Origin of the sequence: Escherichia sp. WS338 (assembly GCF_046486405.1) — a bacterium.
GTDB lineage: Bacteria > Pseudomonadota > Gammaproteobacteria > Enterobacterales > Enterobacteriaceae > Escherichia > Escherichia coli.
On sequence record NZ_JBJQLL010000006.1, the window covers coordinates 1 to 115,343 of the forward strand.

Sequence of the window (115,343 nt, forward strand, 5' to 3'; positions counted from 1 at the left end):
CGCACCACCCCGTCAGTAGCTGAACAGGAGGGACAGCTGATAGAAACAGAAGCCACTGGAGCACCTCAAAAACACCATCATACACTAAATCAGTAAGTTGGCAGCATCACCCGCCAGTATAATAAGAGAGTTCTTCACTCATGGTCATAAAACGTAATTTACGTACCGGTGCAAACAGCCACGCCACCAGCAATATACCAACGGCTCCACCGACGCCATAAAGCATTCCGGCCCAGCCATTGCTGTAGCCAAAGCCCACTGCCCCCATACTGGAACCCGTGCCAACCATCGTGGCAACGGTTGACCCCAGCGTCAGAAACAGCGGCAGCGAACGCCCGCCCAGCAGAAAATCTTCTCCTCTTTTCTGATTACGAGAAACAAACCAACCAAGCCAAATCATGGCGATGGCATAAATAATAAAGCCGACTAAAAAGATATGACTGTTCATAATTCACATCCTGCCAGTAGAGAGAAATTAATGTAAGAGTTCCCGGAGTGCTGAATGTATTCAGCACTCAATTGCGGTCTGTTTTTTTAATTCTTAAATTTATTAGCGGGTCGCGTTATAACAGGTCACATCGACTTCGACTTTACAATCGACAACCAGATCAGCCACACAACAAATACGTGCAGGCGGATTCTCGCCAAAAAATTCTCTGAATACTTTATTAAATGACTGGAAATAGCGGGCGTCGGTCAGGATCACTTTCACGTGAACCACATCCGCCAGGCTATAACCGGCTTCAGTCATGATGTCGACACAGTTTTGGATCGCCAGTCGTGACTGTTCAACGATTCCACCTTCTACCACTTCACCGTTTTTCATGGGTGTTTGCCCGGAGACGTACAGCCAGCCGCCCGCCTCAACCGCCCTGGCAAAAGGCAAATGCTGCCCGCCAGTGCCTGTTCCACCTTCCGTACCGTAACGTTTAATGCTCATATTCACTCCTTAATGTGAGGTCTGCCGGCGCAGGAAGCGTCCCGCACGGCCTGTAATATGTTTATCGGGACCATAGCTCATAACGCCGTTCACCATCACAGCCTCAATGCCATCTGCCGGGCGTTTGGGATCAGAAAAGCTGGCAACATCACGAATGGTTTGTGGATCGAACAACACCAGGTCCGCAAAATAACCGACTTTCACCAGTCCACGCTGGGGCAGGCGAAAACGGCTGGCAGAAAGCCCGGTCATTTTGTGGATAGCCGTGGTCAGTGGGAATAAGCCTTCATCACGGCAATAGTGGCCCAGCACGCGAGGGAAGGCGCCCCATAAACGTGGATGCGGCATGGGATCATTGGGCAGGCCGTCAGAGCCAATCATACTGACCGGATAACTCAACACTCGGCGGACGTCGCGCTCGTCCATGTTGTAATAGATAGCCCCGGCAGGCATTAGCAGCTTCGCGGCCTCCAGCATACTCATCTGCCAGTCGATGGCGATTTGCGCCAGTGTTTTCCCGGCCTGCTGCGGATGTGTTTGTGACCAGGTGATCACAATATCGAATTCGTCGGTGACTTGTTTGAGATCCAGCGTTGAAGAGCTGGCTGAGTAAGGGTAGACATCGCAGCCAATTTCCTGGTGTTGACGCATTTGGTCAAAAAAGGCCAACGTTTCTTTTGTCCGCCCCCAGTTTTTCGCCCCGGCGCATTTATGGTGGGAAACCACGACAGGCACTTTGCCATGACGCCCAATACGAAACGCCTCATCCAGGGCATCGAGAATCGGTTCAAATTCAGAACGCAGATGGGTGGTATAAACGCCCTTCTCACCGGCTAATTCTTCCGCCAGCGCCATGACTTCTTCGGTAGTCGCCTGAAATGCCGTTGCATAGGCCAGCCCGGAACTTAACCCCAGCGCCCCCTGACTCAACGCCAGACGTAAGTCGGCACGCATAGCGGCAATTTCATCCACCGTCGCCGGGCGAAACAGGTCGTCCATATGGTTATTACGCAGCGCCGTATGACCAATCAGCGTGCCAACGTTCAGTGACGGCCTGGCTGCTTCCACTGCCTGGGCATAGCTTTCAACGGTAGGATAAATAAAGTGCTCTGCTTCCCCCAACAGATTCATCGGGTCAGGAACTTCACCTTTCATTTTCGCCGACGCCGCACTAATCCCGCAGTTACCGACAATCACCGTAGTGATCCCCTGGCTGATCTTTGGCAGATATTCCGGGATGCGAATAACGTTGATATCGTCATGGGTATGAACGTCGATAAACCCGGGTGCCAGCACCCGCCCTTCCCCGTCAATGACCTGCTGCGCCGTAACGTTAAGCGCAGGGGCAATATCGACAATCCGATCACCTGTTATTGCCACGTCACCGCGAAATTCAGGGCCGCCGCTACCGTCGATAACGGTCACATTTTTGATTAACCAGTCAACCTGCATGTTCGTCACTCCATTTCTGCAATGGTGACAAGTTAACCATTTACAAGGACGAAAAACAGTGGAAAACTACGCAAAACCCAGATGATTTTATGATACTTTTATTCATAAATAATAAGATAAATAAACTAAATATTTATATTTCATTTAGTTACAAATGATACTCACATCCGATACGGTGAAAAACTTAAAAGGTAAATGTTATGAAATACCACTCAGAACCTCTGGTTCCCCATAAATCTGCCCTGATGCAAATGCCCGCAAATCTCCTTGCCGAAGATGTCTGTTTACCTGCCGCGATCATTAAAAAGCAGGCCCTGGAGAACAACATTACGTGGATGCAACGCTACGCTGACGCGCGCGGCGTTTCACTGGCACCGCACGGTAAAACCACCATGACGCCGTGGATTTTTCAGGCGCAGCAGGCGGCTGGTGCCTGGGCAATAGGTGTCGGTAGCGCATGGCAGGCTGGTGCGGCAATGGCGAGCGGTATTCAGCGAGTGCTGATGGTTAACCAGCTGGTCGGCAAGGCGAATATGCAGTTGATTGCCCAGTTGCAACGACATTACCCGACGGTCGATTTTATCTGCTGTATCGACAGCATTGAGAACGCCCGCGCTTTGTCTGCCTTTTTTGCCAGTCAGCAACAGACACTGAACGTGATGATTGAGTTGTGTGTCCCCGGCGGGCGCTGTGGTTGCCGCTCAAGGGATGCCGCACTGACACTGGCTAAACAGGCAGCCCAATTACCGGGGTTACGCCTGCGGGGGCTTGAGTTATATGAAGGCGTTTTACACGGTGACGATCCACAACCGCAGGTAGAAGCTCTGCTGCGGGATGCCGCACAACTGGCCTGTGATATGGCAAGTCTGGTTGATGGCGAGTTTATTCTCACCGGAGCAGGCACGGTCTGGTATGACGTGGTGTGCAATATCTGGCTGGCGGCAGAAAAGCCTGATAACTGCCGCATTGTTATTCGCCCTGGCTGCTACATCACTCACGACACCGGGATCTACGACGCGGCACAACAACAGTTGCTTGCCCGTGATCCTGTGGCCTGCGATCTGGCAGGCGATCTCACATCTGCGCTGGAACTGGTCGCCATGGTGCAATCGGTGCCGGAAGCTGATCGTGCGGTGGTAAATTTTGGTAAGCGTGATTGCGCCTTCGACGCCGGACTGCCGCAACCAGTCGCCCACTACCGCAACGGCAAATCACTGGCATTTGATCCACAGGCGATTCGCAGTACAGGTATTATGGATCAGCACTGCATGTTGCAACTGTCAGCTAATAGCGACGTGCAAGTGGGGGATATTCTGGTGTTTGGCACATCGCATCCGTGCCTGACCTTCGACAAATGGAAAACGTTGTTATTGACTGATGACGACTACAACGTACTGGCAGAATTAGACACTCTCTTCTAAGAACGCCCCTTCGGTTAATTATCGAAGGGGCATTTTTATTGTGATCTCAATCACATATCCACCCGACGAATAATTCTTGCCCAACCGCTCACCGCCATTCCTGACCGCTTACGTCCCTAAAATAACCACTCAGTTATTTACCTTACTTTACGCGCGCGTAACTCTGGCAACATCACTGCAGGATAGCGGTCAATTTACCTCCTCAAACGCAACGCAAACCTAGAACGGCTTCGGCCAACTATTAATCAATACATGCCAGGTTTTACTATGGATACTAAAAAGATATTCAAGCACATACCCTGGGTGATTCTCGGAATCATCGGTGCATTCTGCCTCGCGGTAGTTGCATTACGTCGGGGGGAGCACGTCAGCGCCCTGTGGATCGTGGTCGCCTCTGTGTCGGTGTATCTGGTGGCTTATCGCTACTACAGTCTGTACATCGCCCAGAAGGTGATGAAACTCGACCCCACGCGCGCGACGCCTGCGGTTATTAACAACGACGGTCTGAACTACGTTCCGACCAACCGTTACGTGTTGTTTGGTCACCACTTCGCCGCTATCGCCGGTGCAGGTCCGCTGGTGGGTCCGGTTCTCGCCGCGCAGATGGGCTACCTGCCTGGCACGCTGTGGCTGCTGGCGGGGGTCGTGCTGGCCGGTGCGGTTCAGGACTTTATGGTGCTGTTTATCTCCTCTCGCCGTAATGGCGCATCTCTTGGTGAGATGATCAAAGAAGAGATGGGGCCAGTACCGGGGACTATCGCGCTGTTTGGCTGTTTCTTAATCATGATCATCATCCTCGCCGTCCTGGCGCTGATTGTGGTTAAAGCCCTGGCCGAAAGTCCGTGGGGTGTCTTCACCGTTTGCTCAACCGTACCGATTGCGCTGTTTATGGGTATCTACATGCGCTTTATTCGTCCGGGGCGTGTGGGTGAAGTCTCTGTCATTGGTATCGTGCTGCTGGTTGCCTCTATCTACTTCGGTGGCGTGATTGCTCACGATCCGTACTGGGGTCCGGCACTGACCTTTAAAGACACCACCATTACCTTCGCGCTGATTGGCTATGCGTTTGTTTCCGCACTGCTGCCAGTGTGGCTGATCCTCGCACCACGCGACTATCTGGCAACCTTCCTGAAAATCGGCGTTATCGTCGGCCTGGCGCTGGGTATCGTGGTGTTGAACCCGGAACTGAAAATGCCTGCGATGACCCAGTACATTGACGGTACTGGCCCGCTGTGGAAAGGCGCTCTGTTCCCGTTCCTGTTCATCACCATCGCCTGTGGTGCGGTATCTGGCTTCCACGCGCTGATCTCTTCCGGTACGACGCCAAAACTGCTGGCTAACGAAACCGACGCGCGTTTCATTGGCTACGGCGCAATGCTGATGGAGTCCTTCGTGGCGATTATGGCGCTGGTTGCTGCATCCATCATCGAACCGGGTCTTTACTTCGCGATGAACACCCCGCCTGCTGGCCTTGGCATCACCATGCCTAACCTGCATGAAATGGGTGGCGAGAACGCGCCGATCATCATGGCACAGCTGAAAGACGTTACCGCACACGCGGCAGCGACCGTCAGCTCCTGGGGCTTCGTGATTTCGCCAGAGCAGATCCTGCAAACCGCGAAAGACATTGGTGAGCCTTCTGTCCTGAACCGTGCAGGTGGTGCGCCAACGCTGGCGGTAGGTATCGCTCACGTGTTCCACAAAGTGCTGCCGATGGCTGACATGGGCTTCTGGTATCACTTCGGTATTCTGTTCGAAGCCCTGTTCATCCTGACCGCGCTGGATGCCGGTACCCGTTCTGGCCGCTTTATGCTGCAAGACCTGCTGGGTAACTTCATCCCGTTCCTGAAAAAAACCGACTCTCTGGTTGCCGGTATCATCGGTACTGCGGGTTGTGTGGGGCTGTGGGGCTACCTGCTGTATCAGGGCGTGGTCGATCCGCTGGGCGGCGTTAAGAGCCTGTGGCCGCTGTTCGGTATCTCCAACCAGATGCTGGCAGCCGTAGCACTGGTACTAGGCACCGTTGTGCTGATTAAGATGAAGCGCACCCAATACATCTGGGTAACTGTTGTTCCGGCTGTATGGCTGCTTATCTGCACCACCTGGGCGCTGGGCCTGAAACTGTTCAGCACCAACCCGCAGATGGAAGGCTTCTTCTACATGGCAAGCCAGTACAAAGAGAAGATTGCTAACGGTACTGACCTGACGGCGCAGCAGATTGCCAACATGAACCACATCGTTGTGAACAACTACACCAACGCAGGTCTGAGTATTCTGTTCCTGATTGTGGTGTACAGCATCATCTTCTACGGTTTCAAAACCTGGCTTGCGGTGCGTAACAGCGACAAACGTACTGACAAAGAAACACCGTACGTTCCAATCCCGGAAGGCGGCGTGAAGATCTCTTCGCACCACTAACCGTGTTTAGCCCCGCTTCGGCGGGGCTTTGTTCTTATCAGAGTGAACTATGTTTGGTAACTTAGGACAGGCAAAAAAATATCTCGGCCAGGCGGCGAAGATGTTGATTGGCATTCCAGACTACGACAACTACGTCGAGCATATGAAGACCAACCATCCCGACAAGCCGTACATGAGCTATGAAGAATTCTTCCGCGAACGCCAGAACGCGCGCTACGGCGGCGATGGTAAAGGCGGTATGCGCTGTTGTTAATGGAGAGAGCATGAACCCGATTGCAGTTACCCTACTCACCGGTTTTTTAGGCGCGGGCAAAACCACCCTGCTGCGCCATATTCTTAACGAACAACACGGCTACAAGATTGCCGTGATTGAAAACGAATTCGGCGAAGTCTCCGTTGATGATCAACTGATTGGCGACCGCGCCACGCAGATCAAAACGCTGACCAACGGCTGCATCTGCTGTTCGCGCTCCAACGAGCTGGAGGACGCGCTACTCGACCTGCTGGATAATCTCGACAAGGGCAATATTCAGTTCGACCGTCTGGTGATTGAATGCACCGGCATGGCCGATCCCGGCCCGATTATTCAGACCTTTTTCTCCCATGAGATTTTATGCCAGCGTTACCTGCTGGATGGCGTGATTGCGCTGGTGGATGCGGTACATGCCGATGAGCAGATGAACCAGTTCACCATCGCCCAGTCCCAGGTTGGCTACGCCGACCGTATTCTGCTGACTAAAACCGACGTCGCAGGCGAAGCAGAAAAACTGCGTGAACGCCTGGCGCGCATCAACGCCCGCGCACCGGTCTACACCGTCACCCACGGCGACATCGACCTGGGCCTGCTGTTCAACACCAACGGTTTTATGCTGGAAGAAAACGTCGTCAGCACCAAACCGCGTTTCCACTTTATCGCGGATAAACAAAACGATATTTCGTCGATTGTGGTGGAACTGGATTACCCGGTAGATATCAGCGAAGTTTCCCGCGTGATGGAAAACCTGCTGCTGGAGTCGGCGGATAAACTACTGCGTTACAAAGGGATGCTATGGATTGACGGCGAACCTAATCGCCTGCTGTTCCAGGGCGTCCAACGCCTCTACAGCGCCGACTGGGACAGGCCGTGGGGCGATGAAAAACCGCATAGCACGATGGTGTTTATCGGGATTCAGCTGCCGGAGGATGAGATTCGGGCGGCGTTTGCGGGGTTGAGGAAGTAATTTGGGATGATGGCCGCCATGTGGCGGCCTGAATTATTTTTTATTCTGATCGCGCAGCATCGCTTCACGTAAAATTGCGTTCAGGCGAGTTTGATAGCCTTTACCTGGTCGCTTCAACCATTCCATCACATCAGCATCAATACGCACCGAAGCCTGAGTTTTCAATGGCCGATAAAACTTACCGCGTTCTGCGTTAGACCATTGCTCATCGCTGGAAGGTGGGATATCGCTGTAATCAATCTCTTCGTCGGATTTATTCGCCAGCACCTTCAATTCGGCCTCATGCTGCACATCGAGTGTAGAGGAGGTCCCTCGTTTATGTTTAACCATGCTCATAGCGGCTCCGTTCGTTGTGGATCATCAAACACTAACACCGCATCTTCAAAGCGGATGCCATGTTTCACCCGATTACTTTTGGCCTTGTTTGCATCCCATTCAAACTCCATTGGCATAGTTGCCATCCCTAATTGTATATACAAAAATGTATCTACAATTATTCTGCAATTATAGCGTTGATGTTGGAAATAGCATCACGTTTCGAATAATCAACCATGAAATTGACAATGTGTGAGTTGGACTTGATTCATCCAATAGAATTTCTCGCCTGACATGGCACACTAAACACCTCGCTGTCGTTAAGGGATTACCGTGAAAAACTACAAAGTCATTACCCCGCTTTTTCCTACCTATGCGCAAGTTAAGGCTATGATGAAAGCCGTCTCAGGCTATTCCCTGAAAGCGGTACGCAATATGATTACCGCCATTCACGAGCAAACCGGAACGCCGCAAAAACCCGTTGACTGGTCGGAACCTGACCTGTGGATCAGCGAACGCTTAACGGGTGAAGATGCCGACATCGCCCGTCGTATTTGGGATACCGATAATCACATATTGAACCCGCGCCACAGCTACGGCTGCTACTTATTCCTCAACTATCCCCAGTTTGAGCTGATGGAAAGCACGCCAGATGATACCTGGCAGCCCACCTCGCGCGGGCAAAAATTCCTGCAAGATGACGAAAAAACGCTGCGTTCACTGGACGACCAGGAAGGCATTCTGCAACTGCTTGAGCTGCTGGCTGGCCGGGAAATGTCGCGCCGCGCCGATTTATTGCCGGAATGGCAGGCCTTTTTGCATCAGCATTCGAAATTCGCGTCAGCAAGTTCAGTGAAAAGCACGCTCTACTCCCGTCTCTATAACCTTATCGACCGTGACATGGTTAACCGTGAAGGCATGAGCTATCGCATCACCGATACCGGGCGCGCCTGGCTTGGAAAAGCGTTGCCAGCACGAAAAAGCGATCCGCGTAAAGAGCTGCTGGAAGCAGTGAAACGCTACAACGAGCAGCAAAAAGAGCTGCTGCGCGAACAAATCAGCACGATGAACCCGTACAAATTTGAGCAACTGGTTGGTCAATTACTGGAAGCAATGGGCTACGAGCAGGTCGAAGTGACCAAAGCCTCAGGCGATAAAGGTGTGGACGTGATTGGTCAGGTGCAGGTCGGCATCACCACTATTACCGAAGTGGTGCAGGTCAAAAGAATGCAGAACACTATCACTCGCCCGTATATCGACCAGTTGCGCGGGGCGTTGCCTTACCACAAAGCCATTCGCGGTACGCTCATCACCACCGGGAAATTTGCGGCGAAATGTGCAGAAGCGGCGCTCTTTCCGGGTGCCGCGCCCATTACTCTTATCGACGGCGATCGTTTACTGGAACTGTTAATCGAAAATAACGTCGGCATTCGCCGCAGCAATGCAGTGGAATTGCTGGATGTAGATTTGCAGTTGTTTGATGAGCTGGAGATGGATTAAAGGGCGAAATCCGCCGCCTCAACCATTACAATAGCGACCCAATTTATCTGAACAGAGTTCATCATGGCCAAAGCACCAACTAAAAAAGCCAAAGCAAAGAAAGGCTTTGAAGAAACATTATGGGATACCGCAAACCAGCTTCGCGGTAGCGTTGAGTCCTCCGAATACAAGCACGTGGTGTTGAGCCTCGTGTTCCTGAAATTCATCAGCGATAAGTTTGAAGCACGCCGCAAAAAAATGATTGCCGATGGGCAAGCAGACTTCCTTGAGATGGAAGTGTTCTACCAGCAGGACAACATTTTCTACCTGCCGGAAGAGGCGCGCTGGTCATTTATCAAACAAAATGCCAAACAGGACGATATTGCGGTCCGTATTGACACCGCCCTCTCGACCATTGAGAAACGTAACCCAACGCTGAAAGGCGCGCTGCCAGACAACTACTTCAGCCGTCAGAATCTGGAAACCAAAAAACTGGCGTCACTGATTGATACCATCGACAACATCGAAACGCTGGCACACGAAACTGACGTTGAAACGTTATCGAAAGAAGACCTGGTCGGACGCGTTTACGAATACTTCCTCGGTAAGTTTGCCGCAACTGAAGGCAAAGGCGGTGGTGAGTTCTACACGCCTAAATGTGTGGTTACGCTGTTAACTGAAATGCTCGAACCCTTCCAGGGCAAAATTTATGATCCGTGCTGCGGCTCGGCGGGGATGTTTGTGCAGTCGGTGAAGTTTGTCGAGAGCCATCAGGGTAAAAGTCGTGATATCGCGCTGTATGGTCAGGAACTGACAGCCACGACGTATAAACTGGCAAAAATGAACCTCGCCATTCGCGGTCTTTCAGCTAACCTCGGCGAACGCCCGGCAAACACTTTCTTTAGCGACCAGCACCCGGACCTGAAAGCCGACTACATTCTGGCGAACCCGCCGTTCAACCTGAAAGACTGGCGTAACGAAGCTGAATTAACCAAAGACCCACGTTTTGCCGGTTATCGTATGCCGCCAACCGGTAACGCCAACTACGGCTGGATTTTGCATATGCTCTCCAAGCTGTCGGCTAACGGTACAGCAGGTTTTGTGCTGGCAAACGGTTCGATGAGTTCTAACACCAGCGGTGAAGGCGAGATCCGTGCGCAGATGATCGAAAATGATCTGATCGACTGCATGATCGCCCTACCTGGACAGTTGTTCTACACCACGCAGATCCCGGTGTGTTTATGGTTTATGACCAAATCGAAGGCTGCCGACCCAGCCAAAGGTTATCGTGATCGTCAGGGCGAGACGCTGTTTATTGATGCGCGTAACCTCGGCACCATGATTAGCCGCACAACTAAAGAGTTAACGACGGAAGATATTGCCACAATCGCCGATACCTACCATGCCTGGCGCAGCACGCCGGAAGAACTGGCTGCACGGATTGCGCGTGGTGACAGCAAGTTGGAAAAATATGAAGACCAGGCAGGTTTCTGCAAAGTTGCAACCCTGCAAGATATTAAAGATAACGACTACGTACTGACACCGGGCCGCTATGTGGGTGCAGCCGAGCAGGAAGAAGACGGCGTGGCATTTGAGACGAAAATGCGCGAATTGTCGAAGACGTTGTTTGAGCAGATGAAGCAGGCGGAAGAACTGGATCGTGCGATTCGCCAGAATCTGGAGGCGCTGGGTTATGGGCTTTGATTTTCAGTTGTTAGAAAATGCAGGGATCCAGCTAATTGATGGTGACAGAGGCAAAAATTATCCTAAACATAATGATTTTATGGAGAATGGCTATTGTCTTTTCTTATCCGCTAAAAATGTCACTAAATCTGGTTTTCAATTTCAAGAAACATTATTTATCAATGAAACTAAAGATCGTGAACTAAGAGCAGGAAAGCTTAAGTACGGTGACATTGTTCTTACTACCCGTGGCACAGTAGGTAATGTTGCGTACTATGACAATAATAATCCATATAAACATATTAGAATCAACTCAGGAATGATTATCATTCGAGCTGATAATAAATTATGGAACCCTAAATTTCTATATTTCATATTAAAATCAGAACTATTAAAAGAACAGATCATTAATCTTATCTCTGGCTCTGCAGTGCCTCAACTACCCGCGAGAGATATTAGGAAATTTATATTACCAGTTATTAATAGAAGCCTTCAAAATAAAATTACTAATATTATCTCAGATATTAATGATAAGGTTAATTTAAATATAGAAATTAACCAAACACTCGAAAAAATGTCCCAAACCCTGTTCAAATCATGGTTTGTGGATTTTGATCCGGTGATTGATAACGCGCTGGATGCAGGAAACCCCATCCCGGAAGCCCTGCAATCTCGCGCCGAATTGCGTCAAAAAGTACGTAATTGTGCAGATTTCAAACCGCTTCCGGCGGAAATTCGCTCGCTTTTCCCAAGTGAATTTGAAGAAACGGAGTTGGGTTGGGTGCCAAAGGGCTGGTCTTTCACTGCATTAAAAAACTTTGGTAAAATCATATGCGGTAAAACACCAACTAAAAGTAACAAAAATTATTATGGCGAAGATTTTCTTTTTATAAAAATACCAGATATGCATGGTAAAGTTTTTGTAACAAACTCACATGATAAATTAAGTAAACTCGGTAGCGAGTCACAATCAAATAAAATAATTCCTCATGGTAGCATCTGTGTAAGTTGTATAGCGACTGTTGGTTTAGTCTCTATTAATGCGCAAGATTGCCATACAAACCAGCAGATCAATAGTATTGTACCAAACAGTCCACATTATCGAAATTACTTATATTTTTCTATGTTAGAGAAATATAAAATATTTCATGATTTGGCTAGTGGAGGTAGTGCAACCCTCAATATGAATACAAGTGTGTTCTCTAACATAGCCACATTAATGCCAAATAATCTCGTGCTTAAACAATTTCACAAAATAACAGAACCTTGGTTTGAAGCCATATTACTAAATGAATATAAGTTGACCTCACTTGCATCTCTCCGAGATACCCTGCTCCCGAAACTCATCTCCGGTGAGCTATCCCTGGAAGATCTTCCGGATCTCAACACCGATACAGAAGCTGCATAACGCATTTTGCCCCTGTAAAATCAGGGGCTTTCTGGTAAGGTTTTCTACTGATACGGGAATGCTTACCCGAAATTAGCCAGGGTTGGAGCGCAATATGAGTCTCTCTTTCAGTGAAGCAAAATTAGAACAAGCGATCATTGAACTGTTACAGGATCAGGGATATCAACACCTGATCGGCGATAATGTCCCACGTTCAAGTCTCGATCAGGTCATCATCGAAGACGATCTCCGTCATTATTTAGCGGCACGTTACCAGCCTGATGGCATTACTGAAGAAGAGATTCAGCGACTGATCAAACAGTTCACCACGCTTCCGGCCTCCGATCTTTATGAAAGCAACAAAATATTTTGTCGCTGGCTGGCAAATGGTTTTCTGTTCAAACGCGACGATCGGCAACAAAAAGATCTCTATATTGAATTGCTCGACACCCGGCATCTACCTGCCGCGCTGCGCCAGATATTTGACGCCGAAGATGTCCCGTTGCAACAGGCGGCGGAACTCCCGCCCTCCTATATTAATCCGCCGCTTAACCGGATTAAGATTGTTAACCAGCTTCAAATCTCCGGCAAAGATAATCAGACTCGTATTCCTGACGGCATTCTCTATATCAACGGTCTGCCACTGGTCGTCTTTGAATTTAAAAGTGCGGTGCGCGAGCAGGAAGCCAGTATTGGCGATGCCTGGAAGCAGCTCTGTAAACGCTACCGCCGGGATATTCCACAACTGTTTATCTACAACGCGCTCTGCATTATTAGCGATGGCGTAAATAACCGGATGGGCAACCTGTTTGCGCCCTATGAATACTTTTACTCATGGCGCAAAGTCACCGGTAATGAAAACCGTGAACAGGACGGAATTCCATCATTGCACTCAATGATTCAGGGACTGTTTCATCCGGTACGTCTGTTGGATGTGATTAAAAACTTTATCTGCTTCCCGGATAAAGCCAAGCACGAAGTAAAAATTTGCTGCCGATATCCGCAGTACTATGCCGCCCGCAAACTCTATTACAGCATCAAGCAAGCGCGTAAACCTTTCGGTAGCGGTAAAGGCGGTACCTACTTTGGCGCAACGGGCTGCGGTAAAAGCTACACCATGCAATTTTTAACCCGCTTGTTAATGAAAAGCGTGGAGTTTGCCAGCCCGACCATTGTTTTGATCACCGACCGTACCGATCTGGACGATCAGCTTTCTGCGCAAATGTGCAACGCCAAAAATTACATTGGCGATGACACCATCGTTCCCGTTACCAGCCGTGAAGATTTGCGTAATCAACTGGCGGGACGCAATAGTGGCGGTGTATTCCTGACAACGATCCATAAATTCACCGAAGACACCGAACTCCTTTCTGAACGCAGCAATATCATTTGCATCTCGGACGAAGCACATCGCAGCCAGGTTAACCTCGACCAGAAAGTCATCGTCGATAAAGAAAGCGGAAAAGTACGCAAAACGTATGGCTTTGCAAAATACCTGCACGATTCACTGCCAAATGCCACCTATGTTGGCTTTACCGGCACACCGATTGACGCGACGCTCGATGTCTTCGGTGAGGTGATCGACAGTTACACCATGACCGAATCCGTTCAGGATGAAATCACTGTACGCATCGTGTACGAAGGCCGTGCGGCTAAAGTGATCCTGGACTCCAGCAAACTGGAAGAAGTCGAAAAGTATTACGAAGAGTGCGCAAACGCAGGCACCAATGAGTGGCAAATCGACGAAAGTAAAAAAGCCACCGCAACCATGAATGCGGTACTGGGTGATGAAGATCGGTTAAAAGCCCTCGCGGAAGATTTTGCCAAACATTATGAAAAACGCGTAGCCGAAGGTTCCACCGTAAAAGGCAAAGCCATGTTTGTTTGTGCCAGCCGTGAAATTGCCTGGGATTTCTACCGCCAGCTTAAAGCTATTCGCCCTGCCTGGTTTGAAGTGAAGCAAGCACCTGATGGCGTCGTCCTGACGGAACAGGAGCAGAAAGAGTTACCGCCTTCTGAAATGGTGAAGATGGTCATGACGCGCGGTAAAGATGACGACGAGACGCTTTATGATTTACTGGGCACAAAAGAATATCGCAAAGAGCTGGATAAGCAGTTCAAAAACGCTAAATCGAATTTCAAAATTGCCATTGTTGTTGATATGTGGCTGACCGGTTTTGATGTTCCTGAACTGGACACCATCTATATTGATAAGCCCTTACAAAAACATAACCTTATCCAGACTATTTCTCGCGTTAACCGTAAACTGGAAGGCAAAAGCAAAGGGTTAGTAGTGGACTACATCGGCATTAAGAGTCAGATGAACCAGGCACTGGCAATGTATTCCCGCATTGATGCCACCAACTTTGAAGATATTCAGCAATCGGTAATAGAAGTTAAAAACCATCTCGATTTGTTGGGGCAAGTCTTTTACGAATTTGACAGTCGGGATTATTTTAGTGGTGAGCCACAAGCGCAATTATCCTGCCTCAACCGCGCGGCGGAATTTGTTCTGCGTACCCAGAAAGTTGAACGTCGGTTTATGGGACTGGTTAAACGCATGAAAGCCGCCTACGACGTCTGCTGCGGCAGCGAAGCATTATCACAGACAGAACGTGACTATATTCACTATTATCTTGCTGTTCGTTCAATTGTTTTCAAACTGACGAAAGGTGACGCACCGGATGTCACCCAGATGAATGCTCGCGTTCGTGAAATGATTGCAGAAGCGTTAAAAGCTGATGGCGTAGAAGAAATTTATTTTCTTGGCGACAAAAAAGCGGAATCCATCGATATTTTTGACGAAGATTATCTGGCGCGAATTAACAAGATCAAACTTCCGGCAACGAAGATCCAGTTATTACAAAAATTACTGGAAAAAGCGATCAGCGACTTCAGGAAAGTGAACCAGTTGCAAGGGATTAACTTCACCCGCCGCTTCCAGGCGATTATAGATCGTTATAATGAGCGGCGAGAAGATGATGTACTCAACGGTGAAGAATTCGATACATTCAGTCAGGAAATGACCGATATTATCTATGATATTAAAACCGAAATGGGCACATGGGCCGATTTAGGTATTGATATTGAAGAAAAAGCGTTTTTCGACATTCTTGCTCATATGCGCGATAAATATCAGTTCACCTATGACGATGAAAAAATGCTGTCACTGGCAAAAGAGATGAAAAGCGTGGTTGACAACACATCGAAATATCCTGACTGGAGTAAACGCGATGATATTAAAGCGAAACTGAAAGTTGAACTTATTCTGCTTCTACACAAGCATAAGTTCCCGCCAGTAGCGAATGATGATGTTTATATGGGTGTGCTGGCACAGGCAGAGAATTTTAAAGAACATCATATGAGTGCTTTAAATTAATTATGAAGGCCGGATACACTTTGTTATCCGGCCATTCTGAATTAACGTTAATTTCTCTTCCAGATCTTTCCAGTAACGCTTTTATTATTTTCTATTTTTAGCTGGACTTTCCCCATATTTACTGATGATATGTCCAGATATTTAGCGCGGTGCGGATGTGCGCCAACACACCCGCACCGCTAATCACAATCCCTATTTCAAAGGAATAGTAATCATGACTGACACGCATTCTATTGCACAACCGTTCGAAGCAGAAGTCTCTCCGGCAAATAACCGTCAATTAACCGTGAGTTATGCGAGTCGCTACCCGGATTACAGCCGTATTCCCGCCATCACCCTGAAAGGTCAGTGGCTGGAAACCGCCGGTTTTGCCACCGGCACGGCGGTAGATGTCAAAGTGATAGAAGGCTGTATTGTCCTCACCGCCCAACCACCCGCCGCCGAAGAGAGCGAACTGATGCAGTCACTGCGCCAGGTGTGCAAGCTGTCGGCGCGTAAACAAAGGCAGGTGCAGGATTTTATTGGGGTGATTAGTAGCAAAACGCCACGCTAAGTTTCTCTCCCCTTCCCCATACGGGAAGGGAAATTGCCCCCTCACTCCACATCCTCCCTGCGTAACCCAATATCCCTCAATCGCTCATCACTCATCTGCTGTAACACCCGTCGGGCCTGCATTTGCCGCCGCCAACGCCTCACCGCCTGCCAGAGTTGCACAAGTCTGATAAACGGCGTTTTGGCTTTGTTTTCGTGAAATTCCATCTGCTGCCTCCTCATCTTTCAGAGGCTTCATCATCCGCCTTCTGGCAGTTCACAATACAGATGCAAATATTAGTTTTATTTAACATACAGACAGGTTAAAACAACATCTGCATCCGGTTTTTTAGCCTCATCTGTACCGGTTTTTCTCTCTGTATGGTCCAAATAAGGAATACAGCATGACGCGTTATCAACATCTGGCGACTCTGCTTGCCGAGCGGATTGAGCAAGGGCTGTATCGTCACGGGGAGAAATTGCCGTCGGTGCGCAGCTTAAGTCAGGAGCACGGCGTCAGTATTAGCACCGTGCAGCAGGCGTACCAGACGCTGGAGACGATGAAGCTCATCACTCCGCAGCCGCGTTCGGGTTATTTTGTCGCACAACGTAAAGCCCAGCCGCCAGTACCGCCGATGACGCGTCCGGTGCAGCGCCCGGTAGAGATTACCCAGTGGGACCAGGTACTGGATATGCTGGTAGCGCACAGCGACAGTTCCATTGTTCCGTTAAGCAAAAGCACGCCGGATGTCGAAACGCCCAGCCTGAAACCGCTGTGGCGGGAGCTTAGCCGGGTAGTGCAGCATAATCTGCAAACCGTTCTCGGTTATGACTTGTTAGCCGGTCAGCGAGTGTTGCGAGAGCAGGTTGCCCGCCTGATGCTCGACAGCGGCTCAGTGGTCACCGCCGATGACATCATTATCACCAGCGGCTGCCATAACTCGATGTCGCTGGCGTTAATGGCGGTATGTAAACCGGGCGATATTGTCGCAGTCGAATCCCCCTGTTATTACGGTTCAATGCAGATGCTGCGCGGTATGGGCGTGAAAGTGATTGAAATCCCAACCGATCCAGAAACTGGCATCAGCGTTGAAGCGCTGGAACTGGCGCTGGAACAGTGGCCGATTAAAGGCATCATTCTGGTGCCAAACTGTAATAATCCGCTGGGATTTATTATGCCGGACGCGCGCAAACGGGCCGTTCTCTCTCTCGCTCAGCGTCATGATATTGTGATTTTTGAAGATGATGTCTACGGCGAACTGGCGACGGAGTATCCGCGCCCGCGGACCATTCATTCCTGGGATATCGACGGGCGAGTGCTGCTGTGCAGCTCGTTCAGTAAAAGTATTGCACCAGGCCTGCGCGTGGGTTGGGTCGCACCGGGGCGTTATCACGATAAACTGATGCATATGAAATACGCCATCAGCAGCTTTAATGTGCCGTCCACGCAAATGGCGGCGGCAACGTTTGTGCTGGAAGGTCACTATCATCGCCATATCCGGCGGATGCGGCAGATCTATCAGCGCAATTTGGCGCTTTATACCTGCTGGATACGGGAATATTTTCCCTGCGAAATCTGTATTACGCGCCCGAAAGGCGGATTTTTACTGTGGATAGAATTGCCTGAACAGGTCGATATGGTCTGCGTCGCGCGGCAGCTGTGCCGCATGAAAATCCAGGTGGCAGCAGGCTCGATTTTCTCGGCTTCCGGCAAATACCGTAATTGTCTGCGCATCAACTGCGCTTTGCCGCTCAGCGAAACCTATCGCGAAGCACTAAAGCAAATTGGCGAAGCCGTGTATCGGGCAATGGAATGAATTCGAAATAGTGGCGAGCCCCCTGATTTCCTCTCACGAATCGCGTGTGACTCGTTTTATCTTTGCAGGGTCATCGCCACGTTCCAGCATGGCTTAGGCAAAGTGTGCTTTGTTCATACCGGATGCGGCGTGAACGCCTTATCCGGCTTACAAATCGCGCAAATTCAATAGATTGCAGAGGTAATGTAGGTCTGATAAGCGTAGCACATCAGGCAGCTTTGCGTTTGTCATCAGTCTCTGATTAGTACTCGATCCATGGATCGCGCTTGCTTTCAGGCAAGGGTTGCTCTAATGCCTGCATTTGCTCTGCCGAAAGTCCAGTATATCGTTGTATCCATTCAGGATCCGCACCGTTCTGCAAAAGCAATCTAAGGAGGCGTTGTTCCCCTTCTTCTTTCCCCTTTTCCATCCCTAACAGCCATCCATCATTATGAATTCGCTCTGCAATCGTCATTATTCGCTCCCTTTGTTGTGGCATTCGACGGGTAAGTTCACTGATAAACTCATTAAAACGCGCTTCATCGCCAGTCAGTAAAATGTAATTTAACAGCGCAGTTATCTGGCTGTCATTAGCACACTCTGTAACCAGTAATATTACCAGTTGATCGATAAGCCCCATCAGATCGCGCTGGCGAATATGCTTTTGGATCAACTCCAACAGGGCGACTCTGCGGTGCTGCACAATCTCGTCGTCTGGCACGACAGTGACATCCACCAGCGGGAACGCTGCGGTATAAAGCTTCCGTGCGGTGGTCGGGTCAGCAAATTCGTCCAGCCAGCACAGGGACAGGGATAAGGACTACGGCTACCGTGATAAAACAGCATCGGGATGACCAGCGGTAGCGGTCGGCGTTTATCATGCTCGATATGGCGCTGCATCACCGCCATGGAATATCGCATCAGGCGAAAGGCCATATGGATATCCTCGCGGCTCTGATGTTCAATCACTACGTAAATATAACCATCACCTTCACGGGTCTTTACCGACCACAGAATATCGGAGTGTAGCGCCCGCAATTTTTCATCGACGAAGCTGGCGGATTCCAGTTTTAAGCTGTCGAGATCGCACAGTTCACGTAAATCTTTGGGTAAGTGGATCTCCATAAAATCCCGCGCGGTGTCAGGGTGCGTGAGAAAGGATTTAAATAATGCGTCATGCGGCGTGCTGGTTGTGAAGTTTGTCATGGCGATCCGTCACCTGTAGATAAGATGGCCCGACTGTAGCGACTAACAAAACCATTCTCACCCGGCAATTTCTCGTTCCCCGAGGCGCTTTCCAGGCTATTTTTGTTCCTCTGCAAACGATACATTTTTCCGGAAACAGGCTCGCGTTTTACATTTCCTGTACCCGGCAGATATTCCCCTTTCCACCGCACTCTTTTGATTAACCGCAAATTTTAATTACACTTAAGGTGTATATTTTCTATGCAACCCATCAATTCAAGAGGTGTAATGTGCTGATGACTATTTGTAATCGTTATACATTCTGACCTGGAGTCAGAAGGTATTTCTCTGTCTGTGTGTTCACAGGCAGTGTGGTTGATTACATGAAATTCAGTACATTTGTCCTTCTCGCCTGCCTTTCGTCATTACCGACGGTATTGAATTTCGTTTTCCCCATTGGGGTTCTCCGGACAAGGAGTTGTTTGTTATGCCACGTTTTTTTGCCCGCCATGCCGCCACGCTGTTTTTCCCGATGGCGTTGATTTTGTATGACTTTGCTGCGTATCTGTCGACGGACCTGATCCAGCCAGGGATCATTAATGTGGTCCGTGATTTTAATGCCGATATCAGTCTGGCCCCTGCTGCCGTCAGTCTCTATCTTGCTGGCGGTATGGCGTTACAGTGGCTGCTGGGGCCGCTTTCCGACAGAATTGGCCGCAGGCCGGTGCTGATTACCGGGGCGTTAATTTTTACCCTTGCCTGCGCCGCGACAATGTTCACCACGTCAATGACACAATTTCTTATCGCGCGTGCAATTCAGGGCACCAGTATCTGTTTTATTGCCACCGTTGGTTATGTCACGGTGCAGGAGGCGTTTGGACAGACAAAAGGGATCAAGTTGATGGCGATTATCACCTCCATCGTACTGATTGCGCCGATTATCGGCCCGCTTTCCGGCGCAGCTCTGATGCACTTTGTGCACTGGAAAGTCCTTTTTGCCATCATTGCGGTTATGGGTTTTATCTCATTTGTTGGCTTACTGCTGGCGATGCCAGAGACGGTGAAGCGCGGCGCGGTTCCATTTAGCGCCAAAAGCGTCTTGCGCGATTTTCGTAATGTCTTTTGCAATCGGCTGTTCCTCTTTGGCGCAGCAACCATCTCTTTAAGCTATATCCCAATGATGAGTTGGGTGGCTGTCTCGCCGGTGATCCTGATCGACGCGGGCGGCTTAACAACTTCGCAGTTCGCCTGGACACAGGTTCCGGTGTTCGGCGCGGTGATTGTCGCGAATGCCATCGTGGCGCGTTTCGTTAAAGATCCGACCGAACCGCGCTTTATCTGGCGTGCCGTACCCATTCAACTGGTCGGCCTCGCGCTGTTGATTATCGGCAATCTGCTGTCACCGCACGTCTGGCTGTGGTCGGTGCTGGGCACCAGTCTGTATGCTTTCGGGATTGGTTTGATCTTCCCGACCTTGTTCCGCTTTACGCTGTTTTCCAATAACTTACCGAAAGGAACCGTCTCCGCATCGCTGAATATGGTGATCCTGATGGTGATGTCTGTCTCAGTCGAAATCGGCCGCTGGCTGTGGTTTAACGGCGGTCGCTTGCCGTTTCATCTGTTAGCCGTCGTGGCGGGCATTATCGTCGTTTTCACCCTGGCAGGATTGCTTAATCGCGTGCGCCAACATCAGGCTGCCGAGCTGGCGGAGGAGCGGTGATTTTTGCGCGATCCTGCCGTCAGGCTCTATTCTTAACGTTATGAATAAACTCATTGAACTCAGACGCGCCAAAATGTTGGCGCTCTCTTTACTGCTTATCGCCGCTGCTACCTTTGTCGTTACGCTGTTTTTGCCGCCCAATTTTTGGGTGAGCGGCGTGAAGGCGATTGCTGAAGCGGCGATGGTCGGCGCGCTGGCGGACTGGTTTGCGGTGGTGGCGCTGTTTCGCCGCGTGCCGATTCCGATCATTTCTCGTCATACGGCGATTATCCCGCGTAATAAAGACCGGATTGGCGAAAATCTCGGTCAGTTCGTGCAGGAAAAATTTCTCGATACCCAGTCGCTGGTGGCATTGATTCGACGTCACGAACCGGCGTTGTTGATTGGCAACTGGTTTAGTCAGCCGGAGAACGCCCGCCGCGTTGGTCAGCATCTGTTGCAGATCATGAGCGGTTTTCTTGAACTGACCGATGATGCGCGTATTCAGCGCCTGCTTAAGCGCGCGGTCCACCGGGCGATTGATAAGGTTGATCTTTCTGGCACCAGTGCGTTGATGCTGGAGAGTATGACCAAAAACGATCGTCATCAGGTGCTGCTCGATACGCTGATCGCACAGTTGATCGCCCTTCTCCAGCGCGATAAATCGCGCAAGTTTATCGCCCAGCAAATTGTTCGCTGGCTGGAGAGCGAGCATCCACTGAAAGCCAAAATTTTGCCCACTGAATGGCTGGGCGAACATAGCGCGGAGTTGGTTTCTGACGCGGTGAATTCTTTGCTTGATGATATCAGCCGCGATCGTGCGCATCAGATCCGCCATGCGTTTGATCGCGCCACCTTTGCCCTGATCGACAAGCTGAAAAACGATCCTGAAATGGCAGCGCGAGCCGATGCCGTAAAAAGCTATCTGAAAGAAGACGAAGCTTTTAACCGCTATCTCAGTGAATTGTGGGGGGATTTACGGGAATGGCTGAAAGTGGATATCAACAGCGAAGATTCTCGTGTGAAAGAACGTATCGCACGAGCGGGTCAATGGTTTGGCGAAACGTTAATTGCCGATGATGCCTTGCGGGCGTCGTTAAATGGTCATCTCGAACAAGCCGCGCACCGCGTCGCGCCTGAGTTTTCCGCATTCCTGACGCGCCACATCAGCGATACGGTAAAAAGCTGGGATGCGCAGGATATGTCGCGGCAAATCGAGTTAAATATCGGCAAAGATCTGCAGTTTATCCGTGTCAACGGTACGCTGGTTGGCGGTTGTATTGGGCTAATTTTGTATTTGCTGTCGCAGCTCCCGGCCTTGTTTCCCCTCGGCAATTTTTAGAAATCCATGAAAAACTAAGTGGCTAACCGCGAGAGAGATCAAATAAACCATACTAAAAGAATGGTAATAATGTGGCCTCTTTTCATTATCTCCCGTGGTACGGGGAAGGAAAATCATGTCACTTGTCACCGATCTACCCGCCATTTTCGATCAGTTCTCTGAAGCTCGCCAGAAAGGCTTTCTCACCGTCATGGATCTCAAGGAGCGCGGCATTCCGCTGGTTGGCACTTACTGCACCTTTATGCCGCAAGAGATCCCGATGGCAGCCGGTGCGGTTGTGGTTTCGCTCTGTTCCACCTCTGATGAAACCATTGAAGAAGCCGAGAAAGATCTGCCGCGCAACCTCTGCCCGCTGATTAAAAGCAGCTACGGCTTTGGCAAAACCGATAAATGCCCCTACTTCTACTTTTCTGATCTGGTGGTCGGTGAAACCACCTGCGATGGCAAAAAGAAAATGTATGAATACATGGCGGAGTTTAAGCCCGTTCATGTGATGCAGTTGCCAAACAGTGTTGAGGACGATGCCTCACGCGCGTTATGGAAAGCAGAAATGCTGCGCTTGCAAAAAACGGTAGAAGAACGTTTTGGGCACGAGATTAGCGAAGATGCTCTGCGCGATGCCATTGCGCTGAAAAACCGCGAACGTCGCGCACTGGCTAATTTTTATCATCTTGGGCAGTTAAATCCTCCGGCGCTTAGCGGCAGCGACATTCTGAAAGTGGTTTACGGCGCAACCTTCCGGTTCGATAAAGAGGCGTTGATCAATGAACTGGATGCAATGACCGCCCGCGTTCGTCAGCAGTGGGAAGAAGGCCAGCGACTGGACCCGCGTCCACGCATTTTAATCACCGGCTGCCCGATTGGCGGCGCAGCAGAAAAAGTGGTGCGCGCGATTGAAGAGAATGGCGGCTGGGTTGTCGGTTATGAAAACTGCACCGGGGCGAAAGCGACCGAGCAATGCGTGGCAGAAACGAGCGATGTCTACGACGCGCTGGCGGATAAATATCTGGCGATTGGCTGCTCCTGTGTTTCGCCGAACGATCAGCGCCTGAAAATGCTCAGCCAGATGGTGGAGGAATATCAGGTCGATGGCGTAGTTGATGTGATTTTGCAGGCGTGCCATACCTACGCGGTGGAATCGCTGGCGATTAAACGTCATGTGCGCCAGCAGCACAACATTCCTTATATCGCTATTGAAACAGACTACTCCACCTCGGATGTCGGGCAGCTCAGTACCCGTGTCGCGGCCTTTATTGAGATGCTGTAAGGAGTGGCAGTGGCATATTCGATTGGCATTGATTCCGGCTCAACCGCCACCAAAGGGATCTTACTGGCAGACGGCGTGATTACGCGCCGTTTCCTCGTTCCAACACCCTTTCGCCCGGCAACAGCAATTACTGAAGCCTGGGAAACTCTGCGCGAAGGGTTAGAAACAACGCCGTTTCTGACGCTCACCGGCTACGGACGGCAACTGGTGGATTTTGCCGATAAACAGGTGACGGAAATCTCCTGTCACGGGCTGGGCGCACGGTTTCTTGCGCCAGCAACGCGTGCAGTAATCGACATCGGTGGTCAGGACAGCAAAGTGATTCAGCTTGATGATGACGGTAACCTGTGCGATTTCCTGATGAATGACAAATGCGCGGCGGGCACCGGGCGTTTCCTGGAAGTGATCTCGCGCACGCTTGGCACCAGCGTCGAGCAACTCGACAGCATTACTGAAAATGTCAGACCGCACGCCATCACGAGTATGTGCACAGTGTTTGCCGAATCAGAAGTGATCAGCCTGCGCTCAGCGGGCGTCGCGCCAGAAGCGATTCTCGCCGGAGTGATTAACGCGATGGCGCGGCGGAGTGCCAATTTCATTGCTCGTCTCTCCTGTGAAGCGCCGATTCTGTTTACTGGTGGCGTTAGCCACTGTCAAAGGTTTACCCACATGCTGGAAAGCCATCTGGGAATGCCGGTACAAACTCACCCTGATGCGCAATTCGCTGGTGCAATTGGCGCGGCGGTGATCGGTCAGCGGCAGAGAAAACGCGCATGAAAGAGTATCTATTTTTATTTCACTCCACGGTCGGCGTCATACAAACCCGCAAGGCGTTGCAGGCAGCGGGCATGACTTTTCGCGTCAGCGATATTCCCCGTGATTTACGCGGCGGCTGCGGGTTATGCATTTGGCTGACCTGTCCGCCTGGCGAGGAAATTCAATGGGTGATCCCTGGGCATACGGAATCAGTTTATTGTCAGCAGGATGGTGGCTGGCGCTGCATTGCACATTACGGGATTTCTCCGCGTTAAGGATTCATTAAGATCGCTACGTATACTTCTCGATATCTTATTGATTTGCCTTAAAGGGATTACCGTGACAAAAAGTATTTCGTTAAGTAAACGCATCTTCGTTATTGTGATTCTTTTTGTCATTGTGGCAGTGTGTACTTTCTTCGTGCAATCTTGCGCCCGTAAAAGCAATCATGCAGCATCATTTCAGAATTACCACGCCACCATTGACGGCAAAGAAATTGCAGGCATAACGAATAATATCTCTTCGCTGACCTGGTCGGCACAAAGCAATACTCTTTTTAGCACTATCAACAAACCGGCCGCCATTGTTGAAATGACCACCAATGGCGATTTGATCCGCACAATTCCTCTGGATTTTGTTAAGGATCTCGAGACGATCGAATACATTGGCGATAATCAGTTTGTCATTAGCGATGAGCGCGATTATGCCATTTATGTGATTTCACTGACCCCAAACTCGGAAGTAAAAATCCTCAAAAAAATAAAAATCCCGCTGCAGGAATCCCCAACCAATTGCGGTTTTGAAGGATTGGCCTATTCTCGCCAGGATCACACTTTCTGGTTTTTTAAAGAGAAAAACCCGATTGAGGTCTACAAAGTTAACGGGCTGTTAAGTAGCAATGAATTGCACATCAGCAAAGACAAGGCACTACAACGGCAATTTACTTTAGATGATGTGTCCGGCGCAGAATTTAACCAACAAAAAAATACGCTTCTGGTGCTGTCTCATGAATCTCGCGCACTCCAGGAAGTAACGCTGGCTGGCGAGGTTATCGGTGAAATGTCACTAACCAAAGGCAGTCGAGGTTTGTCGCATAACATCAAACAGGCCGAAGGGGTTGCGATGGATGCCTCAGGTAATATTTATATCGTTAGCGAACCAAATCGTTTTTATCGCTTTACCCCTCAATCATCGCATTAACAGGCTGGCATGTTTCACCTTTTTGTTATTAACTTGTTAACAACAAAAATGACAAACAAGGTTAAACATGCCTTCGCCCTCGCATCCCGTAGAACGCTTTTCTTTCAGCACCGCGCTTTTCGGGATGCTGGTTCTGACCTTAGGTATGGGTTTAGGCCGCTTCCTTTATACGCCTATGTTGCCCGTCATGATGGCGGAAGGATCGTTTTCATTTAGCCAGCTCTCGTGGATTGCCAGCGGCAACTATGCGGGGTATCTGGCTGGCAGTCTGCTATTTTCGTTTGGCGCATTTCACCAGCCATCGCGCCTGCGCCCATTTCTGTTGGCTTCTGCCCTGGCGAGCGGGTTGTTGATCCTCGCAATGGCATGGTTGCTGCCATTTATTCTGGTGTTATTGATTCGCGTCCTGGCGGGTGTCGCCAGCGCCGGAATGCTGATTTTTGGTTCGACGCTGATTATGCAGCACACGCGCCATCCTTTTGTGCTGGCAGCTTTGTTTTCTGGCGTTGGCATTGGCATCGCACTGGGCAATGAATATGTTCTGGCAGGCCTGCATTTTGACCTCTCCTCGCAAACGTTATGGCAAGGCGCCGGGGCGCTTTCTGGCATGATGCTGATTGCACTTACGCTTTTAATGCCCTCGAAAAAACACGCCATCACACCAATGCCATTGGCAAAAACGGAGCAACAGATAATGAGCTGGTGGTTACTGGCTATTCTGTACGGCCTGGCGGGATTTGGTTATATCATCGTCGCGACTTACCTGCCGCTCATGGCGAAAGATGCAGGCTCACCATTGTTAACCGCCCATCTCTGGACGTTAGTCGGCTTATCAATTGTGCCTGGTTGCTTTGGCTGGCTATGGGCAGCAAAACGTTGGGGGGCTTTGCCCTGCCTGACGGCGAATTTGCTGGTGCAGGCTATTAGTGTGTTGCTTACTCTCGCCAGCGACTCGCCTCTCTTGCTTATCATCAGCAGTATTGGTTTTGGCAGTACCTTTATGGGCACGACATCTCTGGTGATGACTATCGCCCGCCAACTGAGCGTACCGGGAAATCTCAATCTTTTAGGCTTTGTGACGCTCATTTACGGCATTGGGCAAATCCTCGGCCCGGCGCTGACCAGTATGCTCGGCAATGGAACATCGGCGCTTGCCAGCGCCACTCTCTGCGGCGCGGCGGCGTTGTTTATTGCTGCGCTTATCAGCACAGTGCAATTATTTAAGCTACAAGTGGTCACTTCATGAGGAAAGTTTCCCTTACCACTCAAGAAACTCAACAGCAACCGTTGATGTCAGCCAGACCCCGTTTTCCGCTTGCCAGAAAGGGATGCCTCGTTTCGCCATTTCCAGTGCTTTGACGGTTAAGATAACCGGCGATCCGTGTCTTGCTCCCACTTTGCGTGCCGTTGCTTCATCAGCAGAGAGATGTACGTAGTGACGCTCACCTGCAATCAGCCCCTGTTTTTTTATCTCGTCAAGGAAACGGCTTGCCGTACCGTGGTAGAGAAACTGTGGCGGTGTTTTTTCGGCAAAGGAAATAGCGACCTGCGAAGTCGAATGCCCCTGAACCGCGCGGATGCACCTACCATCACTGGAATAACTAAAACGCTTTTTATCGCTGGTGGCAACCACAGTATCCAGCAATGCACGGGTTAACCGCTTGCCCGCTTTTTGGGCACAAAGTATGAGCTTATCGATATCCGCCCATCCTTCACGGTCCAGTACGATACCAATCGCCTCCGGTTTGTGTCGGAGGACAAAACTTAAAAACTTGCTCGTATCCGCCAGCTCTTTTTCGTTGTACTTTGCCATCTCGTTCTCGTCCCTGGATTTTCTGTTTTTATTTACTTATGTCATTGTCACTGGGTTTATGAATTTACTGCAACTCAATCCAGCGCAGAACCTTTTCCCTATAGCGTAATTTTTCCGCTATGCAAAAAACGCATAGCCAGAAACATACTTGCATTTTCCCCATACCCACATGGCTGATAAGGTTTTTCAGCTCCAGGAATTTTCCTGGCTCAAGCAACACACAAACACAAAAAAACAATGGGGATTGTTATGACACAACAAGGGGATGCTGTAGCCGGGGAGCTGGCGACAGAAAAAGTGGGCATTAAAGGGTATCTGGCTTTTTTTCTCACCATAATCTTTTTTTCCGGTGTTTTTTCCGGAACAGACAGCTGGTGGCGCGTTTTTGATTTTTCCGTTCTGAACGGATCGTTTGGGCAACTGCCTGGTGCGAATGGCGCTACCACCTCGTTTCGCGGCGCAGGTGGCACAGGAGCTAAAGATGGCTTTCTCTTCGCACTGGAACTGGCTCCGTCAGTGATTCTCTCTCTGGGAATTATCTCGATTACCGATGGTCTTGGCGGATTGCGCGCCGCGCAGCAGTTAATGACGCCCGTGCTAAAACCGTTGTTGGGCATTCCAGGCATCTGTTCACTGGCGCTGATTGCTAACCTGCAAAACACCGATGCCGCCGCAGGTATGACCAAAGAACTGGCGCAGGAAGGGGAAATTACCGAACGTGATAAAGTGATATTCGCCGCCTATCAAACCAGCGGTAGCGCCATCATCACCAACTACTTCTCTTCCGGCGTCGCGGTGTTTGCCTTTCTGGGCACGTCCGTAATCGTACCTTTAGCCGTCATCCTGGTGTTTAAATTTGTCGGAGCCAACATTTTGCGCGTCTGGCTTAACTTCGAAGAACGTCGCAACCCAACGCAAGGAGCGCAAGCATGACAACTCAGGTCCGCAAAAACGTCATGGATATGTTTATTGATGGCGCGCGCCGTGGCTTTACTATCGCTACCACCAACCTGCTGCCAAACGTGGTGATGGCCTTTGTCATCATCCAGGCGCTGAAAATTACTGGCCTGCTCGACTGGGTGGGACATATCTGTGAACCCGTAATGGCGCTGTGGGGATTGCCAGGTGAAGCGGCAACCGTCCTTTTAGCCGCATTGATGAGCATGGGCGGCGCAGTCGGTGTTGCCGCCAGTCTGGCAACCGCTGGCGCATTAACCGGCCACGATGTCACCGTTTTACTGCCCGCGATGTATTTAATGGGCAACCCGGTGCAAAATGTCGGTCGCTGCCTGGGGACAGCCGAAGTGAATGCCAAATATTATCCGCATATCATTACGGTCTGCGTGATTAACGCATTGCTGTCGATCTGGGTTATGCAGCTTATTGTTTAACAAGGAGTTACCATGATTGATTATTCCGCAGCCGGTTTTACCCTGCTGCAGGGAGCGCATTTGTATGCGCCGGAAGATCGGGGAATTTGCGATGTCCTCATCGCTAACGGCAAAATTATTGCCGTTGCCAGCAACATCCCTTCTGACATTGTACCGGACTGCACGGTTGTCGATCTCAGCGGGCAGATCCTCTGCCCAGGTTTTATTGATCAACACGTCCATTTGATTGGTGGTGGCGGCGAAGCAGGTCCCACGACACGCACGCCAGAAGTGGCGTTAAGTCGTCTGACGGAAGCGGGCGTCACGTCAGTGGTTGGTCTGCTGGGTACCGACTCTATCTCTCGCCACCCGGAATCCCTGCTCGCCAAGACCCGTGCGCTCAATGAAGAAGGCATCAGCGCCTGGATGCTGACCGGCGCTTATCATGTCCCTTCCCGCACCATTACAGGTTCCGTGGAAAAAGACGTGGCGATTATCGATCGCGTGATTGGTGTGAAATGCGCCATCTCTGATCACCGTTCTGCCGCACCTGACGTTTATCACCTGGCTAATATGGCGGCGGAATCCCGCGTTGGCGGTTTGCTTGGCGGTAAACCTGGCGTCACCGTGTTCCACATGGGCGACAGCAAAAAGGCGTTACAGCCTGTCTATGACCTGCTGGAAAACTGCGATGTGCCGATCAGCAAGCTGCTGCCGACCCACGTTAACCGCAACGTTCCGTTGTTTGAGCAGGCGCTGGAGTTCGCGCGCAAAGGCGGCACCATCGACATCACCAGTAGCATTGACGAACCGGTCGCCCCTGCCGAAGGTATTGCCCGCGCCGTTCAGGCGGGTATTCCGCTGGCACGCGTCACCCTCAGCTCCGACGGCAACGGTAGCCAGCCGTTCTTTGATGACGAAGGAAATTTAACCCATATCGGTGTTGCAGGTTTTGAAACATTGCTGGAAACCGTGCAAATGTTGGTCAAAGACTATAGCTTCAGCCTTAGCGATGCCCTGCGCCCGCTCACCAGTAGCGTAGCCGGTTTCCTTAACCTGACCGGGAAAGGCGAAATTCTGCCAGGCAATGACGCAGACTTACTGGTCATGACGCCTGAATTGCGCATTGAGCAGGTATACGCTCGCGGCAAACTGATGGTCAAAGACGGCAAAGCCTGCGTGAAAGGAACGTTTGAAACGGCATAACCGGTTGTCAGCCGCCCGAATGGACGTAGAATGCCCGCAAGGGCGGCTGACAGAGTATAACGTAATGGATGACTGTGGTGCGGTTTTGCATAACATTGAAACCAAATGGCTTTATGATTTTCTGACCCTGGAAAAATGTCGCAATTTTTCCCAGGCGGCAGTCAGTCGCAACGTCTCGCAACCGGCATTCAGCCGCCGCATCCGTGCACTGGAACAGGCGATTGGCGTTGAATTGTTTAACCGCCAGGTGACGCCGCTGCAACTCTCGGAACAAGGGAAAATCTTCCATTCGCAGATCCGCCATCTGTTGCAACAGTTAGAAAGCAACCTGGCAGAGCTGCGTGGCGGCAGCGATTACGCGCAACGTAAAATCAAGATAGCCGCTGCACACTCTCTTTCCCTCGGTCTGTTACCGTCCATTATCAGCCAGATGCCGCCGCTCTTTACCTGGGCAATTGAAGCCATTGATGTCGATGAAGCGGTCGATAAACTGCGCGAAGGGCAAAGTGACTGTATTTTTTCCTTTCACGACGAAGATTTGCTGGAAGCGCCGTTTGACCACATCCGCTTATTTGAATCTCAATTGTTCCCCGTCTGCGCCAGTGACGAACACGGAGAAGCACTTTTTAACCTCGCTCAGCCACACTTTCCGTTACTGAATTACAGCCGCAACTCCTACATGGGGCGATTGATTAATCGCACTCTGACGCGCCACAGTGAGTTGAGTTTCAGCACCTTTTTTGTCTCTTCGATGAGCGAGCTTTTAAAGCAGGTTGCCCTCGACGGATGTGGAATTGCCTGGTTGCCGGAGTATGCCATCCAACAAGAAATTCGCAGCGGGCAGCTCGTTGTACTGAATCGGGACGAACTGGTGATCCCGATTCAGGCCTATGCATACCGGATGAATACCCGCATGAATCCAGTTGCCGAACGCTTCTGGCGTGAACTGCGCGAGCTGGAGATTGAACCTGGTTGAAAGTTTTCTGCAGAAAATCTTCCGGCGCTGGGAATTATGATTGAGGTTCCTGCCGCAGTCATGATTGCAGACAAATTAGCCAGTGAAGTCGATTTCTTTTCCATCGGCACCAACGATCTGACGCAATATATTATGGCGGCAGACAGAGGAAATAGCACCGTCGCGAAACTGGTCGATTATTGTAATGACGCGGTGATTAACGCTATTGCTATGGTGTGTCAGGCCGGACGTAATAATGAAATTCCGGTCAGTATGTGCGGCGAAATGGCTGGAGATATCCAGCAAACAGCACGACTGCTCACCATGGGGATTGATAAGCTCAGTGCCAGTCCATCCCGGCTTCCGGCCTTGAAAGCAGCAATCAGAACCTCCCACTAATTGTGACCTAACGCGATACGTCTTGCGCGTATCGCGTTTCCCGTCATTTACTGCGGCATCGTGCGATGCCAGCTCCCCTTCTGCCAGACCAGGTCAAACGTTAGCGGCTCATCATCGTGGTACAGCATCATCTCCAGACTAATGACCAACTCGTGGCAATAGACTGCTTTCAGATTGACCTGCAATGCCGCAATACGTGGCTCATGAAATAAAAGCGCGGAACGTAACTGGCGGCAATACCAACTCTGGAGAAGCTTGTCGCTCTGATTATGCCCTTGCCACTCAGGCATGCCTGAAACAAGTAATATTGGTAGCGGTGAATGGGGAGAACTAAAAAGTTGAAAGAGATCCCGGCATACGGAATCACGCAGCGATAACGTATTGTGTCCTGTACTTTCAGGTAATACCGTCTGAACTGATTGGCGCATCATTTTGCGCACTCCTGACGTTTAGTGGCATCTGTATCCTGCCCTGGCTGCCGGACACCACTGGGTTGATGCTCATATTCCATAATCATTCCTTTATGCTCATTGCGTCCCTGGCACTTTCATAAGGGATTTATAAGATCCGCCAAAGATAAAACACTGTACAGAAAAGAATATCCACTGACTTTTTATTTAAAAAGGTATCATTTGACAAAAGTCATTAAACATAACGGAAATACGTTAACATATTCTGATTATTCCGAATAATTTCTCAGCGTTAAACTGATATATAATTATTCCAAAACAATATATCGTACGTAATGATTAATTTACGCATAATATATTCTGCAGAACATAATTAACTATTCAGGGAACATACATAGTGCAAAGCGGTTCAACTTTGCACCAGAAATGAGGGATCAGGCGTCGACTTTATCCAGCGGCCATGAATCAAACAGATAGCCATCGAAATAGATGTCATCAACATTAGAGAACTCCAGCAAGCGCTGCTTCACATTCTCCAGATGCTGCCACATTGCCAGCTTCGCCGCTCGGGCATCTTTTTTGATTAACGCGGCGAGGATCTGTTTGTGATCGCCCAACCACTCTTTGCGATACAGGCTGTCATCGAGATGGCTGTGCAATTGGATCCACATCGGATTGTTTTCCCGCCACTGCCAGGACTGACGGAATAGCTCCACCAGCATGCTGTTATGCGTCGCTTCGGCAATGGCGAGATGGAACTGCATGTCACCGCTTTCGCTGCTGCCCGGCGCGCTGGAAGCCAGTTCACGCTCTTCCAGTTGCAATGCCTGACGCATTTTGACGATATCTTCGCGGGTAGCCTGCAGGGCGGCAAACTCGGCGATGTTACTTTCCAGTAACTGACGCGCCTGTAACAGCTCAAAAGGACCCGCATCATTGCAAACGTTGGCCTCCGGACTGTCTGTGTTGTGGCTGCCTGAGCTATCAAGAACATAAATACCGGCACCCCGGCGCACTTCCACCAGCCCTTTGATCTCCAGCATGATCAGCGCTTCACGTACCACCGTCCGCGTGACATCAAGCATTTCTGCAATTTCACGCTCCGGCGGCAGCCGTTCGCCAGGATTGTACGGCGTCTTTATGATCAGATCGCGGATCATCGCCCCAACTTCCTGGTAAGGTCTTTGCGCAGAGGTGGCAGATTTCATGGTGTTGTGTCCGTTAGGTGCGGTTAATCAAATTTTGCCGGATGCGGCGTGAATGCCTTATCCGGCCTACAACGGGCAATTTTACGGCACCCGTTAATCTCAAACTATACCATTAGCACTGGAAGTTGGCACGTACAGGTGGGCAAAAAAACGAAAACTGGTCAACCAAATATGCGTTTGATTGACCAGTAAGTCTGTAGGGTAATCAGTTAGTTACAGCGCAGCCACACACTCGCGCGCACCGCGTTCGCACAGCTGCTGATATGCCGCCGTCACCGCGCCAACAAAGTCGGCATTCTGCGGCAGATCATCGGCAAAGATACCGCTCAGGCCCAGCAGCGCTTTCACGCGGTCTGCGCCCTGATACTGCGCGTTGATCTTCTGGAACTCCGCCAGCATCGGGTCGACCACGTCAATAGCTTTACCCTGCTCATCCACGCCCTGGGTGTAACGCATCCAGCCAGCCACGCCCAGCGCCAGGTGACGCCAGCTACCGCCGTTTTGCAGATGCAGACGCACCGGATCCAGCAGACGCTGCGGTAACTTCTGGCTGCCGTCCATCGCAATCTGCCAGGTACGGTGACGCAGAGACGGGTTACTGAAACGCTCGATCAGCAGAGTCGCATAGGCGTTCAGGTCTGTACCTTCCGGCATCGACAGCGTTGGCGCTTGTTCCTGCATCATCAGGGCAAAGGCCGCTTTGCGATAATCCGGATTAGTCATGGTGTCGGCAATAGTTTCATAGCCGCCGAGGTAACCGAGGTACGCCAGGAAAGAGTGGCTGCCGTTCAGCATACGCAGTTTCATCATTTCGAACGGCACAACGTCTGCAACGAACTGTGCGCCCACTTTATCCCAGTCCGGACGACCATTAACGAAGTTATCTTCAATCACCCACTGACGGAACGGTTCGCAGGCAATGGCGCACGGGTCGTAAACACCCAGCTGGTCAGCAATTTCCTGTAAGGTTTCTGGCGTCGCAGCCGGAACGATGCGGTCAACCATGGTGCACGGGAAGGTGACGTTTTCTTCAATCCATGCCGCCAGTTGCGGGTCACGCGCCTGAGCCAGCCCAAGAACGGCAACCTTCGCCACATGACCGTTTTCACGCACGTTGTCGCAGGACATCACCGTAAATGCTTTCAGCCCTTTTTCACGACGCAGACGCAGGGCTTCTACGATGTAACCAATCGCAGACTTCGGCGCAGTCGGGTTTTCGAGATCGTGCTTGATCAGCGGGTTATTGAGATCCAACTGACCGCTTGCCGCATCGGCACAGTAGCCTTTTTCCGTGACCGTCAGAGAGACAATCGCCGTCTGCGGACGCGCCATCGCGTTGAGAATACCTTCGCAACCGTCGATTTCCGGATGCAGCGCTTCTTTCATCGAACCGATAATTTTCAGCTCGGTGCTTTCCGCGCCTTTTTCCGCCACGGTGTACAGCAGTTGCTGTTTTTTCAGGTTTTCGATCAGCACGCGGTCGTTGCCTGGCATCAGGTTAACTTCGCAGATACCCCAGTCGCTGTCGGTACTTTCCAGCAGATGATGGGTATACAGCGCCTGGTGCGCGCGGTGAAACGCCCCGCAACCGAGATGCACAATGCGTGATTCCAGACGAGAATGATCCCATGACGGGCGGGCAACCGGCAGATTGCTGTCAACAATAGTAGTCATCGTAAACTCCAGAATCCGTCTTCAGAGAGTGACGGCAAGGAAGAAGGAACCGGCACGGCGCGCAGCCATGCCGGTGGATATTAACGGCTAAAGAAAGCGCGCTGGATCGCCAGTTCGACACCGCGAACTTCGGCCAGGCCTTTCAGACGACCAATTGCGGAGTAACCAGGATTGGTTTTCTTCTTCAGGTCGTCCAGCATCTGATGACCGTGGTCCGGACGCATCGGGATCAGGTCTTCTTTGCCTTCCGCTTTACGACGGTGTTCTTCTTCAACAATCGCTTTCACCACTTCGTACATATCAACGTCACCGTTCAGGTGCGCCGCTTCGTGGAAGGTTTTCGGGTTATCTTCACGCATGGTGGAGCGCAGATGGGTGAAGTAAATACGCGGACCGAACTGCTTGATCATATCAACCAGATCGTTGTCAGCACGCACGCCGTAGGAACCGGTGCACATGGTGAAACCGTTCGCCATGCTGTTTACGGTATCAACCATCCACTGCATATCTTCAATGGTGGAAACAATGCGCGGCAGGCCGAGGATCGGGCGCGGCGGATCGTCCGGGTGAACCGCCATACGCACGCCAACTTCTTCAGCAACTGGAATAATCGCTTTCAGGAAGACAGCAAAGTTTTCGCGCAGTTTGGCTTTGTCGATATCTTTGTACAGCTCCAGGTGCTTACGGAACTGGTCGAGGGTATACCCTTCTTCCGCACCTGGCAGACCGGCAATGATGTTACGGGTCAGACGCGCTTTGTCTTCGTCGCTCATGGTGGCGAAGCGAACAGCTGCCTGAGCAATTTCTTCTTCGGTGTAATCCGCTTCCGCGCCTGGACGCTTCAGGATATGCATTTCGAATGCAGCGAATTCGATCTGGTCGAAGCGCAGAGCTTTGGAGCCGTCTGGCAGCACGTATTCGAGGTCAGTACGGGTCCAGTCGAGCACCGGCATGAAGTTGTAGCACACGGTGCGAATGCCGCACTGCGCCAGGTTGCGCAGGGTCTGCTGATAGTTAGCAATCCACTGCTCATAGTTGCCAGTGTGGGTTTTGATATCTTCGTGAATTGGTACGCTTTCAACGACAGACCACACCAGGCCTGCGTCTTCAACGATCGCCTTGCGTTTGAGGATCTCTTCTACGGACCATACTTCGCCGTTCGGGATATGGTGCAGCGCGGTAACCACGCCAGTTGCGCCCGCCTGACGGACATCAGCTAAAGAAACCGGATCGTTTGGGCCGTACCAGCGCCAGGTCTGTTCCATGATTTTTCCTCTTTCACATAGTGGGTTCCACAGCAAAGAGACGTGGAGCCCCGGAATTGTTTAGGTATCCGGATGAACAACCAGACCGCAGCCGTGGCGTTGCATCGGATGAGATGGCGTATAAGTTCTACCTTTTGGTAAGACATGTCAACCCGAAATCTGAAATTGGTTAACCACATCACAAGAATTTCACTCTCCTGGTTGTTGCTGCAAATTGCAGCAAAGGGTAATCGATGGTTATTGATCAGAGGATGTGACATTCATCGCAACAATGGTTGACCAATTTACATAACATGTCGCCCAAAATAACAACGGTTCAACCAGGTAAGGTAAAACGTTATGCATGTGCTTAACATTCTCTGGGTGGTATTCGGCATTGGCCTGATGCTGGTACTGAATTTGAAGTTCAAAATCAATTCGATGGTGGCTTTGTTGGTGGCGGCGCTGTCCGTCGGGATGCTGGCCGGTATGGATTTGATGTCGCTGCTGCACACCATGAAAGCAGGTTTCGGCAACACGCTGGGGGAACTGGCGATCATCGTGGTGTTTGGTGCGGTCATCGGTAAATTGATGGTCGACTCCGGCGCTGCTCACCAGATAGCGCATACCCTGCTGGCACGTCTCGGCCTGCGCTATGTTCAGATATCAGTGATTATCATCGGACTTATTTTTGGTCTGGCGATGTTCTATGAAGTGGCCTTTATTATGCTGGCGCCGCTGGTTATTGTTATTGCCGCCGAAGCTAAAATTCCGTTCCTGAAACTGGCGATCCCGGCAGTAGCAGCTGCCACTACCGCACATTCACTGTTCCCACCGCAGCCGGGTCCGGTGGCGCTGGTGAATGCTTATGGCGCGGATATGGGGATGGTTTATATCTATGGCGTACTGGTGACGATCCCAAGTGTCATCTGCGCAGGTCTGATCCTGCCGAAGTTCCTCGGCAATCTTGAGCGCCCAACGCCATCATTCCTGAAAGCAGATCAACCGGTAGATATGAATAATCTGCCCTCTTTCGGCGTTTCGATTCTGGTGCCGCTGATCCCGGCGATCATTATGATCTCTACCACCATCGCCAATATCTGGCTGGTAAAAGATACCCCTGCCTGGGAAGTGGTTAACTTTATCGGTTCCTCGCCGATTGCAATGTTTATTGCGATGGTGGTTGCATTCGTACTCTTTGGCACCGCGCGTGGTCATGACATGCAGTGGGTGATGAACGCTTTTGAAAGCGCGGTGAAAAGCATTGCAATGGTGATTCTGATCATCGGTGCGGGTGGCGTGCTGAAGCAGACCATCATCGACACCGGCATTGGCGACACCATCGGCATGTTGATGTCCCACGGCAATATCTCGCCCTACATCATGGCATGGCTGATCACCGTACTGATTCGTCTGGCGACGGGTCAGGGTGTCGTTTCGGCGATGACCGCTGCCGGGATTATCAGTGCTGCAATCCTTGATCCAGCAACCGGTCAGCTGGTTGGCGTGAATCCGGCGCTGCTGGTGCTGGCGACGGCTGCGGGTTCCAACACCCTCACGCACATTAACGATGCATCTTTCTGGTTGTTCAAAGGTTACTTTGACCTGTCAGTAAAAGACACGTTGAAAACCTGGGGTCTGCTGGAGCTGGTCAACTCCGTGGTTGGGCTGATTATTGTGTTGATTATTAGCATGGTAGCGTAAAAGAACACCGGAGCCTGCCAATGGCAGGCTCAGTTCGGATTGTCGGCAAAGTGCGCTTTGTTTATGCCAGATGCGACGCTGACGCGTCTTATCTGGCCTACAAAGGGCTAACGTGCAGGTTTTTAGCTTCAGGTAATATTGCGTAACTGCATTAGCAATGTCCTGTGATTTCTTTATTGATAAACAAAAGTCACGCCAATAATCGATTGCACATTCCCTGCAGTCACCTGCCCACCGGTACGTGCGTAATTTGCCGTTAATCCCAGACTTACCGCCGAAGTCCCTACTGCTCCTAACGATACCGTGTTATTCGCTGGAATAATCGTACCGTTGCGCGTCAACTGTACGCCGACGCCCTGTGCTGGTGAAAACGAGGCGGTATTGGTGAAAATCGAGTTGCCCGCATCTGCGGTTGTGCCGGAGAGGTAATACCCCAGGTTTTGGCTTTTCGCACAATAAACGGTAAGAGGAATCGGCACCGAACCGGGATAGTCCGGCAGAGTAACGGTGACATCACGAGCAGAAACATCACAGCCGCCAGTAGGCACCACCACATCATTATTGGCGTAAATATTCCACACAAACTGGAAATCATCGCTGTTATAGTTGTTGGTCTGTCGCAAAATTAGCACGGCAATTAATGAGCCAGCTTTAATCGCCACCCCGCCCGCACTGCTCACAGGCGTCAAATAAAGCGCCACCGGCCACGGCTTATCCGTTCTCGAATTATAAACAACGCGCGGCGTTTCGCTGGTGGTCGGAAATGGATAGCTACTGCCACTATATTTTACGGTCCCGGAAAAATTAGATAACACGCCGCCATAAGCCGAGCCTCGTTGCAGTGTGACATAGTCTGTAATGGTTTCCGGATAATCGTTATGGCAAAAGATTTGCGTCGAAAGATCCACGACCAGGTTTTGCCCCACATTCACGGCGGGCGCAAGGTTTACATAAACATTGGCGCTGCCACCGCCAATAGGGATAGCGGTGCCATTGGCGGTTTTACAAGCGAATGACCAGGCATTTACCGACCAGCCCATCAGCAGTACAGCAAACAGGGTAATAACTCGTTTCATTACAATCATCTCTTCGGCTTCAGCTGTAGGTATAGGTGATGCTAATTACTGCCTGAATGGTTCCCTGAGTGGCTCCGCCATTTACCGTCAATGCTCTGACCTGTAACGGGAAGTGCGCTGATTGTGAGGAATCATCCACCTGAACTGTTTTGGTTGCGCCACTATTCAATGTGTTGCCACTGTCATCCTGTAGCTCTAACTGGATGTTTTGCGCGGTCCCCTGGTTTTTATAATATCCGGTACTGTCGGCTGCCCCGCTGAAGCTGGCAGTGACCCTCGACGTTCCCACCGGACAATTAGTCAACTCAAGCGCAACATCATGCCAGGCCGATGCCGCCCCGGCAGACATCAGACTGAAAGAATAAAGATCGCCGAGATCTACCGTGGCATTGGTGGTGGAAACCGTGCACGGTTTGGCGACGACCTTACCGTTCACCGTGATGGTGACATCGGCTGCCTGTATCGTCGCACTTGCGAGCGCCAACATTGCCGCCAATAAATACCCACGTTTGCGCCATTTCATGAGCATCTCCAGTTACTGATATTCAAGAGTGAAGGTAGCCGTGGCATTGATATGCCCCGCAGTGACAGGCACCTGTGTCGCCATTAGCCGGGCGTAAAAATTCAGCGTATTTGGTTTACCCGGCGTCAGGGTCGTCCACGAAATCGCGGACGATGGGGCATTAAGGGGTATCTGATTTTGTTGCTCATTCAGAAGCTGTATTCCCAGTCCCGCAGCCGCTGACACCGTATTTTCAAGTGCAAGCAGGTTGGCATTGTGGCTATCTGCAACACCGGTAAACCCAACTTTTACGGCAGAAACGGCATTACCACAGGGTGACAGCAAAATACGAAATGGAACGACAGGAGTCGTCGCGCCAATGTTGTTAAATTGCTTCGCCGCGTTTTCCATCAGATCAACAGTAAAATTGGTTGATTCAGCGGCCACACTACAGCCGTTATCTCTGACATAGCCGCGGATAGTAATCGTGCTATCCGCAGCCAAAGCGTGACTCACCGCCAGCCACAAAAAAGCGCACAGAAGATAAAAAGGTTTGTTTCTCATCACGCCCCCTTAACGACATTCAGCTGATAGCTGGGTTAATAACTGCTGCTGACTCTCTGGTGGCAGTTGATAATTGGCGACACAGTGAGCATTTTCCTCTTCTCCCCATTTCACCTGAACTTTTCCCGCTAAAGGCATTCCGCTGAGGTAAACCTGACCATTATCCGCAACAATGCCGCTACTCTGGCTACTCTCTGATGTCACCATCGCCCCAAACGGCAGCGGCTTATTATTGTGGGTTAGCGTCATGAGCAGTTTTATCCCAACGCGCGCTTTAAACTCTGCTCGCACGATCGCCCCACGGGTGGGAACAACGTTAGCGACCGCGTTATCTAAATCGACGTTATCAGCCAGGGTATTGGTATCCAGCGCTACTCTGTTTTCCCGATATTCAGTGGCATAAGGCAGCACGGCATAACCGCGCCAGTCGGTACGCACCCCCGTCTGGTTTTCGACTTTTGCATCTTTTGCGCCAGGCGCTTTAACAAGCACCACCGTATCGTTTAACGGCTGCCCCAGCGTTACGCCATTGGCATGAGCCAGTACCCCACCGCTGACTCCGTAATAGAGCTGCTTAATATCATCGCTATGGCTGTAACCGATGTTGGCATTGCCGTAACCACCGCGATAATTCAGCGTGGCGTAGCCTGTACTTCCGCTATTACCATCACCTCCCCCGGCGTAACCGGTTTGCACGCTATAGCTGAGGTTGTTGTCTTCCAGCAACGTACCGTATACACCGGCCAGATTGGTCATCCGACCGTTGAGATCGTGTGACATGCTGTAACTGGCACTGGCATGTCGCCACTGAGATTTACTGTCAGAACGCAGCCAGTGGCTGAAAGGAATATTGACGTTAAGCGCTAACATCTGATCCCGTCCTTTTTGCCAGGCGTTTTTCGTCAGGCTATAGCTGAGCGTCCAGTTGATATCTTCGAATGCAGTATTTAAACCAGCCTGGAATTGCTCATCGACATTATTCGTTCCCCAATAAGTTTGATGGCTACCACTCAAATACAGTGTTGATGTGCGCCCGAGTTGCTGAGTAACGGTGAGCTGTAATTTCCCGCGTTTGTTATAAGCGAGATTGTAATAGTCGGTGAATTTCGGCTTAACCTGAATAACTCCATCCTGTGTTTCGATGTTGTAGCCATTCATTCGACTGTATGTTGTGTCAGCGAAATTAAAATACCCACTGGTCGAATAACGGTAACCCACTAACTGAATATTCGTGCCTGACTCATTGAGCGATTTGTTATAAAGAAAACGCACCGATTGTCCGTCATGCTGACTGTCATCGGGAAGTGTGGAATTAGCCTGCGTCATATCCACAGACAGAGCGCCCAGTGCCCCCATGTTTTTCCCGATACCGAAATTAAACGCACGATAACGATCCGCCAGTTGCGTTCCACCATATATTGTCCAGCCAGCCGGAAGGCCGTGGAGTAATGTACTCTGGAAAAAGCGGGGTTTTTCCTGCTGCGCATTTCCACTACGGTATTCTCCTGCCGTAATGGAATAACGTGTATGCCCTTCACGTTGCAAAAGCGGGACTGACGAATAGGGTACGGTAAAGATCTGCGTGCTGCCGTCAGCCTCTTTAATTGTTACCTGCAAGTCACCACTATTACCTGCGGCATAGATATCGTTGATGGTAAAAGGCCCCGGCGGCACCGTACTATTATAAATGTCATACCCATTTTGTTTAATAGTGACCTGTGCAGTACCACGAGCAATACCGTGGATCACCGGGGCAAATCCTCTTTGGCTATCGGGTAACATATTGTCATCTGAGGCCAATTGTGCGCCGCGAAAGTTAATACCATCGAAAATATCGCCCTGGGTATAACCATCACCCAGCGTCAGCCGGGAACGTAACGGAATTATGTCTCGCTCAAGCCAGGTATTGATATGTTGCCATTTATTTTTGCTACCTGATGAACTGTCGCTACTGTTATAACTCCAGGTGGTATTGTCGCGTAAACGCCACGCACCAATATTTAGCCCACTCTGTAGGTTTAAATATGCATAATGGCTGTTACTACCAATCCGATTCTGTACACTATTTCCGCTGAAATTATAATTGAGTAAGCCGGCATTAATACCGGGATCCCACAACTCAGGAGGAATATATCCACGCGCGCGATTACTCATAAATGCCTGAGGGATCGTCAGGTTGAGTCGCTGCTGACCAACATCTAAATGCGCAGTAGCGTCATGGATCATTGAGGTTAATGGCACGCAGGCATCATCCGCCAGCAGATTCATACCGGAGACAGAAGCCGTATTCAGCCCCATACTGGCAAGTTGCGCGCGTGTCAGGCAGGGAACAATCCCTTGTTCACTGTCGCCCGTATTAAATGTGACATCACGCGTTGCCATATAACCATTATTCAAATAGATATCGACACGATACGTCCCTGGCGGTAATTCTTGCCCATTCTCAAAACGCGATAAATCAGCCACAGCCTGGGGATCATCCGCTAAAAAACGCGGGTTAAAATAGAGTTCGGCAGATGACAAAGGTGCCTGTACGGCAAAAGCACAGGCAACAAAGAGCCGGACAAAAAAACCAGCCAAACGATGCTTACGAATATGCAAGCATTGTGTGTTTCGCTGGTAAAGTCTTAAATTCAGATATGACATTATTCCTCCGGTTTAAAATCACCCGGCAGTCAATTCTTTTTATTCAGGCGAAAAATCCCCCCTGCGTTATTCCATTACGCCCGTCATTTTGGGGGTAAGTGCGCCATAATCATTTATTGTTCGGTAAGTAATATTGCTTCCTGCATCAGAAGGCAATTTAACCGTGCTTTCGCCCATTGGAGGCACCAATGCATTTTCAAGAACCCGGGTTCCGGCATTCAACTCTGTTACCGTCAGGTAATAGGGTGTCGGGTTAATCAGCGTCAGAGAATTCGCGCTACGACGAAATCTTAATTTTTCTGCGGCCTGATCGGGTGGCAACGCTAATTTAGCCGGGCGATAGTACAGTTTAATGCGGCTGATAATTGCGAGCTGTAGCGTATTCTCAGTCAATTTTGATTTATCCATTGACGGAATCGCTTTAACGTTCATCCAGAATAAACTTTCCCGATCCTGTGGCAATTGGTTATTTGTTGCATCAAGAATACGTAAGGTATTCTCTTTTTTTCCCTTCATCGCAAACAGAGGTGGCGTCACGATAAAACGACCATCCTTTACACCATCGGCATTTTCCACCCATGATTGAATTAAATAGGTGCTATTTTCATCATTATTTGTCACGGCAAGTTGCACTTGTTTTTGCCCCGCCGGATAAATTACGCGGGTCGCACCTAAGGCCACTCCCGCTTCAGCGCGTCCGGCAACCATCATTGCCATGAACATCAGGATACCTGCCAGCAAGCAGAATGTTATTTCCTGCGATTTCCTTACATTGACGTTTTTATTACTCACTGTCCTGTTCCTGTTATCACATTATCTGCTGAACAATTACTGATAGGTTAAAGAGAACCAGGCCTGGGCATTGGCGATGCCGCCAGTAACCCGACGCCCGGTAGCACGATATTTGGCGATGAAATGTAGCGAAGTAGAGCCTGAGTAAAGCCGTTTCCAGTTTGCTGGAGGACGATTAATCGGTACGAGGTTTCCTTCATCATCAAATAACGCTACGCCAATATTGGTGGCTATCCCTGGCCCCTCTCCCACGGAAAGCACATCCGGATTTTTACCATCCGCGACACCGTGAAACGCCACACCCACACGTTCACTCACCACCGTGCTACATTCCCGTAAATGAATAACAAAAGGCACCGGTGCGCTATCTTCCCCTACCGCATGAAACCGGTTACTGCTGATTTGCCCCATATTGACCGTCATTTGTTTATCGCCAGCTTCAATCCGGCAAGTTTCCGCAATAATGACGCCCTGAAATTGCATATTTCCGCCGGGCAGCGTGGTATTCCATTTATTTCCGGCCAGAGCAAACATTGGCAGCAACGACGCTAACAGAAATAATCTCTTCCTTTTCATCGTTATTTTTATCGCACAAGGGTGGGCATCCCTGCCCGTAATGACGTCCCTGAACCTGGGTAGGTTATTGATACTGAACCTTGAAGGTCGCATCCGCATTAGCAGCACCTGGGGTTGCGGCACCGGTTGCAAAATAACGCGCCTGGAACGGAATGGTGTTGGTTCCGTTATTCAGGGTTGTTTCTGAACTAAATGTCGCACCGTCCAGCGCCAGCGCAGCACCCGTTCTGTCCAGGATCTGCACACCAACGTTTGTTGCGCTACCCGCAGCTGAACTCTGCAGAGCCAGTACATCAGTATGCGTAGCATCAATTGCCGTACCTAAGAAGGCAACAGCGGCTTTTGTGGCAACAGTGGTATCGCAATCATTCAGCTGAATGTTAAAACCAACGGCAGAGCTGGTTGCTCCAGCCTGCTTCAGGCTAGCGGTACGAACCTGGCCCAACTGAACGGTTTGATCAACAGAGCCTGCATCAACTGCGCAAGCGGCGTTAACAACTTCCCCTTTAAAGTGAACGGTCCCACCATTTACCGTCGTAGTATCGGCCAGAGCCGCTGCGGAACTGAGGGACAGAGCCGACAGAACAACGATTGCCAGAGTTTTAATTTTCATGCTGCTTTCCTTTAAAAAAACTATTTCTAAATCGACATGGGCAGTCGTTCTGTACACTTTGTTTTGTCAACGAGTTTGACTGCCAACACTGCACAGTTTTCCCCCAAAAGATGAAACATTTGGGGCCATTTTGACTCATAGAGGAAAGCATCGCGCACAAACTTTTTCAGTTTATTTGTTGGCTTAATATTCTATTGTTATCTTTATTTATAGATTTTTATATTGCATGAGGTGGTTTTTGGAGAGAAGAATGAGGAAGATGCGTCGAGCCACAGAAACGTTAGCTTTACATATAGCGGAGGTGATGTGAAATTAATTTGCAAGAGAAATAATTTACATATCAAACAGTTAGATGCTTTTTGTCGTTTTTTAATATTTTTATGCTTGAGAAAAAATACGTAACTTATTTATGATATGGACAGTTTTGGCCCCAATTGTCTTGTATTTATTTGTTTTTTAACTTTATTATCAATGAGTTAAATCAAATCTCTTCTCTTTTTAATTTTTCGTTTATGAGATTATTTCTTTCCCATAATCCGGCAAAACGAGCAGCATTACTGGCGGTATAACGTACAGTATGGCGAATATTTCGATGCCCGAGATAATCCTGAATTAAACGGGTATCGGCACCACGCTCCGCCAGTTCATAACCGCAAGCATGCCTTAACATATGAGGATGAGTCTGCGTTACGGTTCCAGCTTCAATACCTGCATCGCGAATAATGCGATAGGCCTGCTGGCGAGAAAGCCGACTCCCGCGGCGAGAAATAAATATAGCGTCGGTCCGGTCAGCGCCTTTCCAGTTAGCACGTTCCTGGGTCCAGCGTTCCACGGCTTCACGCTCATCAAAACGTAACGGGTGAACGGTAGAAAATCCGTTCTTCAGTCGGCGAATATTTATTCGACCTTCATTAAGGTCAAGATCCTGATAATGCAGATCAAGCAGTTCACTAATACGCATCCCATGCCGATATGCCAACAGAATAAGACAATAATCTCTGGCTCCCGTTGCCCCGTAACAAACCGCCTGCATCATGGCCTGAACTTCTTTACCGGTAAGATAACGACGTTTACTCACAATAGTAGTACTCCTGACTGAGATATATTTGAATGAATACCTATAGGAAACCTCAATCGGTCAAAATTAGCCCAATAGATAAAAAGATAACCACACACGAAGTGATGTGGCTATCAGTCAATTACATTAAATATCATACAAAAATAAAATATCACTGATGTGACAACATCTATTTTCATTGATTTGATTCAATATAACAATAGATTGCAGAAGATTAACTTCCAGTTGCTTAAAAAATAAAGAAAAAAGTGTGGAAACAGGAGAATTTAAGTGATGTGTAAATTTATGAATGATTTTGTTTATTTATTTTGAAGAACATAAACCATTGGATTTTGTATGGGTATGGTTAACTTAATGTTTATTATGATAATTAAGAATCACACTTACAATAACATCAATTAATAAATGGTTAATAATTTTTGATATATCGTAAGAATAATGTAGTTTTTAACACCATCCCTGGTATCTCAACTATCTCTATAAAACAGCGTGACGCTGTCGTCCTCTGGCTCTATCCCAGATGCCGTAAAAACGCCCTGCATTGCTGGCGGTATACCAGACAGTATGACGAATATTGCGATGCCCAAGATAATCCCGGATAAGTCGCGTATCTATTCCCATATTCGCCAAAGCAAAACCACACGAATGGCGTAACATGTGCGGATGAATCTCCAGTGACAACCCGGCATTACCACCAGAAGTCGAGATAATATGGTAAAACTGTTGCCGAGAAAGCGGATTCCCCTTACGTGATAAAAATACCCACTCGCTCTCAGCATGCGGATAAGAAGTACGGATACTCAACCAGTTTTTTAAAGCCTGAACTTCTTTGTTTAATAGCGGGTGCGTTGTTGAAAAGCCTTTTTTTAATCGATGGATATATATACACTTTGCCTTAAGATCAATATCCGAAATCCTCAATCGACAAATTTCACTCGCCCGGAAACCATGAATAAAACAAAGCAAAGTCAGACAATAATTACGTGCTGCATGAGGCCCGGTATTTGCTGCTTTAAGGAGTGATTCGATTTCACTATGGGTCAGGAAGTTCCTTTTTTTGTTATCAGCCTTATTCTTCATCGTTTTCCCTTATAATTACAGACGCGCACTAGCTGTGCTGGGTTAGCAATAATCCAACATTTTTATCCTGATTATGTTTATAAAAGCGAACGTTTGCTTAATAACTAACGTAAGTGGACCAGTTCTTCTGAGCGAACTTAAATGGAGTAGCGATAGTTACTTATAATAACTTTGCCATACAAACGCCATGCTCTTGCATGCTATGTACCTTTATATATTTATCAATCTGATACGAATCGAATAATAACCCTCATCATTAATGCAACTAATCTTATCTATATATCATGTGATATGTTCTGTAACAAGTAAAATCAACATAAAAAATTCAGCAAAATTTAATATTCGTTCAACTAGCCGTCTCACATATGACATTATTAGTCAACTGCATTTGCCACAAAATGGCTATTTCATGGAACGCAGTAATTTCTTAGTGGCTATTATCATGCTAATTCTTAGATCCCTAGCGATTATTCCTGCCTGGTTCGTCAGCTTAGGCCATGAGATTGTTACATTCCCTTTTATCCTGGAGATATGGGGGAACGCAGGCGACGCTTTTTCATCTACATCCGTTGGTAACTATGGCTTTGGTCACTACGACTTAAACCTTCCTCAATCACAGCTATTCGCCGGGCGATACGGCAAACAAACTAAGTGAAACATCATCCTTAAAACACCAACATCAACAAGCCTCTCCAGATCGACATCAGGAGTGACCAGTTACAAGCCACAAACCAAGAAACATATTTCATGATGAGAATTATGCTCAGCCTGATGGCGGGTAAACACTTATTTTCACCAAGCTCACTGAGTTAGCTTGCAAAGCTTTCTTTGTTTAGATTCTAAATAAATTATTTATAAAACAGACACTTAAAAGAAAATCTTTAATTTTTGAAGACCACCGCAAGTGTTCGTCTGGCTTCACATGGCATCTGCCTCTTAGAAAAAGATCGACATATTTTGTGACACGAATTGCAAATCTGGTTTTGTTGTATGGATTGCGTGATTTTTGATCTGGTATAACAGGTATAAAGGTGCACCAAGATAGTCAATGAGACAGGGCATCTCGCAATCTATGGCAAACATCACTTCAGTTCTTTCTCATCGGGTGATGAAAACGCACTTCAGTCTGAAAGGAATATGAAAATGAGATCAACAGACACTCTATTTTTTGACTCTGGGTAAAATGGATTGAGTAAGCGATATAGCTTACGAACATTCAAATCAATTAAACATCAGAAGAGATTTTATACTCAGGTATTTAATCTGGCTCTCTGTTTATTTAAATAATGTGAAAAGAGATTTTTCACAGGAGACCTTATACAAAAAAATATAAAATACAGCTACCGGTTGCCAAAGACACTATAAGCCTGGCAAAAAAAATATTACACAACATAAATGCTAATTGTTTATGCGGGCTTTGTATTGCTTTCTGTATCCTACAAATGAGTGAAATTTATGAAAAAGGCTAAAATACTTTCTGGCGTATTATTACTGTGCTTTTCGTCCCCATTAATTTCTCAGGCTGCGACACTGGACGTACGTGGTGGATATCGTAGTGGAAGCCACGCCTATGAGACTCGACTCAAAGTCAGTGAGGGATGGCAAAATGGATGGTGGGCAAGCATGGAAAGTAATACCTGGAATACCATTCATGATAATAAAAAGGAAAATGCCGCACTCAATGATGTTCAGGTTGAAGTTAATTACGCGATTAAACTTGATGATCAATGGACGGTGCGCCCGGGAATGTTAACGCATTTTAGCAGCAATGGCACACGCTACGGACCCTACGTAAAACTGTCCTGGGACGCGACAAAAGATCTTAATTTTGGCATTCGCTATCGTTACGACTGGAAAGCTTACCGACAACAAGACTTATCCGGTGATATGTCTCGTGATAACGTTCATCGTTGGGATGGATATGTCACTTACCATATTAATAGTGATTTCACCTTCGCATGGCAAACGACGCTATACAGCAAACAGAATGATTATCGCTATGCAAACCACAAGAAATGGGCGACGGAAAATGCCTTTGTTCTACAATACCATATGACGCCCGATATTACGCCATACATAGAATATGACTACCTTGACCGTCAGGGTGTTTACAACGGCAGAGATAATTTATCGGAAAACAGTTATCGCATTGGTGTGTCATTTAAACTGTAGTAGACAGGAGACAGTCACAATGAATAAAACAATAACGGCGCTTACTATCATAATGGCTTCATTTGCCGCAAACGCGTCTGTATTACCGGAAACTCCTGTGCCATTTAAAAGTGGTACCGGAGCAATTGATAACGACACTGTCTACATTGGTTTAGGTAGCGCAGGTACGGCATGGTACAAGCTGGATACACAGGCCAAAGATAAAAAATGGACAGCGTTAGCTGCATTCCCTGGCGGACCAAGAGATCAAGCAACCTCGGCATTTATTGATGGCAATCTGTATGTGTTTGGCGGCATTGGCAAAAACAGCGAGGGCTTGACTCAGGTATTTAATGACGTACACAAATACAACCCCAAAACCAATAGCTGGGTTAAATTGATGTCGCACGCACCGATGGGCATGGCAGGCCATGTGACTTTTGTACACAACGGCAAGGCTTATGTTACTGGCGGTGTTAACCAGAATATCTTCAATGGCTATTTTGAAGATCTCAACGAGGCTGGAAAAGATTCAACCGCTATAGATAAAATCAACGCTCACTATTTTGACAAAAAAGCAGAAGATTATTTCTTCAATAAGTTTCTGTTGTCTTTTGATCCCTCAACACAGCAATGGAGTTACGCTGGCGAATCTCCCTGGTACGGAACGGCTGGTGCGGCGGTTGTGAATAAAGGTGATAAAACCTGGCTTATTAATGGCGAAGCCAAACCAGGATTGCGAACGGATGCCGTATTTGAACTTGACTTCACCGGTGATAATTTAAAATGGAATAAGCTTGATCCCGTCTCATCACCAGATGGCGTCGCTGGCGGTTTTGCGGGGATAAGCAATGATTCTCTTATATTTGCCGGAGGGGCCGGATTCAAAGGTTCACGGGAAAATTACCAAAACGGTAAGAACTATGCGCATGAAGGCCTGAAAAAATCATATAGCGCTGATATTCATCTTTGGCATAACGGGAAATGGGATAAATCGGGCGAATTATCGCAAGGTCGGGCCTACGGAGTATCATTGCCCTGGAATAATAGTTTATTAATTATTGGCGGTGAAACTGCAGGCGGCAAAGCGGTGACGGATTCAGTTTTGATCTCTGTGAAGGATAATAAAGTCACAGTACAAAACTAATGCTTCAGGGCCCCAGTAAAGGGGCCCTGCTATCAATTTATCATTTCAATTACGCGAAAATTATATGAACGCAATAATATCGCCCGATTATTACTATGTTCTTACCGTTGCTGGTCAGTCTAATGCCATGGCGTATGGCGAAGGACTGCCATTACCGGACGGGGAAGATGCGCTTCATCCCAGAATTAAACAATTAGCGAGATTTGCGCATACGCATCCCGGAGGCCCGTCATGTCACTTTAACGACATTATTCCACTGACTCACTGCCCACACGATGTTCAGGATATGCAGGGTTATCACCATCCTCTGGCAACGAATCATCAAACACAGTACGGCACCGTTGGCCAGGCACTGCATATTGCACGGAAATTACTGCCCTCTATTCCTGATAATGCAGGGGTTCTCATCGTTCCGTGTTGCCGTGGCGGATCGGCTTTTACCGCGGGCAGCGAAGGGACATATTCAGAACGGCACGGAGCCAGCCATGATGCTTGTCGTTGGGGATCGGATACTCCGCTATACCAGGATTTAGTCAGCAGAACGCGAGCCGCACTGGCAAAAAATCCGCAGAACAAATTCCTCGGCGTATGCTGGATGCAAGGCGAATTTGACTTAATGACCAGTGACTACGCGTCACACCCTCAACACTTTAATCATATGGTTGAAGCCTTTCGTAGGGATCTAAAACAATACCATTCTCAGCTTAATAATATTACTGACGCACCGTGGTTTTGCGGCGATACCACCTGGTACTGGAAAGAAAATTTCCCTCATGCGTATGAAGCGATTTATGGCAATTATCAAAATAATGTTTTAGCCAATATTATTTTCGTCGACTTCCAGCAACAAGGTGAAAGAGGACTGACGAACGCGCCTGATGAAGATCCGGACGATTTAAGCACGGGATATTACGGTTCAGCGTACCGGTCACCGGAGAACTGGACGACGGCACTGCGAAGCAGTCATTTCAGCGCGGCAGCCCGTCGGGGGATTATTTCTGACAGGTTTGTAGAAGCAATTTTGCGGTTTTGGCGCGAAAGGTGAGCGTTCATTAATTTGATTTATTTGCATCCATCAACGCTTTTAACTCCTCCGGTGAAAACGGTGGTTTGCGTCGGTGCAGCATCGCATGGCAATTAGGGCACACAGGCAGCAAATCATTAACTGGATCCAGCTGGTAATCCTCTTTAATGGCTGAAAGCGGCACCAGGTGATGCATATGGATAAAGCCTTCAGCGATATCACCATAGATCTTCACCAGATCAACGCCGCATACGTTGCACTGGCATCCATGATATTCGACCGCTTTATCTCGGGCCTTTTTATCGCGTTCATAGCGGTTTACTGTCACCTTTATCGCCGCACCTTCAACGTATGTCTCCTGCGACGGCAACTCATCCGGGAACAGAACGTTGGCTATGGGAGCCGCAGCGGCTTTATCCTGATGAATATGAAATCCCTGCTCTATGAGTAGTTTGACGCATTTAGATTTTATTCCGCCGGTGAAATCCGCAGGGGTAAATTGCGTCCCCGTCATCAATGTCGCTGCGATGCCAGCAATCGCCTTCGAGGGGTAACGTCGGCCATGATATTCAATCTCATACAACCGCGCAGGCTGGAACTGATGAGTTTCTCCCGCATCCCATAAATGGATAGCTTCGATGATATACCGCCGCGGAAGATGGTCGGGAAGTTTATTCATGGGGAATATCCTTATACGTTCTCAGAACAGGCAGCAAAAAAACAAATGAGATCAAGGTAATATATCTTCACTTGCAGGCTTGAACAGCAGAAAATTTGCGAGCATGATCGCAATTATTTCACTGCCAGGGATATCAATGGCTTCCAGTAAATCGCTACAGCAGGCAATTGCCAATATAAAAATCTGGCACAAGGGTGAACAGCGCGCGCCGCATAAGCCATTGTTATTGCTATACGTATTAGCGGGATACCTGAATGGACATCCGCGCCTTTTCGATTATGGATCGGAAATCTACGAACCTCTGCACAGTTTACTGGAACGTTTTGGGCCACAGCGTTCACAGTACCGACCTGATATGCCGTTCTGGCGATTACAAGGCGACGGATTCTGGCAATTACACAATGCCGAGCTTTGCTCAACAGCAGGGAGCAGCCGACAACCGCCAGTGAAAGAACTGAACGAATACCACGTTGCAGGCGGTTTCGATGAACAGCACTACGCCCTGGTAACCGGCAATAAAAAACTCATCAATACTCTGGCGCAACAGATACTCGAAGCGCACTTCACCGAGAGTATTCAGGAAGAAATTGCTGACGAGCTGGGTTTTGATCTCCAGCAAATCCGTAAACAGCGCGACCCGTTATTTAGCAAAAATGTATTACGCGCTTATAACTACCAGTGCGCGATATGTGGCTTTAATATGCGCCACGACGACACCACCGTCGCGCTGGAAGCGGCGCATATTAAATGGAAACAGCACGGCGGTCCTTGTGAAATTCCTAATGGCCTGGCGCTTTGCGCAATTCACCATAAAGCCTTTGATAAAGGATCGATTGGCCTGGACGAAAATATGCGGGTACTGGTATCAGATGCGGTAAACGGCGGAGGGATCGTTGAGAGATTATTCTGGGATTTTGACGGGAAAACTATTGCGTTGCCGCAGGTGCGTAAAAATTACCCTTATGAGGTGTTTGTAGAGTGGCATCGGAAAGAGGTTTTTAGGGGGTGAGGTTGATAACTATCGCAGTATGTTCAATATTGCTGACATAATCAGTGCAGGATCTTGCCGCTAGTTTACAACTCGCCTTCGATAGCGGCGCAAAACGAGTTCTGTTGCCGATATCCTCGGCTATGGATATTCCAACAGTTCCGGCAGAGTTGTTTACCAAGTTTCAGGTAAGTTTTTACTCAGAACCGGTTGATGCGGTTTATAAGGCGCTGGATGTGAATTAACACATTCCTCAGCTTATTTACAAAAGGATTATTCCCATTTGATATAATATCAGTGCCAATTTACTTTTTTCAATGGAATATATCTCGACTAAATAACAATAAAACTTATCGCTAATGGATTAAATAAACAATTTTCTAATTCATTTCACCACCTTTGATATAGAAATTGATGGTGTTGTCGCTGCCATTGCTTATGGTGATGATAAAATCCACGTTTCTGGATCGTTGCGTAGAAAATCATCACTACCTTGATATTTTGATGCGATATAATCATACCGTTCCGTAGTACCAATTTCAATTTCAGGCTAAACCCCAACATTAAAAAAATTAGAGTTATTCACTGATTATATTATCAATAATATAATCAGTGAATAACATGAACTATATAATAAATTGCTCTAATCATTTCCCTTACGAATATATGGGCCAAAAGTCCAAGAATCATAATAAGGGTGATGGACTAATTTTTCATTAAATCGAACACTATAAGTTAATTTTTTTATATTTTTACGTACAGCATTAATACTGGGCAAAGAGGAAAGATAATCTATAAACTTATCGATAGTGATTTCCCCTTCGCAACACTCAAACCCATCAATGATATTTTTCGCCATTTTTCCATTTTCATTTGTTTGATATATCACTCCAGGTATTCGTTGAAAAAAACTAGATAATGCATATTTGTCCGCTACATATATATCATCCACATGATATTTCCCACCGAGCATAGTTGTAGTAACAATAAGCTTATACACACCTTTGGGTTGCCATGTTGATGGTAGTTCGAATTCTTTAATGATCACATCAAGATGATTAAGATAATGTTCAGAAATTCGATTTATTTGTTGAAAATAAGAACGCATAAATTTATTATTATGATCATGTATTAATGAGCTATCTCCAACGATGTTATACACTTGCTGATAGTACTTACCATAATATATTGGTTGACCATTTGATTTTAGTTCTGTAAAAATCAAACAATCATCCAGGAGAATCACGCAATCGCACTGATAATTAGCATGAGCATCAATTGGAGAAGCTTTAATCCCCGCATCACGAACTTGTTTTATAAATTGTTGTTCATGAAATCGCCCTTTACTTGCTTGAGAAATTTTTTTGGAACCAAATAATGACATTAGAGAGCGAGTCACTGAGCTATTTGCTATTAATGCAGGCATTAAGCATAAACCGTCCATACAGGGAATAAATGGGCAATCATTAAGATCATGTGATTTTGAATTGAAGGTAAAATAATCTATCAGTTTTTTTGCTGCATCTGCTGCAATCCCCTTACGTTGAAAGAATGATAACCAACTCTCACGGCTTTTTATGATCAGCCAGCGATCCAACTGTAGGGGTATAGGTTTTGTCGATGAAAATCTTTTGCTCATTTCTTCTTTAGATAACTCGACTAAACATTGATAAGCGTGCACCCAATTAAATAATGATATATTCCCATATTCTTCATGAAGGTCATCAGGAGACATATTTTCCAACTCGCTTAGATGAAATGAGCTAAAAACGCCATCAGAATTTAAGTAAGATGGCATATGATCCTTTACCCAACTATTTAGATGAAAATGTTTGTTACTAAATTCATGAACTTCGCTATATAGATGTGACGCTCTCATCATTAGTCTATTTCTTGCAATCTCATAATCTCGGTATAAACAAAAACTATCAACCTCAAGAGAGTAAATGTTATTATCCAATTTTGTAAATACTGCACTACTTAGTCTGAAAAAGTCTCTTACTCTGCTTAATGAGTCAAAAACATTCCACTCATTAAGGTACCCTCCCATTGAAAGCAAGGTTTGTTTATTCACACAAGAAGTTAGTTTCAATGGCCCATGAGTCCGTAAATAAGAAAATATTCTTCCGGTGTAATTGGCTACCTCATCAAATGCCCTATCGATAACTCGAAAATATTCGATATCAGGTTCAGCATGAATATTAATATTTTCAGAAACGATAAATAATGGAAAAATCCTCTTCATTTTTTTAGGATCATTGACCACAACCAAGGATGATAATGATGATAAAAACATCTCACAAAACATGATGAGATTAAGTATTAATGCATGTGATTTTTTTGTATTTTTACGCCAAATACCAGCACATTTTGTAGCCGCAAAGAAAGAATTATTTATATCATGCATAATTTTACATTGACTCTCGAACTCAGAGATTAGTTCAATGTTATCAGGAAATGAGTTTACTAGCTCATTAATACATTTTTTGAATGTATTGTTATACTCAACTTCAGTCTGAACTGAAAATCTATTATAATAGATGGAAGATATTCTCAGCACATCCAAGGCGATATCTATACTAATATCATTTCTTTTTATGTACTCACAAAAAAAAGAACAAAACTGTTTCGGGTCGTTAGCAAGATTACTAATTCTAGTGGTATCATAAACTTTTTCCATTTTTCCATACATCCTATTGTCTAAATTACTATAAAACTAGCCACTTAACTAATAATTATAAATTTCATCTTTTACACCTTGCATTTTTATAACCAATGAAATCTACAACAAGCAACTGATGGATAATCCGATATTGGTCGCATTTAATGGCATGGTAGCAAAGTTTTCATCACATACCTCCTTTGCACCAGAATAAACGCCAGAGATCTGAAATTGCGAGTACACTACAGAAATTGTACTGCCGGTCCCATCAGCATAAAACCATAGTTACACAGGTAATCATCATTATTCGCCAAGATAATAAATATTATTCGGTAGAATAGCGTTCTCAGGTGGTCAGTAAAATTGTCTTCAACAAGATGTCTGCGCATCTCGTCTGCTAGCCCTACATAACTGCTCTCGACCGAAACTATTTATTGAATGTTCACCAAGGTGGGCGTGGAGACAAAATGACGTCTTTTGATATTAGCTACCTGAGCCACATGGTCAAAACGTTCAAGTAGCATACCGAAACCACCCTGCCCACGTAATGTGGACGATGCAGCTTCCAGCCAGAGCAAACTTGGGACCATCGACTACAAAATGAAGAATACTGAACTGCTTTTCTGGCAGGCCTATATACTGCACGGATATGGGTGATTTCAGACACAAAAAAAGCCGCTCTTGAGCGACTCGATTTGCATACGGTGTGGTGCCGAAGGCCGGACTCGAACCGGCACGTATTTCTACGGTTGATTTTGAATCAACTGCGTCTACCGATTTCGCCACTTCGGCACTGAAGAGGTATGCGGAAAACGTTGTGGATTATACCTGTCGCACGCCACCATGCAAGCGCCAGCTTGCTCGCACCTCGCTAAGTGCTGAAATTTTCAGCATTGCATACAGCGATGTGTAACCTTTGTCACACTCCAGGCACCCCGCCCTGCCATGCTCTACACTTCCCAGACAACACCAGAGAAGGACCAAAAAATGTCGATGATAAAAAGCTATGCCGCAAAAGAAGCGGGCGGCGAACTGGAAGTTTATGAGTACGATCCCGGTGAGCTGAAGCCACAAGATGTTGAAGTGCAGGTGGATTACTGCGGGATTTGTCATTCCGATCTGTCGATGATCGATAACGAATGGGGATTTTCACAATATCCACTGGTTGCCGGGCATGAGGTGATTGGTCGCGTGGTGGCGCTCGGGAGTGCCGCACAGGATAAAGGTTTGCAGGTCGGTCAGCGTGTCGGGATTGGCTGGACGGCACGCAGCTGCGGGCATTGCGATGCCTGTATTAGCGGTAATCAGATCAACTGCGAGCAAGGTGCGGTGCCGACGATTATGAATCGCGGTGGCTTTGCCGAGAAGTTGCGTGCGGACTGGCAATGGGTGATTCCACTGCCAGAAAATATCGACATTGAATCTGCCGGACCGCTGTTGTGCGGCGGTATCACGGTCTTTAAACCGCTGTTGATGCACCATATCACTGCCACCAGCCGCGTTGGGGTAATTGGTATTGGCGGGCTGGGGCATATCGCTATAAAACTTCTGCACGCAATGGGATGCGAGGTGACAGCCTTTAGTTCTAATCCAGCGAAAGAGCAAGAAGTGCTGGCGATGGGTGCCGATAAAGTGGTGAATAGCCGCGATCCACAGGCACTGAAAGCACTGGCGGGGCAGTTTGATCTCATTATCAACACCGTCAACGTCAGCCTCGACTGGCAGCCTTATTTTGAGGCGCTGACGTATGGCGGTAATTTCCATACGGTCGGTGCAGTTCTCACGCCCTTGCCGGTTCCGGCCTTTACGCTGATTGCGGGCGACCGCAGCGTCTCTGGCTCTGCTACTGGCACGCCTTATGAGTTGCGTAAGCTGATGCGCTTTGCCGCCCGCAGCAAGGTTGCGCCGACCACCGAACTGTTCCCGATGTCGAAAATTAACGACGCCATCCAGCATGTGCGGGATGGTAAGGCGCGTTATCGCGTGGTTCTGAAAGCCGACTTCTGATCCCTTTGCCGGGTGCCTGTCGCCCGGCACTTAAATCTCTTTGGAAGGCGTCTCGCAATCTGCTGAATTTAGCGGTGAAGAGTGCGCAGCCGTTGCCTATACTCCAGGCAGGAAACTGGAGGAAATCTCATGAGCGAACCCCTGTTAATTGCCCGCACGCCGGACACAGAACTTTTTTTACTGCCGGGAATGGCTAACCGTCACGGGCTGATTACTGGCGCAACGGGGACGGGTAAAACCGTTACGCTGCAAAAACTGGCAGAGTCTCTATCTGAAATCGGCGTGCCGGTGTTTATGGCCGATGTGAAAGGTGATTTAACGGGAGTAGCGGAGGAAGGTACTTCTTCGGAAAAACTGCTCGCAAGGCTTAAAAATATCGGCGTAAATGACTGGCAACCTCATGCTAATCCGGTGGTGGTGTGGGATATCTTTGGCGAGAAAGGCCATCCGGTGCGGGCGACGGTTTCGGATCTTGGGCCGCTGTTGCTGGCACGACTGTTGAATCTCAACGATGTGCAATCTGGCGTGCTGAATATCATTTTCCGCATTGCTGACGATCAGGGATTGTTGCTGCTCGACTTTAAAGATTTGCGGGCGATTACCCAGTACATCGGCGATAACGCCAAATCCTTCCAGAATCAGTACGGAAATATCAGTAGCGCATCGGTTGGTGCCATCCAGCGCGGATTACTGTCGCTGGAACAGCAAGGCGCAGCACACTTCTTTGGTGAGCCGATGCTGGATATCAAAGACTGGATGCGCACCGATGCCAACGGTAAAGGCGTTATCAATATCCTCAGCGCCGAGAAACTTTATCAGATGCCGAAACTGTACGCCGCCAGCCTGCTGTGGATGCTTTCAGAGTTATATGAACAATTGCCTGAAGCGGGCGATCTGGAGAAACCAAAACTGGTGTTTTTCTTCGACGAAGCACATCTGCTGTTTAACGATGCACCGCAGGTACTGCTGGATAAGATTGAGCAGGTGATAAGGCTTATCCGCTCGAAAGGCGTGGGCGTCTGGTTCGTTTCGCAAAACCCGTCAGATATTCCGGATAACGTGCTCGGGCAGCTCGGTAATCGCGTTCAACACGCTTTGCGGGCTTTTACGCCCAAAGATCAGAAAGCAGTAAAAGCTGCGGCGCAAACCATGCGGGCCAATCCGGCGTTTGATACCGAAAAGGCAATCCAGGAACTGGGGATCGGCGAGGCGTTAATCTCGTTTCTCGATGCGAAAGGAAGCCCTTCAGTGGTGGAACGGGCGATGGTGATTGCCCCCTGTTCACGAATGGGGCCGGTGACGGAAGATGAGCGTAATGGCTTGATTAATCACTCCCCGGTGTATGGCAAGTACGAGGATGACGTGGATCGGGAATCCGCCTATGAGATGTTGCAAAAAGGCTTTCAGGCCAGTACCGAGCAGCAAAATAATCCTCCCGCGAAAGGGAAAGAGGTGGCGGTGGATGACGGTATTCTTGGTGGATTGAAGGATATTTTGTTTGGCACTACCGGACCACGCGGCGGGAAGAAAGATGGTGTGGTGCAAACAATGGCGAAAAGCGCCGCCCGCCAGGTGACGAATCAGATTGTGCGTGGGATGTTGGGGAGTTTGCTGGGGGGGAGAAAAAGGTAAGTCAGGTGCGATTTGTCTTTGCCTGATGCGACGCTGGCGCGCTTTATCATGCCTAAACTACTGCAATATATTGAATTTTCATGATTTTTCAGGCATGAACGAAGCACACTTTGCTAACAATAATAAAGGGAGCTTTCGCTCCCTTTATTCGTTCATCAGGTTACGATTTTCTCATTAACAGCCACAGGCTGATTAAGAAGAAGCTGGCGCTTGGCAGCAACGCGCCGATAATCGGCGGGATGCCGTAAACCAATGTCAGCGGGCCGAAGATCTGGTCCAGTACGTAGAAGACAAAACCGAAGCTGATACCGGTGACCACACGCACGCCCATCGGTACGCTACGCAGTGGGCCAAAGATAAACGACAGCGCCATCAGCATCATCACCGCCACGGATAGAGGCTGGAAGATTTTGCTCCACATGTTGAGTTGATAACGTCCGGCATCCTGACCGCTCGACTTTAGATACTTCACATAGTTGTGCAAACCACTGATGGAGAGTGCATCCGGGTCCAGCGCCACCACGCCCAGTTTGTCTGGCGTGAGGTTGGTTTTCCAGGTGCCGCTCACCGTCTGCGAACCGGTGATCTGTTTCGGATTGGTCAGATCAGATTCATCAACCTGCGACAGACGCCAGACTTTATGTTCCGGGTCAAACTTCGCGGTAGCGGCATAGCGTACGGATTGCAGACGACGATTCTCGTTAAAGGCATAAATACTGATGCCACCTAACTCTTCGTCACCTTTAACCCGCTCAATGTAGACGAAGTTGTTGCCATCTTTCGCCCATAAGCCTTGCTGAGTGGAGAGTAACGAGCCGCCGTACATCGCCTGGGCACGGTAGTTACGCGCCATCTGCTCGCCCTGCGGCGCGACCCATTCACCAATCGCCATCGTCAGTAAGACCAGCGGAATGGCGGTTTTCATCACCGACAGCGCCACCTGCATACGGGTAAAACCAGAAGCCTGCATCACCACCAGTTCGCTGCGCTGCGCCAGCATCCCAAGACCAAGCAACGCCCCAAGCAGAGCCGCCATCGGGAAGAAGATCTGCACATCTTTCGGCACGCTCAGCAAGGTATACATTCCTGCGCCTAACGCGTCGTAACTCCCCTGCCCGGCTTTTTTCAGCTGATCGACAAATTTGATAATGCCCGACAGCGACACCAGCATGAACAGCGTCATCATGATGGTGGTAAAAATAGTTTTACCGATATAGCGGTCAAGTACGCCAAAAGGTTGCATCACACCGCTCCTTTACGCGAAAAACTGGCACGCAGGCGGCGGACCGGCACGGTGTCCCAAAGGTTGAGAACAATCGCCAAAGCCAGATAAATCAGGTTAACGGTCCACATCCACAGTGTCGGGTCCAGCTTACCTTTACCGCCGTTCGATTTCAGGGAGGTCTGGATCAGGAAGAAAAGTAGATACAGCAGCATGGCTGGCAGCATCGACAGTACGCGTCCCTGACGTGGGTTAACCACGCTCAGCGGTACGACCATAAGTGCCATCATAAACACGGTGAATACCAACGTGATACGCCAGTTCAGTTCTGCGCGAGCACGATCGGTGTCAGTGTTCCACAATGTGCGCATGTCCATCTGGTCGGTATCGTTCGGGTCGAGCGCCACCGCCTGGTGACCAATGATCGCCTGATAATCCTGGAAGTCCGTAATGCGGAAATCGCGTAACAGTGCAGTGCCTTCGAAGCGCGTTCCCTGGTTGAGAGTGACGACCTGGGAGCCGTCGCGCAGCTGGGTTAAATGTCCGGAATCGGCCACCACCACAGAAGGACGTGCATTACCTTTTGGTCGAATTTGTGCGAGGAACACATCTTTGAAATCGCTGCCGTCAACGCTTTCGATGAACAGCACCGAGCTGCCATTAGTCGCTTGCTGGAATTGCCCTTGCGCCAGCGCCGCCATGCCAGGGTTCGCTTTCGCTTCTGCTAACACTTCATCCTGATGACGCGATGACCACGGTCCCGCCCACATCACGTTAACCGCCGCGACGATTGCCGTGAATACCGCAAGGATCATTGCCGCTTTCACCAGAACCGCTTTGCTCAGGCCGCAGGCATGCATTACCGTAATTTCACTTTCGGTATACAGTTTGCCCAGCGTCATCAGCAGCCCGAGGAACAGGCTTAATGGCAGGATAAGCTGCGCCATTTCCGGCACGCCCAGCCCGAGAAGGGAGAGCACCAGATTCGCCGGAATATCGCCGTCAACCGCTGCGCCGAGGATCCTCACTAACTTTTGACAGAAGAAGATCAAAAGCAAGATGAAGAGTATCGCCAGCTGGCTTTTGAGCGTCTCCCGCACCAGATATCTTATGATTATCACTTTAAATACGCCCGTAAAAACTCGTCTTTTGCAGGATTTTAGCTTGTTTCATGGCTTAAACGTCATTTATTCTCTTGAGTCGTCGAAATCGTCGCTAAGATAATTATACTCAACGGATTCACCTCTCAGATTTTGTTCTGACGTGCCAATGCCGTAATAACGTTAAGATTAACACGAAGTCATCGCAACAGCGGACATGAGTTACGAAAGCTTGCAATTCTATCTGTAGCCACCGCCGTTGTCTTTAAGATTCAGGAGCGTAGTGCATGGAGTTTAGTGTAAAAAGCGGTAGCCCGGAGAAACAGCGGAGTGCCTGCATCGTCGTGGGCGTCTTCGAACCACGTCGCCTTTCTCCGATTGCAGAACAGCTCGATAAAATCAGCGATGGGTACATCAGCGCCCTGCTACGTCGGGGCGAACTGGAAGGAAAACCGGGGCAGACACTGTTGCTGCACCATGTTCCGAATGTACTTTCCGAGCGAATTCTCCTTATTGGTTGCGGCAAAGAACGTGAGCTGGATGAGCGTCAGTACAAGCAGGTTATTCAGAAAACCATTAATACGCTGAATGATACTGGCTCGATGGAAGCGGTCTGCTTTCTGACTGAACTGCACGTTAAAGGCCGTAACAACTACTGGAAAGTGCGTCAGGCTGTCGAGACAGCAAAAGAGACGCTCTACAGTTTCGAGCAGTTGAAAACGAATAAGAGCGAACCGCGTCGCCCGCTGCGTAAGATGGTGTTCAACGTGCCGACCCGCCGTGAACTGACCAGCGGTGAGCGCGCGATCCAGCACGGTCTGGCGATTGCCGCCGGGATAAAAGCAGCGAAAGATCTCGGTAATATGCCGCCGAATATCTGTAACGCCGCTTATCTCGCCTCTCAGGCGCGCCAGCTGGCTGACAGCTACAGCAAGAATGTCATCACCCGCGTTATCGGCGAACAGCAGATGAAAGAGCTGGGAATGCACTCTTATCTGGCGGTCGGTCAGGGTTCACAAAACGAATCGCTGATGTCGGTGATTGAGTACAAAGGCAACGCGTCGGAAGATGCACGCCCAATCGTGCTGGTGGGTAAAGGTTTAACCTTCGACTCCGGCGGTATCTCCATCAAGCCTTCAGAAGGCATGGATGAGATGAAGTACGATATGTGCGGCGCGGCGGCGGTTTACGGCGTGATGCGTATGGTCGCGGAGCTGCAACTGCCGATTAACGTTATCGGCGTGCTGGCAGGCTGCGAAAACATGCCTGGCGGGCGAGCCTATCGTCCGGGCGATGTGTTAACCACCATGTCCGGTCAAACCGTTGAAGTGCTGAACACCGATGCCGAAGGCCGCCTGGTACTGTGCGACGTGTTAACTTACGTTGAACGTTTTGAGCCGGAAGCAGTGATTGACGTGGCGACGCTGACCGGTGCCTGCGTGATCGCGCTGGGTCATCATATTACTGGTCTGATGGCGAACCATAATCCGCTGGCCCATGAACTGATTGCCGCGTCTGAACAATCCGGTGACCGCGCATGGCGCTTACCGCTGGGTGACGAGTATCAGGAACAACTGGAGTCCAATTTTGCCGATATGGCGAACATTGGCGGTCGTCCTGGTGGGGCGATTACCGCAGGTTGCTTCCTGTCACGCTTTACCCGTAAGTATAACTGGGCTCACCTGGATATTGCAGGAACCGCCTGGCGTTCTGGTAAAGCAAAAGGCGCAACCGGTCGTCCGGTAGCGTTGCTGGCACAGTTCCTGTTAAACCGCGCTGGGTTTAACGGCGAAGAGTAAGTTTGCGTTTTACCCTCACCCTAACCCTCTCCCTAAGGGAGAGGGAACCGATCGAGCGCAATAGAAATTCATTGCTCATCTTTCAGGGTGAGGAATGCAGCAATATTTAAATCCACCACAAGAAGCCCCATATATGAAAAACGCAACGTTCTACCTTCTGGACAATGACACCACCGTCGATGGCTTAAGCGCCGTTGAGCAGTTGGTGTGTGAAATTGCCGCAGAACGTTGGCGCAGTGGTAAGCGCGTACTCATCGCCTGTGAAGATGAAAAGCAGGCTTACCGACTGGATGAAGCCCTGTGGGCACGTCCGGCAGAAAGCTTTGTTCCGCATAATTTAGCGGGAGAAGGACCGCGCGGCGGTGCGCCGGTGGAGATCGCCTGGCCGCAAAAACGCAGCAGCAGCCCGCGCGATATATTGATTAGTCTGCGAACAAGCTTTGCAGATTTTGCCACCGCTTTCACAGAAGTGGTAGACTTCGTTCCTTATGAAGATTCTCTGAAACAACTGGCGCGCGAACGCTATAAAGCCTACCGCGTGGCTGGTTTCAACCTGAATACGGCAACCTGGAAATAATGGAAAAGACATACAACCCACAAGATATCGAACAGCCGCTTTACGAGCACTGGGAAAAGCAGGGCTACTTTAAGCCTAATGGCGATGAAAGCCAGGAAAGTTTCTGCATCATGATCCCGCCGCCGAATGTCACCGGCAGTTTGCATATGGGTCACGCCTTCCAGCAAACCATCATGGATACCATGATCCGCTATCAGCGCATGCAGGGCAAAAACACCCTGTGGCAGGTCGGTACTGACCACGCCGGGATCGCTACCCAGATGGTCGTTGAGCGCAAGATTGCCGCAGAAGAAGGTAAAACCCGTCACGACTACGGCCGCGAAGCTTTCATTGACAAAATCTGGGAATGGAAAGCGGAATCCGGCGGCACCATTACCCGTCAGATGCGCCGTCTCGGCAACTCCGTCGACTGGGAGCGTGAACGCTTCACCATGGACGAAGGCCTGTCCAATGCGGTGAAAGAAGTTTTCGTTCGTCTGTATAAAGAAGACCTGATTTACCGTGGCAAACGCCTGGTAAACTGGGACCCGAAACTGCGTACCGCTATCTCTGACCTGGAAGTGGAAAACCGCGAATCGAAAGGTTCGATGTGGCACATCCGCTATCCGCTGGCTGACGGCGCGAAAACCGCAGACGGTAAAGATTATCTGGTGGTTGCGACCACTCGCCCGGAAACCCTGCTGGGCGATACCGGCGTGGCCGTTAACCCGGAAGATCCGCGTTACAAAGATCTGATTGGCAAATATGTCATTCTACCGCTGGTTAACCGTCGTATTCCGATCGTTGGCGACGAACACGCCGACATGGAAAAAGGCACCGGCTGCGTGAAGATCACCCCAGCGCACGACTTTAACGACTATGAAGTCGGTAAACGTCACGCCCTGCCGATGATCAACATCCTGACCTTTGACGGCGATATCCGTGAAAGCGCCCAGGTGTTCGATACCAAAGGTAACGAATCTGACGTTTATTCCAGCGAAATCCCGGCAGAGTTCCAGAAACTGGAGCGTTTTGCTGCACGTAAAGCCGTCGTTGCTGCGGTTGACGCGCTCGGCCTGCTGGAAGAAATTAAACCGCACGACCTGACCGTTCCTTATGGCGACCGTGGTGGCGTGGTTATCGAACCGATGCTGACCGACCAGTGGTACGTACGTGCCGATGTACTGGCGAAACCGGCAGTTGAAGCGGTTGAGAATGGCGACATTCAGTTCGTACCGAAGCAGTACGAAAACATGTATTTCTCCTGGATGCGCGATATTCAGGACTGGTGTATCTCTCGTCAGCTATGGTGGGGTCACCGTATCCCGGCATGGTATGACGAAGCGGGTAATGTTTATGTTGGCCGCAACGAAGACGAAGTGCGCAAGGAAAATAACCTCGGTGCCGACGTTGCCCTGCGTCAGGACGAAGACGTTCTCGACACCTGGTTCTCTTCTGCGCTGTGGACCTTCTCTACCCTTGGCTGGCCGGAAAATACCGACGCACTGCGCCAGTTCCACCCAACCAGCGTGATGGTATCTGGTTTCGACATCATCTTCTTCTGGATTGCCCGCATGATCATGATGACTATGCACTTCATCAAAGATGAAAATGGCAAACCGCAGGTGCCGTTCCACACTGTTTACATGACCGGTCTGATTCGTGACGACGAAGGCCAGAAGATGTCCAAATCCAAGGGTAACGTTATCGACCCGCTGGATATGGTTGACGGTATTTCGCTGCCAGAACTGCTGGAAAAACGTACCGGCAATATGATGCAGCCGCAGCTGGCGGACAAAATCCGTAAGCGCACCGAGAAACAGTTCCCGAACGGCATTAAGCCGCACGGCACCGATGCCCTGCGCTTCACCCTGGCGGCGCTGGCGTCTACCGGTCGTGACATCAACTGGGATATGAAGCGCCTGGAAGGTTACCGTAACTTCTGTAACAAGCTGTGGAACGCCAGCCGCTTTGTGCTGATGAACACAGAAGATCAGGATTGCGGCTTCAACGGCGGCGAAATGACGCTATCGCTGGCGGACCGCTGGATTCTGGCGGAGTTCAACCAGACCATCAAAGCGTACCGCGAAGCGCTGGACAGCTTCCGCTTCGATATCGCCGCAGGCATTTTGTATGAGTTCACCTGGAACCAGTTCTGTGACTGGTATCTGGAGCTGACCAAGCCGGTAATGAACGGTGGAACAGAAGCCGAACTGCGCGGTACTCGCCATACGCTGGTGACTGTACTGGAAGGTCTGCTGCGCCTCGCGCATCCGATCATTCCGTTCATCACCGAAACCATCTGGCAGCGTGTGAAAGTACTTTGCGGTATCACTGCCGACACCATCATGCTGCAACCGTTCCCGCAGTACGATGCATCTCAGGTTGATGAAGCCGCACTGGCTGATACCGAGTGGCTGAAGCAGGCGATCGTTGCGGTACGTAACATCCGTGCAGAAATGAACATCGCGCCGGGCAAACCGCTGGAGCTGTTGCTTCGTGGTTGCAGCGCGGATGCAGAGCGTCGCGTAAATGAAAACCGTGGCTTCCTGCAAACGCTGGCGCGTCTGGAAAGCATCACCGTGCTGCCTGCCGATGACAAAGGTCCGGTTTCCGTTACCAAGATCATCGACGGCGCAGAGCTGCTGATCCCGATGGCTGGCCTCATCAACAAAGAAGATGAGCTGGCGCGCCTGGCGAAAGAAGTGGCGAAGATCGAAGGTGAAATCAGCCGCATCGAGAACAAGCTGGCAAATGAAGGCTTTGTCGCCCGCGCACCGGAAGCGGTTATCGCGAAAGAGCGTGAGAAGCTGGAAGGTTATGCAGAAGCGAAAGCCAAGCTGATTGAACAGCAGGCTGTTATCGCCGCACTGTAATCAACACAGTGATGAAAACGAAGGCCGGAGCATGCTCCGGCCTTTTTTATCTCTTACAGAAATGGTAAAGAAGGCATAACTCCCCGAGAAATACTGGCTAAGAAGCCTTTATCTGGTTGTTCTTCTTTATTGATTAAAGGAAGGTCATCCAAATCGCCCAGCAAATACGTATTTTTTGCCTGCCAGTCAATCATCCATATTTTCAGCAGTGGATAAGCCAGACCGCCCGTAATCCCGGATATCACCACCAACGCACACATGCGATAAAGCATACCGTGGTACGTTAAAGTTGAGCGAAAACGAATACGCCCATCATTCAGTGACAGGTTGCTCATAAAATGGTTTCGCAACGACACCGTTAAATAACTGGTGCTAACAGCAATCCCAAAATAATAGATTAACTGCGCGATTATCATTTTACGCTGCATTTCCATAAATTGCTGTAAATTCTCAATATCATCATTTGCATACACAGAACTATCATACTCATTTAATATTTGATCGAAGATAATATAACCAGCAACAGTGAGAAAAGGCAATAAAGCTAAAAATGCTAGAATGGCATATTTTATACAATACGTAGTATCTAATTTCACCTTGAAACGATGTATACCAAAACTGGTATTGCTCCAGAGAAAACTCATTACCAGACTATATAAAGTACCATTAAAAATACCAATGGAAACAATACCAACTATTGCCATCAGAACCACAGATATAATAACACTACTTGAACTATTGGCATGTAGCATCTTTGTCGAGATAAAGAAAACAGTCCCCATCCCAATGGCCATTAAAATCGGCAAGAAAAAGGTTACCCACCAGAACCCTTTCAAAGAGCAATTAAAACTAAATCTTACGCCGTTGAGACTGGTCATTAAGGCCTGATAACGCAGTCCTTTGGCTGCCATAAATATAAGCAAAACCAACAGTAACAAAGTCAAAACACAGCCAACAAGCGGCATATCTGCTGACACTGTCATTAAGATTGCGAAATAGAAAAAAACAAAAACAAGACAACTAACAAAAACATTCCCACCGGTAATTCCATAAGAAAATCGTTGTCCGTTAACTTCCATATTAGCATAAAGATAACGCTTACATTTCATTAATGCCCATGGTAAATAGATACCTAGCGTTATAATCGTTAACAACACATTCACCACACAAATAAGAAAATATCTCTCACCTGTACCATGAAAAACAAAAGAATGGGACGGAACATCCATTTCATTAATAACTTGAGCCATAAAAATTCCCTGAATTAAAAAATCCATTGATATAATTTATAGATACAGACAGTAAAATGTTCTGCCACGTTACAATACTCTTATCAGTAATAGGCTGGCAAAAACTTTATTGCTTTATAAGACGCTTGCGCACGTAAGAAGAGAGTGGTATTAAACAAATGTATAATTACTTTATTTTTATTGGGTTAAACTATGAATAACATTGCGCCGCAATCACCTGTAATGCGTCGCCTGACGCTGCAGGATAATCCTGCTATCGCCCGCGTCATTCGTCAGGTATCCGCCGAATACGGTCTTACCGCTGATAAAGGCTACACCGTCGCCGATCCGAATCTTGACGAGCTGTATCAAGTGTATAGTCAGCCTGGCCATGCATATTGGGTGGTTGAGTACGAGGGTGAAGTGGTCGGCGGCGGTGGGATAGCGCCATTAACAGGTAGTGAAGCGGACATTTGCGAACTGCAGAAAATGTACTTTCTTCCCGCCATTCGCGGTAAAGGGCTGGCAAAAAAACTGGCCTTAATGGCGATGGAGCAGGCGCGAGAAATGGGTTTCAAACGCTGCTATCTGGAAACGACCGCTTTTTTGAAAGAAGCGATTGGTTTATATGAACATTTAGGTTTTCAACATATCGACTATGCACTTGGCTGCACGGGCCATGTTGATTGTGAAGTGCGGATGTTGCGCGAACTCTGAAAAAATGCCCGCTAGTATGTGCTATCGGGCATTTTAATCAATTAATTAGTGGCGAACCCCGTCATCGTCTTCATCGACAAAATCTTCATCGTCGCCATCTTCGCCGTTAGGATCTTCAAAGTAAGTGCCCCAACCGTCGTACTCAACGTCAAATTTCTCCGCCAGCGTCATCAGTTGTTCAACCTGGGCATCGATCAGATCGGCATTCAACGCGCACTCGCTGAGGATGTCGCAGCAAATCACGATATCACCATCTTCAACTTCCAGCTCTTCTGGATCGGTCACTTCGTAACCGAGTTTAAACGCTTCAACTGCCGCTTTTTCCAGAGTTTCCAGATCGTCTGCGGAAAGATGGTGTTCGATGGTGTACAGCGCGTCCGGATCGCTGCCATCTTCCAGTAATTCTTCAATAATCAAACGTGTTTCTTCACGCTGTTCTTCCAGTTGTTCCGGGTTTGCCATGGCTCATTCCTCTTAATGTCCTGCCGATACTCTTATTGTCACACACCACTGACATTGCCTCCACCTTTGTGATAAAGATTTATGCTTTAGACTTGCAAATGAATAATCATCCATATAAACTGAATTTTAATTCATTGAGGCGTTAGCCACAGGAGGGATCTATGTCCGGGTTTTATCATAAGCATTTCCTGAAATTACTCGATTTCACGCCAGCTGAACTTAACAGCCTGCTGCAGTTAGCCGCGAAGCTGAAAGCTGATAAGAAAAGCGGTAAAGAAGAAGCCAAACTCACTGGTAAAAACATCGCGCTCATCTTCGAAAAAGACTCGACCCGTACCCGATGCTCTTTCGAAGTTGCCGCATATGACCAGGGTGCTCGCGTTACTTATCTCGGCCCAAGCGGTAGTCAGATTGGTCATAAAGAGTCGATTAAAGACACTGCCCGCGTGCTTGGTCGCATGTATGACGGTATTCAGTATCGCGGCTATGGTCAGGAGATTGTCGAAACACTGGCGGAATACGCTGGCGTGCCGGTATGGAACGGCCTGACCAATGAGTTTCACCCCACGCAGTTGCTGGCGGATCTCCTCACCATGCAGGAGCATTTACCCGGTAAAGCATTCAACGAAATGACGCTGGTCTATGCAGGTGACGCACGTAACAACATGGGCAATTCGATGCTCGAAGCTGCGGCGCTTACCGGTCTGGATTTGCGTCTGGTCGCGCCACAGGCATGCTGGCCAGAAGCTGCGCTGGTTACGAAATGCCGCGCCCTGGCACAACAAAATGGCGGGAATATTACGCTGACGGAAGATGTAGCTAAAGGAGTTGAAGGTGCTGACTTTATCTATACCGATGTATGGGTGTCGATGGGTGAAGCAAAAGAAAAATGGGCTGAACGCATTGCATTACTGCGTGATTATCAGGTGAACAGCAAGATGATGCAGTTGACCGGTAACCCGGAGGTCAAATTCCTCCACTGCCTGCCCGCGTTTCATGACGACCAGACGACGCTTGGTAAGAAAATGGCGGAAGAGTTTGGCCTACATGGCGGAATGGAAGTGACTGATGAGGTCTTCGAATCTGCCGCCAGCATTGTTTTTGATCAGGCGGAAAACCGCATGCATACCATCAAAGCGGTGATGGTCGCGACGCTCAGTAAATTAAATAATTAATATCTCTATAAAGATGCCGGGAAATACAAAAACATCCCGGCATCACATTATTTTATGCAGTGATAGTTTTTTCTTCCAGCCAAATTTTTCTATTGCTATACGTAAATTTTCCGGAGGATTTAGTGTATTTAAACGCTGTTGGTCAATATATGGCGATACATTAACCTTCGATTTAAAGATAGTTGCATCATTCTAAATCTAAGTTTGAATTCATTATTCAGTTTTTCTTTGATAACATTATCTGGTTGATTCTTCAAAATTTCCTTATTAGATTCCTCATCATTTAAATCATATTTTAAATTATCAAAATAATTTTTTTCGCCCTCATAACTCTTAAGTAACCGAGGAAAGTACCAGTTAATCATCTCAGTGTTTTTCATAAAAAAATCATTCAAAAAAATATCATTAACTAAAATGCTGACAGGTACTTTATTAAATAGTGACTCAACATTATTAAATATCCTTTGTATTAAATATGTTTTTTCTAGATTGCTTAAGTTAAAATCATTGACATATACAACCAACTTTTTCCAAATCAACTCCTGTAATTCAGGGCTATTTTTATAGGGTTCTTTATCGAGATTGAAAAATAATGTCTCAGCTACTTTAGACTGATCGCAGAGAAAATTAATATGATTTATTACGAAGCATGCATGCTCTATCTTTGCAGAATCATCAAAATATTGCATGCTTTTATTAAAACACCACTCCAGTATTTTTACATCATTATTATATGGCAATTCTAAAAAAGTCACCAACATCGAATGGATGACCGGTGTAAGGTTAACCTTTGCATCATCTAAGGAATCAATAAGAATATGAGACAGGTTAATCATGATGTCATTAATTTCATTGTTACCTTCTTTGTCATTATCAATTCCGTGATCATTTAATTCGTAGAGCTTATCTATTTCTTCAAGTATACCATTTTCGCCCAGTAAGTATGAAATCGATTCATCACATACATGAGGCATTAATAGCAGATGTTCGTTCCTTATTGCTAATAAGGATTTATTCAATGCTTTTTCTAATAAATCCGTAATCGTAGAATCAACTGAACCTTTACAACTCACCTGCGAGTTATTTAAGTCCTGCGAGTTATTTAACTCCTGAGAATCATTTAAATCCTGCGAATTATTTAACTCCTGCGAATTATTTAACTCCTGTATATTATTTAACTTCTGTAAATTATTTAACTTCTGATGATTATTTAATAGACGAGCTATTTCCTTGTTAGCTTCGCGTTGGTAACACGCCAGAATCTTGTTAGTAATCAGGTGTAATGAACTCTCATCTTTTCTTTCAAAGGACTTCCCTTCATAACGATTAGTCGAACCATCAGATTGTTGAAATATAATAGCCGTATGTCCTTGACGAGTCCCCATAGTAGTGATAGTGGAAAGTGTAATTTCTATTTCCACCTTAGATAAATCCGCTCGTTCCCCTTCAGGATTATTCATAACAAACTTCATTATCTCACTGCCATCATTATTTTTGATATAAGATGAGGACTCAATATGAGCCATCATATTTCTTCCCGCTTCGTTGGAGCGTTTGCTAAAATCCACATAACCAAGGGTAAATATTTTTACCAAAAACTCCAAAAATGTCTTAGGATCAAGGATATTTCTTCTGCTATCCTGCCCCCCGGCAATACGGGCAAAATTATTCATTCCAACACGCCAGGTATTTAAAACTTCACTTTTTTGTTTAAAATTGTCGGCTAATGTAATGTGTTGAGAATAATTCAAATCTGATATTTTGCTCATGACGAACTCCTTGAGTTAATAAGAACGTCTAAGCATTACAAATTTTACTCACAAAAAAATATCAAAAAACGCTCTTTTCACAAACTCGCCGTAAACCTGGAGTTATTTACGGCGAAAAGTCATCACGCCATCAGCATCTTCACTACTGCTTTGCGAACCCGGGCTGGCGCGCCCACTGCGCACAGCGGTTTATGCACTTCCCCCGGATAAAACACAACAAAATCACCTTCATTAAGGATAACTGTTTTCTCATCAACGCCTTCCGGCAAAAATGCGATGTCTTTATCAGCTAACCAGTCGGTATCCGGCGTACCTGCAGGTTGTGTGCTGAAGGTCATGCCTTCCTGACCTTTTAACACAATCTGAATGTCGAGATAGCGGGCATGGTACTCCGCACGGCGAGCTTCGTACGGCTCGGTCATATCTTCCGAGATAAGATAAAACAGACGATTGCCTTCGATATCGTGCTTGCCCTTGGGCGTTTCTGCCGTAACGTTTGCTTTGATATGCTCAATCGCCTGGCGTAACTCTTGGGGTAGCCACGGCTGAAGATTATGAATATTTCCGATGATCATCTTTTCCACTCCTTAATTAAAACAATGTTTCATTTCTATCGTTATACGAAAAGATGATCAATTCCGCCAGCCTTAACGCGTGAATTATTGTCTTATCACAACTTATCGGCAGGCGCGTTCCCGCCTTTCGGATCAAGGCCAGCATCACTCCTTGAGAAGAGTTTTTATCGCTTCCCCCGCCAGGGCAGCTGTTGCACAGAGTTGTTCGATGGAGTGCCCCTCCCGTGCCTTCGCAGAAAGCCCTGACATCACGGTACTCATAAAATCAGTCACACATTGTGCGCTTTGTGGATGCCGCCTGGCGATATAGTCATAAATGGTCGTTTCTGCGGCGTGATAATATTGAATGGCAATATCACGCGCTTGTGGATCATGACTATGAATACCTTCAAGAACCATACAGCCAGCGCAGCCGCCGTTTTGGCTATATCTGCACGCCGCTTCTTTTAATACCTCAACCAGGCACTCGCCTACCGGACGATCATCACGAAGAATATCGGCAAGCGGAATAGCTTCCGTACCGACATATTCATTGAGTACACGGCTAAATAACCCAGCCTTACTGCCAAAAGCCGCGTAGAGGCTCGGGGGGTTAATACCAAGATAATCAGTAACTTCAGCAACACTGACAGCATCGAAACCTTTTTGATGAAAAAGCACTTTTGCCGCAGAGACTGCCTGATCAGGAGCGAAACGTCTGGGGCGACCTGGAACACGAGATTGTTTTTTAGTGACCATTACAAAACTTGTTGACAGAAAGTTAAAACAGTTTTGTAATGCATGTTACATAATAAATCAAGGAGTCCTTATGGGCGCTTTTACCGGTAAGACAGTTCTCCTCCTCGGTGGCAGCCGTGGAATCGGTGCCGCTATCGTACGTCGTTTCGTCACCGATGGGGCCAATGTACGATTCACCTATGCGGGGTCGAAAGATGCCGCTGAACGCCTGGCACAAGAGACTGGAGCGACAGCAGTATTCACAGATAGTGCTGACAGAGACGCTGTCATTGATGTCGTTCGTAAGAGCGGCGCATTGGATATCCTGGTGGTAAATGCAGGTATTGGCGTCTTTGGCGATGCCCTGGAATTAAATGCCGACGATATTGATCGCCTTTTCAAAATCAATATTCATGCTCCTTATCATGCCTCTGTTGAAGCCGCCCGGCAGATGCCCGAAGGCGGGCGTATCTTAATCATCGGCTCCGTGAATGGCGATCGTATGCCTGTTGCAGGCATGGCTGCTTATGCCGCCAGTAAATCTGCCCTGCAAGGCATGGCACGCGGGCTGGCCCGTGATTTTGGACCGCGAGGGATCACCATTAACGTCGTCCAGCCTGGGCCAATTGATACCGACGCTAATCCCGCCAACGGGCCAATGCGCGATATGTTGCATAGTTTTATGGCCATCAAAAGACATGGGCAACCGGAAGAGGTCGCTGGTATGGTCGCATGGTTAGCAGGGCCAGAAGCCAGTTTTGTTACCGGCGCGATGCATACCATTGATGGCGCGTTTGGCGCATAACCGACTACGCTCAATTAAGCCCAGCCATTATCCATGATGTCTGGGTTTTGTTTACTAACGTCGTCCCCCTAAAAGCGGCTCCCGGTAAATATAAATCTTCTGTTCATGTCGTAAATCTTGAGGATAACCAAATGGTAGAAAGAACCGCTGTTTTCCCTGCTGGCCGACATTCACTGTATGCTGAGCATCGTTATTCTGCGGCTATTCGTTCCGGCGATTTGCTGTTTGTTTCCGGGCAAGTAGGAAGTCGAGAGGACGGAACACCAGAACCCGATTTTCAGCAACAAGTCAGACTGGCCTTTGATAATTTGCATGCGACCCTGGCAGCTGCGGGATGCACTTTTGACGATATCATTGATGTTACGAGCTTTCATACCGATCCGGAAAAACAATTTGAAGACATCATGACGGTGAAAAATGAAATATTTAGCGCCCCACCTTATCCAAACTGGACGGCGGTGGGTGTTACCTGGCTGGCAGGCTTTGATTTTGAAATTAAAGTGATAGCGCGTATCCCTGAGCTATAAGCAATAGTGTTAGCCGTTCGTTTTCACCCTCCGCCCTATAAGTCGGATGAATGGAATAAAATGCATTTCTGATTGCGTGAAAATGAAAAAGAAAAAAGCAGGAAATGTCTGCAATTATTGATACCGAACGACACTTCCCCTCCAGAATCATAGAAAATAAAAATGCATATATTTTGACTTTTAATTCAAATAAACCGTTTGCGCTGACAAAATATTGCATCAAATGCTTGCACCGCTTCTGGCTATGAGTATAATGCCGGACAATTTGCCGGGAGGATGTATGGTTCAGTGTGTTCGACATTTTGTCTTACCGCGTCTGAAAAAAGACGCTGGCCTGCCGTTTTTCTTCCCGTTGATCACCCATTCCCAGCCCCTCAATCGAGGGGCTTTTTTTTGCCCAGGCGTCAGGAGATAAAAGATGGCTAATCCGCTATATCAGAAACATATCATTTCCATAAACGACCTTAGTCGCGATGACCTTAATCTGGTGCTGGCGACAGCGGCGAAACTGAAAGCAAACCCGCAACCAGAGCTGTTGAAGCACAAAGTCATTGCCAGCTGTTTCTTCGAAGCCTCTACCCGTACCCGCCTCTCTTTCGAAACTTCCATGCACCGCCTGGGTGCCAGCGTGGTGGGCTTCTCCGACAGCGCCAATACATCACTGGGTAAAAAAGGCGAAACGCTGGCCGATACCATTTCGGTTATCAGCACTTACGTCGATGCGATAGTGATGCGTCATCCGCAGGAAGGGGCGGCGCGCCTGGCCACCGAATTTTCTGGCAATGTACCGGTACTGAATGCCGGTGATGGCTCCAACCAACATCCGACGCAAACCTTGCTGGACTTATTCACCATTCAGGAAACCCAGGGGCGTCTGGACAATCTCCACGTCGCAATGGTTGGTGACCTGAAATATGGCCGCACCGTTCACTCCCTGACTCAGGCGTTAGCGAAGTTCGACGGCAACCGTTTTTACTTCATCGCGCCGGACGCGCTGGCAATGCCGCAATACATCCTTGATATGCTCGATGAAAAAGGGATCGCCTGGAGTCTGCACAGCTCTATTGAAGAAGTGATGGCGGAAGTAGACATCCTGTACATGACTCGCGTGCAAAAAGAGCGTCTGGACCCGTCCGAGTACGCCAACGTGAAAGCGCAGTTTGTTCTTCGCGCCAGCGATCTCCACAACGCCAAAGCCAATATGAAAGTGCTGCATCCGCTGCCGCGTGTTGATGAGATTGCGACGGATGTGGATAAAACGCCTCACGCCTGGTACTTCCAGCAAGCAGGCAACGGGATTTTCGCTCGCCAGGCGTTACTGGCACTGCTTCTGAATCGCGATCTGGTACTGTAAGGGGAAATAGAGATGACACACGATAATAAATTGCAGGTTGAAGCTATTAAACGCGGCACGGTAATTGACCATATCCCCGCCCAGATCGGTTTTAAGCTGTTGAGTCTGTTCAAGCTGACCGAAACGGATCAGCGGATCACCATTGGTCTGAACCTGCCTTCTGGCGAGATGGGCCGCAAAGATCTGATCAAAATCGAAAATACCTTTTTGAGTGAAGATCAGGTAGATCAACTGGCATTGTATGCACCGCAAGCCACGGTTAACCGTATCGACAACTATGAAGTGGTTGGCAAATCGCGCCCCAGTCTGCCGGAGCGCATCGACAATGTGCTGGTCTGCCCGAACAGCAACTGTATCAGCCATGCCGAACCGGTTTCATCCAGCTTTGCCGTGCGAAAACGCGCCAATGACATCGCGCTCAAATGCAAATACTGTGAAAAAGAGTTTTCCCATAATGTGGTGCTGGCCAATTAATTGCGGTTGGTAATAAAAGTCTGGCTCCCTATAATGAGCCAGACTTTTTACCGCTGTAATAAAGGAGAAATCATGAGCAAAACTATCGCGACGGAAAATGCACCGGCAGCTATCGGTCCTTACGTACAGGGCGTTGATCTGGGCAATATGATCATCACCTCCGGTCAGATCCCGGTAAATCCGAAAACGGGTGAAGTCCCGGCAGACGTCGCTGCACAGGCACGTCAGTCGCTGGATAACGTAAAAGCAATCGTCGAAGCCGCTGGCCTGAAAGTGGGCGACATCGTTAAAACTACCGTGTTTGTGAAAGATCTGAACGACTTCGCAACCGTTAATGCTACCTACGAAGCCTTCTTCACCGAACACAACGCCACCTTCCCGGCACGTTCTTGCGTTGAAGTAGCCCGTCTGCCGAAAGACGTGAAGATTGAGATCGAAGCGATCGCTGTTCGTCGCTAATCTTGATGGAAATCCGGGCTATCATGCCCGGATTAAGTCTGATGACAAAAGCAAAATCGCCTGATGCGCTACGCTTATCAGGCCTACGTGATTCCTGCAATTTATTGAATTTGTAGACCGGATTAGGCGGTTACGCCGCATCCGGCATGAACAAAGCTCACTTTGTCTGCAATCTGATTCCGGGCCACCATGCCCAGTTTATTCTTTACTGCCAACCGTAACGACGGCTATAGAACCCTTTCACCAACTGGGTTAACGTCATATACCCTGCCAGAATCGCAACCAGCCACGGGAAATAGCTCAACGGCAGCGCCTGCAGCTGCAGATAACTGGCCAGCGGTGAAAACGGCAATACGATCCCGACAATCATCACGATCACGGTCATGATCATTAACGGCCACGATGCACAGCTCTGAATAAACGGTACACGACGGGTGCGGATCATATGCACAATCAGCGTTTGCGACAGTAATCCCACCACAAACCAGCCCGACTGGAACAGCGTTTGCGTTTCCGGCGTGTTGGCATGGAATACCCACCACATCAGGCAAAACGTCAGAATATCGAAGATCGAGCTGATCGGTCCGAAGAAGATCATAAAGCGCCCCAGATCCGCCGGATTCCAACGCTGCGGCTTTTGAATTTGCTCGTCGTCGACGTTATCAAACGGGATCGCCACCTGTGACACATCGTACAGCAGGTTCTGAATAAGCAAGTGTAACGGCAACATCGGCAGGAAGGGCAAGAAAGCACTCGCCACCAGCACGCTGAACACATTACCGAAGTTAGAGCTCGCCGTCATTTTGATGTATTTCAGCATGTTGGCGAAAGTGCGACGTCCCTCAATAACCCCCTCTTCCAGCACCATCAGGCTTTTTTCCAGCAGGATGATATCAGCCGCTTCACGGGCAATATCTACCGCGCCGTCCACAGAAATGCCGATATCCGCAGCACGTAAGGCGGGCGCATCATTAATACCATCGCCCATAAAGCCAACCACATGCCCTTCGCGCTTCAGTAAGGTCACAATGCGTTCTTTATGCATCGGCGTCAGGCGAGCAAACAGCGTGGTGCGCTGTGCGAGATTTGCCAGTTCGTCGTCAGATAGCGTTTCAATATCACTACCAATGACCACCTCTCCCGCGTCCAGCCCCACTTCATGGCACACTTTCGCTGCAACTAACTCACTGTCGCCAGTAAGGATTTTTACGGTAATTCCACTCGCTTTTAATGCCTTCAGTGCCGGAGCAGTTGTCTCTTTGGGCGGATCAAGGAAAGCAATATATCCTTCGAGGATCAGGTCGGATTCATCCGCCCGCTGGTAATCTCCTTCACGCGCTGGCAGGTATTTCGTCGCCACCGCAACCACGCGCAGCCCCTGACGATTCAGCGTATCAGTAACCCGCTTAATCTTACGCAGCATGATGTCATCGAGCGGCACAATCTCGCCATTGTGACGCACCTGCGAACACACATTGAGGATTTCCTGCAATGCACCTTTGCAAACCAGCTGATGGTGTTCGGTATTTTCTGCCACTACCACCGACATCCGACGACGCTCGAAATCAAACGGAATCTCATCAATTTTTTGCCAACGGCTGGCCAGCGAACGCGCTGACTCTTCATCCGTACCTTCGAGCACCGCGGTATCAAGCAGGTTTTTAAGTCCGGTCTGGTAATGACTGTTCAACCACGCGCTATGCAGCACGCGTTCGCTGGTTTTACCGGAGATATCGGTATGATTCTCCAGCACAATTTTATCCTGTGTCAGGGTGCCGGTTTTATCAGTGCACAGAATATCCATTGCGCCAAAGTTCTGAATGGCATCCAGATGCTTGACGATCACTTTCTGTTTCGACAGCTTTACTGCGCCGCGCGCCAGCGTCGAGGTAACAATCATCGGCAACATTTCTGGCGTTAAGCCTACCGCGACCGAAAGCGCAAACAGTGCCGCTTCCCACCAGTCGCCTTTGGTGTAACCGTTGATAAGCAACACCACCGGAGCCATCACCAGCATAAAGCGAATCAGCAGCATACTGACGCGGCTAATCCCTTGCTGAAAGGCATTCGGCTCGCTTTCCTGCTCACTAACACGCCCCGCCAGTTGACCAAACCAGGTATTGGCCCCTGTGGCAATCACCATTGCTTGTGCCGTACCGCTCACCACGGTGGTGCCCATAAAACACAGGGTGTCGCACTCCAGCGGATTGCTGTGCTCCGGCTGGCGAGTAGTAGCGGCTTTTTCCACGGGCAGAGACTCACCGGTTAACGACGCCTGAGCGACGAACAGATCCCGCGCCTGCAAGATACGTAAATCTGCCGGGATCATATCCCCCGCCGCCAGTTTTATAATATCGCCGGGCACCAGCTGGTCGATCGGGATCTCCAGCCAGCCATTTTCGCCTTTGTCGTTAATTACGCGCAGCACCGTCGCGGTATTGCTGACCATCGCTTTCAGGGCATCTGCCGCTTTAGTGGAACGTGCTTCCTGAATAAAGTTCAGCAACGTAGAAATAGCGACCATTAGCGCGATAACGCCCGCGGCAAATAAATCTTCCGTGGCGTAAGAAATAGCGCCGAGAATGGTGAGTAAAATATTAAAGGGGTTGCGATAGCAGACCCATAAATGTACCCACCACGGCGACGGTTGTTGTGCGGGTAATTTATTTTCACCATGTTGTTCGCGGGCAGATTCCACTTCCGCCTGATTTAATCCTTCCGGATGGGTGTCGAACGTTTTCCACAATTCTTCTTCGGGCATCACCGCCATTTTCAGGCAATGCGCACTTAAGGACGGCGGGACCGCCGTATTCACTGTCTGCTGCGCGCCAGGCAATGGATCGCGATGAACCAGACGGGAAGGTAAATGGCGAATGAACCGGGTAAAAATTTCTTTAAACATAAGGAGTCCCTCCGTACTGTCTGAAACAGTACAGAAATGTCTTCGGCGTGGCGAAGCCTTACCTGAAGGTAATAAAGATGAGCTGGGACGTTAAAACGTCACGGCCTTACGCATCCGGTAACGCCGTGAAAAGACGGGCTTACCGGAAAAGTTTTAATCTCCGTCGAGGGAGAGGCGTGGGATCAGGTTCCATATAACCTCCGGTAAGTGAAAAAAGTGCCGCAAATAATAAGGAGAATCCAATAATATTCGTAGCATCTATGGCGATATAATACCTGCTGGCAACTAAACCAACGATAAACCAGACTTTACCCATTGCTGAATGCACGGGTAAAGTTAGGCTCAAATAATTAAACAACACGTTACGGGACAACAGGATGCAAAATCGGCTGACCATCAAAGACATCGCGCGCTTAAGCGGCGTGGGGAAATCTACGGTTTCCCGGGTGCTGAATAACGAAAGCGGCGTGAGCCAGCGCACGCGCGAGCGTGTTGAAGCAGTGATGAATCAGCATGGATTTTCCCCTTCCCGCTCTGCGCGCGCTATGCGTGGTCAAAGCGATAAAGTGGTCGCCATCATTGTTACCCGTCTGGATTCGTTGTCAGAAAATCTCGCCGTTCAAACCATGCTGCCAGCGTTCTATGAACAAGGTTACGACCCAATCATGATGGAAAGTCAGTTTTCCCCGCAATTAGTTGCCGAACATTTGGGGGTGCTGAAACGGCGTAATATCGACGGCGTAGTGCTGTTCGGTTTTACCGGCATAACAGAAGAAATGTTAGCCCACTGGCAGTCATCGCTGGTTCTGCTGGCGCGTGACGCAAAAGGCTTTGCTTCGGTCTGTTATGACGACGAAGGGGCAATCAAGATCCTGATGCAACGGCTGTATGACCAGGGGCATCGTAATATCAGTTATCTCGGCGTGCCGCATAGTGACGTGACGACCGGGAAGCGACGTCACGAAGCCTACCTGGCGTTCTGCAAAGCGCATAAACTGCATCCCGTTGCCGCTCTGCCAGGCCTTGCTATGAAGCAAGGCTATGAGAACGTAGCAAAAGTGATTACGCCTGAAACTACCGCCTTACTGTGCGCAACCGACACGCTGGCACTTGGCGCAAGTAAATACCGGCAAGAGCAACGCATCGACACCTTGCAACTGGCGAGCGTCGGTAATACGCCATTAATGAAATTCCTCCATCCGGAGATCGTCACCGTAGATCCTGGTTACGCCGAAGCTGGACGCCAGGCGGCCTGCCAATTGATCGCACAGGTAACCGGGCGCAGCGAACCGCAACAAATCATCATCCCCGCCACCCTGTCCTGATCGTTTCCTGAACGATAAATTGTGATCTTCGCTGCGTTTCGGGAACGTTCCCGTTTTTAAATTTTTCCGCGCAATATATTCTGCAGCCAACCAAAAATGTCATCTGCCATGGGGCTTTATGATGAGCAAAATAAACCAAACGGATATCGATCGGTTGATTGAACTGGTCGGCGGGCGCGGCAATATTGCGACGGTGAGCCACTGTATTACTCGCCTGCACTTTGTCCTCAACCAACCGGCCAATGCCAGACCGAAAGAAATTGAGCAACTCCCCATGGTGAAAGGCTGTTTCACCAATGCCGGGCAATTTCAGGTGGTGATTGGCACCAACGTGGGTGATTACTATCAAGCACTAATAGCGTCAACCGGACAGGCGCAGGTTGATAAAGAGCAGGTAAAAAAAGCCGCCCGGCAGAATATGAAATGGCATGAGCAGTTGATCTCTCATTTCGCGGAGATCTTCTTCCCGTTGCTGCCCGCGTTGATTAGCGGCGGTTTGATCCTCGGTTTTCGCAATGTGATCGGCGATTTGCCCATGAGCAACGGTCAAACGCTGGCGCAAATGTACCCTTCCCTGCAAACGATCTACGATTTTCTGTGGTTGATCGGTGAAGCGATCTTCTTCTACCTGCCGGTCGGGATTTGCTGGTCAGCGGTGAAAAAAATGGGCGGCACGCCGATCCTTGGTATCGTGCTTGGCGTGACACTGGTTTCCCCCCAGCTGATGAACGCTTATCTGCTCGGGCAGCAGCTGCCGGAAGTGTGGGACTTTGGCATGTTCAGCATCGCCAAAGTGGGCTATCAGGCGCAGGTGATCCCGGCACTGTTAGCCGGGCTGGCGCTGGGCGTTATTGAAACTCGCCTTAAACGCATCGTACCGGATTACCTCTATCTGGTGGTGGTGCCCGTCTGTTCGCTGATCCTCGCGGTGTTCCTCGCCCATGCGCTGATTGGTCCGTTTGGTCGCATGATTGGCGATGGCGTTGCCTTTGCGGTACGTCACCTGATGACCGGCAGCTTTGCTCCGATTGGTGCGGCATTGTTTGGCTTCCTGTACGCGCCGCTGGTGATCACCGGCGTACACCAGACCACCCTTGCTATTGATTTGCAGATGATTCAAAGCATGGGTGGCACGCCAGTGTGGCCGCTGATTGCGCTGTCGAATATCGCTCAGGGCTCCGCCGTGATAGGCATTATCATTTCCAGCCGCAAGCACAATGAACGCGAGATCTCCGTGCCTGCCGCTATCTCCGCCTGGCTTGGGGTCACTGAGCCTGCAATGTACGGCATCAACCTGAAATATCGCTTCCCGATGCTGTGCGCGATGATTGGTTCTGGTCTGGCAGGATTGCTATGCGGCCTGAACGGCGTTATGGCGAATGGCATCGGCGTAGGCGGCCTGCCGGGAATTCTCTCGATTCAACCGAGCTACTGGCAGGTGTTTGCGCTGGCAATGGCTATCGCCATCATCATCCCGATTGTACTCACCTCGTTTATCTATCAGCGGAAATACCGCCTGGGCACGCTGGACATTGTTTAATTTTCTTCGGGGCGCAATTGCGCCCCCTCGCATTTGCAGGAATAACGTAATGACTAATCTTCCCCACTGGTGGCAAAACGGCGTTATCTACCAGATTTATCCAAAGAGTTTTCAGGACACCACGGGTAGCGGCACCGGCGATTTACGTGGCGTTATCCAACGCCTGGACTATCTGCATAAACTGGGCGTTGATGCCATCTGGCTAACCCCCTTTTATGTCTCTCCGCAGGTCGATAACGGTTACGATGTAGCGAACTATACGGCGATTGATCCCACCTACGGCACGCTGGACGATTTTGACGAACTGGTGACGCAGGCAAAATCGCGCGGGATTCGTATCATTCTCGATATGGTGTTTAACCATACCTCTACCCAACATGCCTGGTTTCGCGAGGCGCTGAACAAAGAAAGCCCTTACCGCCAGTTTTATATCTGGCGCGATGGCGAACCAGAAACGCCACCGAACAACTGGCGTTCAAAATTTGGCGGTAGTGCGTGGCGCTGGCATGCGGAAAGCGAACAGTACTATTTGCATCTCTTTGCACCAGAACAGGCGGATCTCAACTGGGAGAATCCAGCGGTACGCGCAGAGCTGAAAAAAGTCTGTGAGTTCTGGGCCGATCGTGGGGTCGACGGGTTGCGCCTGGATGTGGTGAATCTGATCTCCAAAGACCCGCGTTTCCCTGAAGACCTGGATGGCGACGGGCGTCGCTTCTACACCGACGGGCCACGAGCACACGAGTTTTTGCACGAGATGAACCGCGATGTGTTTACGCCACGCGGGTTAATGACCGTAGGTGAAATGTCCTCCACCAGCCTTGAGCATTGCCAGCGATACGCGGCACTGACAGGCAGTGAATTGTCGATGACCTTTAATTTTCATCACCTGAAGGTCGATTATCCCGGTGGTGAAAAATGGACGCTGGCTAAACCTGACTTTGTGGCGTTGAAAACATTGTTCCGCCACTGGCAACAAGGAATGCACAACGTGGCATGGAATGCCTTGTTCTGGTGTAACCACGATCAGCCGCGCATTGTTTCTCGCTTTGGTGATGAAGGTGAATACCGCGTGCCTGCGGCAAAAATGCTGGCGATGGTGCTGCATGGCATGCAGGGAACGCCGTATATCTACCAGGGCGAAGAGATTGGCATGACCAACCCGCATTTCACGCGCATTACTGACTATCGCGACGTGGAGAGCCTCAATATGTTTGCCGAGCTGCGCAACGATGGTCGTGATGCCGACGAGTTATTGGCAATCCTCGCCAGTAAATCCCGTGACAACAGTCGCACACCCATGCAATGGAGCAACGGCGATAATGCCGGGTTTACGGCTGGCGAACCGTGGATTGGCCTGGGCGATAACTATCAGGAAATCAACGTAGAAGCAGCGCTGGCCGATGAGTCCTCGGTGTTTTACACCTACCAAAAGTTAATCGCACTGCGTAAGCAAGAAGCCGTCCTGACATGGGGCGATTACCAGGATCTGCTGCCAAACAGCCCTGTATTGTGGTGCTATCGCCGTGAGTGGAAGGGGCAAACCTTACTGGTCATTGCCAACCTTAGCCGTGAGACCCAACCCTGGCAGCCAGGGAAAATGCTCGGCAACTGGCAGCTTGTGATGCATAACTACGAAGAAGCCTCACCACAACCCTGTGCCATGACTTTACGGCCTTTTGAGGCTGTCTGGTGGTTACAGAAGTAAGTATCCGCTAAGCCCCGGTAATACTGGTCATTCCGGGGTTTTGCCTTTCAGCATGTTGATTTTATAATCAAAAAATTCATTAAAAAATTTACATAACGCTGTAGCGCCCGTCATCCGTACGCTCTGCTTTTTACTTTGAGCTACATCAAAAAAAGTTCAAACATCCTTGATGCAAAGCACTATATATAGACTTTAAAATGCGTCCCGACCCAATATGTTGTATTAATCGACTATAATTGCTACTACAACTCCCCACGAAAAAGGTGCGGCGTTGTGGATAAGCGGATGGCGATTGCGGAAAGCGCCGGAAAACGAAACGAAAAAACCGGAAAACACCTTTCCCAATTTCTGTGGATAACCTGTTCTTAAAAATATGGAGCGATCATGACACCGCATGTGATGAAACGAGACGGCTGCAAAGTGCCGTTTAAATCAGAGCGCATCAAAGAAGCGATTCTGCGTGCAGCTAAAGCAGCGGAAGTCGATGATGCAGATTATTGCGCCACTGTTGCCGCGGTTGTCAGCGAGCAGATGCAGGGCCGCAGCCAGGTGGATATCAACGAGATCCAGACCGCCGTTGAAAACCAGCTTATGTCGGGTCCATACAAACAACTGGCTCGTGCTTACATCGAGTACCGTCACGATCGCGACATTGAACGTGAAAAACGCGGTCGCCTGAATCAGGAGATCCGTGGTCTGGTTGAGCAGACCAACGCCTCGTTGCTCAACGAAAACGCCAACAAAGACAGCAAGGTGATTCCAACCCAGCGCGACCTGCTGGCCGGGATTGTGGCTAAACACTATGCACGCCAGCACCTGCTGCCGCGTGACGTGGTGCAGGCACATGAACGTGGTGATATTCACTATCACGATCTCGATTACTCACCGTTCTTCCCGATGTTCAACTGCATGTTGATCGACCTGAAAGGCATGCTGACCCAGGGCTTTAAAATGGGGAACGCCGAGATTGAACCGCCGAAGTCGATCTCTACGGCAACCGCGGTAACTGCGCAGATTATTGCCCAGGTCGCCAGCCATATTTATGGCGGCACCACCATTAACCGTATCGATGAAGTGCTGGCACCGTTTGTCACCGCCAGCTACAACAAACATCGCAAGACCGCAGAAGAGTGGAACATCCCGGACGCCGAAGGCTACGCTAACTCTCGTACCATCAAAGAGTGCTACGATGCCTTCCAGTCGCTGGAGTACGAAGTAAACACCCTGCACACCGCCAACGGTCAAACGCCGTTTGTAACCTTTGGTTTTGGTCTGGGCACCAGCTGGGAGTCGCGCCTGATTCAGGAATCTATCCTGCGTAACCGTATCGCCGGCCTCGGTAAAAACCGTAAAACGGCGGTGTTCCCGAAACTGGTGTTTGCGATTCGCGATGGCCTGAACCATAAAAAAGGCGATCCGAACTACGACATCAAACAGCTGGCGCTGGAGTGCGCAAGCAAGCGCATGTATCCGGATATCCTGAACTACGATCAGGTAGTGAAAGTCACCGGTTCGTTTAAAACCCCGATGGGCTGCCGCAGCTTCCTCGGCGTGTGGGAAAATGAAAACGGCGAGCAGATCCACGATGGTCGTAACAACCTCGGCGTGATCAGCCTGAACCTGCCGCGTATTGCTCTGGAAGCAAAAGGCGATGAAGCCACCTTCTGGAAGCTGCTGGATGAACGTCTGGTGCTGGCACGTAAGGCACTGATGACCCGTATCGCTCGTCTCGAAGGCGTGAAAGCGCGCGTAGCCCCGATCCTCTATATGGAAGGCGCTTGTGGCGTGCGTCTGAATGCTGACGACGACGTTTCTGAAATCTTCAAAAACGGTCGTGCATCTATTTCGCTGGGTTACATCGGCATCCACGAAACCATTAACGCGCTGTTCGGCGGCGAGCATGTTTACGACAACGAGCAGCTGCGCGCGAAAGGTATTGCGATTGTTGAGCGTCTGCGTCAGGCGGTGGATCAGTGGAAAGAAGAAACTGGCTACGGTTTCAGCCTCTACAGTACGCCGAGTGAGAACCTGTGCGACCGCTTCTGCCGTCTCGATACCGCTGAGTTTGGCGTGGTGCCGGGCGTGACCGATAAAGGTTACTACACCAACAGTTTCCACCTTGATGTGGAGAAAAAGGTGAACCCGTATGACAAGATCGACTTTGAAGCGCCTTACCCGCCGCTGGCGAACGGTGGTTTCATTTGCTACGGCGAGTATCCAAACATTCAGCACAACCTGAAGGCGCTGGAAGATGTCTGGGATTACAGCTATCAGCATGTACCGTATTACGGCACCAATACGCCGATCGATGAGTGCTACGAGTGTGGCTTTACCGGTGAGTTCGAGTGCACCAGCAAAGGCTTCACTTGTCCGAAATGTGGTAACCATGACGCCTCCCGTGTGTCGGTGACTCGCCGCGTGTGCGGATATTTAGGTAGCCCGGATGCACGTCCATTTAACGCCGGTAAGCAGGAAGAAGTTAAGCGCCGCGTTAAACATTTGGGGAATGGGCAGATAGGTTAATCTTCACTCTGCGTTAAGCAAATGCCGGATGCGGCGTAAACGCCTTATCCGGCCTACATTTGGCAACGGCTCCAGGCCTGATAAGACGCGACAGCGTCGCATCAGGCGTTGATTACTGGATGCAGCCTACACGCGGACTGATAAGCCAGGCGAAATAATGAATTATCATCAGTACTATCCTGTCGACATCGTCAACGGCCCCGGCACTCGCTGCACCCTGTTTGTCTCCGGGTGTGTTCATGAATGCCCCGGTTGCTATAACAAAAGCACCTGGCGGGTAAATTCCGGTCAGCCATTTACCAAAGCAATGGAAGACCAGATCATTAACGATCTGAATGACACTCGCATCAAACGCCAGGGTATTTCCCTCTCCGGCGGCGATCCGCTGCATCCGCAAAACGTGCCGGATATTCTGAAACTGGTACAACGCATCCGCGCCGAATGTCCGGGTAAAGACATCTGGGTGTGGACAGGCTATAAACTCGACGAACTCAACGCTGCGCAAATGCAGGTTGTTGATTTGATTAACGTGCTGGTCGACGGCAAATTTGTGCAGGATTTAAAAGACCCTTCCCTGATCTGGCGCGGCAGCAGCAATCAGGTGGTGCATCATTTGCGATGATAAGTTCCCTGTTACCTGAGTGCAGGCAACAGGGAAATAAGGAATTAACGATACTTCTGGTGATAGGCGTTGCGGGTCGTTTTCAGTTGCTCTGCGGCAGCCTGCGCTTCTTTTACTTTACCTTCATTTGCCAGCTTCAGCGCGTCGTCAATCTGACCGACCAGAATATCGAAACCGTGGCGGAAGTCTTTCATTTCCGGGCTGTCCGGTGATTTGCCTTCGAGCTTCGGCGGCGTCGCTTTTTGCGCATCCAGCGCTGCGGCGCGCATCTTCGTTAACGCGTCTTTGACTTGCGCCGCGTTATCGGCTTTTTCGACCACTTTTAAATTGTCGTTGAGGGTTTCCATATTGTCTTCAAGATCAGCGGCAAACGACGCCGAACTGAATACCAACGAGGAGACTGCAAGAATAGCTAACAGGCTTTTACGCATTGCTCACTTCCTTTTTTATTTACACTTCATCCTTCACACTGCCTCATCGACGGCTACGCTCATTCGCCCGAGTCACGTACTGCGAGTACGCTCCCCGGTCCTCATTCACTTTCCGTCTCGATGCAGTGCGAATGATTTTGTGTAATTTTTTAGTTTATAGCGCGGCAGGTCGCGCCAGTTTTTTACTGCCCGGCGATTTTCATCTCCGGCAACAGCACAGAACCACACTGTATATTACTGCGTGTTTCAATATCGTTACCGACGGTGACAATATTGCGCCACATATCTTTTAAATTACCTGCGATGGTGATTTCGCTAACCGGATACTGAATTTCGCCATTCTCTACCCAGAAGCCCGCTGCACCACGGGAATAATCACCGGTAATGGCACTCACGCCCTGGCCCATCAGCTCCGTCACCACCAGCCCGGTGCCCATCTCTTTGAGCATTTGTTCGAAGCTTAGCCCTTGTCCGGCAATCCGCCAGTTGTGAATACCGCCCGCATGTCCGGTGCTTTTCAGCCCCAGTTTCCGCGCCGAGTAGCTGGTCAGCAGCCACTGAGTCAGGATGCCATCTTTAATAATATCGCGACGCTCGGTGCGCACACCTTCGCTGTCGAATGGCGTAGAGGCCAGCCCTTTCAGCAGATGCGGATGCTCTTCAATGGTCAGCCAGTCCGGCAGAATTTGTTTACCCAGCGAATCCAGCAGGAAGGTAGATTTACGGTAAACCGATCCACCCGCTATCGCCCCCACCAGATGCCCAAAAAGCCCGGTTGCCACTTCATTGGCAAAAATGACCGGCGCTTTCATGGTGGAGAGTTTACGCGGTGACAGACGCGATAAAGTGCGGCGAGCACAGTCGGCCCCGACCCACTCTGGCGTTTGCAGATCGCTCATCGCACGACCAATGGTGTAGGCGTAATCACGCTCCATATCGCCATTTTCTTCGGCAATTACACAGCTGGAGAGCGAATGACGCGTAGAGCAGTAACCCTGCAACATGCCGTGGCTGTTGCCAAAAACTTTGACACCGTAGTGGCTGTTAAAGCTGCCACCTTCGGTATTGGTGATGCGTTTGTCCGCCTGCAATGCTGCCTGTTCTGCGCGGGCCGCCAGTTCAATGGCTTCATCCGGGGAAACTTCCGCAGGGTGGAACAAGTCGAGATCCGGTGCGTCAAAGGCCAGCAGCTCTTTGTCTGCCACGCCGGCACAGGGATCTGGCGAGGTATAACGGGCAATATCTAGCGCCGCCTGTACGGTGCGGGCAATGGCCTGCGGGCTTAAATCGGTAGACGATGCGCTACCTTTGCGGTTCTGGTGATAAACAGTGATCCCCAACGCGCCATCGCTATTGAATTCAACATTCTCCACTTCACCATAACGCGTGCTTACGCTAATGCCGGTGGTCTTGCTGACGGCAACTTCTGCACCGTCCGATTTGCCTGAGGCCAACTCCAGCGCAGTCGAAACTGCTTCTTCCAGAATCTTGCGCTGCGCTTCAACTTGAGAGATTACTTTCATTGCAAGTGCCATAATGTAGAGAGTTTCTCTGAAGTCTAACAGAGAACCGTTTTTCAGTGCGCATCTTAACTGGTAACATTAGCCTCTTTTTTTAAGGAGCCTGAGATGACTAAGCAGCCCGAAGACTGGCTCGACGACGTTCCCGGTGATGACATCGAAGACGAAGACGATGAAATTATCTGGGTCAGTAAAAGTGAAATTAAACGCGATGCCGAGGAGCTAAAACGCCTTGGCGCGGAAATTGTTGATCTGGGGAAAAACGCGCTGGATAAGATCCCGTTAGATGCGGATCTGCGCGCGGCTATTGAGCTCGCCCAGCGTATTAAGATGGAAGGTCGCCGCCGCCAGTTGCAGCTCATCGGTAAGATGCTGCGCCAGCGCGATGTTGAGCCTATTCGTCAGGCGCTGGATAAGCTGAAAAACCGCCACAACCAGCAAGTGGTGTTGTTCCATAAACTGGAAAACCTGCGCGATCGTCTGATCGAGCAAGGTGATGACGCCATCGCTGAAGTATTGAATCTGTGGCCCGATGCCGATCGTCAGCAACTGCGTACTCTGATCCGTAACGCGAAGAAAGAGAAAGAAGGGAATAAGCCGCCGAAATCCGCGCGCCAGATTTTCCAGTATCTGCGTGAGTTAGCGGAAAACGAAGGGTAATTTTCGTTGTTGATGTGAGTATGGTTTGCCGGATGCGGTGCACCTGTAGGCCTGATAAGACGCATCAAGCGTCGCATCAGGCACTATGCTCAAATGCCGGATGCGGCGTGAACGCCTTATCCGGCCTACACACACTCTATCAGGCTGAGGCTGTGAATTACTGCGCGGCTTCCGCTTTCTTCGCTAACCCATCCAGCAGTTTCTGATGGATCCCACCAAAACCGCCGTTACTCATCACCAGAATGTGATCGCCCGGCTGAGCGGTTTTCACCACCATATCTGCCAGCGTATCCACATCGCCGCTCCAGTGTGCAGGCTGAACGCAGGCTTCTGCCACTTCTGCCACCTGCCACGGAATATGCGCCGGTTGCAGCAGGAAGACTTCATCGGCACGACCTAATGAAGGTGCCAGATCGTCTTTGCAGATCCCCATTTTCATGGTGTTTGAGCGCGGTTCCAGCACGGCAATAATGCGCGCCGTACCACCAACTTTGCCACGCAGCGCCGCAAGCGTTGCCAGAATCGCCGTCGGGTGATGGGCAAAATCGTCATATACCGTCACACCATTCGCTTCACCACGCAACTCCAGACGGCGACGAGCATTAATAAACGAACCCAGCGCGTTAGCGGCATCTGCCGGCGCTACACCAACATGGCGAGCCGCCGCAATCGCCATCAGGCCATTGTGCATATTATGTTCGCCTACCAGCGACCATTTCACTTCGCCCACTTTTTCGCCATCCAGCAAGACTTCCCATTCGGAAGCATCGGTGGTCAGCTTTTTCGCCTGCCAGTGACCTTGCTCGCCCACCAGCTCCTGCTCGCTCCAGCAGCCCATCGCCATGGTCTGTTTCAGGTTGATGTCATTTTCCGGCCAGATAATACGGCCCTGCCCCGGAACGATACGCACCAGATGGTGGAACTGTTTCTGGATCGCTTTCAGGTCGTCAAAGATATCGGCGTGATCGAACTCAAGGTTGTTGAGGATCAGCGTACGCGGGCAGTAATGGACAAATTTAGAGCGTTTGTCGAAGAAGGCGCAGTCATACTCATCCGCTTCGATAACAAAGAAGTCGCTTTCGCCCAGACGCGCCGAAACCTCAAAGTTCCCCGGCACACCGCCGATCACAAATCCCGGTTTGTAACCGCACTGTTCCAGAATCCAGGTTGCCATTCCCGCGGTGGTGGTTTTGCCATGTGTACCGGCAACGGCCAGCACCCAGCGGTCGCGCAGCACAAAATCGTGCAGCCACTGCGGACCTGACATATAAGGGATGTTTTTTTCCAGTACCGCTTCCACACACGGATTTCCACGGGTCATGGCGTTACCAATAATCACCAGATCCGGCTGTGGATCGAGCTGGCTGGCATCGTAACCCTGAATCAGTTCAATGCCTTGCTTCTCAAGTAAGGTGCTCATCGGCGGATACACATTGGCGTCCGAACCCGTTACTTCATGGCCTAACTGGCGCGCCAGCATCGCCAGACCGCCCATAAACGTGCCACAAATTCCTAAAATATGAATGCGCATACGTCACTATCCTTTTTTAATCTGGCGCTCATTTTACGCATATGTCGGGCAAGTGAGAAACGCATTTCAGGATAATCCGTAATTTGCTGGCGCGATTCACCTGAGCGCAACATTGGGATTATTTGTTAAGATTGTTGCGGTCGCTTTACTCCATAAACATTGCAGGGAAAGTTTTATGAAAACGTTAGGTGAATTTATTGTCGAAAAGCAGCACGAGTTTTCTCATGCTACCGGTGAGCTCACTGCTTTGCTGTCGGCAATAAAACTGGGCGCCAAGATTATCCATCGCGATATCAACAAAGCAGGACTGGTTGATATCCTGGGTGCCAGCGGTGCTGAGAACGTGCAGGGCGAGGTTCAGCAGAAACTCGACCTGTTCGCTAATGAGAAACTGAAAGCCGCACTGAAAGCACGCGATATCGTTGCGGGCATTGCCTCTGAAGAAGAAGATGAGATTGTCGTCTTTGAAGGCTGTGAACACGCAAAATACGTGGTGCTGATGGACCCACTGGATGGCTCGTCCAACATCGATGTTAACGTCTCTGTCGGTACCATTTTCTCCATCTACCGCCGCGTTACGCCTGTTGGCACGCCGGTAACGGAAGAAGATTTCCTCCAGCCTGGTAACAAACAGGTTGCGGCAGGTTACGTGGTATACGGCTCCTCTACTATGCTGGTTTACACCACCGGATGCGGTGTTCACGCCTTTACTTATGATCCTTCGCTGGGTGTTTTCTGCCTGTGCCAGGAACGGATGCGCTTCCCGGAGAAAGGCAAAACCTACTCCATCAACGAAGGAAACTACATTAAGTTTCCGAACGGGGTGAAGAAGTACATTAAATTCTGCCAGGAAGAAGATAAATCCACCAACCGCCCGTATACCTCACGTTATATCGGTTCACTGGTCGCGGATTTCCACCGTAACCTGCTGAAAGGCGGTATTTATCTCTACCCAAGCACCGCCAGCCACCCGGACGGTAAACTGCGTTTACTGTATGAGTGCAACCCGATGGCATTCCTGGCGGAACAAGCAGGCGGTAAAGCGAGCGATGGCAAAGAGCGTATTCTGGATATCATCCCGGAAACCCTGCACCAGCGCCGTTCATTCTTTGTCGGCAACGACCATATGGTTGAAGATGTCGAACGCTTTATCCGTGAGTTCCCGGACGCGTAATCTCCTGCGCCTCTCCACACGGAGAGGCGTTTTTATCGCTGCGCAATGTTGACTCTTGTCACAGGCGAACTCTGACGATTCTCCCACAGCACCGTTAATCCACGCTGTAATGCTATAAAAATAAACAACAAAATACCGATGGCGATTTTCGTCCACCATGAGCTCAGCGTGCCATCAAAGTTTATGTAAGTCTGAATCAGTCCCTGAATCGCCACGCCAAAAAGCGTCCCTAATACCGTTCCAACGCCACCACTCAAAAGCGTACCGCCAATTACCACTGAGGCGATAGCATCCAGTTCCACACCTACGCCCGCCAGCGCATATCCGGCCTGGGTATAAATCGAGAAGACAATCCCCGCCAGTGTCGCCAGCCCGGTAGAGAGCATATAAATGCGAATAGTGGTGCTGCGAGTGGAAATCCCCATCAGGTTCGCCGACGTTGCGTTGCCGCCAATGGCGTACACCTGATTACCAAAACGCGTACGATGCGCGAGGAATATGCCGATAACCACCACCGCCAGCATCAGCAGCCCCATCGCACTTAAGCGACCGCCGCCAGGGATTTTCCACGCAAGGCTTGAGAGCGTGTCATAAACAGGATGGTTTATCGGGATCGACTCTTCCGAAACGAGATAGCTGACGCCGCGCAAAAAGAACATCCCCGCCAGGGTAATGATAAATGCCGGGATCTTCAGGGCGTCGATCAAAAGCCCCATAAATGCGCCGAAGGCACAGCCCATCACCAGCACCAGTGGAAACGCCAGCAGCGGCGAGAGGCCGAAATCGCCAATCACTTTTGCCAGAAACACGCCGGTAAAGGCGATCACCGAACCGACGGAGAGATCGATCCCACCGGAGAGGATCACAAAGGTCATACCAACGGCGATTATCCCAAGAAAGGCATTATCAGTCAGGATATTGCAGATCACTCTTGTGGAAGCAAAACCGGGAAACTGGGTCAGACAGTAGAGATAACCCAACACAAAGACGCCGATGGTGATCATCAGTGGCAAATTACGTTTTATCACGGTTACGTACCCCTTTAATCAGACTGATAAAGCGTTGCGACTGGACAATCAGCACGCAAAGCACCACCACCGCTTTCACCACCTGGTTCATCTCCGGCGGAAAGCCAGAAAGCAAAATTCCGGTGTTCATTCCCTGAATAATCAGCGCCCCCACCACCGAAAGCAGCAGGTTAAAGCGCCCGCCCATCAGCGATCCGCCGCCAATCACCACTGCAAGAATGGCGTCCAGCTCCAGCCATAATCCGGCATTGTTGGCATCGGCACCGCGAATATCCGCCGCCACGATAATGCCCGCAATCGCCGCACATAGCCCGCTCAACACGTAGGTGAGCATGACGATGATCCGCGTGTTTACCCCGGCATTTTTTGCCGCCCGAATGTTGATACCAACGGCTTCGATAAACATCCCCAGTGCCGTTTTGCGGGTCAACAGCCAGAACAGGAGAAGCGTCAGCACCGCAATAATGACTGGCGTTGGCAGGAACAACAGCGATCCACTGCCGAACCAGGAGAGATCCGGTGAGTTAAATGTGACGATCTGTCCGGAGGTGATCAGTTGCGCCACGCCGCGCCCGGCGACCATCAGGATCAGGGTGGCGACAAACGGCTGAATTTTGAGGATCGCTACCAGTATGCCGTTCCACAATCCTGCCAGGATGCCAGTGCCCAGGGCGCTTAACAAAACAATTGGCAGGCTGAATCCCGCGACCGTCATCGCAGCCGTTGTGGCTCCGGCGATAGCCATCACCGCCCCTACGGAGAGATCAATCCCACCGGTGGCGATAACCAGCGTCATGCCAATCGCCAGTAGCGCAACGGGGGCCGCACGGTTAAGAATGTCGATAGGGCTACCGAACAAACGCCCATCCTGAAGCACCACCTGCCAGAAATGTGGGGCCACCAGGCTATCAACCAGCAGCACCAGCAACAGTGCCGCCAGCTGCGGCATTCCTGTTGGCCAGCGAAAACGCCTTTTCGGCGGCGTAGTGTCCGGGAGAGATTGAGGCATCACACTGTTCTCCTTACGCCGCAATGGCGTTCATGATCGCCGGAACGGAAAGCTCTGCCAGCGGGATCTCCGCCACCTGTTTGCGATCGCGCATGATAATCACCCGATCGGCATAGCCCAACAGCTCTTCCAGCTCGGAGGAGATCACCAGCAGCGCCAGCCCATCGGCGCACAGCGTTTCAATCAGGCGGATGATCTCGGCGTGGGCACCAACATCAATTCCGCGCGTTGGCTCGTCGAGAATCAGAAATTGCGGTCGGGTCAGTAGCCAACGTGAAAGCAACACTTTTTGCTGATTGCCGCCGGAGAGAAATTCAATCGGTTGTTCGGTGGAAGGTGTGCGAATGCCAAGCTGGCGGATAAAGCGTTCGGCAATCTCTTGCTGTTCTTTACGGGAAATAGGTCGTAGCCAGCCGCGCTGGGCCTGGAGAGCGAGGATGATATTTTCCCGCACCGAGGCGGCGGCGATAATGCCATCGGTTTTCCTGTCTTCCGGGCAGAAGCCAATGCCCAGTACCGAAGCCTGATGTGGCGAGCGTAGCGTTTGCAGTTTGCCTTTGATCAACGCCGTGCCGCTATCAGCAGGTTTGATACCGAAGATCACTTCGGCGGTTTCGGTACGTCCTGATCCCAGCAAGCCTGCCAGACCGACGATCTCGCCGGGGCGTACTTCGAGATCAAACGGCGCGATCGTTCCTTTTTTGCCGTAATTTTTGAACGCGGCAACAGGTTTGTCGCTCAGCAATGTTCTCCCGGCACGCTGAAGCGCGTGGGTGTCCAGTTCACGCCCCAGCATCATTTTTACCAGTTCGATCTGCGGTAGCTCGCGGGTTTCCCGACAGCCCACAAAACTGCCGTTACGTAAGACGGTGATCCGATCGCTGACCTGATAGACCTGATCGAGAAAGTGAGTGACGAAGATCAGACTGACGCCGCGATCGCGAAGCTGACGCATCAGGCCAAACAGTAACTCTACTTCCTGAGTGTCGAGACTGGCGGTGGGTTCATCGAGGATCAGCACTTTGGCGGAGAGATCGATAGCCCGGCAAATGGCGACGATTTGCTGCATCGCGACTGAAAAGCGGTTGAGCGGTTCGCGCACGTCGAGGGAGAAACCGTAAGATGCCATCAGTTCGGTGGCGCGCTTTTCTATCTCTTTACGGCGTAGAAGGCCGAAACGTTTGGGTTCGCGACCTATGAATAGATTATCAGCGACCGACATATTGGGTAGCAGGTTGACTTCCTGATAGACGGTGCCGATGCCGAGTTGTTGTGCGTGGGCGGTGTTTTTCGGTGAGATAGCCTGGCCTTCCAGCCAGATAGTGCCGCGATCGGCGTGGTATACACCGGTTAATGCTTTGATGAGCGTCGATTTTCCCGCCCCGTTTTCACCGAGCAGCGCCATGATTTCACCACGGCGCAGGCTGAAATCAACGTTGTCTAACGCTTTGACACCGGGGAAAAATTTACTTAATCCTTCGGTGCGGAGGATTTCCTGGTGTTGGTCGGTCGTCATGGTTTCCCCCGGTGTAAAGCGTGCTCCCAGTAGGCATGATAAGACGCGGTAAGCGTCGCATCAGGCTTCAGCGCACCACCGCCGGATGCGGCGCGAGCGCCTTATCCGGCCTACGAATCGGCATCAGGCATAGCAACCCTCAATACCCCATATTTTTCTTCTTCTCTAACTCTTCTTTTGCGGTATCAGGCAGATAAAGGATGGATTTGGTCAGGGTTAGCTTTTCAGGCATGGTGCCGTCTTTTTTATATTTCTCCAGCGCATCAAAAGCGGGGCCTGCCATGTTCGGCGTCAGTTCAACGCTGGCGTTCGCTTCGCCATCAATCATCGCTTTGTAGATGTCCGGCACGCCGTCGATAGAGCCTGTCAGGATATCTTTGCCCGGTTTCAGGCCCGCTTCTTTAATTGCCTGAATTGCACCAATCACCATGTCATCGTTATGGGCGTAAACCATGCAGATGTTTTTGCCGTTGTTTTCCGCTTTGATAAAGCTCTCCATCACTTCTTTGCCTTTGCTGCGGGTGAAGTCACCTGACTGCGAGCGGATAATTTTGATATTTGGCGCATTCTTAATGGCTTCGGCAAAGCCTTTCTTACGGTCAATGGCGACGCTGGCCCCAACGGTGCCCTGCAGCTCCACCACGTTGCATGGTTTGCCATTCACTTCTTTTACCAGCCAGTCACCAATCAACTTGCCTTCGAGGATGTTGTCGGCGGTGACAGTGGTCATATAGAGAGATTTGTCTTTCACATCGATGGAACGGTCAAGCAAGAAGACCGGGATTTCGGCATCTTTCGCCTCTTTTAATACCGGTTCCCAACCCGTCGCCACCACCGGAGCGATAAAGATCGCATCCACCCCTTGTGCGACGAAGGAACGTACCGCTTTAATCTGGTTTTCCTGCTTTTGCTGACCATCGGCAATTTTCAGTGTGATACCGCGTTTTTCGGCTTCACTTTTCGCCACATTGGTTTCTGCGGCGCGCCAGCCGGATTCCGATCCGACCTGCGAAAATCCTACGGTTAATGGAGCGGCCAACGCCATAGACGACATGGCTGCCGAGACTGCAGAGACTACAAGTAAGCGTTTCCACATAGGGTTGTCCTCGTCGGGGTAATTATTATTGGTGAAAAGATGTTCGCGAAAAAACTATAGACAATTCGTTATGTAACGGATTGCGTTACATCACACTTCAAAAAAGTAAATAAAACGTTAATCACAAGTTTGTAATCGCTTTCATCTCACTATGAAAAATGCGGCTACGGTTATGGATTTTCCTGCTCTGTATACCGTCTTAAAACTGGCGAAAAAGGAAAATGAAGACGAAAACAAGCGAAGACATTCGGCGCGAGTTGGCTATAATACTCGGCACTTGTTTGCCACATATTTTTAAAGGAAACAGACATGAGCTTACTCAACGTCCCTGCGGGTAAAGATCTGCCGGAAGACATCTACGTTGTTATTGAGATCCCGGCTAACGCAGATCCAATCAAATACGAAATCGACAAAGAGAGCGGCGCACTGTTCGTTGACCGCTTCATGTCCACCGCGATGTTCTATCCGTGCAACTACGGTTACATCAACCACACTCTGTCTCTGGACGGTGACCCGGTTGACGTACTGGTCCCGACTCCGTACCCGCTGCAGCCGGGTTCTGTGATCCGCTGCCGTCCGGTTGGCGTACTGAAAATGACCGACGAAGCCGGTGAAGATGCGAAACTGATTGCTGTTCCGCACACCAAGCTGAGCAAAGAATACGATCACATTAAAGACGTTAACGATCTGCCAGAGCTGCTGAAAGCGCAAATCGCTCACTTCTTCGAGCACTACAAAGACCTCGAAAAAGGCAAGTGGGTTAAAGTTGAAGGTTGGGAAAACGCAGAAGCCGCTAAAGCTGAAATCGTTGCTTCCTTCGAGCGCGCCAAGAATAAATAAGTTCTTCTGGCGCAATAACCCTGAACACCGGGCTTCGGTTAGTAAGGGTTTTTTTATGCCCGCAATTTATAAACTCTCTACTCCACTATTATTATTTTCAGCAGTTGAAAGGCTTGAACGGTAAGAACAAGCTAAACTCGACCACCATTTTGCTGTTCATAGCCACTTGCTGGAAGTTAGCCGGCCTCACTCATACTCACCGTTCAAAGCGTGTCCCCGTTTTACCCCTGTACATTTGTTAACGCCAGCAGAGTTTTTTATGCGATTGCAGATATGGAAAGCGGCCCGGAGAGAAAAGCAAAAGATGGGAAAGTTACAAAAAAAATCGCGAGATACATCGCATAAAACAACGCCACCCGAAGGTGGCGTGCTTTTATTATTACTTATCCCTGTCTAACCAGTCGCCGCTTTCAATTAGCTTTAATCCATCGACGGGTCGTTGATAAACGTACATCCATGCACTCCCGTACGGCGTCTGAATCAACTGGCGCGCGTATTCACCGCCCCTGGTGCGCAAGGCATCAAGTTCGGCCAGCGTGGCGTTATCAATACGATAAACTTCACCGTGTACTGTTCCGTTCCCCGGAACTGCGCCTGGATAGTGGCCCAGGCTATACAACTGGTAGTTATCGATACTGAAATCGCCCAGTAACTGGGCATTGGTCATCCAGTGACTGTTGCCTTGTTTGTGGCGTAAACTGCCGTAGACAAATATTCGCATTGCTAAAACTCGAACTGATAGAGCAAATCCAGTGCCTGGTCTACACCAGACACGGCTTCCAGATATAGCTTAGGCATCAGGCGATAACGTAACGTGAGTGTTGCTATAGAGTCAAATATACCCACGCCGTATTTCACTTGCAGGCCTGGCAATACATAGCCGCTGACCACCACCTGGGAGGAGTCGCCAACTCCCTCGGTGTCGAGCGCTAAATTGCTTACGCCAAACGTCTCGCCGATTTTACCCACAATCTGGCCACTTTGCGCAACCCCCAGGCCAATCAGCATCGAGGTCATCGCCGCGCTGTCGCTCTGATCGCTCTCCAGCCCTTGTCCACGTAGCAAATAAGACAATGCAGCTTGTTGCGACATCGCCGGGTCAGAGAAGATCTCCGCTTTCGGTTCGTCCGCCAGACCAGTGACGCGAACTCCGGCGATGACGTCGTCTTCTGTAGCATCCGGGTTACGAATAGCTTCGATATTAAGATACGGTTGATCTGGCGGACCAGAGAACAGTAGCTCACCCTTACGCACAATCAGATCCTGACCATAGGCATGGAAGCGCCCTTCAGGGATGTTGATCTGCCCGTTCAGGCCCAGCCCTTGTTTGTCCTGAACGACGTTGAGATCGCCCGTCAGCCGCGCTTTCAGGCCAAAGGCGTCAATGCGCACATTGTTGCCAACGTGGACAATCAGGTTGCTGTTAATCGGAATCGACGCCGTTTTTGCCTCTTCCGGTTGCAGGTTATCGTTAAGCATCACCACATCGCTGGAGACGCCCACCGCGCTTTCCGGCAGCTCATGCACCACAATGCGCGCCCACGGGACATCCACGCGACCATCAAGGGTAAACAGGTTTGGTGTAGCCTCGAATACAACATCTGGTGATACATCCATTCGTACCATCGGCGGCACGGTGATCCGCACTTTACTGCCCTTCGCTGTTACTCGCGCCCGCCAGTTTTCAATCTGGCTCCAGTCGGCGTCGCCGTTCAGGTAGATCTCACCCTGCTGGGTCCGCACGGTACCTGCAAGCGTCGAGCGCATACCGTTAAAGTTGACCGCAAGCTGGCTCGGTTGCATATCAAACGGCATAAAGTTGCCGTCGATATCCACCCCCGTAACCTGAAGCTGACCAAACAACTGCGGACTTTGCACATCACCACCCAGACGCAAGTTGGCACTCACCATCCCCGCTGCTTTTTCCCCACGGGTAAAGATGGGGTTTATCATCGCAAGGTTGAAGTTACGGATATTGACGTTGCCACCAAGATTACGGCGGCCTTGCGGATCGGTCACCTGCACCTGACCATCAAACTGGCCGTTATTGGTCAGGCGGATGGTCCAGCCCAATTCGGCACGGTTGTTACGCAACTCCGCCGTCAGATTCAGCGTCTGAAACGCCACGGGCAGCGCCGCATCGTTGACGGTTTGCGTCACCTGCACATTACGCCCCGAAAGGGTGATACTGCCCTGCGGCAGCCCCTCTTTCGTGGTGTCCCAGGCAACGTCCGCTTTACCCGTGAAGAGACCGCTGGCCTGAGTGGTTTCTGGCATAAATGGTTTCAGCATGGCCAGGTCGAAGCGGTTGAGATTCACCACCGCACGCCCTTCGGCACCCGCATCGATAGTTTGCGGCACGCACAGTTCCGCATTCGGGTTAAGCCAGCAGTGTGGCCCGATGCTGATTTTTTGCTCCTTATTGCGGTAATCCAGCGCAATATCGCGGGTCAGCGACCACGGGCCGACCGGCGTCTGGAAGCGGGTATTGCTAAGAGTTCCCTTCCAGCGTTCTTCTTTGCGATCAAAACTTCCTGCCAGATTAAGCTGCCCGGAGACAGGCTCGCCCTGAATCCGCAACTGTAGCTCGTGCTGCTTTTCACTGCCTTTGGCATTCAGGGTGACGAGGTTGATATTTACATCCGGTTGCGAAATTTGCTCAACGCGTACGTCGAGTTTCCCGGCGATCTGATCGGTGGATTTAATGTCGCCTTCCACGCGAACCTGCGCCACGGAAAGTTCCTGCCAGCGCAGGCCGCGCGCGGTGATATCTGCCAGTAGTTGTGGCGCTTCCACCGTGCCGCGTACTTTCACCAGCCCTTTCGCTGTACCGCCAAGCCCCGGCAGCGCGTTATCCAGCCCCGGCGCGTTGATGGTGGCATCAAGATTGAGATCTTTTACCCCCAGCTCGCCTTTCACTTCGGCACTGTTTGGCCCCAGTTCCAGATGCAGCCCTGGGATCATCCACTGCATATAACTGTTGCCTTTCAGCGTGCCGTCAACGTTCACTTTGTTCTGTTTGACGTTACCGGTCAGCTTCAGTTCTGGCACCTCCATCTGCCAGGTGCCGCCGTACAGGCTACCGCGGGTTTTAATCAAGCCATTGAGTTTCGACGGCCACTCCGGGATCTCTTTGGCGGTGTTAATGCCGTTAAGCGTTAGCTCACCGCGCCAACTAATGGCCTGCTGCCAGTCGAGCAACGCCTTAAGTTCCGTTTTCCCTTCCAGCGCCGCGACGGTAAGTTTGTCGAGATTGACCTGCTGTTCATTACCTTTGGCATCAAGGGTAATGGTGGCTGGCGGGATCTCCTGGCCCTTAACAGCCGTGCGCATAGAGAGCGTGTAATCGGTCATTTTGCCGGTAAGTTTCAGTTTCAGATCATCCGCCTGATACTGCTTCTCACCAGTGAACGGCCAGTAAAGCTGTTTGCTGTTCACTTCCACGTTGAGCGGCAATCCGGCTTCCGCCAGTCGCGTCTGGGCGCGTAAATCCATATCCACCGGACCGGAAAGGTTAACGCCTATCTCCAGCTGTTCGCGCAGCGCACCGCCCACTTTCAGCTTCACCTTTTCACCTTTCAACGGCTCCACGTTCAGTGTGCTGTTGAGGGTGATATCCACCGGCCAGTTGTCTGACAGCTGCGCCGTGCCGCTGGCGTTGACGATCCCTTGACTGGAGTCGATATCCAGGGCGTCCAGTTTAGTATTGCCGTCAATGCTGCTCACTTTCAGCAGCATGGTGCTCACGGTGATGTCCGTGTCGCCCGTCACGCGCAGCTGCTCGCCCTTAAACTCTTCAATGTTCAGGTTAAGCGGCAAATGCACGTCGGTCATTTCCGGCAATACCGGGCGAGAAAAGAGATCTTTCAGCGTTTCGCCGAGCGGCTTTTCCTCCGGCTGCGGATTTTCAATTTTCGGTTCGACCACTTCTTCCTGTGCCGCTTCCGCCACTTTCGGCAAAGCAATCAACAGGCCTTTCAGCGATGTCGGTTTCAGGGTCAGGGTTTTCTCCTGCCAGTTCAGGCCGGAGGTGAAGTCCATCACCGATACCGTGGTGTCATCAATCTTGATGTTGACGTTGTCCAGCGCCACCCGTGTCAGGGTAATGGGATACGGCGTGGAGAGATCCAACGGACCGCTATCTTCCTCTTCTTCAACCTGTTCAGAAGGAGGCATTTTTTTACTGTCGATGTTGACCTGAATGTCTTTCAGCGCCAGATCATTAATACAAACGCTACTGTTCCACAGGCACTCAAGCCCGACCGCCAGATGCAGATTGCCCGCTTTTACCGCCACGCCTGGCTGCTCATAACGAACGTCAGACAAGGTGAGATCACGCCAGCCGCCGGTGACCTTGCCAATATCCAGTCCTGGCACCCAGCGATCCGCCGCTTTAAATACCAGATGCAGGCCGCTGGTGGTGCCCACCAGAAACGCCACCGATCCCAGCAACAGTAAGATAACGATAACCACGCCGAGGCTGATTTTTTTCCATAAACTCATAATTCTGGCCCCAGACCGATGTAAAACTGTAACCCGTGTTCGTCTTTATCCGCGACCGGCACGGCAAAATCGAGTTTGATTGGCCCGACCGGCGATTCCCAGCGCACGCCGACACCGGTACCGGTTTTAAAGTCGCTGCGGCGAATATCGCTTACCGCTTCGCCGCTATCGACAAACACCGCGCCCCACCATTTTCCGGTCACGTTGTACTGGTATTCCAGCGATCCGGTTATCAGCTTCGAGGCCCCTTTCAGGTCACCGTTGGCGTATTTCGGGGCGATAGATTTGTATTTGTAGCCGCGAATACTGCGATCGCCCCCGGCGAAGAAACGCAGATCCGGCGGTACTTTGTCGAAATCACCCGTTTCAATCCAGCCCAGCGTGCCGCGTGTCACAAAACGATGGCGATCGTACAGTGTGCGGATCCAGACGTTCTGCGCCTGGAAAACGGAGAAATCAACATCCGAGCCCCAGGCCGTGTTGGAGTAGTCGATAGAGTAGCGTTGCGAGTCGCCCCAGGTTGGCATCAGGCCACCACGAGAACGCGTGCGGCTAATCATCACCCCAGGATAAAACAGCATCGTGGTGTTGGTAATTTCACCCTGGGTAAAGTGGTCGAAACTCCAGCGCAGGTTAATGGCACGCTGCCAGCCGCTGGAGAGATCCCAGTAGCGAGAAGCCACCAGCGTAGTGGAGTCAGACTCGGTATCGTTCAGGTCAGTGCGCTTAAAACCGCCCTGCACCAAATAATATTGTTCCAGCGGATTCTTCAGCAGCGGCATTTTATAGCTGAAGTCGAGGATCTGTTCCGGCGCGGAAATACTGGTACTGGTGGTCAAACTGTGACCGTAAGAGTTCATCCACGGCTTTTTCCACGTCGCTTTCACGCGCGGTCCCACGTCCGTAGAGTAACCGACGCCGGTTTCGATGGTGTTTTCTGTTCGCGGCGAAACCACGCCCGTCAATGGTAATACTTTCGTTTCGCGCGCTTTATCAAATTGTGGAGCCACCACCACCGAGTTAAACCAGCCGGTAGCAGAAAGTCGACGGTTCAGTTCTGCCAGATCTTTCGATTCGTACTCATCGCCCTCTTTAAACGGCACCAGATTTTGCAGGTATTCATCGCGGATTTGTGATCCTTCAAAGGTCACATGCCCAAAGCGGTAACGTTCGCCACTGTTATAATCAATATCCCAGAAGGCTTTATGCAGGCCGAGCGCAATGCCCAGCTGTGCTTTGGTAAATTCGCTATCGAAATAACCTTTACGCAACGCAATGCTGGTTAAGGACTTTTTGAAATTTTCATAATCACCCTGGTTCAGTACCGTGCCAATAGCCGGGCGAGTATCGAGCAATTTCAAATAGTCTTTATCGGTCCGCGCGCCGCCGCGCAATACCACATCGGTGCCGCCAATTAACACCGGCACGCCTGGCGTGACTTTGGCGATCAATACCTGCCGCCCTTTCTTTGGCGGTGGACGGAGATCAAATTCAATGGTCGGCTGGTAATAGCCCAGCGCTTTCAGACCTTCGCGGATGGCATCATCGACGCGTGCGCGAAAGCGACGGTCTGGCGTCACTTCATCACTTTCAATCGTAGAAAGCTGCGCGCGAACGTTCTTTTCCAGCTCTCCCGATAACCCCTCGACCTGTAGACGGACGTTCGCGGCGACGGCAGATCCGCTTAAGCAGAGTAAGCTTACACAGCATAACTGTCGGATATAGCGCACATTTTCTCCTGAATATCCTTTTTTCCTGCCCCTGGAACGCCGTTAAACGGCTTAACAAAAATCCAGTAATATGGATTAAAAAGCAGACTAAACCCAAAATATTTCTTATGTTTTACTTTAGACCTATTCACGGTGGTTATTGTGTGCAAATACGCCTCTTGTTACAACCTTAACCCCAATGACCGATTTTCGGGAGAGCGACACCATGAGTTTATTTGATAAAAAGCATCTGGTTTCCCCCGCCGATGCCCTGCCTGGACGTAACACCCCGATGCCCGTAGCCACACTGCATGCGGTCAACGGTCACTCAATGACCAATGTACCTGACGGAATGGAGATTGCCATTTTTGCGATGGGTTGTTTCTGGGGTGTGGAGCGTCTGTTCTGGCAGTTACCCGGCGTTTACAGCACCGCCGCAGGCTATACCGGCGGCTATACGCCAAATCCGACTTATCGGGAAGTGTGCTCCGGCGATACTGGCCATGCCGAAGCGGTGCGCATTGTTTACGATCCATCCGTCATCAGCTATGAGCAGTTGCTACAAGTATTTTGGGAGAATCACGATCCCGCCCAGGGAATGCGTCAGGGCAATGACCACGGCACGCAGTATCGTTCAGCGATTTATCCGCTGACCCCAGAACAGGATGCCGCCGCTCGCGCCAGTCTGGAACGTTTTCAGGCGGCGATGCTTGCCGCCGATGACGATCGTCGCATCACCACGGAAATCGCTAACGCCACACCGTTTTATTATGCCGAAGATGACCACCAGCAATATCTGCATAAAAACCCGTATGGTTACTGTGGAATTGGCGGAATTGGCGTCTGTCTGCCGCCGGAAGCATAGCGTTACGGGTACAAATGTAGATTGTTGATAAAGTGCATTTTGTTTATGCCGGATACGGCGTAAACGCCTTGCCCGGCCTACAAAATCGTCCAAATTCAATATATTGCGGGGACTGCGTAGGCCTGTTCGGCATAGCGCATCAGGCAGTTTTTCATTTTTCAGCTGTCTGAATTTTAACCCTCTGGCGGCTTTACAGTACCTTACGCTATACTAGCCACTGAAAATGCCGGTTCACTTTCTTCGAATCGGCTTTCAATGTGTATTTCACACAAATTAATCAACTTCCCCTTCCGAGGATCTGGCCTGAAAGGTCGGATAAGATATGTTAAACAGTATTTTAGTCATACTCTGTTTGATCGCTGTAAGTGCGTTCTTCTCGATGTCCGAGATCTCGCTTGCCGCCTCACGCAAAATCAAACTTAAACTGCTGGCTGATGAAGGCAATATAAATGCCCAACGCGTTCTGAATATGCAGGAAAATCCCGGCATGTTCTTTACCGTGGTCCAGATCGGTCTGAACGCAGTGGCGATTCTCGGCGGTATCGTCGGTGATGCGGCATTTTCTCCAGCTTTTCACAGCCTGTTCTCCCGCTATATGTCGGCAGAACTCTCTGAGCAACTGAGCTTTATTCTCTCTTTCTCGTTAGTGACTGGCATGTTTATCCTGTTTGCGGATTTAACCCCGAAACGCATCGGTATGATTGCGCCAGAAGCTGTGGCTTTGCGTATCATCAACCCGATGCGCTTCTGCCTGTACGTTTGCACCCCGCTGGTGTGGTTCTTCAACGGACTGGCGAACATAATCTTCCGTATTTTCAAACTGCCAATGGTACGTAAAGATGACATCACTTCTGATGATATCTACGCGGTAGTGGAAGCCGGTGCGCTGGCGGGCGTGTTACGTAAACAGGAACACGAGCTGATTGAAAACGTCTTTGAGCTGGAATCCCGTACCGTTCCGTCTTCAATGACACCGCGTGAAAACGTGATTTGGTTTGATCTCCACGAAGATGAGCAAAGTCTGAAGAATAAGGTGGCGGAACATCCGCACTCTAAGTTTCTCGTCTGTAATGAAGATATTGACCACATCATCGGCTATGTCGATTCTAAAGACCTGCTGAACCGCGTGCTGGCTAACCAAAGCCTGGCACTGAACAGCGGCGTACAAATTCGCAATACGCTGATTGTGCCGGATACGTTAACCCTTTCAGAGGCGTTGGAAAGTTTTAAAACCGCAGGTGAAGACTTCGCGGTGATCATGAACGAGTACGCACTGGTAGTGGGGATCATCACCCTCAACGACGTGATGACCACGCTGATGGGCGATCTGGTCGGTCAGGGGCTGGAAGAGCAGATTGTCGCCCGTGATGAGAACTCATGGCTGATAGACGGCGGCACGCCTATTGACGACGTCATGCGCGTGCTGGATATTGACGAGTTCCCGCAGTCGGGCAACTACGAAACCATCGGCGGCTTTATGATGTTTATGCTGCGTAAGATCCCGAAACGCACCGATTCGGTGAAATTCGCCGGCTACAAATTTGAAGTGGTGGATATCGATAACTACCGCATCGACCAGCTGCTGGTGACCCGAATCGACAGCAAAGCCACCGCCCTTTCGCCAAAACTGCCTGACGCTAAAGATAAAGAAGAAAGCGTCGCGTAACCCCAGAAACATCAACGGCTCCTGAATCAGGAGCCGTCTTATTACTGCATAGCACTTTTTACTGCATAGCACTTTGGTTAAGCCATCTCTGTTTGCAGACGCATAACCTGACGGTTAACTTCGGACATCACTGACAAATGCAGCTTATCCTTCACTTTTGGGATAAGAATCTTACCCTTATCAAATTCAAAAGCGCCAACGTCCTTGATGTATAACCGTCCACGGAACAGGATCTTTACGTACTTCGCCACCTGAAGTGGGTTGTACCGTTGGAAAATTTTCATTGTTATCTCCTGCTGAGTATTACGCCTTTGCGGTGCCACAATCGGCCCAACTATTATGAGGCGCAAATTTTAATGCCTAGTGACTATAGACTATCCGGGCAATGTTTCCACCGCGTATAACTTTTTTTACCTAAAGGTTACAATTATTCAGAATTATCTTTTTACCGAAGCGCGGTCTTCAGTATAAGCATTCATTTTTCATATGATTTGTGCGCTTGACCGCAAACTGGCATCACACTTGCGGGAAATTCGATAAATAGCACATATGATTAAAACTCAGACCCAAGTGGTCGGATCACCTGCATATCATAAGAAGGAAACACCATGACCCTACGCAAGATTCTGGCACTCACCTGCCTGCTGTTGCCGATGATGGCTTCCGCACATCAGTTCGAAACCGGTCAGCGAGTGCCGCCGATTGGCATCACCGATCGTGGCGAGTTGGTGCTTGATAAAGATCAGTTTAGCTACAAAACCTGGAACAGCGCGCAGTTAGTGGGAAAAGTGCGAGTACTGCAACATATTGCTGGTCGCACCTCTGCAAAAGAGAAAAACGCGACGCTGATTGAAGCGATTAAATCAGCGAAGTTACCGCACGATCGTTACCAGACCACCACCATTGTTAACACCGACGACGCGATTCCGGGTTCCGGCATGTTTGTGCGCAGCAGTCTGGAGAGTAATAAAAAGCTTTATCCCTGGTCGCAGTTTATTGTCGATAGCAATGGCGTCGCGCGCGGTGCCTGGCAGCTGGATGAAGAAAGTTCCGCTGTAGTGGTGCTGGATAAAGACGGTCGCGTGCAATGGGCCAAAGACGGGGCACTCACACAGGAAGAGGTGCAGCAAGTGATGGACCTGCTGCAAAAGTTGCTCAAATAATGGCAATAACATAAATTCTGCAAAAATAATTTTCCCCTATCGTTATCTATGGGATAGGGGAATTAAGCCTCTGAGTTCTTACGCCGAACTCATACTGGTAACGCTAGTTGCTTTTTTTTAAACGCCTCAATGGTTGATTTATATTTCTCGCAAATCTCCTCTTCGGTAATATCACTATCTACGGCCAGATTCGCACTTACTATCGCATCCACTTGTTCGGCTAATTCCACTTGTTGGCAACCTGCATTAACCAGAAAATTATAAATAAGAGAGTAATCTTCATCCTCCAAAACAACAGAGGAACCATTACGAAAACGTTCATCCCCTCCATAGATTTTAAGCGCAAAGCCCAAAGATTCTATGACTATGGCAAAATTATCATCAATTATTTTTTCGTAAATATACCATCCATCGCATTCTTTAATTCCACCTCCTGGTATTTGGAGGTCAAATTTACCCCGTTTTAATTTACTTACTATATCATCCAATACAGCATAACCTAAAGACACGTCACCAAACGCCTGGCGAATATAACCTTTAATCCTTTCCGGTATGTCAGACTGTTTTTTCTGCAGAATATCCCAGGCATACAATCTTCTGTTTTGTTCTAACGGAAACTCGCGGTTTTTGAAATCCATGAATGAGTTATACTCATTTATTGTTATGGGAATTTCTTCGTATTCAAATCCACTGCCTCGCAATGTCATTATATATTCGGCACCGTTATCTTTAAGGCTGAAACTGATAAGAAACTTATCCATGGCGTTAACAGTTTCATTTTTTGATGAAAGTACCTGATAACTATTTTTATCAATCTGAGTTGCGCAACGAAAGAACTCCCTCAAAGTTAACAGGCTATCATAATTTGAAGTCCAATCTTTTTTATTAAATGCATGCTGGATATTGTTAAAAAAATTGTTTGAATGTGTTTTTGTATGCGATGATTTTACGAATAACTCCACCGCACCAATAAAATTATTGTGTCTGATCCTGGGTAACATATGGCTACCTTATTTTATTTGGTTATTTTATGTCGCCATTAAATATCTCATTATAGAAGTAAACTATCAAAAAACGCTCATTATTAAAATATAACTTATTAGTAATTGAATTTTTGCACTTTAAATACAATCTCTTTTTATTTATAACTTTTTAGGTTGGGAGAAATCAGGATGGCAGAATCAGGAAATACACTGTTTCTGCCATCTGAATTTAGTAAATAGACACTCTGAACCCCGGATTCAGGAACGACTCGCGCGGAGTGTAATCCAGCGGTTTACCCTGCCAGTCGTGAACGTGCGCTCCGGCAGCTGCGGCCACAGCATGTCCAGCGGCGGTGTCCCAAATATTCGTTGGTCCGAAGCGCGGGTACAGCTGCGCCTGCCCTTCCGCCACAAGGCAGAATTTCAGCGAAGAGCCGATGGACGTGGTCTGATGTTCGCCAAGCTGTTGCAGATACTCTTTCAGCTCCGCATCTGCATGGGATCGGCTAATAACGACCAGTGGCGGGCGCGCATCACGGACCTGAATCTGCTTGCGCACGCCGCACTCTTCTTTCCACGCTTTGCCTTCTGCCGCGCTGTACATTACGTTCATTACCGGCGCATACACCACGCCTATAATCGGTTTGCCGTGGTCGATGAGCGCAATGTTAACGGTGAATTCGCCATTGCGTTTAATAAACTCTTTAGTACCATCCAGCGGGTCTACCAGCCAGTAACGCTGCCAGTGCTGACGGACTTCCCAACCGGGAGGATCTTCTTCAGAAAGGACCGGAATATCCGGTGTCAGCGTACGTAAACCGTCCATGATAACGGTGTGTGCGGCAATATCCGCTGCCGTTACCGGAGAATTGTCCGCTTTGCTGACGACGTCCATCGGTTTCGTCCCGTCGTAGACCTGCATAATGGCATCGCCTGCATTCCGTGCAAGCTGGCATACTTGATCTAACATTTCTCCACCTCGTCTCTGTGAGCGGTGTTAACTTATTGTTTTACTTATACCCTATCGTTAATGAATGCGCCAACTGTGATAGTGTCATCATTTTCAAAGCGTAAAATTGTGGCATTCTTCACTGTTCTATAAGTAAGACGTTTATTCTCCCTTTTCTTTCGTATTCCCGATGATAAAAGGATGTCCCTGATGATTAAGTTTAGCGCAACGCTCCTGGCCACGCTGATTGCCGCCAGTGTGAATGCAGCGACGGTCGATCTGCGTATCATGGAAACCACTGATCTGCATAGCAACATGATGGATTTCGATTATTACAAAGACACCGCCACGGAAAAATTCGGACTGGTACGTACGGCAAGCCTGATTAACGATGCCCGCAATGAAGTGAAAAACAGCGTACTGGTCGATAACGGCGATTTGATTCAGGGGAGTCCGCTGGCAGATTACATGTCGGCGAAAGGATTAAAAGCAGGTGATATTCACCCAGTGTATAAGGCATTAAATACGCTGGACTATACCGTCGGCACGCTTGGCAACCATGAGTTTAACTACGGTCTGGATTACCTGAAAAATGCGCTGGCGGGAGCGAAATTCCCTTATGTAAATGCCAACGTCATTGACGCCAGAACCAAACAGCCAATGTTTACACCGTATTTAATTAAAGACACCGAAGTGGTCGATAAAGACGGAAAAAAACAGACGCTGAAGATTGGCTATATTGGCGTCGTACCGCCGCAAATCATGGGCTGGGATAAAGCTAATTTATCCGGGAAAGTGACGGTGAATGATATTACCGAAACCGTGCGCAAATACGTGCCTGAAATGCGCGAGAAAGGTGCCGATGTCGTTGTCGTTCTGGCACATTCCGGGCTGTCTGCCGATCCGTATAAAGTGATGGCGGAAAACTCAGTTTATTACCTCAGTGAAATTCCGGGCGTTAACGCCATTATGTTTGGCCATGCTCACGCCGTTTTCCCAGGTAAAGATTTTGCTGATATCGAAGGAGCTGATATCGCGAAAGGCACGCTGAATGGTGTTCCGGCGGTAATGCCAGGCATGTGGGGCGATCATCTTGGTGTGGTCGACTTACAACTCAGTAATGACAGCGGTAAATGGCAGGTAACACAGGCGAAAGCGGAAGCACGACCGATTTACGACATCGCTAATAAAAAATCCCTCGCGGCGGAAGACAGCAAGCTGGTAGAAACACTCAAAGCCGATCACGATGCCACACGCCAGTTCGTCAGCAAGCCAATCGGTAAATCTGCCGACAATATGTATAGCTATCTGGCACTGGTGCAGGACGATCCGACCGTGCAGGTGGTGAACAACGCGCAAAAAGCGTATGTCGAGCATTACATTCAGGGCGATCCGGATCTGGCAAAACTGCCAGTGCTTTCAGCTGCCGCACCGTTTAAAGTTGGTGGTCGCAAAAATGACCCGGCAAGCTATGTGGAGGTGGAAAAAGGTCAGTTGACCTTCCGTAATGCCGCCGATCTTTATCTCTATCCCAATACGCTGATTGTGGTGAAAGCCAGCGGTAAAGAGGTGAAAGAGTGGCTGGAGTGCTCCGCCGGACAGTTTAACCAGATTGATCCTAACAGCACGAAACCACAGTCACTCATCAACTGGGATGGTTTCCGCACCTATAACTTTGATGTGATTGATGGTGTGAATTATCAGATTGATGTTACCCAGCCTGCCCGTTATGACGGCGAGTGCCAGATGGTTAATGCCAATGCGGAAAGGATTAAGAACCTGACCTTTAATGGCAAGCCAATTGATCCGAACGCCATGTTCCTCGTTGCCACCAATAACTATCGCGCTTACGGCGGCAAATTTGCCGGTACGGGCGACAGCCATATCGCTTTTGCTTCACCGGATGAGAACCGCTCGGTGCTGGCAGCGTGGATTGCTGATGAGTCGAAACGTGCGGGGGAAATTCACCCGGCGGCAGATAACAACTGGCGTTTAGCACCAATAGCTGGCGATAAGAAACTGGATATCCGTTTCGAAACCTCTCCATCAGATAAAGCCGCGGCGTTTATTAAAGAGAAAGGGCAATATCCGATGAATAAAGTCGCGACCGATGATATCGGGTTTGCGATTTATCAGGTGGATTTGAGTAAGTAATACACTTCTTTTTCGGCCTACAAATCATCAACCGCATCCGACACTTTTGTCGGATGCGATGCTGGCGCATCTTATCCGTCCTACAAGTCATACACCGTAGGCCGCGCATCCTGCAGTTACGCCGCACGTTCATCCCGCACCGCCAACACCTCGGGCAAATTCAACTCAATCCAGTCCGCCAGTGCAGCAACCTTTTCGCTCACCTGCTCGCCCAGCGGCGTGAGGCTATATTCCACATGCGGCGGCACCACCGGATACGCGATACGGTTAAGAAAACCATCCTGCTCTAGCGCCTGTAACGACTGCGCAAGCATCTTTTCACTCACCCCGCCCATTTTGCGCCGCAGGTCGCTAAAGCGATGAGTACCTTCGCGTAGCGCCACCAGAATCAACACCCCCCAACGGCTGGTGACGTGTTTCAAAACCTCGCGCGACGGACACTGTTCAGCGAAGAGATTTCCCTCTTTCAGTTGTTGCGACAGGCTAACCTGACTCATCTCATACTTACCTTTTTGTACGTACTTACTAAAAGTAAGTTTAGGTGTTAGCGTATTTAAACACAAGACAAAACGATGGAGACTTCCTATGATCGCAATTACTGGTGCCACTGGCCAACTTGGTCACTATGTTATTGAATCCTTGATGAAAACGGTTCCTGCCAGCCAAATAGTGGCTATCGTTCGTAATCCGGCAAAAGCCCAGGCACTGACAGCACAAGGCATTACCGTGCGTCAGGCTGACTACGGCGATGAAGCCGCACTGACATCTGCACTTCAGGGAGTGGAAAAACTACTGCTGATCTCTTCCAGCGAAGTGGGTCAACGTGCCCCGCAGCATCGTAATGTTATTAATGCCGCAAAGGCGGCTGGTGTGAAATTTATCGCTTATACCAGTCTGCTTCACGCGGATAAATCTCCGCTCGGCCTCGCCGATGAGCACATTGAGACGGAGAAAATGTTGGCTGATTCTAGCATCGTTTACACCCTGCTGCGCAACGGCTGGTACAGCGAAAACTACCTCGCCAGCGCCCCGGCAGCACTGGAACACGGCGTATTTATCGGTGCGGCGGGCGATGGCAAAATCGCCTCAGCAACGCGGGCAGATTATGCGGCAGCTGCGGCACGCGTGATTAGCGAAGCCGGTCACGAAGGCAAGGTTTACGAACTGGCGGGCGATAGTGCCTGGACGCTGACACAGTTAGCGGCAGAACTCACCAAACAGAGCGGCAAACAGGTTACCTATCAAAACCTGAGCGAAGCTGATTTCGCTGCGGCACTGAAAAGCGTCGGACTGCCTGATGGACTGGCGGATATGCTGGCGGATTCTGACGTTGGCGCATCGAAAGGCGGTCTGTTTGATGACAGCAAAACGCTTAGCAAATTGATTGGCCGCCCAACGACAACGTTAGCCGAAAGCGTAAGCCATCTTTTTAATGTTAATAACTAGTTAATTAAAGTGGCATCCTCCCGCATCCTCTCTGATAATGACGGGATGCCGGGAGCAATCATGTCTGCTTCCTGAACTTTCTTCTGACAGACCAATGGATGCCAGTAATGATTAGCGGCGTGCTGTACGCCCTGTTAGCAGGGTTGATGTGGGGGCTTATTTTTGTCGGGCCGTTGATCGTACCGGAATACCCGGCGATGTTGCAGTCGATGGGGCGTTACCTGGCGCTAGGGTTAATTGCGCTGCCCATTGCCTGGCTGGGACGCGTGCGTCTGCGTCAGTTGGCGCGTCGCGACTGGCTTACCGCCTTGATGCTCACCATGATGGGCAACCTTATCTATTACTTCTGCCTTGCAAGTACCATTCAACGTACTGGCGCGCCTGTTTCCACGATGATTATCGGCACCCTGCCGGTGGTGATTCCCGTTTTTGCCAATCTGCTTTATAGCCAGCGCGACGGCAAACTCGCATGGGGAAAACTCGCCCCGGCACTGGTTTGTATTGGCATCGGCCTGGCGTGTGTGAATATTGCTGAGTTAAACCACGGACTCCCCGATTTTGACTGGGCACGTTATACCTCAGGCATCGTGCTGGCGTTAGTTTCCGTAGTCTGCTGGGCATGGTATGCCCTGCGCAACGCCCGCTGGCTGCGGGAGAATCCCGACAAACATCCGATGATGTGGGCGACGGCGCAGGCGCTGGTCACGCTGCCGGTTTCTCTCATCGGCTATCTCGTCGCCTGTTACTGGCTGAATACGCAAACGCCGGGCTTCTCCCTACCCTTTGGCCCCCGTCCGCTGGTGTTTATTAGTCTGATGGTTGCGATAGCCGTGCTTTGCTCATGGGTTGGCGCACTCTGCTGGAACGTCGCCAGCCAGCGATTACCGACAGTGATTCTCGGGCCGCTGATTGTTTTCGAAACGCTGGCAGGCTTGCTGTACACCTTTTTGTTACGCCAGCAAATGCCGCCGCTAATGACGCTGAGCGGTATCGCGCTGTTAGTGGTTGGCGTGGTCATTGCAGTCAGAGCAAAACCAGAAAAACCTTTAACTGAATCTGTCTCAGAAAGTTGACACGCTGGCAGTGAGTTAAATAAGCCTCTGCTACGTAAGGGTTATAGCTTTTGCCTTAAAGATGCATTTAAAATGCATCTTATCTTATTAAGAATGAGGTATCAGCTATGGCTTATCGCGACCAACCTTTAGGTGAACTGGCGCTCTCTATTCCTCGCGCTTCGGCTCTGTTTCGTAAATATGATATGGATTACTGCTGTGGCGGTAAGCAGACGCTGGCGCGCGCGGCGGCACGTAAAGAACTGGATGTTGACGTCATTGAAGCCGAACTGGCAAAGCTTGCTGAACAACCGATTGAGAAAGACTGGCGTAGCGCCCCGCTGGCAGAAATCATCGACCATATCATCGTGCGCTACCACGATCGCCATCGCGAGCAGCTGCCGGAGCTGATCCTGCAAGCGACTAAAGTCGAGCGCGTTCACGCCGACAAACCGAGCGTGCCAAAAGGGCTGACAAAATACCTGACTATGCTGCATGAAGAGCTTTCCAGCCACATGATGAAAGAAGAGCAGATCCTCTTCCCGATGATCAAACAAGGCATGGGCAGCCAGGCAATGGGGCCAATCAGCGTAATGGAAAGCGAGCACGATGAAGCGGGTGAACTGCTGGAAGTGATCAAACACACCACCAATAACGTCACACCGCCGCCAGAAGCCTGCACCACCTGGAAAGCGATGTATAACGGTATCAATGAATTGATTGATGACCTGATGGATCACATTAGTCTGGAAAATAATGTACTGTTCCCGCGCGCGCTGGCGGGTGAGTGATTTGTTCGATCAACGCACCTGGTTTACACAATCAGGTGCGTTTTCAAATGCTTTGAGTTATTCACCACTCCGGGACAATCTTTTGTATCTACTGAACTGGGAAAATTCATTATTCAGCCAATAATAAGTTCCTTCAACGGTTACTAACTTATTT

At 49.7% G+C, this 115,343-nt stretch carries 97 protein-coding genes, 1 tRNA gene and 7 pseudogenes; 56 read left to right on the forward strand and 49 right to left on the reverse strand.

Features of this window, described 5'->3' with window-relative positions:
• The 4 genes and pseudogenes from ACJHWT_RS06835 to ACJHWT_RS06850 all read right to left on the reverse strand — a co-directional run.
• A partial coding sequence (locus tag ACJHWT_RS06835; RefSeq protein ID WP_097491765.1) for an IS1 family transposase occupies positions 1–56 on the reverse strand: 56 nt, incomplete at its 3' end.
• 53 nt (positions 57–109) lie between these two features.
• Positions 110–448, reverse strand: a pseudogene (locus tag ACJHWT_RS06840) (sodium:solute symporter family transporter); the annotation flags it as partial.
• A 102-nt stretch (positions 449–550) separates the two neighbouring features.
• Complete coding sequence (locus ACJHWT_RS06845) at positions 551–940, reverse strand: RidA family protein (RefSeq protein WP_000023754.1); 390 nt, start codon at positions 938–940, stop codon at positions 551–553.
• Positions 941–949: 9 nt separating this feature from the next.
• Positions 950–2,392, reverse strand: coding sequence for an N-acyl-D-amino-acid deacylase family protein (locus ACJHWT_RS06850; protein WP_001195672.1), 1,443 nt, complete (start codon positions 2,390–2,392; stop codon positions 950–952).
• A gap of 200 nt (positions 2,393–2,592) precedes the next feature.
• Between ACJHWT_RS06850 and ACJHWT_RS06855 the strand changes: the two genes are divergently transcribed.
• The 4 genes from ACJHWT_RS06855 to yjiA all read left to right on the forward strand — a co-directional run bounded on the left by ACJHWT_RS06855 (position 2,593) and on the right by yjiA (position 7,451).
• Positions 2,593–3,813: an amino acid deaminase gene (locus ACJHWT_RS06855; RefSeq protein WP_000873755.1), complete on the forward strand. Its 1,221-nt coding sequence runs from the start codon at positions 2,593–2,595 to the stop codon at positions 3,811–3,813.
• A gap of 267 nt (positions 3,814–4,080) precedes the next feature.
• Positions 4,081–6,231: a pyruvate/proton symporter BtsT gene (gene btsT, locus ACJHWT_RS06860; protein ID WP_001295524.1), complete on the forward strand. Its 2,151-nt coding sequence runs from the start codon at positions 4,081–4,083 to the stop codon at positions 6,229–6,231.
• Between the two features lie 49 nt (positions 6,232–6,280).
• Positions 6,281–6,484, forward strand: a complete 204-nt coding sequence (locus tag ACJHWT_RS06865) for a YbdD/YjiX family protein (RefSeq protein ID WP_000467859.1) — start codon at positions 6,281–6,283, stop codon at positions 6,482–6,484.
• A gap of 10 nt (positions 6,485–6,494) precedes the next feature.
• Positions 6,495–7,451 (forward strand): GTPase, encoded by a 957-nt coding sequence (gene yjiA / locus ACJHWT_RS06870; RefSeq protein WP_001295525.1) that lies wholly within the window; start codon positions 6,495–6,497, stop codon positions 7,449–7,451.
• A gap of 33 nt (positions 7,452–7,484) precedes the next feature.
• Here the strand turns inward: yjiA and ACJHWT_RS06875 are convergent, their stop codons facing one another.
• Positions 7,485–7,787 (reverse strand): BrnA antitoxin family protein, encoded by a 303-nt coding sequence (locus ACJHWT_RS06875; protein ID WP_000063162.1) that lies wholly within the window; start codon positions 7,785–7,787, stop codon positions 7,485–7,487.
• A 14-nt stretch (positions 7,788–7,801) separates the two neighbouring features.
• Positions 7,802–7,903 (reverse strand): annotated as a pseudogene (locus tag ACJHWT_RS06880) (BrnT family toxin); the annotation flags it as partial.
• Between the two features lie 196 nt (positions 7,904–8,099).
• Between ACJHWT_RS06880 and ACJHWT_RS06885 the strand changes: the two are divergent.
• The 5 genes from ACJHWT_RS06885 to symE all read left to right on the forward strand — a co-directional run bounded on the left by ACJHWT_RS06885 (position 8,100) and on the right by symE (position 16,247).
• Complete coding sequence (locus ACJHWT_RS06885) at positions 8,100–9,266, forward strand: restriction endonuclease (protein WP_000800829.1); 1,167 nt, start codon at positions 8,100–8,102, stop codon at positions 9,264–9,266.
• Between the two features lie 63 nt (positions 9,267–9,329).
• Positions 9,330–10,949, forward strand: coding sequence for a type I restriction-modification system subunit M (locus tag ACJHWT_RS06890; protein WP_001029747.1), 1,620 nt, complete (start codon positions 9,330–9,332; stop codon positions 10,947–10,949).
• Entirely contained in the window at positions 10,939–12,336 is a 1,398-nt protein-coding gene (locus ACJHWT_RS06895) for a restriction endonuclease subunit S (protein ID WP_000505212.1), read from the forward strand. Before ACJHWT_RS06890 ends, ACJHWT_RS06895 begins: the two co-directional genes overlap by 11 nt.
• A 94-nt stretch (positions 12,337–12,430) precedes the next feature.
• Positions 12,431–15,694 (forward strand): type I restriction endonuclease subunit R, encoded by a 3,264-nt coding sequence (locus tag ACJHWT_RS06900; RefSeq protein ID WP_001695404.1) that lies wholly within the window; start codon positions 12,431–12,433, stop codon positions 15,692–15,694.
• 214 nt (positions 15,695–15,908) lie between these two features.
• Positions 15,909–16,247, forward strand: coding sequence for an endoribonuclease SymE (gene symE / locus ACJHWT_RS06905; RefSeq protein ID WP_000132631.1), 339 nt, complete (start codon positions 15,909–15,911; stop codon positions 16,245–16,247).
• Between the two features lie 41 nt (positions 16,248–16,288).
• On the opposite strand, the gene ACJHWT_RS06910 is transcribed toward symE, so the two are convergent.
• Positions 16,289–16,453, reverse strand: coding sequence for a DUF1127 domain-containing protein (locus ACJHWT_RS06910; RefSeq protein WP_000394274.1), 165 nt, complete (start codon positions 16,451–16,453; stop codon positions 16,289–16,291).
• A gap of 176 nt (positions 16,454–16,629) precedes the next feature.
• Between ACJHWT_RS06910 and ACJHWT_RS06915 the strand changes: the two genes are divergently transcribed.
• The gene (locus ACJHWT_RS06915; RefSeq protein ID WP_000199330.1) at positions 16,630–18,042 is read left to right on the forward strand and encodes a PLP-dependent aminotransferase family protein; all 1,413 of its coding nucleotides are present in this window, start codon (positions 16,630–16,632) and stop codon (positions 18,040–18,042) included.
• A gap of 241 nt (positions 18,043–18,283) precedes the next feature.
• Here the strand turns inward: ACJHWT_RS06915 and ACJHWT_RS06920 are convergent.
• Positions 18,284–19,227 (reverse strand): annotated as a pseudogene (locus ACJHWT_RS06920) (Rpn family recombination-promoting nuclease/putative transposase).
• A 466-nt stretch (positions 19,228–19,693) separates the two neighbouring features.
• On the opposite strand from ACJHWT_RS06920, the gene mdtM reads away from it, so the two are divergent.
• The 7 genes from mdtM (at position 19,694) to ACJHWT_RS06955 (ending at position 26,716) form a co-directional block, all read left to right on the forward strand.
• Positions 19,694–20,926 (forward strand): multidrug efflux MFS transporter MdtM, encoded by a 1,233-nt coding sequence (gene mdtM, locus ACJHWT_RS06925; RefSeq protein ID WP_001136979.1) that lies wholly within the window; start codon positions 19,694–19,696, stop codon positions 20,924–20,926.
• 40 nt (positions 20,927–20,966) lie between these two features.
• Positions 20,967–22,247, forward strand: coding sequence for a DUF445 domain-containing protein (locus tag ACJHWT_RS06930; protein ID WP_001037379.1), 1,281 nt, complete (start codon positions 20,967–20,969; stop codon positions 22,245–22,247).
• A gap of 115 nt (positions 22,248–22,362) precedes the next feature.
• Entirely contained in the window at positions 22,363–23,514 is a 1,152-nt protein-coding gene (locus ACJHWT_RS06935) for a double-cubane-cluster-containing anaerobic reductase (protein ID WP_001695401.1), read from the forward strand.
• A 9-nt stretch (positions 23,515–23,523) separates the two neighbouring features.
• A complete protein-coding gene (gene yjiL / locus ACJHWT_RS06940) occupies positions 23,524–24,291 on the forward strand; it encodes a putative 2-hydroxyacyl-CoA dehydratase activator YjiL (protein WP_001317602.1) in 768 nt (255 codons plus the stop codon).
• Positions 24,288–24,545 (forward strand): DUF3343 domain-containing protein, encoded by a 258-nt coding sequence (locus ACJHWT_RS06945; protein WP_000666413.1) that lies wholly within the window; start codon positions 24,288–24,290, stop codon positions 24,543–24,545. The genes yjiL and ACJHWT_RS06945 overlap by 4 nt, the downstream gene beginning before the upstream one ends.
• A gap of 64 nt (positions 24,546–24,609) precedes the next feature.
• Positions 24,610–25,470, forward strand: a complete 861-nt coding sequence (locus ACJHWT_RS06950; RefSeq protein ID WP_001317601.1) for an SdiA-regulated domain-containing protein — start codon at positions 24,610–24,612, stop codon at positions 25,468–25,470.
• Positions 25,471–25,537: 67 nt separating this feature from the next.
• Positions 25,538–26,716, forward strand: coding sequence for an MFS transporter (locus ACJHWT_RS06955; protein ID WP_001139964.1), 1,179 nt, complete (start codon positions 25,538–25,540; stop codon positions 26,714–26,716).
• 12 nt (positions 26,717–26,728) lie between these two features.
• Here the strand turns inward: ACJHWT_RS06955 and kptA are convergent, their stop codons facing one another.
• Positions 26,729–27,283, reverse strand: coding sequence for an RNA 2'-phosphotransferase (gene kptA, locus ACJHWT_RS06960; RefSeq protein ID WP_001151852.1), 555 nt, complete (start codon positions 27,281–27,283; stop codon positions 26,729–26,731).
• Between the two features lie 249 nt (positions 27,284–27,532).
• Between kptA and ACJHWT_RS06965 the strand changes: the two genes are divergently transcribed.
• From ACJHWT_RS06965 to ACJHWT_RS06985, 5 genes and pseudogenes are all read left to right on the forward strand, one after another.
• Positions 27,533–28,216: a nucleoside recognition domain-containing protein gene (locus tag ACJHWT_RS06965; RefSeq protein WP_001317600.1), complete on the forward strand. Its 684-nt coding sequence runs from the start codon at positions 27,533–27,535 to the stop codon at positions 28,214–28,216.
• Positions 28,213–28,674, forward strand: a complete 462-nt coding sequence (locus ACJHWT_RS06970; RefSeq protein ID WP_000211971.1) for a YjiG family protein — start codon at positions 28,213–28,215, stop codon at positions 28,672–28,674. Before ACJHWT_RS06965 ends, ACJHWT_RS06970 begins: the two co-directional genes overlap by 4 nt.
• Before the next feature lie 12 nt (positions 28,675–28,686).
• Entirely contained in the window at positions 28,687–29,859 is a 1,173-nt protein-coding gene (gene iadA, locus ACJHWT_RS06975) for a beta-aspartyl-peptidase (RefSeq protein WP_000568396.1), read from the forward strand.
• 64 nt (positions 29,860–29,923) lie between these two features.
• On the forward strand, positions 29,924–30,835 hold the full coding sequence (gene hypT / locus ACJHWT_RS06980) for a hypochlorite stress DNA-binding transcriptional regulator HypT (RefSeq protein ID WP_001677288.1): 912 nt from the start codon (positions 29,924–29,926) through the stop codon (positions 30,833–30,835).
• A gap of 6 nt (positions 30,836–30,841) precedes the next feature.
• Positions 30,842–31,213: pseudogene (locus ACJHWT_RS06985) on the forward strand (putative PEP-binding protein); the annotation flags it as partial.
• A 47-nt stretch (positions 31,214–31,260) separates the two neighbouring features.
• Here ACJHWT_RS06985 and iraD read toward each other — a convergent pair.
• The 4 genes from iraD to uxuA form a co-directional block, all read right to left on the reverse strand.
• The gene (iraD, locus tag ACJHWT_RS06990) at positions 31,261–31,644 is read right to left on the reverse strand and encodes an anti-adapter protein IraD (protein ID WP_001695400.1); all 384 of its coding nucleotides are present in this window, start codon (positions 31,642–31,644) and stop codon (positions 31,261–31,263) included.
• A gap of 413 nt (positions 31,645–32,057) precedes the next feature.
• The gene (gene uxuR, locus ACJHWT_RS06995; RefSeq protein ID WP_000833689.1) at positions 32,058–32,831 is read right to left on the reverse strand and encodes a Uxu operon transcriptional regulator; all 774 of its coding nucleotides are present in this window, start codon (positions 32,829–32,831) and stop codon (positions 32,058–32,060) included.
• 213 nt (positions 32,832–33,044) lie between these two features.
• Complete coding sequence (locus tag ACJHWT_RS07000; RefSeq protein ID WP_000208189.1) at positions 33,045–34,505, reverse strand: fructuronate reductase; 1,461 nt, start codon at positions 34,503–34,505, stop codon at positions 33,045–33,047.
• 80 nt (positions 34,506–34,585) lie between these two features.
• On the reverse strand, positions 34,586–35,770 hold the full coding sequence (gene uxuA, locus ACJHWT_RS07005) for a mannonate dehydratase (protein WP_000438591.1): 1,185 nt from the start codon (positions 35,768–35,770) through the stop codon (positions 34,586–34,588).
• A gap of 339 nt (positions 35,771–36,109) precedes the next feature.
• Here uxuA and gntP point away from each other — a divergent pair, with 339 nt between their 5' ends.
• The gene (gntP, locus tag ACJHWT_RS07010; protein WP_000558243.1) at positions 36,110–37,453 is read left to right on the forward strand and encodes a gluconate permease GntP; all 1,344 of its coding nucleotides are present in this window, start codon (positions 36,110–36,112) and stop codon (positions 37,451–37,453) included.
• Between the two features lie 173 nt (positions 37,454–37,626).
• Here gntP and fimH read toward each other — a convergent pair whose 3' ends face one another.
• The 9 genes from fimH to fimB form a co-directional block, all read right to left on the reverse strand.
• Positions 37,627–38,529 (reverse strand): type 1 fimbria D-mannose specific adhesin FimH, encoded by a 903-nt coding sequence (gene fimH / locus ACJHWT_RS07015; RefSeq protein ID WP_000832227.1) that lies wholly within the window; start codon positions 38,527–38,529, stop codon positions 37,627–37,629.
• A 19-nt stretch (positions 38,530–38,548) separates the two neighbouring features.
• Complete coding sequence (locus tag ACJHWT_RS07020; protein ID WP_306234496.1) at positions 38,549–38,992, reverse strand: fimbrial protein; 444 nt, start codon at positions 38,990–38,992, stop codon at positions 38,549–38,551.
• Positions 38,993–39,064: 72 nt separating this feature from the next.
• Positions 39,065–39,595: a type 1 fimbria minor subunit FimF gene (gene fimF, locus ACJHWT_RS07025; protein ID WP_001244823.1), complete on the reverse strand. Its 531-nt coding sequence runs from the start codon at positions 39,593–39,595 to the stop codon at positions 39,065–39,067.
• Between the two features lie 9 nt (positions 39,596–39,604).
• Positions 39,605–42,241, reverse strand: coding sequence for a fimbrial usher FimD (gene fimD / locus ACJHWT_RS07030; RefSeq protein WP_000120984.1), 2,637 nt, complete (start codon positions 42,239–42,241; stop codon positions 39,605–39,607).
• Positions 42,242–42,307: 66 nt separating this feature from the next.
• On the reverse strand, positions 42,308–43,033 hold the full coding sequence (gene fimC, locus ACJHWT_RS07035; protein ID WP_000066560.1) for a type 1 fimbria chaperone FimC: 726 nt from the start codon (positions 43,031–43,033) through the stop codon (positions 42,308–42,310).
• A 36-nt stretch (positions 43,034–43,069) separates the two neighbouring features.
• The gene (locus tag ACJHWT_RS07040; RefSeq protein WP_000824114.1) at positions 43,070–43,609 is read right to left on the reverse strand and encodes a fimbrial protein; all 540 of its coding nucleotides are present in this window, start codon (positions 43,607–43,609) and stop codon (positions 43,070–43,072) included.
• A 64-nt stretch (positions 43,610–43,673) separates the two neighbouring features.
• Complete coding sequence (gene fimA, locus ACJHWT_RS07045) at positions 43,674–44,222, reverse strand: type 1 fimbrial major subunit FimA (protein ID WP_000695543.1); 549 nt, start codon at positions 44,220–44,222, stop codon at positions 43,674–43,676.
• Positions 44,223–44,703: 481 nt separating this feature from the next.
• The gene (gene fimE, locus ACJHWT_RS07050) at positions 44,704–45,300 is read right to left on the reverse strand and encodes a type 1 fimbria switch DNA invertase FimE (RefSeq protein WP_000044710.1); all 597 of its coding nucleotides are present in this window, start codon (positions 45,298–45,300) and stop codon (positions 44,704–44,706) included.
• Positions 45,301–45,777: 477 nt separating this feature from the next.
• Positions 45,778–46,380 carry a type 1 fimbria switch DNA invertase FimB gene (gene fimB / locus ACJHWT_RS07055; RefSeq protein WP_000790585.1) on the reverse strand — a complete coding sequence of 201 codons (603 nt, stop codon included), beginning with the start codon at positions 46,378–46,380 and terminating at the stop codon, positions 45,778–45,780.
• A 1,455-nt stretch (positions 46,381–47,835) separates the two neighbouring features.
• Here fimB and nanC point away from each other — a divergent pair.
• From nanC to ACJHWT_RS07070, 3 genes are all read left to right on the forward strand, one after another.
• Complete coding sequence (gene nanC, locus ACJHWT_RS07060; RefSeq protein WP_001295734.1) at positions 47,836–48,552, forward strand: N-acetylneuraminic acid outer membrane channel NanC; 717 nt, start codon at positions 47,836–47,838, stop codon at positions 48,550–48,552.
• A gap of 19 nt (positions 48,553–48,571) precedes the next feature.
• On the forward strand, positions 48,572–49,678 hold the full coding sequence (gene nanM, locus ACJHWT_RS07065; protein WP_001317598.1) for an N-acetylneuraminate epimerase: 1,107 nt from the start codon (positions 48,572–48,574) through the stop codon (positions 49,676–49,678).
• Positions 49,679–49,742: 64 nt separating this feature from the next.
• Positions 49,743–50,723 carry a sialate O-acetylesterase gene (locus tag ACJHWT_RS07070; protein WP_000991418.1) on the forward strand — a complete coding sequence of 327 codons (981 nt, stop codon included), beginning with the start codon at positions 49,743–49,745 and terminating at the stop codon, positions 50,721–50,723.
• A gap of 7 nt (positions 50,724–50,730) precedes the next feature.
• Here ACJHWT_RS07070 and ACJHWT_RS07075 read toward each other — a convergent pair whose 3' ends face one another.
• The gene (locus ACJHWT_RS07075) at positions 50,731–51,381 is read right to left on the reverse strand and encodes an HNH endonuclease (protein ID WP_001037972.1); all 651 of its coding nucleotides are present in this window, start codon (positions 51,379–51,381) and stop codon (positions 50,731–50,733) included.
• Positions 51,382–51,517: 136 nt separating this feature from the next.
• On the opposite strand from ACJHWT_RS07075, the gene ACJHWT_RS07080 reads away from it, so the two are divergent.
• The gene (locus ACJHWT_RS07080) at positions 51,518–52,390 is read left to right on the forward strand and encodes a phosphorothioated DNA-binding restriction endonuclease (protein WP_021539350.1); all 873 of its coding nucleotides are present in this window, start codon (positions 51,518–51,520) and stop codon (positions 52,388–52,390) included.
• 44 nt (positions 52,391–52,434) lie between these two features.
• Positions 52,435–52,614, forward strand: a pseudogene (locus ACJHWT_RS07085) (peptidase); the annotation flags it as partial.
• Positions 52,615–53,012: 398 nt separating this feature from the next.
• On the opposite strand, the gene ACJHWT_RS07090 reads toward ACJHWT_RS07085, so the two are convergent.
• Both ACJHWT_RS07090 and ACJHWT_RS07095 read right to left on the reverse strand, forming a co-directional pair.
• Entirely contained in the window at positions 53,013–55,049 is a 2,037-nt protein-coding gene (locus tag ACJHWT_RS07090) for a hypothetical protein (RefSeq protein ID WP_000417002.1), read from the reverse strand.
• A gap of 689 nt (positions 55,050–55,738) precedes the next feature.
• A tRNA-Leu gene (locus tag ACJHWT_RS07095) sits at positions 55,739–55,823 on the reverse strand.
• A 195-nt stretch (positions 55,824–56,018) separates the two neighbouring features.
• Here ACJHWT_RS07095 and ahr point away from each other — a divergent pair.
• On the forward strand, positions 56,019–57,038 hold the full coding sequence (gene ahr / locus ACJHWT_RS07100; protein ID WP_001314371.1) for an NADPH-dependent aldehyde reductase Ahr: 1,020 nt from the start codon (positions 56,019–56,021) through the stop codon (positions 57,036–57,038).
• 129 nt (positions 57,039–57,167) lie between these two features.
• Positions 57,168–58,670, forward strand: coding sequence for a helicase HerA-like C-terminal domain-containing protein (locus tag ACJHWT_RS07105; protein WP_001317595.1), 1,503 nt, complete (start codon positions 57,168–57,170; stop codon positions 58,668–58,670).
• A 160-nt stretch (positions 58,671–58,830) separates the two neighbouring features.
• Here ACJHWT_RS07105 and lptG read toward each other — a convergent pair whose 3' ends face one another.
• From lptG to ytgA, 3 genes are all read right to left on the reverse strand, one after another.
• Positions 58,831–59,913, reverse strand: a complete 1,083-nt coding sequence (gene lptG, locus ACJHWT_RS07110; protein ID WP_001295681.1) for an LPS export ABC transporter permease LptG — start codon at positions 59,911–59,913, stop codon at positions 58,831–58,833.
• Positions 59,913–61,013, reverse strand: a complete 1,101-nt coding sequence (lptF, locus tag ACJHWT_RS07115; protein ID WP_000584114.1) for an LPS export ABC transporter permease LptF — start codon at positions 61,011–61,013, stop codon at positions 59,913–59,915. The genes lptG and lptF overlap by 1 nt, the downstream gene beginning before the upstream one ends.
• 62 nt (positions 61,014–61,075) lie before the next feature.
• Positions 61,076–61,126 carry a protein YtgA gene (ytgA, locus tag ACJHWT_RS07120; protein WP_211180521.1) on the reverse strand — a complete coding sequence of 17 codons (51 nt, stop codon included), beginning with the start codon at positions 61,124–61,126 and terminating at the stop codon, positions 61,076–61,078.
• A 153-nt stretch (positions 61,127–61,279) separates the two neighbouring features.
• Here ytgA and pepA point away from each other — a divergent pair, with 153 nt between their 5' ends.
• The 3 genes from pepA (at position 61,280) to valS (ending at position 66,223) form a co-directional block, all read left to right on the forward strand.
• Entirely contained in the window at positions 61,280–62,791 is a 1,512-nt protein-coding gene (gene pepA, locus ACJHWT_RS07125; protein WP_000397163.1) for a leucyl aminopeptidase, read from the forward strand.
• Between the two features lie 133 nt (positions 62,792–62,924).
• Positions 62,925–63,368 (forward strand): DNA polymerase III subunit chi, encoded by a 444-nt coding sequence (gene holC / locus ACJHWT_RS07130; protein WP_000786399.1) that lies wholly within the window; start codon positions 62,925–62,927, stop codon positions 63,366–63,368.
• Positions 63,368–66,223: a valine--tRNA ligase gene (gene valS / locus ACJHWT_RS07135; protein ID WP_000416389.1), complete on the forward strand. Its 2,856-nt coding sequence runs from the start codon at positions 63,368–63,370 to the stop codon at positions 66,221–66,223. The genes holC and valS overlap by 1 nt, the downstream gene beginning before the upstream one ends.
• 53 nt (positions 66,224–66,276) lie before the next feature.
• On the opposite strand, the gene ACJHWT_RS07140 is transcribed toward valS, so the two are convergent.
• A complete protein-coding gene (locus ACJHWT_RS07140) occupies positions 66,277–67,473 on the reverse strand; it encodes a YjgN family protein (protein ID WP_000079653.1) in 1,197 nt (398 codons plus the stop codon).
• 192 nt (positions 67,474–67,665) lie between these two features.
• Between ACJHWT_RS07140 and ACJHWT_RS07145 the strand changes: the two genes are divergently transcribed.
• The gene (locus ACJHWT_RS07145; protein WP_001059400.1) at positions 67,666–68,169 is read left to right on the forward strand and encodes a GNAT family N-acetyltransferase; all 504 of its coding nucleotides are present in this window, start codon (positions 67,666–67,668) and stop codon (positions 68,167–68,169) included.
• 45 nt (positions 68,170–68,214) lie between these two features.
• Here the strand turns inward: ACJHWT_RS07145 and rraB are convergent, their stop codons facing one another.
• Positions 68,215–68,631: a ribonuclease E inhibitor RraB gene (rraB, locus tag ACJHWT_RS07150; RefSeq protein ID WP_000002953.1), complete on the reverse strand. Its 417-nt coding sequence runs from the start codon at positions 68,629–68,631 to the stop codon at positions 68,215–68,217.
• Positions 68,632–68,792: 161 nt separating this feature from the next.
• On the opposite strand from rraB, the gene argF reads away from it, so the two are divergent.
• Entirely contained in the window at positions 68,793–69,806 is a 1,014-nt protein-coding gene (gene argF, locus ACJHWT_RS07155) for an ornithine carbamoyltransferase (RefSeq protein ID WP_000012921.1), read from the forward strand.
• Positions 69,807–69,848: 42 nt separating this feature from the next.
• Here argF and yjgL read toward each other — a convergent pair.
• The 3 genes and pseudogenes from yjgL to ACJHWT_RS07170 form a co-directional block, all read right to left on the reverse strand.
• Positions 69,849–71,575 (reverse strand): annotated as a pseudogene (gene yjgL / locus ACJHWT_RS07160) (protein YjgL).
• Positions 71,576–71,697: 122 nt separating this feature from the next.
• Positions 71,698–72,150 (reverse strand): toxin-antitoxin biofilm protein TabA, encoded by a 453-nt coding sequence (gene tabA, locus ACJHWT_RS07165; protein ID WP_001317594.1) that lies wholly within the window; start codon positions 72,148–72,150, stop codon positions 71,698–71,700.
• 144 nt (positions 72,151–72,294) lie between these two features.
• Positions 72,295–72,888 carry a TetR/AcrR family transcriptional regulator gene (locus tag ACJHWT_RS07170; RefSeq protein WP_001317593.1) on the reverse strand — a complete coding sequence of 198 codons (594 nt, stop codon included), beginning with the start codon at positions 72,886–72,888 and terminating at the stop codon, positions 72,295–72,297.
• A gap of 70 nt (positions 72,889–72,958) precedes the next feature.
• Here ACJHWT_RS07170 and bdcA point away from each other — a divergent pair, with 70 nt between their 5' ends.
• The 6 genes from bdcA (at position 72,959) to ridA (ending at position 76,486) form a co-directional block, all read left to right on the forward strand.
• A complete protein-coding gene (gene bdcA, locus ACJHWT_RS07175; RefSeq protein ID WP_000500740.1) occupies positions 72,959–73,672 on the forward strand; it encodes an SDR family oxidoreductase in 714 nt (237 codons plus the stop codon).
• A 131-nt stretch (positions 73,673–73,803) separates the two neighbouring features.
• The gene (locus ACJHWT_RS07180; RefSeq protein WP_000230273.1) at positions 73,804–74,199 is read left to right on the forward strand and encodes a RidA family protein; all 396 of its coding nucleotides are present in this window, start codon (positions 73,804–73,806) and stop codon (positions 74,197–74,199) included.
• A 280-nt stretch (positions 74,200–74,479) separates the two neighbouring features.
• The gene (gene pyrL / locus ACJHWT_RS07185) at positions 74,480–74,614 is read left to right on the forward strand and encodes a pyr operon leader peptide (RefSeq protein WP_001296693.1); all 135 of its coding nucleotides are present in this window, start codon (positions 74,480–74,482) and stop codon (positions 74,612–74,614) included.
• A gap of 3 nt (positions 74,615–74,617) precedes the next feature.
• The gene (pyrB, locus tag ACJHWT_RS07190; RefSeq protein WP_410232321.1) at positions 74,618–75,553 is read left to right on the forward strand and encodes an aspartate carbamoyltransferase; all 936 of its coding nucleotides are present in this window, start codon (positions 74,618–74,620) and stop codon (positions 75,551–75,553) included.
• Between the two features lie 12 nt (positions 75,554–75,565).
• The gene (gene pyrI, locus ACJHWT_RS07195; RefSeq protein ID WP_000148581.1) at positions 75,566–76,027 is read left to right on the forward strand and encodes an aspartate carbamoyltransferase regulatory subunit; all 462 of its coding nucleotides are present in this window, start codon (positions 75,566–75,568) and stop codon (positions 76,025–76,027) included.
• 72 nt (positions 76,028–76,099) lie between these two features.
• Positions 76,100–76,486 (forward strand): 2-iminobutanoate/2-iminopropanoate deaminase, encoded by a 387-nt coding sequence (gene ridA, locus ACJHWT_RS07200; protein ID WP_000047539.1) that lies wholly within the window; start codon positions 76,100–76,102, stop codon positions 76,484–76,486.
• Positions 76,487–76,691: 205 nt separating this feature from the next.
• Here ridA and mgtA read toward each other — a convergent pair whose 3' ends face one another.
• Both mgtA and mgtL read right to left on the reverse strand, forming a co-directional pair.
• Complete coding sequence (mgtA, locus tag ACJHWT_RS07205; protein WP_000471848.1) at positions 76,692–79,388, reverse strand: magnesium-translocating P-type ATPase; 2,697 nt, start codon at positions 79,386–79,388, stop codon at positions 76,692–76,694.
• Positions 79,389–79,527: 139 nt separating this feature from the next.
• Positions 79,528–79,581 carry a mgtA regulatory leader peptide MgtL gene (mgtL, locus tag ACJHWT_RS07210; RefSeq protein ID WP_001387276.1) on the reverse strand — a complete coding sequence of 18 codons (54 nt, stop codon included), beginning with the start codon at positions 79,579–79,581 and terminating at the stop codon, positions 79,528–79,530.
• A gap of 181 nt (positions 79,582–79,762) precedes the next feature.
• Between mgtL and treR the strand changes: the two are divergent.
• From treR to nrdG, 5 genes and pseudogenes are all read left to right on the forward strand, one after another.
• Positions 79,763–80,713: pseudogene (treR, locus tag ACJHWT_RS07215) on the forward strand (trehalose operon repressor TreR); the annotation flags it as partial.
• 118 nt (positions 80,714–80,831) lie between these two features.
• Positions 80,832–82,253: a PTS trehalose transporter subunit IIBC gene (gene treB / locus ACJHWT_RS07220; RefSeq protein WP_001317591.1), complete on the forward strand. Its 1,422-nt coding sequence runs from the start codon at positions 80,832–80,834 to the stop codon at positions 82,251–82,253.
• 49 nt (positions 82,254–82,302) lie between these two features.
• Positions 82,303–83,958, forward strand: coding sequence for an alpha,alpha-phosphotrehalase (gene treC, locus ACJHWT_RS07225; RefSeq protein ID WP_001317590.1), 1,656 nt, complete (start codon positions 82,303–82,305; stop codon positions 83,956–83,958).
• Between the two features lie 384 nt (positions 83,959–84,342).
• Complete coding sequence (gene nrdD, locus ACJHWT_RS07230) at positions 84,343–86,481, forward strand: anaerobic ribonucleoside-triphosphate reductase (protein WP_000187805.1); 2,139 nt, start codon at positions 84,343–84,345, stop codon at positions 86,479–86,481.
• Positions 86,482–86,638: 157 nt separating this feature from the next.
• Positions 86,639–87,103, forward strand: a complete 465-nt coding sequence (nrdG, locus tag ACJHWT_RS07235) for an anaerobic ribonucleoside-triphosphate reductase-activating protein (RefSeq protein ID WP_001106233.1) — start codon at positions 86,639–86,641, stop codon at positions 87,101–87,103.
• A gap of 44 nt (positions 87,104–87,147) precedes the next feature.
• Here nrdG and cybC read toward each other — a convergent pair whose 3' ends face one another.
• A complete protein-coding gene (gene cybC, locus ACJHWT_RS07240) occupies positions 87,148–87,534 on the reverse strand; it encodes a cytochrome b562 (RefSeq protein ID WP_001232246.1) in 387 nt (128 codons plus the stop codon).
• Positions 87,535–87,716: 182 nt separating this feature from the next.
• Positions 87,717–89,069 carry a metalloprotease PmbA gene (pmbA, locus tag ACJHWT_RS07245; RefSeq protein ID WP_001162171.1) on the reverse strand — a complete coding sequence of 451 codons (1,353 nt, stop codon included), beginning with the start codon at positions 89,067–89,069 and terminating at the stop codon, positions 87,717–87,719.
• Positions 89,070–89,162: 93 nt separating this feature from the next.
• Between pmbA and yjgA the strand changes: the two genes are divergently transcribed.
• Positions 89,163–89,714 (forward strand): ribosome biogenesis factor YjgA, encoded by a 552-nt coding sequence (yjgA, locus tag ACJHWT_RS07250; protein ID WP_000166277.1) that lies wholly within the window; start codon positions 89,163–89,165, stop codon positions 89,712–89,714.
• Between the two features lie 157 nt (positions 89,715–89,871).
• Here yjgA and mpl read toward each other — a convergent pair whose 3' ends face one another.
• Entirely contained in the window at positions 89,872–91,245 is a 1,374-nt protein-coding gene (gene mpl / locus ACJHWT_RS07255) for a UDP-N-acetylmuramate:L-alanyl-gamma-D-glutamyl-meso-diaminopimelate ligase (protein ID WP_001219792.1), read from the reverse strand.
• A 175-nt stretch (positions 91,246–91,420) separates the two neighbouring features.
• Between mpl and fbp the strand changes: the two genes are divergently transcribed.
• Positions 91,421–92,419 carry a class 1 fructose-bisphosphatase gene (gene fbp, locus ACJHWT_RS07260; protein ID WP_000853753.1) on the forward strand — a complete coding sequence of 333 codons (999 nt, stop codon included), beginning with the start codon at positions 91,421–91,423 and terminating at the stop codon, positions 92,417–92,419.
• Positions 92,420–92,451: 32 nt separating this feature from the next.
• On the opposite strand, the gene yjfF is transcribed toward fbp, so the two are convergent.
• The 4 genes from yjfF to ytfQ form a co-directional block, all read right to left on the reverse strand.
• On the reverse strand, positions 92,452–93,447 hold the full coding sequence (gene yjfF / locus ACJHWT_RS07265; protein ID WP_000596021.1) for a galactofuranose ABC transporter, permease protein YjfF: 996 nt from the start codon (positions 93,445–93,447) through the stop codon (positions 92,452–92,454).
• Positions 93,434–94,456: a galactofuranose ABC transporter, ATP-binding protein YtfT gene (gene ytfT, locus ACJHWT_RS07270; RefSeq protein WP_001298067.1), complete on the reverse strand. Its 1,023-nt coding sequence runs from the start codon at positions 94,454–94,456 to the stop codon at positions 93,434–93,436. Before ytfT ends, yjfF begins: the two co-directional genes overlap by 14 nt.
• A 13-nt stretch (positions 94,457–94,469) precedes the next feature.
• A complete protein-coding gene (gene ytfR / locus ACJHWT_RS07275; protein WP_065203306.1) occupies positions 94,470–95,972 on the reverse strand; it encodes a galactofuranose ABC transporter, ATP-binding protein YtfR in 1,503 nt (500 codons plus the stop codon).
• A 139-nt stretch (positions 95,973–96,111) separates the two neighbouring features.
• Positions 96,112–97,068 (reverse strand): galactofuranose ABC transporter substrate-binding protein YtfQ, encoded by a 957-nt coding sequence (ytfQ, locus tag ACJHWT_RS07280; protein ID WP_000265931.1) that lies wholly within the window; start codon positions 97,066–97,068, stop codon positions 96,112–96,114.
• 309 nt (positions 97,069–97,377) lie between these two features.
• Here ytfQ and ppa point away from each other — a divergent pair, with 309 nt between their 5' ends.
• Complete coding sequence (gene ppa, locus ACJHWT_RS07285; RefSeq protein WP_000055072.1) at positions 97,378–97,908, forward strand: inorganic diphosphatase; 531 nt, start codon at positions 97,378–97,380, stop codon at positions 97,906–97,908.
• A 379-nt stretch (positions 97,909–98,287) separates the two neighbouring features.
• On the opposite strand, the gene ACJHWT_RS07290 is transcribed toward ppa, so the two are convergent.
• Genes ACJHWT_RS07290 through tamA form a run of 3 tightly spaced genes read right to left on the reverse strand, consistent with a single transcriptional unit; the run spans position 98,288 to position 104,141 of the window.
• Positions 98,288–98,629, reverse strand: coding sequence for a gamma-glutamylcyclotransferase (locus ACJHWT_RS07290; protein WP_001219160.1), 342 nt, complete (start codon positions 98,627–98,629; stop codon positions 98,288–98,290).
• Positions 98,630–98,631: 2 nt separating this feature from the next.
• The gene (gene tamB / locus ACJHWT_RS07295) at positions 98,632–102,411 is read right to left on the reverse strand and encodes an autotransporter assembly complex protein TamB (protein WP_001696466.1); all 3,780 of its coding nucleotides are present in this window, start codon (positions 102,409–102,411) and stop codon (positions 98,632–98,634) included.
• Positions 102,408–104,141, reverse strand: coding sequence for an autotransporter assembly complex protein TamA (tamA, locus tag ACJHWT_RS07300; protein ID WP_001269301.1), 1,734 nt, complete (start codon positions 104,139–104,141; stop codon positions 102,408–102,410). Before tamA ends, tamB begins: the two co-directional genes overlap by 4 nt.
• A 205-nt stretch (positions 104,142–104,346) precedes the next feature.
• Between tamA and msrA the strand changes: the two genes are divergently transcribed.
• Positions 104,347–104,985: a peptide-methionine (S)-S-oxide reductase MsrA gene (gene msrA, locus ACJHWT_RS07305; protein ID WP_001305659.1), complete on the forward strand. Its 639-nt coding sequence runs from the start codon at positions 104,347–104,349 to the stop codon at positions 104,983–104,985.
• A gap of 322 nt (positions 104,986–105,307) precedes the next feature.
• Positions 105,308–106,651: a hemolysin family protein gene (locus ACJHWT_RS07310; protein ID WP_000935036.1), complete on the forward strand. Its 1,344-nt coding sequence runs from the start codon at positions 105,308–105,310 to the stop codon at positions 106,649–106,651.
• A 77-nt stretch (positions 106,652–106,728) separates the two neighbouring features.
• Here the strand turns inward: ACJHWT_RS07310 and ACJHWT_RS07315 are convergent, their stop codons facing one another.
• A complete protein-coding gene (locus tag ACJHWT_RS07315) occupies positions 106,729–106,935 on the reverse strand; it encodes a DUF1107 domain-containing protein (RefSeq protein WP_000689228.1) in 207 nt (68 codons plus the stop codon).
• A 324-nt stretch (positions 106,936–107,259) separates the two neighbouring features.
• Between ACJHWT_RS07315 and ACJHWT_RS07320 the strand changes: the two genes are divergently transcribed.
• The gene (locus tag ACJHWT_RS07320; RefSeq protein ID WP_000175287.1) at positions 107,260–107,814 is read left to right on the forward strand and encodes a YtfJ family protein; all 555 of its coding nucleotides are present in this window, start codon (positions 107,260–107,262) and stop codon (positions 107,812–107,814) included.
• An 89-nt stretch (positions 107,815–107,903) separates the two neighbouring features.
• Here the strand turns inward: ACJHWT_RS07320 and ACJHWT_RS07325 are convergent, their stop codons facing one another.
• Together ACJHWT_RS07325 and cysQ are read right to left on the reverse strand one after the other, a co-directional pair.
• Complete coding sequence (locus ACJHWT_RS07325) at positions 107,904–108,815, reverse strand: hypothetical protein (protein WP_000937651.1); 912 nt, start codon at positions 108,813–108,815, stop codon at positions 107,904–107,906.
• Positions 108,816–109,026: 211 nt separating this feature from the next.
• Positions 109,027–109,767 carry a 3'(2'),5'-bisphosphate nucleotidase CysQ gene (gene cysQ / locus ACJHWT_RS07330; protein ID WP_000886897.1) on the reverse strand — a complete coding sequence of 247 codons (741 nt, stop codon included), beginning with the start codon at positions 109,765–109,767 and terminating at the stop codon, positions 109,027–109,029.
• Positions 109,768–109,956: 189 nt separating this feature from the next.
• On the opposite strand from cysQ, the gene cpdB reads away from it, so the two are divergent.
• Positions 109,957–111,900, forward strand: a complete 1,944-nt coding sequence (gene cpdB, locus ACJHWT_RS07335; RefSeq protein ID WP_000589437.1) for a 2',3'-cyclic-nucleotide 2'-phosphodiesterase — start codon at positions 109,957–109,959, stop codon at positions 111,898–111,900.
• Positions 111,901–112,016: 116 nt separating this feature from the next.
• Here the strand turns inward: cpdB and ACJHWT_RS07340 are convergent, their stop codons facing one another.
• On the reverse strand, positions 112,017–112,397 hold the full coding sequence (locus ACJHWT_RS07340) for a winged helix-turn-helix transcriptional regulator (RefSeq protein ID WP_001317588.1): 381 nt from the start codon (positions 112,395–112,397) through the stop codon (positions 112,017–112,019).
• 88 nt (positions 112,398–112,485) lie between these two features.
• Between ACJHWT_RS07340 and qorB the strand changes: the two genes are divergently transcribed.
• From qorB to ytfE, 3 genes are all read left to right on the forward strand, one after another.
• Positions 112,486–113,346 (forward strand): NAD(P)H:quinone oxidoreductase, encoded by an 861-nt coding sequence (qorB, locus tag ACJHWT_RS07345; protein WP_000560585.1) that lies wholly within the window; start codon positions 112,486–112,488, stop codon positions 113,344–113,346.
• Positions 113,347–113,453: 107 nt separating this feature from the next.
• Positions 113,454–114,419, forward strand: coding sequence for a DMT family transporter (locus ACJHWT_RS07350; protein WP_410232322.1), 966 nt, complete (start codon positions 113,454–113,456; stop codon positions 114,417–114,419).
• Positions 114,420–114,526: 107 nt separating this feature from the next.
• Positions 114,527–115,189: an iron-sulfur cluster repair protein YtfE gene (gene ytfE / locus ACJHWT_RS07355; RefSeq protein ID WP_000331449.1), complete on the forward strand. Its 663-nt coding sequence runs from the start codon at positions 114,527–114,529 to the stop codon at positions 115,187–115,189.
• Positions 115,190–115,343: the final 154 nt, after the last annotated feature.

What these genes read in the sequence shown, in the direction of transcription:
- ACJHWT_RS06845 (WP_000023754.1), bottom strand. Translation starts at nt 940, where the DNA reads ATGAGCATTAAACGTTACGGTACGGAAGGTGGAACAGGCACTGGCGGG.
- ACJHWT_RS06850 (WP_001195672.1), bottom strand. Translation starts at nt 2,392, where the DNA reads ATGCAGGTTGACTGGTTAATCAAAAATGTGACCGTTATCGACGGTAGC.
- ACJHWT_RS06855 (WP_000873755.1), top strand. Translation starts at nt 2,593, where the DNA reads ATGAAATACCACTCAGAACCTCTGGTTCCCCATAAATCTGCCCTGATG.
- btsT (WP_001295524.1), top strand. Translation starts at nt 4,081, where the DNA reads ATGGATACTAAAAAGATATTCAAGCACATACCCTGGGTGATTCTCGGA.
- ACJHWT_RS06865 (WP_000467859.1), top strand. Translation starts at nt 6,281, where the DNA reads ATGTTTGGTAACTTAGGACAGGCAAAAAAATATCTCGGCCAGGCGGCG.
- yjiA (WP_001295525.1), top strand. Translation starts at nt 6,495, where the DNA reads ATGAACCCGATTGCAGTTACCCTACTCACCGGTTTTTTAGGCGCGGGC.
- ACJHWT_RS06875 (WP_000063162.1), bottom strand. Translation starts at nt 7,787, where the DNA reads ATGAGCATGGTTAAACATAAACGAGGGACCTCCTCTACACTCGATGTG.
- ACJHWT_RS06890 (WP_001029747.1), top strand. Translation starts at nt 9,330, where the DNA reads ATGGCCAAAGCACCAACTAAAAAAGCCAAAGCAAAGAAAGGCTTTGAA.
- ACJHWT_RS06895 (WP_000505212.1), top strand. Translation starts at nt 10,939, where the DNA reads ATGGGCTTTGATTTTCAGTTGTTAGAAAATGCAGGGATCCAGCTAATT.
- ACJHWT_RS06900 (WP_001695404.1), top strand. Translation starts at nt 12,431, where the DNA reads ATGAGTCTCTCTTTCAGTGAAGCAAAATTAGAACAAGCGATCATTGAA.
- symE (WP_000132631.1), top strand. Translation starts at nt 15,909, where the DNA reads ATGACTGACACGCATTCTATTGCACAACCGTTCGAAGCAGAAGTCTCT.
- ACJHWT_RS06910 (WP_000394274.1), bottom strand. Translation starts at nt 16,453, where the DNA reads ATGGAATTTCACGAAAACAAAGCCAAAACGCCGTTTATCAGACTTGTG.
- ACJHWT_RS06915 (WP_000199330.1), top strand. Translation starts at nt 16,630, where the DNA reads ATGACGCGTTATCAACATCTGGCGACTCTGCTTGCCGAGCGGATTGAG.
- mdtM (WP_001136979.1), top strand. Translation starts at nt 19,694, where the DNA reads ATGCCACGTTTTTTTGCCCGCCATGCCGCCACGCTGTTTTTCCCGATG.
- ACJHWT_RS06930 (WP_001037379.1), top strand. Translation starts at nt 20,967, where the DNA reads ATGAATAAACTCATTGAACTCAGACGCGCCAAAATGTTGGCGCTCTCT.
- ACJHWT_RS06935 (WP_001695401.1), top strand. Translation starts at nt 22,363, where the DNA reads ATGTCACTTGTCACCGATCTACCCGCCATTTTCGATCAGTTCTCTGAA.
- ACJHWT_RS06945 (WP_000666413.1), top strand. Translation starts at nt 24,288, where the DNA reads ATGAAAGAGTATCTATTTTTATTTCACTCCACGGTCGGCGTCATACAA.
- ACJHWT_RS06955 (WP_001139964.1), top strand. Translation starts at nt 25,538, where the DNA reads ATGCCTTCGCCCTCGCATCCCGTAGAACGCTTTTCTTTCAGCACCGCG.
- kptA (WP_001151852.1), bottom strand. Translation starts at nt 27,283, where the DNA reads ATGGCAAAGTACAACGAAAAAGAGCTGGCGGATACGAGCAAGTTTTTA.
- ACJHWT_RS06965 (WP_001317600.1), top strand. Translation starts at nt 27,533, where the DNA reads ATGACACAACAAGGGGATGCTGTAGCCGGGGAGCTGGCGACAGAAAAA.
- ACJHWT_RS06970 (WP_000211971.1), top strand. Translation starts at nt 28,213, where the DNA reads ATGACAACTCAGGTCCGCAAAAACGTCATGGATATGTTTATTGATGGC.
- iadA (WP_000568396.1), top strand. Translation starts at nt 28,687, where the DNA reads ATGATTGATTATTCCGCAGCCGGTTTTACCCTGCTGCAGGGAGCGCAT.
- hypT (WP_001677288.1), top strand. Translation starts at nt 29,924, where the DNA reads ATGGATGACTGTGGTGCGGTTTTGCATAACATTGAAACCAAATGGCTT.
- iraD (WP_001695400.1), bottom strand. Translation starts at nt 31,644, where the DNA reads ATGATGCGCCAATCAGTTCAGACGGTATTACCTGAAAGTACAGGACAC.
- uxuR (WP_000833689.1), bottom strand. Translation starts at nt 32,831, where the DNA reads ATGAAATCTGCCACCTCTGCGCAAAGACCTTACCAGGAAGTTGGGGCG.
- ACJHWT_RS07000 (WP_000208189.1), bottom strand. Translation starts at nt 34,505, where the DNA reads ATGACTACTATTGTTGACAGCAATCTGCCGGTTGCCCGCCCGTCATGG.
- uxuA (WP_000438591.1), bottom strand. Translation starts at nt 35,770, where the DNA reads ATGGAACAGACCTGGCGCTGGTACGGCCCAAACGATCCGGTTTCTTTA.
- gntP (WP_000558243.1), top strand. Translation starts at nt 36,110, where the DNA reads ATGCATGTGCTTAACATTCTCTGGGTGGTATTCGGCATTGGCCTGATG.
- fimH (WP_000832227.1), bottom strand. Translation starts at nt 38,529, where the DNA reads ATGAAACGAGTTATTACCCTGTTTGCTGTACTGCTGATGGGCTGGTCG.
- fimF (WP_001244823.1), bottom strand. Translation starts at nt 39,595, where the DNA reads ATGAGAAACAAACCTTTTTATCTTCTGTGCGCTTTTTTGTGGCTGGCG.
- fimD (WP_000120984.1), bottom strand. Translation starts at nt 42,241, where the DNA reads ATGTCATATCTGAATTTAAGACTTTACCAGCGAAACACACAATGCTTG.
- ACJHWT_RS07040 (WP_000824114.1), bottom strand. Translation starts at nt 43,609, where the DNA reads ATGAAAAGGAAGAGATTATTTCTGTTAGCGTCGTTGCTGCCAATGTTT.
- fimA (WP_000695543.1), bottom strand. Translation starts at nt 44,222, where the DNA reads ATGAAAATTAAAACTCTGGCAATCGTTGTTCTGTCGGCTCTGTCCCTC.
- fimB (WP_000790585.1), bottom strand. Translation starts at nt 46,380, where the DNA reads ATGAAGAATAAGGCTGATAACAAAAAAAGGAACTTCCTGACCCATAGT.
- nanC (WP_001295734.1), top strand. Translation starts at nt 47,836, where the DNA reads ATGAAAAAGGCTAAAATACTTTCTGGCGTATTATTACTGTGCTTTTCG.
- nanM (WP_001317598.1), top strand. Translation starts at nt 48,572, where the DNA reads ATGAATAAAACAATAACGGCGCTTACTATCATAATGGCTTCATTTGCC.
- ACJHWT_RS07070 (WP_000991418.1), top strand. Translation starts at nt 49,743, where the DNA reads ATGAACGCAATAATATCGCCCGATTATTACTATGTTCTTACCGTTGCT.
- ACJHWT_RS07075 (WP_001037972.1), bottom strand. Translation starts at nt 51,381, where the DNA reads ATGAATAAACTTCCCGACCATCTTCCGCGGCGGTATATCATCGAAGCT.
- ACJHWT_RS07080 (WP_021539350.1), top strand. Translation starts at nt 51,518, where the DNA reads ATGGCTTCCAGTAAATCGCTACAGCAGGCAATTGCCAATATAAAAATC.
- ACJHWT_RS07090 (WP_000417002.1), bottom strand. Translation starts at nt 55,049, where the DNA reads ATGGAAAAAGTTTATGATACCACTAGAATTAGTAATCTTGCTAACGAC.
- ahr (WP_001314371.1), top strand. Translation starts at nt 56,019, where the DNA reads ATGTCGATGATAAAAAGCTATGCCGCAAAAGAAGCGGGCGGCGAACTG.
- ACJHWT_RS07105 (WP_001317595.1), top strand. Translation starts at nt 57,168, where the DNA reads ATGAGCGAACCCCTGTTAATTGCCCGCACGCCGGACACAGAACTTTTT.
- lptG (WP_001295681.1), bottom strand. Translation starts at nt 59,913, where the DNA reads ATGCAACCTTTTGGCGTACTTGACCGCTATATCGGTAAAACTATTTTT.
- pepA (WP_000397163.1), top strand. Translation starts at nt 61,280, where the DNA reads ATGGAGTTTAGTGTAAAAAGCGGTAGCCCGGAGAAACAGCGGAGTGCC.
- holC (WP_000786399.1), top strand. Translation starts at nt 62,925, where the DNA reads ATGAAAAACGCAACGTTCTACCTTCTGGACAATGACACCACCGTCGAT.
- valS (WP_000416389.1), top strand. Translation starts at nt 63,368, where the DNA reads ATGGAAAAGACATACAACCCACAAGATATCGAACAGCCGCTTTACGAG.
- ACJHWT_RS07140 (WP_000079653.1), bottom strand. Translation starts at nt 67,473, where the DNA reads ATGGCTCAAGTTATTAATGAAATGGATGTTCCGTCCCATTCTTTTGTT.
- ACJHWT_RS07145 (WP_001059400.1), top strand. Translation starts at nt 67,666, where the DNA reads ATGAATAACATTGCGCCGCAATCACCTGTAATGCGTCGCCTGACGCTG.
- rraB (WP_000002953.1), bottom strand. Translation starts at nt 68,631, where the DNA reads ATGGCAAACCCGGAACAACTGGAAGAACAGCGTGAAGAAACACGTTTG.
- argF (WP_000012921.1), top strand. Translation starts at nt 68,793, where the DNA reads ATGTCCGGGTTTTATCATAAGCATTTCCTGAAATTACTCGATTTCACG.
- tabA (WP_001317594.1), bottom strand. Translation starts at nt 72,150, where the DNA reads ATGATCATCGGAAATATTCATAATCTTCAGCCGTGGCTACCCCAAGAG.
- ACJHWT_RS07170 (WP_001317593.1), bottom strand. Translation starts at nt 72,888, where the DNA reads ATGGTCACTAAAAAACAATCTCGTGTTCCAGGTCGCCCCAGACGTTTC.
- bdcA (WP_000500740.1), top strand. Translation starts at nt 72,959, where the DNA reads ATGGGCGCTTTTACCGGTAAGACAGTTCTCCTCCTCGGTGGCAGCCGT.
- ACJHWT_RS07180 (WP_000230273.1), top strand. Translation starts at nt 73,804, where the DNA reads ATGGTAGAAAGAACCGCTGTTTTCCCTGCTGGCCGACATTCACTGTAT.
- pyrL (WP_001296693.1), top strand. Translation starts at nt 74,480, where the DNA reads ATGGTTCAGTGTGTTCGACATTTTGTCTTACCGCGTCTGAAAAAAGAC.
- pyrB (WP_410232321.1), top strand. Translation starts at nt 74,618, where the DNA reads ATGGCTAATCCGCTATATCAGAAACATATCATTTCCATAAACGACCTT.
- pyrI (WP_000148581.1), top strand. Translation starts at nt 75,566, where the DNA reads ATGACACACGATAATAAATTGCAGGTTGAAGCTATTAAACGCGGCACG.
- ridA (WP_000047539.1), top strand. Translation starts at nt 76,100, where the DNA reads ATGAGCAAAACTATCGCGACGGAAAATGCACCGGCAGCTATCGGTCCT.
- mgtA (WP_000471848.1), bottom strand. Translation starts at nt 79,388, where the DNA reads ATGTTTAAAGAAATTTTTACCCGGTTCATTCGCCATTTACCTTCCCGT.
- treB (WP_001317591.1), top strand. Translation starts at nt 80,832, where the DNA reads ATGATGAGCAAAATAAACCAAACGGATATCGATCGGTTGATTGAACTG.
- treC (WP_001317590.1), top strand. Translation starts at nt 82,303, where the DNA reads ATGACTAATCTTCCCCACTGGTGGCAAAACGGCGTTATCTACCAGATT.
- nrdD (WP_000187805.1), top strand. Translation starts at nt 84,343, where the DNA reads ATGACACCGCATGTGATGAAACGAGACGGCTGCAAAGTGCCGTTTAAA.
- nrdG (WP_001106233.1), top strand. Translation starts at nt 86,639, where the DNA reads ATGAATTATCATCAGTACTATCCTGTCGACATCGTCAACGGCCCCGGC.
- cybC (WP_001232246.1), bottom strand. Translation starts at nt 87,534, where the DNA reads ATGCGTAAAAGCCTGTTAGCTATTCTTGCAGTCTCCTCGTTGGTATTC.
- pmbA (WP_001162171.1), bottom strand. Translation starts at nt 89,069, where the DNA reads ATGGCACTTGCAATGAAAGTAATCTCTCAAGTTGAAGCGCAGCGCAAG.
- yjgA (WP_000166277.1), top strand. Translation starts at nt 89,163, where the DNA reads ATGACTAAGCAGCCCGAAGACTGGCTCGACGACGTTCCCGGTGATGAC.
- mpl (WP_001219792.1), bottom strand. Translation starts at nt 91,245, where the DNA reads ATGCGCATTCATATTTTAGGAATTTGTGGCACGTTTATGGGCGGTCTG.
- fbp (WP_000853753.1), top strand. Translation starts at nt 91,421, where the DNA reads ATGAAAACGTTAGGTGAATTTATTGTCGAAAAGCAGCACGAGTTTTCT.
- ytfT (WP_001298067.1), bottom strand. Translation starts at nt 94,456, where the DNA reads ATGCCTCAATCTCTCCCGGACACTACGCCGCCGAAAAGGCGTTTTCGC.
- ytfR (WP_065203306.1), bottom strand. Translation starts at nt 95,972, where the DNA reads ATGACGACCGACCAACACCAGGAAATCCTCCGCACCGAAGGATTAAGT.
- ytfQ (WP_000265931.1), bottom strand. Translation starts at nt 97,068, where the DNA reads ATGTGGAAACGCTTACTTGTAGTCTCTGCAGTCTCGGCAGCCATGTCG.
- ppa (WP_000055072.1), top strand. Translation starts at nt 97,378, where the DNA reads ATGAGCTTACTCAACGTCCCTGCGGGTAAAGATCTGCCGGAAGACATC.
- ACJHWT_RS07290 (WP_001219160.1), bottom strand. Translation starts at nt 98,629, where the DNA reads ATGCGAATATTTGTCTACGGCAGTTTACGCCACAAACAAGGCAACAGT.
- tamB (WP_001696466.1), bottom strand. Translation starts at nt 102,411, where the DNA reads ATGAGTTTATGGAAAAAAATCAGCCTCGGCGTGGTTATCGTTATCTTA.
- msrA (WP_001305659.1), top strand. Translation starts at nt 104,347, where the DNA reads ATGAGTTTATTTGATAAAAAGCATCTGGTTTCCCCCGCCGATGCCCTG.
- ACJHWT_RS07310 (WP_000935036.1), top strand. Translation starts at nt 105,308, where the DNA reads ATGTTAAACAGTATTTTAGTCATACTCTGTTTGATCGCTGTAAGTGCG.
- ACJHWT_RS07315 (WP_000689228.1), bottom strand. Translation starts at nt 106,935, where the DNA reads ATGAAAATTTTCCAACGGTACAACCCACTTCAGGTGGCGAAGTACGTA.
- ACJHWT_RS07320 (WP_000175287.1), top strand. Translation starts at nt 107,260, where the DNA reads ATGACCCTACGCAAGATTCTGGCACTCACCTGCCTGCTGTTGCCGATG.
- ACJHWT_RS07325 (WP_000937651.1), bottom strand. Translation starts at nt 108,815, where the DNA reads ATGTTACCCAGGATCAGACACAATAATTTTATTGGTGCGGTGGAGTTA.
- cysQ (WP_000886897.1), bottom strand. Translation starts at nt 109,767, where the DNA reads ATGTTAGATCAAGTATGCCAGCTTGCACGGAATGCAGGCGATGCCATT.
- cpdB (WP_000589437.1), top strand. Translation starts at nt 109,957, where the DNA reads ATGATTAAGTTTAGCGCAACGCTCCTGGCCACGCTGATTGCCGCCAGT.
- ACJHWT_RS07340 (WP_001317588.1), bottom strand. Translation starts at nt 112,397, where the DNA reads ATGAGTCAGGTTAGCCTGTCGCAACAACTGAAAGAGGGAAATCTCTTC.
- qorB (WP_000560585.1), top strand. Translation starts at nt 112,486, where the DNA reads ATGATCGCAATTACTGGTGCCACTGGCCAACTTGGTCACTATGTTATT.
- ACJHWT_RS07350 (WP_410232322.1), top strand. Translation starts at nt 113,454, where the DNA reads ATGATTAGCGGCGTGCTGTACGCCCTGTTAGCAGGGTTGATGTGGGGG.
- ytfE (WP_000331449.1), top strand. Translation starts at nt 114,527, where the DNA reads ATGGCTTATCGCGACCAACCTTTAGGTGAACTGGCGCTCTCTATTCCT.